This is a genomic window from Chromobacterium sp. HL1, assembly GCF_057418835.1.
Map to the genome: position 1 here is coordinate 4,687,717 of NZ_CP162399.1, position 108,956 is coordinate 4,796,672.

Genomic DNA, 108,956 nt, shown 5'->3' on the forward strand with positions numbered 1-108,956 from the left:
GCACTATTGCGCCAAAGCTGAGCATTGCCCTTTCGTCATAAAATGGGCAAGCTGGCGTCATTTCCTTGATTCCGGATTATCCATGCTCAAAGCCCTCCTGCTGTCCAGCCTGCTGCTGTCCGCGCTGCCCGCCTGGGCCGGCCTGTCCCAGACCGACACCGCCTCCGAGAAAATCTCCGTCGGCACCCTGTCCATCGTCGCCGCGCCGGCGATCAGCGTGGCCGGCAGCGCCCAGGGCAAGGGCGAATCGCTGCTGGCCCCAGTGCTGGCGGTGACCGGCAGCGCCTATGTGATCACCGGCCTGGCCCAGGGCGCCGGCGACACCGTCAAGATGTCGCTGGACGCGGCGCAAGGCGGCGCCAAGCTGGTGGTGGAGTTGTCCGGCAAGGCGCTGAAAGCCACCGGCGCCGCGGTCGGCGCCTCGGTGCAAGTCACCGCGGTGGCCAGCGGCACCATGCTGGTCACCTCCGGCAAAGTGCTGGCCTTCATCCCCAACAAGCTGGGCGAGGCCCTGCTGGAGCACAACCGTGTCCCGTCCTGACGCTCTGCCCGCCCGTCTCGCCGGCCTTGGCCTGGCGCTCTGCCTGCTGTTGCCGCACGCCGCCCAGGCCGGCCGCAGCTGCGAGGAACAAACCATCACCCCGGCCACCTTCGGCAAGGCGATGGCCGCCGCCGAACAGCTGCGGCAAAAGCTGGACGCCAGCGGCGGCGACGTCGCGGTGATCGGCCGCGTCGGCCAGGACCTGTCGCGCTTCAAGCTGCGCTACACCCATGTCGGCATCGCCTACCGCCAGCCGGAAGGCCGCTGGCGCGTCGCCCACCTGCTCAACGACTGCGGCAGCGCCAGCTCCGACCTGTGGTACGAGGGCCTGGGCAATTTCTTCCTCGACGATATGTATTCCTTCGAATCGGTGGCGCTGCTGCCGCCGCCGGCGCTGGCCGCCCGCCTGCGCGAACGGCTGCAGACGCCGCCGCGGCTGCGCGAACTGCACACCCCGCAATACAGCCTGCTGGCCTATCCCTTCGCCACCCGCTACGAAAACTCCAACACCTGGGTGCTGGAAACGCTGGCGGCCTCGGCCAGCCAGGAAGCGCGCATCGCCAACCGCGAACAGGCGCAAATGTGGCTGAAGCTCAACGGCTACGCGCCGTCGGAACTCAAGCTGGGGCCGCTGACGCGGCTGGGCGGCCGCATGTTCAAGGCCAATGTCGCCTTCGACGACCACCCCAACGAGATGCGCTACGCCGACCGCATCCAGACCGTGACCGTGGATTCGGTGATGAACTTCCTGCAGGCCCGCAAGGAGGGCTGGCAAGTGTTGGACATCCCCGCGCCTTGACTTGGCCTAGAGCCTGTTCACGATCTTTTATGAGTACCTCGAGATGCTGCGTAGATACGTAGGAGACTTCGTATTCGACGCGCCCCGGCGCCCTTCAAACCTGCCGTCGGGTGGCGGGCCCGCGGTTTTAGCTACGCAGCAACTTCGCTTCGCGGGTTTTAAGCGGCGGCTTGTTCGAGCACCGCGACCTTAGCGCCCCATCACTGAGAATCTTTGAGAATCTTTGACTCGCTCAGCGATGGGGCGATTGGCTCGCGCAAATCTCCCTTTCCGTTTGATTCCCTCGCGACGCTTCGCTCGGTCAGGGCGGAACCGGCCCTAAATCATCATTTAGGCCATTAGCCCGATCTGAAATGATCAAAAACGAGCTCCAGCAGCAAAACCGGCCTACATAGCGCGGCGACGGGCCTGTGCCGCCGCCGCGCCTGGCCTCAACCGCTGTTGCGCAAGCCGGCCGAAGTGCCGTTGATGGTCAGGTGGATCGCGTACAAGGCCTCGGCGTCGTCCGGCTGACGGCGCAGCCGGCTCAGCAACTCGGCCTGCAACAGGCCCAGCGCGTCCAGATACGGCAAGCGCGTTTCCAGGCTGCGGTGCAGCGTCGGGTTCTTCTCCAACAGCGCGCTTTGGCCGGTGACGGCGTAGAAAGCGTCCAGCGTGGCCTGCCACTCGGCCTGGATGCGGCCGAACAGCGCCTCGGCCAGCGCGCGGTCCTCCACCAGGCCGGCGAAGCGGCGGGCGATGCCCAGATCCGCCTTGGCCAGCACCTGCTCCATATTGGACAACACCACCTGGAAGAACGGCGAGCTGCGATACAGGCTTTGCAGGCGCGCGCGGCCGGCTTCGCCGTGGCGCTCGATGAAGGCGCGCACCGCCGAACCGACGCCGAACCAGCCGGGCAGCATCACCCGCGATTGCGACCAGGAGAACACCCAGGGAATGGCGCGCAGGTCCTTGATCGAAGCCAGGCTCTTGCGCGAGGCCGGCCGGCTGCCGATATTGAGCTTGGCGATGGCGTTGATCGGCGTCGCCTCCAGGAAGTACTGCATGAAGCCCGGCGCTTCCACCAGCTCGCGATAGGCGCGGTAGGCGGCGTCCGACAGCTCGTCGAACACCGTCTCGTCGGTCTCGCAGCTGGCGCAGCCGCTGAGGCTGGCTTCCAGCGTCGCCGCCACCAGGGCTTCCAGGTTGCGGCCGCCGATGGCCGGGTCCGAATACTTGGACGCGATCACCTCGCCCTGCTCGGTGATGCGGATGCGGCCGGCCACGCTGCCGGCCGGCTGCGCCATGATGGCTTCGAACGACGGACCGCCGCCGCGGCCCACCGAGCCGCCGCGGCCGTGGAACAGCCGCAGCTTGACCCGGCCGTCGGCGAAACAGCGCACCAGCCGCTTTTCCGCCTGGTAGAGCTGCCATTGGCTGGTCAGATAACCGCCGTCCTTATTGCTGTCGGAATAGCCCAGCATCACTTCCTGCATGCGGCCGCGGCTGTCCAGCAGTTGCTGGTACCACGGCAGCGCGAACAGCGCCGTCATCACCTGAGCGCTGCGGTCCAGATCGGCGATGGTTTCAAACAGGGGCACCAGGTTGACGCTGGCGCGCGGCTGCCCGTCCACCAGCCGGATCATGCCGGCCTCCTTCAGCAGCAGCGCCAGCGCCAGGATGTCGCTGACCTGGGCGCAATTGGAAATGATGCTCTGACCGATGGCGTCCACGCCGAACTGGCGTTGGATCAAGGCCGCCTCGCGGAAGATGGCCAGTTCCTTCTCCGCTTCGGCGCTGTAGTCCAGATAGGGCGAATACAGCAGCCGCGGCGTGGCCAGCTCGCGCAGCAGCACCCGGGTCCGCGCCGCCTCGTCCAGCGCCGCGAACTCCTCCAGCCCGGCGCGGGCGAACAGCTCGCCCACCACCGCCTCGTGGCTGCCGGCGAACTGGCGCAGGTCCAGCGGCATCAGGAAGAAGCCGAACACGTCCACCGCGCGGATCAGTTCCGCCAGCCGGCCGTCGGCCAGCGTCGCGCTGCCGTGTTCGCGCAGCGAGGCGTCCAGCACCGCGAGATCGGCCTGGAATTCAGCCTGGTCCGCATAGGGCCGGCCCGCCGGCCAGCGGCCGCTCAGGCTCACGCCCAGCCGCAGGCCGGTGGCCAGTACCCGCGCCTCCATCGCCGCCAGCGCGCGCCGGTACGGTTCCTCGCGGCGGCTCTCCTCCTGGTCCGGCGTCAACGCCGCCAAGCCCACCAAGGCCGGGCTGACGCCGACCAGGCGCTGCGACAGCGACAGCTCGCGGTACAAGGCCGCCAGCTCGTACAGATAATGTTCGAAGGCCACTTGCGCCTGGCGCGTCACCGCGTGGCGCAACACCGCGGCGTCGACATTGGGGTTGCCGTCGCGGTCGCCGCCTATCCAGCTGCCGACGCGGATGAAGGACGGCAACGGCGTCGTCTGGCCCCAGGTGGCCTCAATCTGCCGGTCCAGGCGCTGATACAGCGCCGGCAAGGCCTGGAAGAAGGTCAGCGGGTGGTAGGCGACGCCGTTTTCGATCTCGTCCTTGACCGCCAGCTTGAAGTGACGGATTTCCGAGGTCTGCCACAAGGCGACGATCACGCGCTTGAGCTTGGCCTCCAGTTCCTCTTCTTCTTCCGGCGTCAGGTCCGCCGCCGCCAGCTTGCCCAGGAAACGGCGCACCGCGCGGTGGCCGTCCAGCACGCTCTGGCGCTGCACCTCGGTGGGGTGGGCGGTGAGGATGGCGCCGACATAGGCGTCGCGCAGGGTGTCGGCCAGCATGGCGATGCTGACGCCGTCCGCCTTCAGCTTGCCCAGCGCGCGCGACAGGCTGCCCTGCTGCGGCGCGGAACCGGCCTGGCGGTGGGCGCGGCGGCGGCGCACATGGTGCAGGTCCTCGGCGATATTGAACAGCTGGGCGTACAGGCCGCAGGCGCGCACCAGCGCCATCGCCGCCGCCGGGCTCAATTCCGCCGCCAAGGGCTGGCTGCGTTCCTCCGCGCTGCGGCCGGCGATGGCGCGCACCTCGGCGTAGACCTCGGGTCCGGCCTGTTCGCTCAACACCTCGGCCAGCGCGCGGTCCAGGCGCGCCAGATCGGCGCGCAGCGGCAAGTCCTTGTCTAAATCGCTCATTCGGTATTCCTTGATGGTGACGGGCGGCCGCGGCCGTGGCCGCCCCTAGTTTTGAATCGGCTCAAGTCAGCGCGGTCGCTGACTTCAGACGATTCGTTTCGCATGCAAAACATCATAAGCAGGCTTGCCGCTGTAGTGGCAACACTACTGTCATTTAAGCTGTTAGATATTGACCTGACTGCGCATTGCGCAACATCAAGCTTTACGCCCCCGCCTGGACGATGCCGCGGCGCTGCGCGTCGGGCCGGCGTGCTAGAATGCCCGCCATCCAAGCACATAGCCCAATCGGAAACCGGTTTTCATGGACAAAATCGTCATCGCCAGCCGCGAGAGCCGGCTGGCCATGTGGCAGGCCGAACACATCCAGGCCCGGCTGCAAGCGCTCTACCCCCACCTCAGCGTGGACATCCTGGGCATGACCACCCAGGGCGACCAGATTCTGGACAAGACCCTGTCCAAGATCGGCGGCAAAGGCCTGTTCGTCAAAGAGCTGGAAGTGGCGCTGGCCGAAGGCCGCGCCGACCTGGCCGTGCATTCGATCAAGGACGTGCCGATGGTGCTGCCGGAAGGCTTCGCGCTGGCCGCCATCTGCGAGCGCGAAGACCCCCGCGACGCGCTGGTGTCCGCCCGCTGCGCGGACTTGTCGGAGCTGCCGGACGGCGCGGTGGTGGGCACCTCCAGCCTGCGCCGCGAATCGCAGATCCGCGCCCGCTATCCGCGGCTGGTGGTCAAGCCGCTGCGCGGCAATGTGCAAACCCGGCTGCGCAAGCTGGACGACGGCGAATACGACGCCATCATCCTGGCCGCCGCCGGCCTCAAGCGCCTGGGCCTGTCCGAGCGCATCCGCAAGGAGCTGCCGCCGTCGGAAAGCCTGCCGGCCGCCGGCCAAGGCGCGCTGGGCATCGAAATCCGCGCCGACCGCGCCGACCTGATGCAGCTGCTCGCGCCGCTGAACCACGCCGCCACCCACGCCTGTGTCAGCGCCGAGCGCGCGCTGGCGCGCGCGCTGGGCGGCAGCTGCCAGGTGCCGCTGGGCGCCTTCGCCACCCTCAGCGAAGACACGCTGACGCTGGGCGGCTTCGTCGCCAGCCCGGACGGTTCGGTGATGCTGACCGCCAGCGCCAGCGCCCCGGCCGATTACGCCGACGCGCTGGGCCGCACCGTGGCCAAGAAGCTGCTGGACGACGGTGCCGGCCCGCTGATCGAGGCGGTGCTGGCCGACCCGCGCTGAGACGGCGATGCCGCGCGTCCTGGTCGCCCGCCCGCTGGCGCAAAGCGCCGAGCTGCTGCGCCTGCTCGCCGCCGCCGGCTTCGACGCCGGCCATCTGCCGCTGATGGAGATCGCTCCGCAGCCGGACGCGCTGGCGGCGCTGCCGCGACAAGCGGCGGCGGCGGACTGCCTGGTCTTCGTCAGCCCCAGCGCCATAGATCAGGCCTGGCCGGCGCTGCAAACGCTGGACCTCGCCGCCAAGCGGCTGGTCTGCGTCGGCCGCGCCAGCGCCGCCAAGCTGGCCGCGCTCAGCGGCCGGACGGCGCTGCACCCCGCCGAGGGCAGCGACAGCGAAGCCTTGCTGGCCCTGCCCGAACTGGCCGATATGCGCGGACAGCGCGTGCTGATCGTGCGCGGCGTCGGCGGCCGGCCGCTGCTGGCGCAAAGCCTGGCCGCTCGCGGCGCGGCGGTGGAGTTCGCTGAAATCTACCGTCGGCTGGACGGCGCGCCGGACTGGGCGGCCTTCGACCTCGCGCCGCCGGACGCGGTAATCGTCACTTCCGGCGAAATCGTAGAGCAATTGTTCCGTCTCGCTGGCCCCAGTCGAATCAGGACGTTACAATGCCTGCTATATTGCGTGCCGCATCCGCGCGTGGCCGACCGGCTCGCCGCGCAAGGCGCGACGCGCATCATGACAACCCGGGCCGAAGACAGCGCGCTGGTCGCCGGCCTTAAAAAATGGTTCTGTCGTCACCCATGAGCGAATCCCAGATCACCGAAACCGCCAAACCCGAGTCCAAGAAATCGCTGAGTCCGGCCTTGCTGATCGCCATCGCCGCGCTGGGCGTGTCCGGCTGGCAGTACTTCAGCACCCAGCAGGAACTGACCGCCGCCCGCCAGGAACTGGCGCGCCGGCTGGCCGAAGGCAGCGGATCCGCCAAGGAGCTGCGCGCGATGACCGAGCAGGCGATCAGCGCCAACCGCGCCACCGAAGGCCGGCTGGCGCTGATGGAGGCCCGCGTCAACGAATCCGCCGGCCAATACGCGACGCTGAACGGCATGTACCAGGAACTGACCAAGAACCGCACCGACTGGCTGCTGTCCGAAGTCGAGCACACCCTGGCCATCGCCAGCCAGCAATTGCAGCTGGCCGGCAATGTGCCGGCCGCCGTGTCCGCGCTGGAAATGGTGGACGCGCGCCTGGCCAAGTTCGACCGCCCGCAGCTGATCGGCGTGAAAAAGGCGGTGGCCACCGACCTGGAAAAACTCAAGGCCCTGCCCTATCTGGACAGCGTCGGCCTCACCGTCAAGCTGGACCGGCTGATGCTGTCCGCCGACAGCCTGCCGCTGGCGGTGGACGCCCACCGCCTGGCCAGCCAGAAGCCGCAGGCCAAGGCCGCGACGCCGGCCAGCGCGCCGCTGTGGGAACGCTTGGTGGCCGACGTCAGCAAGAGCCTGGGCGAGCTGATCCACATCCGCCGCATGGACAAGCCTGAAGCGCTGCTGCTGTCGCCGGAGCAAGCCTTCTTCCTGCGGGAAAACCTGAAAATGCGCCTGCTGGACGCGCGCCTGGCGCTGATCCAGCGCGACGGCAAGACCTTCGCCGCCGACATCGTGGCCGCGCGCAGCTATGTGCAGCGCTACTTCGACCGCGACGCTCCGGCCGTCACCCAATGGCTGGGCACGCTGGGCGAACTGGAAGGCGCGCCGCTGGACGTGGCGCTGCCGGACATGAACGCCAGCCTCAAATCGGTGCGCGACGCCCAAGGCGCGGCAGGAGAATAAACCGTGAAATTCGCCTTGTGGATTACCGGGCTGTTTGCCCTCGCGGTGCTGGTCGGCCTGGCCGCCACCCTGAACACCGGCTACGCCATCCTGTTCCTGCCGCCTTACCGGATGGAAGTGTCCTTCAACCTGCTGATCGTGTCGGTGGTGGCGCTGATCTTCGTGGTGCACCTGGTGCTGCGCATGGTGGCGGTGGCCGCCAATCTGCCGGCGGAAGTGCGCCGCTTCCAGCGCCAGAAAAAGCTGAAAGCCTCCCGCCACGCGCTGCGCGAAGCCGGCATTTCCTACTTTGAAGGCCGTTTCCAGAAAGCCGAGCGCGAGGCCAGCAAATCGCTGGACGACGAATACTCGCCGGAAAACAAGGCGCTGGCGCTCTTGATCGCCGCCCGTTCCGCCGGCGCCGCCGGCGATCTGGATAAGCGGGACGGCTATCTGGCGCAACTGGACGCCATGCCGCCTCGGCTGCAGCTGGCGCGCCATATGCTGGACGCGGAACTGAAGCTGGAAGCCAAGGACCCGCTGGGCGCCTTGGCCGCCATCGAACGCGCGCGCGCGCTGTCGCCCAATCTGACCAACGCCTTGCGGCTGGAATTGAAGGTTCGCCTGTTGCAGAAGCAGCCGGAGGCGGTGCTGGCGCTGACCGAGAAACTGCTCAAGGCCGACGCGCTGGAGCCGGAACAGGCGCGGCGCTACCGCTTGGCCGCCTACCAGCAACAACTGGTGACGCTGCTGGGCGGTCAGGAAATCCGCGACTGGCTGCGCCGCATTCCGGAAGCCGAACGCAGCAATCCCCAGCTGATGGACCAGGTGGTGGCGCGGCTGATCGTGCTGCAGGACTACGACTACGCCGCCACCTTGCTGGCCGGCGCGCTGGCCAACGACGACCACGACACCCCGGAGCTGTCTCGCGAACTGGGCAAGCTGGCCGAGCACCTGAGCGAGGACAAGCGCCTGGAACTGCTGAAAACCGCGGAAAACTGGCTGAAGAAGCGGCCGCGCGACCACTGGCTGCTGATGGCCTTGGGCCGTCTGGCCCTGTGCCAGCAGCTGTGGGGCAAGGCGCAGAGCTATCTGGAAGCCAGCGCCTCGATCTCGCCGACGCTGTGCGCCCACGCCGAGTTGGCGCGGCTGTTCGAAGCCACCGGCAAGGAAGAGCTGGCGGCTCAGCATTACAACAAGAGCCTGGAGCTGGCGCTGAAACAGGGCTGCTGACCCCGGGGACTCCATACGAAAAAGGACATGCTCTCGCATGTCCTTTTTTATTGCCCTGATTGTTATCGGCTCAACTCGACAACAGCAGCACCCCCCAGGCCAAGGCCAGATAGCGCGCCGCCTTGCCCAGAGTCAGCCACAGAATGCTGGACCACCAGGGCAGCCGCAGCCAGCCGGCGGCCAAGGGGATGGCGTCGCCGATCACCGGCAGCCAGGACAGGGCCAGCACCGCCGGGCCGAAACGCTGAAACCAGCCGGCCAGCCGCGGCGGCAGCTCCTTGCGCGGCGCCAGCCGCCCCAGCCACAGACTGGTGACGCTGCCGGCGGTATTGGCCACCGTGGCCACCAGCAAGGCCGGCCACAGCCACTCCGGCCATTTGTACAGAAAGGCGGACAGCGCCAGTTCGGAATTGCCGGGCAGGATGGTGGACGAGGTGAAGGCCGACACCGCCAGCCCGCCCAGGCCCAGCCAAACCAAATGACTCATTCATCAAACCCGATGGTTTCGCCGCAGGCGGCGGCGATGGCGGCGCTGAGCGTGGAGAAGAACTCCGAACCGTCGCGCGCGGCGATCCAGCGGCCGTCGCGGAAGGCGAAGTGGTAGCCGCCGCTCTTGGCCGCGATCCACAGCTCCTGATTGGCGGTGTGGCGGTTGACGATGATCTTGGCGCCGTCGCTGAACTCGATGTCCAGCACATTGCCGGACACCAGGTAGTCGGCGTCCAGGTCATTGTCGTCGATGGCGGCTTCGATGCGTGCGAAGATGGCGTCGGTGTGCCGCAGAAATTCGGTTTCGTTCATTGCGCTTTCCCGTTGAATGACGGCCTGGACGCCGTCTTGGCGCGGCTCAGGCCTTGATCGCCGGGCGCATCGGAATCACACGACGCGCCGCAGCTTTGCTAGTATCCAGATTTTGCCACATTGGAACTCATTCGTATGCGCACCTTGCTGGCTTGTGCAAGCCTGACCCTGTTCCTGGCCGCCTGCGGCTTCAAAGGCCCCTTGTATCTGCCCGCCCCCGCCGCCAAGCCGGCCGCCGCCGCGCCGGCCGTCAAACCCGCGGCCAAGGCCGACGCCTCCGCTCCGCGCGCCGCGGCCGAGCCCGCCGCTCCCGCCGTCCGCTGACGGTTCCCGCCGCGCTTTGGGCCCGGCGCGGCGGCCGCGAAATGCCGAAGACATATTGATATTCCCACGCGGTTTCCTGCGCTTCAGTCATATCCTTTACACTCAAAGGCTGTATCTGCAGATAAAGGAGCCGCCGATGTCCCACTTCGCCCGTCATCTGGAACATCACACCATCGTCAACCCCTTTCCCGGCATCGCCAAGCTGGAAGCGGCCTTGGGTCACCGCATCGGCGCGCGCATCGGCTCCAATGAAAGCATGGCCAAGCCGGCCTCGCCGCTGACGGCGGAATTCGGCGAGATGATGACGGAGCTGGCCCGGCTCTACCCGGACCCCTACGCGCACGGGCTGCGCCAGCGCGCCGCCGCCCACAACCGCGTGGACCCGAGCCAGGTGCTGTTCGACACCGGCGCCGACAGCCTGATCCTGCTGGCGCTGCGCCTGGCCTGTAATGTCGGCGACGCGGTGGTGTGCACCGCCGGCACCTATCCCACTTTCCGCTATTTCGCCGAAGGCGTGGGCGCGCGCATCCTGGAAGTGCCCTACCAGCAGCAAGGCGACCGGCTGCAAGCCGATCTGCCGCGGCTGGCGGAGGTGGCGCGCGCCGAGCGCGCCGCCGTGCTCTATCTCGCCAACCCGGATAATCCCAGCGGCCATTACTGGGGCGCGGACGATATCCTGGCGCTGCGCGAAATGCTGCCCTCGTCCACGCTGTTGATTCTGGACGAGGCCTACGTCGATTTCTGCGTGGACGCGCAGGACGCGCCGCCGCAAGGCGCGCTGCCCAACACGCTGCGGCTGCGCACCTTGTCCAAAGCCTATGCGCTGGCCGGCCTGCGAGTGGGCTACGCCGTCGGCCCGCAGCACATCGTCGCCAAGGCGGACCAGATACGGCCTCAATTCGCGCTGTCCAGCTTCGCCCAGCTGGCGGCTCAAATCGTGTTGGACGATCCGGACTACTCGCGCCAGCTGATCGCCGCCACCATCCATCTGCGCGACAAGCTGTCCGACGCCTTGCGCGCGCGCGATCTGGTGGTGATGCCCTCGCACACCAACTTCGTCTGCATCGCCTATCGCGACGCCGCCAGCAGCGAGGCCATTCACCGCCAACTGCTGTCCGACGGCATCGCCGTGCACCGGCCGCCGCATCCGGCGGTGCGCCATCTGCTGCGCGTCACCGCGCAGCCGCAGGCGCTGTCGGCCAAGGTGATGGCGGCGCTGGCGGAAGGTTAAGAAGCGGCTCAACATACGCTGCGCTTCGTGATACGAGGCGCGGCGAGCACCGCTTCGTAAACGCCTACGCGCTACGCGCGCGTTTCGCTTTCTCAGCGGTTTTCGCCTTGTCTCGCCCTGGCTCGCAAGACTTTGAACCGCTCTTCCGCCCCATAAAAAACGCCCTGGACCGGCTAGCGGCCCAGGGCGCGGTCTTTTCCCCGCCGTCCTCACTCCGAAGTGCTGGGGTTCCAGTAAGCCTGGCTGATGAAAGGCTGGGCCACCAGCTTGGCGGCGATCTCCTCCAGCTCCTCCCACTCCACCGAGGTGGACAGCAAGGTGGCGGTCATCTCCACCTCGTCGTCGCCGAAGGGCTCCACGTCCAGATCCCCCACCGGGTATTTGGACTCCTCCAGCAGATCGCTGAGCAAGGCCATCGCGTGCTTCTGGCCGGAACGGCTGGAAATCACGCATAGCTGGTAAGTGACTTCGCTGGTTTCGTCGTCGATCGGCTTGCGGTTGATGGAGTTCACCACCGGACGCAGCAAGGTGTTGCTGGCCAAGACGAACAGCGTGATCAGAAAGGCCTGCGGAATCTGGCCGGCGCCGGCGCTTGCGCCGACCGCGGCCGAGCCCCACAAGGTGGCGGCGGTGTTCAAGCCGCGCACGTTCAGGCCTTCCTTCATGATGGTGCCGGCGCCCAGAAAACCGACGCCGGACACCACGTAGGACGCCACCCGCGCCGCGCCGCCGGTGCCGTCCAGCTGCAAGGCCATGTCGACGAAGGCCGCCGCGCCCACCGCCACCAGGGTATTGGTTCGCAAGCCGGCGGTACGCTGACGGAACTGCCGCTCATAGCCAATGGCCGAGCCCAGGATGAAAGCCGTCAACAGGCTGAGCAAGGTTTGCAGCAGACCAGACCCGTTGAAGCCCAGAAACTGCAGTAAGGTTTCCACTTCTTATTCCTCCTGCGGTCGATTGAAAAAACAGCGCTCCCGTCGCGCCGGGAAACAGTCAGGCAGTTTGCCACATCCGCGTCACCGGGTCGTGTCCGACCAGGCGATTGCTGCGCGGCGAAGCACACGTGACGCCGGCCCAAGCAGGAAAATTGACGACGGCGGATGTCTGCTGACAGTACGCTGTCAGCAGGGGGGCCGCACACTGTCCTCCAGGCCGCAACGCCGCCTCCGTCCCGCCCGGAAGCGGCGCCGGGATATTCCCGGCCGGATCTCGATAAAACCTGTTCAAGGAGTGTGCCATGTCCCCCGTTCTACACTGGTTTGAAATTCCCGTGCTCCAATTCGAGCGCGCCGTCGCCTTCTATCAACAGGCGCTGCGGGTGGAGCTGCAAGAAGAGAGCTTCGACAATAATCGCATGGCCCTGTTTCCCCAAACCGGCGACAGTTGCGGCGGCGCGCTGCTCAGCTGCCCGCAAGCCCGCCCCCATGTCGACGGCGTGCGCGTCTATCTGGACGGCGGCGCCGATCTCGACGCCACGCTGGAACGGATCAAGAGCGCCGGCGGCATCGTGGTGCAGCCCAAGACCGCGCTGCCGGAGAACTGGGGCCAGATCGCGCTGTTTTCCGATCCGGACGGCAATCTGATCGGCCTGCACAGCGCCGCATGAGCCGGCGCTACTGGATAGGCGTGGCCAGCCGCGACCACGTGCGGCGCGGCCTGGCCGGCGGCTTCGCCCAGCTCTGCCACGGCAAGGCGGCGCCGCTCAGGCGGATGGCGGCCGGCGACGGCCTGATCTATTACTCGCCGGTGCTGAGCCTGGAGGGGCGCGAGCCCTGCCAGCGCTTCACCGCCGTCGGCCTGGCGGCGGACGCGCGGGTCTATCCCTTCCGGGTCAGCGCCGATTTCGAACCCTACCGGCGCGACATCGCCTTCTGGCCGGCGGAGGACGCCGACATCCGGCCGCTGCTCGGCCAATTGACCTTTATCGCGGATCCGGCGCGCTGGGGCTACGCTTTCCGCTTTGGCCACCTGGAAATCGGCCGCGCCGATTTCCTGTTGATCGCGCGCGCAATGCGGGCGACACTGCCGCCATCCATGCTGCGGGAATCCGACTGAATGCGCCGAGCCGACCGACTGGTCCAAATCCTCTTGCTGCTGCGCGGCCGCCGCCGCACCACCGCCCGGCAATTGGCCGAATGGCTGGAGGTGACGCCGCGCACCGTCTACCGCGATATGGCGGACCTGATGGCCAGCGGCGCGCCGGTCAACGGCGAGGCCGGCGAGGGGTATTGGCTGGAAGCCGGCTTCACGCCGCCGGCGGTGGCGTTTTCCGCGCGCGAACTGGCGGCGCTGGAAGTGGGCGCCCGCATGCTGGCCGCCTGGGCCGACCGCGACACCGCGGCGGCGGCGCAATCGGCGCTGGGCCGCATCCACGCGGTGCTGGGCTCGTCCGGCCTGCCGCCGGAACCGCTGTACGCGCCGACGTCGGGCAATTACCCGCGCGAGCGCTTGGCGCCGCTGCGCGACGCCATCGTCTCCCGCCAGCCGCTATGGGTGGACTACCGCGACGAAAGCGGCCGCGGCAGCCAGCGCGCCTTGATGCCGCTGGCGCTGTTCTTCTGGGGCGACCGCTGGCTGCTGGCCGCCTGGTGCGGGCTGCGCCTGGACTACCGCAGCTTCCGCGTGGACCGGCTGCAAAGCTGGCGCGCCACGGACTTGAGCTGTCCGCCCGGCGTCAGCCTGGCCGGCTATCTGAGCCATGTGGACGCCGGCGGCCAGGCGCTGGCCTGGCTGGAACAACACCAGCTCCAACCCTGGCATCAGGAATAAGACCCGCTAACAAAACCCCTGATCCCGCGTTGCGCCTCCTTGTCGTACTACGGGTACTGCCTGCGTCGGCGCGCCTTGGCTCAGGTTCTCTGCGAGGTGTTGTTAGCGGCTCTAAGCGCCGCGTCGCCGGCTCAAGGCAGCAAGATGATGGAGCCGCTGGTCTTGCGTCCTTCCAGATCGCGGTGCGCCTGCGCCGCCTCGGCCAGAGGATAGCGATGCGAAGGCGCCACCTTGATCCTGCCGTCCGCCACTCGTTCGAACAGCGCCTGGGCCGAAGCCTCCAGCTCCGCGCGGCTGGCGATGTAATCGGCCAGCTTGGGCCGGGTGAAGAACAGAGAGCCGCGGCTGGTCAATTCCAGCGGCGCGAACGGCGGCACCGCGCCGGAGGCGTTGCCGAAGCTGACCAGCATGCCGCGCGGGCTCAGGCTGGCCAGCGAGATCTGGAAAGTGTCCTTGCCCACCGAATCGTAAACCACCGGCACGCCCTGGCCGCCGGTGATCTCGCTCACCCTGGCCACCACGTCTTCGCGGCTGTAATTGATCACATGCTGGCAGCCCAGACCGCGCACGATGTCGGCCTTGGCGTCGGAGCCGACGGTGCCGATCACCGTGGCGCCCAGCGCCGTCAGCCACTGCACCGCGATCTGGCCGACGCCGCCGGCGGCGGCGTGCCACAGCACGGTCTGCCCCGGCCGCACCGGGTAGCTGCGCTGCACCAGATACTCCACGGTCATGCCCTGCAACATCATGCAGGCGGCGGATTCGTCGCTGATGCCGTCGGGAATCTTCACCAGCACCGCCGCCGGCAACAGCCGTTCGCTGCTGTAAGCGCCCAGCGGGCCGCCGGCGTATGCGACGCGGTCGCCCACCGCCAGGCCAGACACCTCCGGCCCCAGCGCCTCCACCACCCCCGCCGCTTCCTGGCCCAGGCCGGACGGCAGCGGCAGCGGATACAGGCCGCTGCGCTGATAGGTGTCGATGAAGTTGACGCCGATGGCGGTGTGACGCACCCGCACCTGGCCCGGTCCCGGCGCGGCCAGCGTCTGGCTCTGCAGGCCCAGCACTTCCGGCCCGCCGGTATGGGAGAAAACGATGGCTTGAGTCATGGCGGCCTCCTCGGCGCAAAAAATCCAGTGTGCGGCAGCGCCCTCCCCCGGACAAGACACTGTCGCAGAACAGACTGTTTCGATGCTCAGGCCAATAATTGCCCGCGCCCCCAGGCCAGCGCCTCCGGCAAGACGCGCGGCCAGGCTTCAAGCCTGTGGTCGTCGCCGTTGAACACCGTCTGACGGCAGTCCAGATACAGCGCGGCCGCTTCGCGCCAGTCCAGCACCTCGTCGCGGCTGCCCAACAGCAGCCAGTAACGGCGCGCGGACGGCTGCGCCACGCGCTGCGCCAGCAAGGCCCGCATATCGGCGTCGCTCAGGGTATAGACCACGCCGGTGTAGGGATTGGTTTGTTCGCCGATGAAGCGCGCCAGGTCGTCGTAAGGCCGCACCGCCGGGTTGATCAGCACCGCCGGGCGTTGATGACGCTCGGCCAGAAACGTGGCGTAATACCCGCCGAGGGAGCTGCCGATCAACAAGGTGTCGGCCGGCAAGGAGGCCACCAGGGCGGACGCCTGCTCAATCGCCTCGGCCGGATGCGGCGACAGCTGCGGACAATGCAGGGTCGCATCGAAAGCGTTCTGTTGCAGATAAGCGGCGGTTTCGTTCGCCTTCAGCGATTGCGGACCGGAGTTGAAGCCGTGCAGGTAAACAATATGCATGCGGATGGGAACAAACGGAAAAGAAAGAGTTCATTCTAAATGGCCATCGTCCCAAGAAAAACCCTGGCAGCCGCAGCTGGCAACCGTCCTTTCGACGGGCTTGCCAATACATTCGCATGAATGATACAAAAACGCGGAAAAAATAATAAAACCGACGATTTATGCCATTGAGCGCGGTTTACAAAGATAACAGGAGAACATTAATGCTTGCCACCCTGCCGGACAACGCCCTCGTCGCCGACGCCACCACCACCAAGCCTTACTCCGTCGCCAGCCTGATCATGGCTTGCGGCTTTCTGCACCACAGCGCGCAGGCCTTTCTCGACGACGTGCGCGCCGATCAGGCGCTGATCCGTTCCGGCTTCTGCCCCCGTCACCATGTGCATGTGGACCGCGACGGCCAGGCCACGGTGGACGGCTTCGTCCACGAACAAGTGGGTTTGTTGCTGCAACACAACGCCTCCCTGCATTTCGCCCTGCATGAGATGCTGATGCAGTTTGGCCCGGACGCCTGCAACGACACCCTGGCCGGCATCATCGTGCGCGGCCTGCGCGGGGTTCAGGACTGGCAGGCCGCCTGCCAGTGCCTGGCGGCGATGCGCCGCGGGCCGGCCCGCGCCTGAAAGCCCGGCCTGGGTTTCGAGGCCTATTTGGCCCTCTTGGCCAGATCCAGCGCCTTGAGCCTGGCGCCGACGTCGCCCTGAGCCGCCGCCTTGGCGTACCAGCGTATCGCCGCCGGCAGATCCCGCTCCACGCCGTCGCCGTGCTCGTACATGCTGGCGATCAGATATTGCGCGCCCATATCGCCCTGCTGCGCGGCTTTTTCGTACCAGTACGCGGCCAGCCGGTAGTCCTTGGCCGCGCCGCGGCCCAAGAAGTACTGGGTGCCCAGATCCAGCTCCGCCGGCAGATAATCCTGCCGCGCGGCCAACTGGAACCAGCGCGTCGCCTCGGTCTGCGACTTGGCCACCTGCTGGCCGCTTTCATACAGCGCGCCCAAGGCGTGCTGCGCCTGCGGCAGACCCGCGTCGGCAGCGCGGCGCAGCCAGCGCTCGCCCTGCGCCCGGTCCGGCGCGCCGCCTTCGCCGCGCCAATGCATCATCGCCAGGTCGAAAGCCGCCACCCGGTCGCCCGCCTGGGCCGCTTGCTCGAACTGCCGGCGCGCGGCGGCGAAATCGCCGCGCTGATAGCTGGCCCAGCCCGCCACGTCCGCGGCCAGGGACGCCAGCGCCCACGCCGCCCATATCCCGCCTGCCCACGCCTTCATCGCGCCTCTCCTCATCGGGCCCGTACCACCAAAGCTTAGAAGCTGTTCAAAGCCCGCTGAAGCGCCAATGCGCCACTGACGCATTCCGCTTTCTCAGCGGCGTTCGCCCTGTCCCGCTCTCGCTCGCGAAACTTTGAACAGACTCTTAGTCGGCGGCGGCCGGGAAATCTGTCGGCGGCGGCTCGCCGCCCAGCTTCCTGTCGATGAACTCCAGGAAGGCGCGCGCCTTGGCCGGCACGTACTTGCGTTCGGGAAACACCGCGTACACCGCGTGCAGCGGCAAGGGATAGCGCTCCAGCAGAGGCAGCAGCCGGCCGGTAGCCCGGCGCAATGCTTGCTATGCTGAAAGTCCATCCCGCGCGACTAAACCACCATGGCTCCACCCCTAGGCCCTCATCCCGAGCGACAGCTATACCGCGACGCGGACGGCCGGTATTGCGCGCGTCTGGGCGGCTGTCAGCTCAGCAGCGTGTTCCAGCCCTTGTTCTACCGCAGCGGCGGCGTGTTCGGCTACGAGGCGCTGCTGCGCGTGCGGACGCAGGACGGCCAGACGCCGTCCCCCGACTCTTTTTTGTCCGGCCTGCCGCCGGAGCTGGCGCTGGAGGCCGATCAGCTGGCGCGGCTGATCCACATCCGCAATTTCGCGCAAAGCGGCCAATCCGGCTGCCTGTGCCTGAACCTGCTGGCCCAGACCGCGGTGGTGGACAACCACGGCCGCAATCACCTTCCCCTGCTGCAAGGCCTGCTGGACTCGCTGGAACTGGACAGCGGCGGCGTGATTTTCGAACTGCCGGAATACGAGGTGGAACACCACGGCCAACCGCTGATCAACAGCCTGCGCCTGACCGCCGAGGCCGGCTTCGGCCTGTCTGTGGACGATTTCGGCGCGGTGGCCGCTCGCCACGGCAAGGTCAAGTCGCTGTGCCCGGACCTGATCAAGATAGACCGCAGCCTGCTGCTGGACTATATGTCCGGCGAACGCCACCGGCTGCCGGTGCTGCTGGAGCTGGGCTGGCAGATAGGCTGCCGCATGGCGGTGGAAGGCATAGAAACCCGCGAGCAACACCAGGCGATGCAGGAACTGGGGGTCGAGCTCTACCAGGGCTTCTACCTGGGCAAGCCGGCCGAGCTGCCGGTGACCTGCCAGCTGTGACCGGCGCGGTCCAGCCACAGGCTGAGCAAGGCCAGCGCGGCCAACGCCGCGCCCAGCCATACCGGCGCGCGCAGGCTCCAGCCGGCGTCCAACAAAGCGCCGCCGCCCCAGGAACCCAGCATCAGACCCAGATTGACCACCGACATGTGCAGGCTGTTCACCATAGACCCGCTGCCGCCGGCGCGCACCACCCGCGCCACCATCGCCGGATTCATCGGCAGGCCAGCCAGGCCCAATAGCAGCACGCACGCCGCCGTCGCCGCCTGCCATTGCGCCAGCAAGGCCAACGCCACCAGGGCGGCCAGCAAGACCAGCAGGCCGCCGCGCAGCACGGCGCGGGTGTGGCTGTCCGCCAGGCGGCCGCTGAACAGATTGCCGAGCACCGTCGCCAGCCCGTAAGCGGCGAACAGCCAGGGCAGCGTCGAAGCGGCGAAGCCGCTGACCCGGGTGAACAAGGGCACCAGATAAGTGAAGGCGGCGAACACCGCGCCTATGATCAAGCCGCTGCTCAGATAAGCCGCCCACAGGCTGGGTCGCGCCAGCCGGCGGCCCTCCTCGCCCAGACTCAAGGTCTGCGGACGGACGCCGGACGGCGTCAGCGCGGCGATGCCCGCCGCGGCCAACGCCACCATGCCCGCCACCAGCCAAAAGCTCACACGCCAGCCCCAGCTCTGATCCACCCAGGCCGCCAGCGGCAGGCCGGCCACCGAAGCCAGCATCAGGCCGTTGAGCACCAGCGCGGCGGCGCGCGCCACCCGGTGTTCGCCCACCAGTTCCGCCGCCAAGGCCAGGGCCACGCCGAAGAAAGCCGATTGCGCCACGCCGCAGATCAGCCGCGACCACAGCATCTGCCGGTAATCGCCGGCCAGCGCGCCCAAAGCCTGCCCGGCCAGGAACAACAGCAACAGACCGATCAAGCTGTGCTTGCGCCGCGCCGAACGCAGCAGCCAAGTCAGCGCCGGCCCGCCCAGGACCACGCTGGCGGCGAAGGCCGATACCAGATTGCCCACCGCCGGCAAGCCGACGCCCAGGGCCGCCGCCAACGACGGCATCATCCCCGCCACCATGAATTCCGACGTCGCCATCGCAAAAATGCATAAGCCCAACAGATACACCGTCGCCGGCATCGCCGACTCGCCGCTCTTGCCTGTCATCCCGCTTCTCCCGTATCGCACATGAACGAGGGCTTATGCTAGATTCCTTGGCGATACGGAAAAATAGTCTTCAATTCCATACATAACGGAACTGTATTCCGTAATTTCGGGGCAAACCATGGAAAAAATGAGCGGCATCGAGCTGTTCGCCCACATCGCCCAACAAGGCAGCCTGGTGGCCGCCGGACGGCAACTGGGCATTTCCGCCTCGGCCGCCGGCAAAGGCCTGGCGCGGCTGGAGGCGCGCTTGGGCGCGCGTCTGGTTCAACGCAGCACCCGGCGGCTGACCTTGACCCCGGCCGGCGAGCAATACCTGCAACGTTGCCTGCGCATTCTGGACGAAGTGGAAACGGCGGAGCGCGAGTTGCAACAAGAGCAGGCCGCGCCGCGCGGCCGGCTGAAGGTGGGCCTGCCGCACGAATGCGGCGTGCTGGCCCCGCTGCTGGCCGCCTTCATGCAAGACTATCCGGAGATCGAACTGGATCTGGACTACAGCGACCGGCTGGTGGACGTGATAGGCGAAGGCTTCGATGTGGTGATTCGCGGCGGCGAACCGGGAGACTCGCGCTTGAGCGCGCGGCGGCTGGGCGCTTACCGCATGCGGCTGGTGGCCGCGCCGGCCTACTTCGCCCGCTGCGGCGAGCCGGCGTCGCCGATGGATCTGACGAAGCACCGCTGCCTGCATTACCGCTATCCGCGCAGCGGCAAACTGGCGCCGTGGCCGCTGGCCGGCCAGGATGAAGACGCGCCGGCGCTGCCGGTCCATGCCTGCGCCAATACCGGCGACGCGCTGATCCAGCTGGCGGAGCAAGGCGCCGGCATCGCCTGCCTGCCGGACTTCACCGTGCGCCGCCAACTGGCGGACGGACGGCTGCGGGCGCTGCCGGAAGCCTGGGCCGAGCGCAGCGGCGTCCTTTATCTGCTATGGCCCGGTTCGCCCTATCCGCCGCCGCGGCTGCGCGCCTTCATCGACTTCTTCGCCAAACGCGGCTTCCCCGGCGGCTGAACCCCGCCGGACTCTGGCTCAGGGCGCCGACACCAGCCGGTCCGCCATCGCCTTGATCGCCCGCATCTGCACCCCGTTCTTCCAGGCGAAATTCACGCCGGTATAGCCGAACCAGTCCCAGCAGCCGTTCGGGTTGCCCGGCGGCATCGCCGTGGTCTGCGGATACAACACGATGATGCGATTGCTGTCCGCCCATTCGTTGTAGCCGGCATGGCCGTAGAAAGCGTCGCCGACCACGCCCGCGTACTGGCGGCAACCGTGCAGCGCCACATGCACCTTGCAGGATTCGCCCTCGGCGCAGGCGCGCGGCACATAGACATAGCCCTCGTCGGCCAGGCTGCTGCCCGGCGGCGCGTACGGCTTCTGGTTGAAAGCGGACACCTGGCTGCTCAATTGGCCGGCGCGCGGCTGCAAGGGGCCGTAGATTTGCGTCAGGATAGCGCCGGCCTGGTCGTAGCCTTCGCCCTTCCAGTCGCAATGGTTGACGTAAGGCGACTTGGTCTCGCCGCAGTCATTGCCGTAAGCCGGCGTGATCTGGGCATGGCCGGCCGGCAGGCTGCGCAGGTAGTCGATGCTCGCCGCCGGCACCCCCAGCTTGCGGAAATAACGCTCGGCGCTGTCCACCACCGCCGTCTTGACGGTATTGTCCTGGCTGCCGCTGAACAGATAGACGCGGCGCTTGGCCAGGTTGGACAAGGGATCGATCTGTCCCGCCAGCGCGAACTGCTGCGTCGCCAGCACCAGGCCACCCACCGCCGGCGGCGGACCGCTCATGCAGGCCGGCGCGCCCGCCAGCATGCCCTTGGAACAATAGTAAGGCCCGCCCGCCACTACGCCGACGCCTCGCACCGAGGCGGAAAACGCCACCTGATACTGCACCGCCATGAAGGCGCCGGACGACAGACCGGACACCGAAGACTGCCGCGCGTCGCCGCGATACGCCGGCAGCGGCTCCGCCGCCGCCATCTGCGCCAGCGTCAACGCCAGCGCCCCAGCCCACCACCAAGCAGGTTTCAACATAAGCCCTCCTTAAAGACCCGTTCCCTGTCCGTCCCGCGTCGTCAAACGCGACACGGCGAGCGCGGCTTTGAAACGCCCATGAGCCACGAGCGTTCCGCGTGCTCGGCTGCTTCGCCTTCGCTCGCGAGACTTTGAACAGACTGCGGTATCGCGCGAGGATCGCGCTCCCGCCTGGATTATGGCGTCCCCAGCCGGCAAAAATCACCCCAATGTCATGAATCGTCGGCAAATCGGTCAGTTCCCGCCCTACCCCCAACCCCTCTCTGCCGCCGGAGCTGTTCCGCGTCGCTGGTATTCCGTACTATTCCAGTTTCATCAATGACAAGAAGAACGGCATGCCCCCGCTCCCCGCTCCCCGCACCGCCGGCCTGCGCGTCTCGCTGTTGCTCGGCCTGACGCTGACGCTCGCCGCCTGCAAACCCCAGCCGCCTCCGCCCGCCGCCGAGCCGGCCGACACCGCCAGCGCGCCGTCCGTCGCCGGCCAAGTGCGACGCCTGAGCGCCGTGCCGGCCGGCGTCGAGCTGCGCGGCAAGCTGACCGCCGCCTACGGCTGGACGGACAGCGCCGGCGAGCACGTGCTGGTGCTGGCGGAGCGACAGGAAGCGCGCGGCGCCGACGGCGCGCAGAGCGCGACGCTCTACGCCGCGCAATACACGCTGGGCCAGGATAGGCCGCGACGGCAGTGGATGCTCAGCGACGGCGTGACGCGCTGCGAGTTCGACGCCAGCGCGACCTTCGATCTGGCCTCCATTGCTTTTCCGGACCTCAACCGCGACGGCGCGCTGGAAACGGTGGTCGGCTATCGCAGCGCTTGCGCCAGCGACGTCAGCCCCAACGACTACAAGCTGATTCTTCACGCCGGCAAAGCCAAATACGGCCTGCGCGGCCTGGATCGCCAGGGCGTGCGCTGGCTGGACCCGGACAGCGGCCACCTGACCGGACTGCCGCTGCCCGAGGACTGCAGCCCGCAGGGCCAGCGGGCGCTGCAGGCCAAGGGCTGGGAGAAAGACTTCGAACCGCCCTATCTGCCCGGCTGTTACACCGACGAAAACGACTTCGCCGCAGCGCCGCCGGCTTTTGCCCGCCACATGCGCCAGCAGTGGTTCGCGCTGATGCGGCATCAGGAAGACAACTGGCTCAAGCAACAACAGGAATGAGCGCGCGGCTTGCGGCCCTCGCAAACCTGCCCTTCGGTAATTATGATAATAATTCTTGTTTGCAATAAAATCGGAGCCACCACCCGCGTCTATCCTAAGGATTTTCATGGCTTCCGATTTTTCCCGCCCGCGCCGCGCCGCGCTGCGCTTATGGCTGAGCGCCGGCCTCGCTCTGGCCTTGAGCGCCTGCGGCGCGCCTGAACAAAGCGCCGACGCCTCCGTCGCCGCCGCCGGCCAGTGGCCGCGCACCTTGAGCACGCCCAAGGGTCCGTTGACGCTGGAGCGGCCGCCGCTGCGCATCGTGTCCACCAGCGTGACCCTGACCGGCACCCTGCTCGCCATCAACGCCCCGGTAGTGGCCAGCGGCGGCAGCGCCGCCAATTCCAAAGTCACCGACGGCCAGGGCTTCTTCACCCAATGGGGGGCCGTGGCCAAGCAACGGGGCGTGCAGCCGCTTTACCAGGGCGAGCCCAATGCCGAAGCCATCATCGCCGCCCAGCCGGACCTGATCGTGATGGCCGGCACCGGCGGCGACTCCGCGCTGAAGCTGTACGAGCAATTAAGCCAGATGGCGCCGACTCTGGTGGTCAATTACGACGACAAGAGCTGGCAGGAGCTGGCGACGCTGCTGGGACGCGCCAGCGGCCGCGAGGCCGACGCCCAGGCGGTGATCGCCCGTTTCGACGCCGAAGTCGTGCAGTTGAAAAGCAAGCTGAAGCTGCCGCCGCAGCCCACCGCCGCCATGGTGTACAGCGAGGACGGTTCCGGGGCCAATCTTTGGACGCCGGAATCGGCCCAGGGCAAGCTGCTGCAAGCGCTGGGCTTTACGCTCGCCACCGCGCCGGACAGCGTCAAGGGCAACACCAGCCAGGGCGTGCGCCGCGACATCGTGCAGCTGTCCGGCGAGAAATTCGCCGAAGGGCTGCGCGGCAACAGCATCCTGCTGTTCAACGCCGACGCGCCCAGCGTGCCCAAGGTGCTGGCCAATCCCTTCCTGGCCGGCAACGCCGCGGTGCGCGGCAAGCAGGTCTACGCCGCCGGCTTCGACACCTTCCGCCTGGATTACTACAGCTCGCGCAATCTGCTGGCGCGGCTGGCGCGGCAATTCCAATAGCCGGCAGCTGCCGGCTTCCTTCCCGACAGGCTCGCGCCCGACACGGCGCGGGCCTGTTTTCACATTGATCGCCGCCATCCGGCGCCGCCTTCTCCATGAGCCACCTTCCCATGACGGAGCCGTGTAATTTTTTTAAGTAAATAAACAATGTTATTCATTAAATAAATTACATTAATGGCAATCGATGGAAAAGCATCGATAGCAAAGCCTATTTAGCCCCCCATCTGAAATCACGGCCAAATCAGGAGGCTCCCACCACAAGCGCCGCTTGTCAGGCGCAAAAAAGCCCCGGGCGCAGACGCGCCTCGGGGCACTTCAATGCATTCCATGCCGCGATCAACTTGATGAGCGGCCATGCCGGCGCACGGCGCCGCGCCGCGCGACAAAAAAAGGCCGCCTTGAAAGGCGGCCTGTTCGGCATGCGGCGCTTATTGCCGCCAAGCGGGATGATTCACGACCAACCCAGGCTGGCCAGCTCCTCCGCGCTCAGATGCCGCCATTCGCCCTGCGGCAGCTCGCCCAGCGCCACGCTGCCCAGGCTGATGCGGTGCAGCTGTTCCACCCGGTTGCTGGCCGCCGCCACCATGCGTTTGACCTGGTGATACTTGCCCTGGGTGATGGTCAGCAGAATCACATGGCTGTCCAGCCGCTCTATGCTGTCGGCGGCGAACTCCGCGCCTTCGTCGTTCAGATAAACCCCGCTTTGCAGCTTGGCGATGAACTCCTCGCTGGCCGCGTGTTTCAGCGTCACCTGGTAGCACTTGGGCACCAGCTTCTTGGGCGAGCTGAGCGCGTGCACGAACTGGCCGTCGTTGGTCAGCAGGATCAGGCCGGTGGTGTCCACGTCCAGCCGGCCCACGGCGGTGATGCCCAGATTGCCGAACTGATAAGGCAGCAGCCGATAAATGCCGGGATTGTGCTGCGGCTTGTGCGAGGTTTCGTAATTGGGGGGCTTGTGGAACAGCAAGTAGAGCGGCCCGGTCACCACGTCCCAGGGCTTGTCGTCCACCACCAGTTGCCGGATATCGGCCAGTTCCACCTGCTGACGGTAGTTGTCGACGATCTCGCCATTGAGTTCGACCAGGCCGTAGTCGATCAGCTGCCGGCATTCCTTGCGGCCGCCAAAGCCTTGTTGTTGCAGTAGTCGGTAAAGTTCCATCAGCGGATGGTAGCACACCGCCCCCGACGCGCCAGGCCTCCAAGCCGGAGCGTCAGGACACCAGCGGACGCATGGGATCCGCCACGCACACCCGGTCGCGCCCTTCCTTCTTGGCGCGGTACAAGGCCGCGTCGGCGGCGGCCACCACGCTGCCGGCGTCGGTGCCGTGCAGCGGGCACAGCGCCAGCCCCACCGACAAGGTGACGCGGATATCGTGCCCGCCGGCCACGATGGGCAGAACGCGCACATCGTGGCACAGCTGGCGCGCCTTGGCGTAGGCGTCGTTCAGCGACGCGCCGGGCAGCAGGATGAAGAACTCTTCGCCGCCGTAGCGGCAAACGATGTCTCCGCTGCGGAAGGCGTCGCTCAGATGCGCCGCCAGCGCCGTCAGCACCGCGTCGCCGCAAGGGTGGCCATACCGGTCGTTGATCTGCTTGAAATGATCGGCGTCGACCATCAACACCGCCACGTCCCTGTGCACCGCCAGCATATGGCTGAGGATGCGCGGCAGAATATCGTCCAGATGACGGCGGTTGAACAGGCCGGTCAGCGGATCGCGCAACGCTTGCTCGCGCAAGCCCTGCTGCAGCAGTTCTATTTCATTCAGATTCTGGCGCAGCGCCTGGTTGGCCTGCAGCAAATCCTGCTCCAGCTGTTTGCGCTCGCTGATGTCGTTGACGCCGTTGATCACAAACCAGCCGTCGTCGGCCCTCACCACGGAACAGGAGATCAGCGCCCAGAACTCCCGGCCGTCGGCGGCGCGCAGCCGCACTTCGCGGTCGCGCACGCAACCGCCTACGCGCAGCAGCGCGGACACGCGCTCGCGCTCGGCTGGATCCACGTAGAAGTCCTGCACCCGCAGCGGCCGCCCGGGCGCCAGACGTTCGCGGAACAACTCCTCGGCGCGGGCATTGGCGTAGATCAGCTCGCCGCCCTGCAAACGGTTCATCGCCAAGGGAAAGGGCGCGGCGTCGGCCATCAGGCGCAAGCGCGCCTCGCTGTCCGCCAGTTCGCGGGTGCGGGCGCGGACCTTGCCCTCCAATTGGCGGTTGACCCCGCGCAGCCTGGCCTCGGTGCGTCGCAGATCCACCGCCAGCGCGCCGAACACCAGCAAGGTGGTGGTCTGGATCAGCATCAGCATGCTGAGAGTCAGCAATGCCTGCTCGCCGTGCCCGAAAGCGCCGTGGCCGGACACGCCGCCGGCCAGAGCCAGCAGCAAAATCCCCAGCGACAGGCCATGGGCCAGCCGCAAGCGCTGGCGAAACGCGAACCACAGCAGAGGCAGGCTGAAGCAATAAGGCAGGGCGGCATAACGTCCGGTGCTGTCGTCTATGCCCAGCATGGCCAGGCCGGCGACCAGCAAGGTCAGCCAGGCGGTCAAACCGTCCAGCGAGCCGAGGCCGCCGTGGCCTTCGCCTGTCACCGCGCGCCTCAACAGCAGCAGACAGGGCGTCAGGCTGAAAATGCCGGCCAGGTCCGCCAGCCACCAGGCGATGAAGTGACGGCCCAGCGGCAATAAGAGTTGCGGCTGGCCATGCAGCAGGGCCGCCGTGCCGCCCATGGCGGCGACGGCCGCGGCCAGCGCCGCGCCGGCGATGAAGGCCTGGACATAGGACAGGCTGTGCAAGGGCAGGCGCCGGCCGCAGCGGTAGCGCACCAGCAAGGCGCCCAACAAGCTGCCCACCGTATTGGCGCCGGCGATCAACAAGGCGTCCGCCAGCGGCAACTGGCGCGACAAGAGGCTAAACAGCAAAGATCCCGCCGCCAGCCCCATGCCGTAGCGCTGGCCGCCGCGCAAGGCGACCGCCATCGCCAGGCCGGCCGGAAACCAGGCCGGCGTCAGCCAGGTTTCCGCATTCATGAAGCCGGCCATCAATAGCCGCGCCAAGCCCCAATAGGCCGCGGCCACGCTCAGCTGCCGCCATGCGGCCGCCCAAAAGCCCGCGGCGGCATCCCTCCATCGCTGCATGCTTGTCTCCACCCTCCCTCAGCGCACAGCCGCGACGGCCGGCGAATGGGGGAAACCATCCGTCCCCCGCGCGCCGGCTTGAGCGCGACCGGTGTTCCGGGCCGTCCCCGGAACGGGGAGCAAGGCGGGAAACGCCGCTTTTTAGTCAATATAGATATATTGGATAAATTCCGCCGTCATTCCTTGGCTTTCTTGACTGCCACGCACGCAGGGGGCGGGCGGGCTATCTTGCTGATTCACATCGCGATTGAATAAATGATAGCTATCATCTAAAACGGAATCACCGCTTCGTCATTGCGTTGCGCCACCCTCTAGCCGAACAGGAAGGTCAACGATGCGCTACAGCTCAACTCACAAGACCGAAACCCGTCAACGGATCCTGACCATGGCCTCGCTGCGTTTTCGAGCCGAAGGCGTGGCCAATGTCGGCATCGCCAATCTGATGGCCGATCTGGGACTGACCCACGGTGGTTTCTACGCCCACTTCCACAGCAAGGACGATCTGGTGGCGCAATCCTGTCGCCAGGCGCTGCTGGACATGAACGAGATTTGGCAGGCCCAACTGGAGCAGGCGCCCAACGGCGCCGGGCTGAAACGGCTGGCCAAGGATTATCTGAGCGCGGCGCACCGCGACTTTCCGGACTCCGGCTGCGCCGCCGCCGCGCTGGCCGGGGAGCTGGCCCGCCACGACAAAGCCACGCGCCAGGCGTTTTCCGAAGGCTTGCAGGCGCTGCTGCACACGCTGCGCCAGGCGCAACAATGCGACACGGCGGCCGGCTCGCGGCCGGCGCTGGCGCCCGAAGCCTGCCTGGCCCTGATGGTGGGCGCCTTGCTGCTGTCCCGCGCCATCTCGGACGAGACGCTGTCCGACCGGCTGCTGAAAACCGCAGCGGCGGCGCTGGCCCTGCAAGCCCGGGCGTAGAACCCGTTCAAAACCTCGCGGACAAGCGCGAGACAAGACCTTGCGGCGGAAGAAACGGAAGGAGCGCGCGGCGCGTGAGCGTGCTGAGGCCTAGCCGCCGCGCGAGATCTCGCGCAGCGCAGCAGACAGGAAACGACCTTTTTAGACGATGTCGAGGTGGTCAATGCCTTCCAGCGGGTCCCTGGACTTGGAGCCTTCGCTGTAAAGCTTGATCTTCAGCCGCAGATCGTTGATGGAGTCGGCGTTGCGCAGAGCGTCCTCGTAGCTGATCAGATCTGCCTCGTACAGCTCGAACAAGGACTGGTCGAAGGTCTGCATGCCGGTCTCGCGCGAGCGGCCCATCACTTCCTTCAGACCGGCGATTTCGCCCTTGAAGATCATGTCGGACACCAGCGGGCTGTTGAGCAGGATTTCCACCGCCGCCACCCGGCCGCGGCCGCTTTTGATCGGCACCAGCCGCTGGGAAATGATGGAACGCATATTCAGCGACAAATCCATCAAGACCTGTTGATGACGCTCCTCGGGGAAGAAGTTGAGGATGCGGTCCAGCGCCTGGTTGGCGTTGTTGGCGTGCAGCGTGGCCAGGCACAGGTGGCCGGTTTCGGCGAACTGCAAGCCGTAGCCCATGGTTTCGCGGTCGCGGATCTCGCCCATCAGGATCACGTCCGGCGCCTGGCGCAGGGTGTTCTTCAAAGCGATGTCCCAATCATCGGTGTCCACGCCCACCTCGCGCTGGGTGATGATGGACTTTTTGTGCTGGTGCACGTATTCGATCGGATCCTCAATGGTGATGATGTGGTCGTGGTTGTGGCTGTTGCGCCAGTCCACCAGCGCGGCCAGCGAGGTGGATTTGCCCGAGCCGGTGCCGCCGACGAAGATCACCAGCCCGCGCTTGATCAGCGCGATGTCGCGCAAGACCAGCGGCAGGTTGAGCTGGTCGAAAGTGGGGATTTCGGTGTTGATCTTGCGCAACACCATGCCGGCGTGGCCCTGCTGCACATAGGCGCTGACGCGGAAGCGCCCCAGGCCCGGCGGATTGATCGCGAAGTTGGCCTCCTTCTTGGTTTCGAACTCCTCGGTCTGCCGGTCGTTCATCACCGCGCGCACCAATTCCTTGGTGTGCTGGGCGGACAGGGGCTGCGGCGCCACCGGAGTGATCTTGCCGTCTATCTTCATCGCCGGAGGGAAATCGGCGGCGATGAAGACATCGGAGGCGTTCTTGCCGGTGGCGTGCTTCAGCAGATCCAGTATGAACTTGGAAGCCTGGTCTTTTTCCATGATGAGGTCCCGCGGGTCGCCGTTTCTAGTGTAGCGCAGCGCCCGCTCAGAATTGATCCTTGTTGGCGGCCTTTTGTCTGGCGTCCGCCGGCGACACCATATTGCGCCGCACCAGCTCCTGTAGACACTGGTCCAGCGTCTGCATGCCGTGCTGCTGACCGGTCTGGATCATGGAGTTGATCTGGGCGATCTTGTTTTCGCGGATCAGGTTGCGGATCGCCGGGGTGCCCAGCATGATTTCATGCGCGGCCACCCGCCCGCTGCCGTCCTTGGTCTTGAGCAGGGTCTGGGCGATCACCGCGCGCACCGATTCGGACAGCATCGAACGCACCATCTCCTTTTCCCCGGCCGGGAACACGTCGACGATACGGTCTATGGTCTTGGCGGCGGAGCTGGTGTGCAGGGTGCCGAACACCAGGTGGCCGGTTTCCGCCGCGGTCAGCGCCAGGCGTATGGTTTCCAGATCGCGCAATTCGCCCACCAGGATCACGTCCGGGTCTTCGCGCAGGGCGGACTTCAGCGCATTGGCGAAGCTGTGGGTCTGCAAGCCCAGCTCGCGCTGGTTGATCAGGCACTTCTTACTGTCGTGGACGAACTCGATCGGATCCTCCACGGTCAGGATATGGGAGAAGTGGTTGTCGTTGATGAAATCAATCATCGCCGCCAGCGTGGTGGACTTGCCTGAGCCGGTGGGGCCGGTCACCAGCACCAGCCCGCGCGGAAAGGCGGCGATTTCCTGGAAGATCTTGGGCGCGCCCAGCTGCTCCAGCGACAGCACCTTGGACGGAATCACCCGGAACACCGCCCCCATGCCGCGGTTCTGCACGAAGGAGTTGACGCGGAAACGGGCGATGCCGGGCAGGTCGAAGGAAAAGTCGCACTCGAAGGTGTCTTCGAAGATTTTGCGCTGGTAATCGTTCATGATGTCGTACACCATGTCGTGCACGTCATGGTGATCCATCGGCGGCAGGTTGATGCGGCGGATGTCGCCGTTCACCCGGATCATCGGCGGCAGCCCGGCGGACAGGTGCAGGTCGGACGCCTTGTTCTTGACCGTAAAGGCCAAGAGCTCCGAAATTTCCATAATATAATCTCCACGATGACTGCGCCGCCGCCATGGTTTCAGCCGCCAGGCGACCACTTGAAAAATAATGAAGAACCGCCCGCGTCGGCGACGCGCCCGAACGAGACCCCGGCATTTCCGGCTCTGGCGCTGATTGTAAGCTCAACTCAGCCATTTGGGATATCGCCGTCACCCCATATTATTAATGATGCGCGGCCATGATTCTTTGTAGAAACCCCAAACCCGGGCAACAAGCCTCACCGCCCGCAGCAAACCATTTCTCGACGCCATGACAGACTCCATCTCCCAACCCTTGCAGCAAGTCCGCCAACGCCTGGCGGACGCGGAACACGCCGCCGGCCGTCCGGCGGGATCGGTGCGCTTGCTGGCCGTCAGCAAAACCTTCCCCGCCGCGGACATCGAGCAAGCCTATCTTGCCGGCCAGCGCGCCTTTGGTGAAAACTACGTGCAGGAATTGCAGCAGAAGGCCGAGGCGCTGGCCGGCCTGGAGATCGAATGGCACTTCATCGGCCCGATGCAATCCAATAAAACCCGAGCGGTGGCGGAATTGGCGCACTGGGCCCACTCGGTGGAGCGGCTGAAAATCGCGGAACGGCTGTCGGCGCAACGTCCGGCGGCGCTGCCACCGCTGAACGTGTGCATTCAGGTGAACGTGTCCGGCGAGGCCAGCAAGAGCGGCTGCGCGCCGGAGCAGGCGCTGGAATTGGCGCGCGCGGTGGCGGCCTTGCCGCGTCTGACCCTGCGCGGCCTGATGTGCATCCCGGAACCCACGGAGGACACGGCGCGGCTGGCGTCTCAGTTCGCCCAGCTGCGCAGGCTGCGCGAACGCCTGATCGCCGAGGGGCTGGCGCTGGACACGCTGTCCATGGGCATGTCCTCCGACATGGCCGTCGCCGTCGCCGAAGGCGCCACCCTGGTGCGGGTGGGCACGGCCATTTTCGGCGCGCGCCATTATCATTGAATGACATCGGCTTGAAACGATAGCGGTTTCAGGCCGGTTTATAAGGAAAAAGCATGCGGATTACCTTCATAGGCGGCGGCAATATGGCCAACGCCATCATCGCCGGCCTGATCAAGCAGGCGGCGCATCGCATCCACGTGGTGGACCCGGACGCCGGCAAAGTGGAACGGCTGCGCCAGGAATACGACGTCAGCGGCGGCGCGGCGCTGCCGGACGCCTTCGGCATCGGCGACATCGTGGTGCTGGCGGTCAAGCCGCAGCATCTGCGCGACTTGTGCCTGGAGCTTGAGCCCAGGCTCAACGGCGCGCTGGTGATCTCCATCGCCGCCGGCATCCGCCTGGACGCGCTATGCCGCTGGCTGGGCAGCAAGCGCGTGGTGCGGGTGATGCCCAACACCCCGGCGATGATAGGCAAGGGCGTGTCCGGCCTGTTCGCCTCGGTGGGCGTCAGCGAAGACGACCGCCAGGACGCCAACACCGTGATGCAGGCGGCCGGCATCACCGTCTGGCTGCAAAACGAACAACGCATCGACGACGTCACCGCCGTGTCCGGCAGCGGCCCGGCCTATGTGTTCTATTTCATCGAAAGCATGATAGAAGCCGCCCAGCAAACCGGCTTTTCCGAAGCGGAAGCGCGCCGGCTGGTGCTGGCCACCTTCGAAGGCGCGGTGGAACTGGCCAAGCAAAGCCCGCTGTCCGTGGCCGCCTTGCGCACCAATGTGATGTCCAAGGGCGGCACCACCGAACGCGCCATCGCCCGCTTTGAGGCGGAAGGCGTCAAGCAGGCCATCATCGCCGGCACGCTGGACTGCCGCGACCGCTCCATCGAAATGGGCCAACAACTCAGCCAGGACTAAGCCACATCATGTTCTTCGACACTTTGCGCTTTCTGATCCACACCCTTTGCGGCCTGTTCGTGCTGGTGCTGCTGCTGCGCTTCTATCTGCAAGTGGCGCGCGCGCCGTTCAAACACCCGCTGTGCCAGTTCGTGATGGCCGCCACCAATTTCGCGGTGCTGCCGCTGCGCAAGCTGGTGCCGGCGATGCGCGGCTACGACAGCGCCACCATGTTGCTGGCCTGGCTGGTGGCGCTGCTGTCCAATGTGCTGGTCACCTTGCTCAGCTCGGTGCCGGAAGTCTTCACCTTTCCGCAGGTCTGGGTGGCGCTGTCGCTGCTGTCGCTGCTGGAAGTGTTCAAGCAATCGCTGACCCTGTTGATGGGCAGCGTCATCGTTCAGGCCGTGCTCAGCTGGGTCAGCCCCTACAACCCGCTGATGCCGGTGCTGGACGCGCTGACCCGGCCCTTCCTGCGCCCGTTCCGCAAGGCCAATATCGGCGGCGTGGACCTGTCGCCGCTGGTGCTGCTCCTGATCATCCAGGTGATCCTGATGCTGCCGGTGCGCATGCTGGAAGCAAGCTTCTTGACCCAACTCAAGGTAGTACTGTAGCAATTCAGGTTATTTGTCATATTTTTTCGCGGCCGCGCTTTGCGGCCGCTCGTTTGGCAACCGATTTGCATCACCACACCAGGAGACTTCCAATGAAAAAAGCCTTGCTCGCCGCCGCCCTGTTGAGCGCCGCCGCCGCTCCCGCCTTCGCCAATATGCAGCTGGCGCAAAAATACAGCTGTACCGCCTGTCACGCGGTGGACAAGAAGATCGTCGGCCCGGCCTATAAGGACGTGGCCAAGAAATACGCCAGCCAGAAAGGCGCGGAAGCCATGCTGATGGCCAAGATCAAGAACGGCGGCTCCGGCGTATGGGGCCCGGTGCCGATGACCCCGCATCCGAACATCCCGGACGCGGACCTGCGCGCGCTGGCCAAGTGGGTGCTGTCGCTGAAATAAGCCATCCCGACGCTAGAAACCCGGCACGCCGCACGGCGCGCCGGCTCCCGGAAAAAGGCGGCGGATTGCCGCCTTTGAACTGTCCGGGACATTTTATGTCTTAGCCTGTTGCGCCAATACCCTTTTAACGATGCCTCAGGCTTGTTACCGGAGTGAAACAACGCTATACCGATTGTCAGCAGCAGGGAGTTAATATCACCTAAGCGCCTAAGACAGTTGCAGAAATAGCGGGGCGCCGGTAATCTTCTCCGCCTGTTGCCAACTCTATGCTGGAAGCACCTATTATGGCCAAACTAACCGAACAGGATATCCTCAACTGGACCGGCGACGATTACATGAACGCCGACCATCTTGAGTTTTTCAAAGACCGGTTGTTGCAGATGCAGCAGGAGTTGCTCTCTAACGCAAATGCGACCGCCAATCACCTGCAAGAGCAGGAAGCCACGCCGGATCCCGCTGACCGCGCCACGCTGGAAGAGGAATACGCGCTGGAACTGCGCACCCGCGACCGCGAGCGCAAGCTGCTGCAAAAGATCCAGGCCTCGCTGCGCCAGATCGAAGACGGTTCTTACGGCTTCTGCGAAGACACCGGCGAACCGATCGGCCTGCGCCGCCTGATGGCCCGCCCCACCGCCACGCTGTCGGTGGAAGCCCAGGAACGCCGCGAACGCATGAAGCGTCAGTACGCCGACTGACCGTTCCGGTTCTCGCCCGCAAAACGCCCTGGCCGCATCCAGGGCGTTTTTCATGTCCGCCTGTCCCCCGTCCAAGAAAAACAAGCAGATAAATCGGGCGCCGATAGCTTATCCCTAACGATCATCTAGTATGAATTTAGGGCATTAAAGCAGGCCGGCCGCTTGTCTAGCGTCGTGGAATCCGGTTATCTTGCTGCTATGCAAAAACTGAAATAGCAAGGAAGCCGCCTTTATGCAACGCCAGACCGACGACGTCAGAATCCGCGAAATCAAGGAATTGCTGCCGCCCATCGCCCACCTGTACGAACTGCCGATCACCGAGGCCGCCTCCGAGGTGATTTACGCCGCCCGCCGCGACATCTCCGCGCTCTTGCGCGGCGAGGACGACCGCCTGCTGGTGGTGATCGGCCCCTGCTCCATCCACGACACCGAAGCCGCCATCGAGTACGCCAAGAAGCTGGCGCCGCTGCGCGACAAGCTGTCGCAGGAGCTGGTGGTAGTGATGCGCGTCTACTTTGAAAAACCGCGCACCACCGTCGGCTGGAAAGGCCTGATCAACGATCCGCTGCTGAACGAATCCTTCGACATCAACAGCGGCCTGCGCATCGCGCGCCGCCTACTGCTGACCCTGAACGACATGGGCATGCCGGCCGCCACCGAATTCCTGGACATGATCACGCCGCAGTACTTCGCCGACCTGATCAGCTGGGGCGCCATCGGCGCGCGCACCACCGAAAGCCAGGTGCACCGCGAACTGGCCTCCGGCCTGTCCTGCCCGGTGGGTTTCAAGAACGGCACCGACGGCAATCTGAAGATCGCCGTGGACGCCATCCGCTCCTCCAGCGTGCCCCATCATTTCCTGTCCGTGACCAAGACCGGCCACTCCGCCATCGTCTCCACCGGCGGCAACCCGGATTGCCACGTGATCCTGCGCGGCGGCAAGGAACCCAATTACTCGGCCGAACACGTGAGTGCCGCGGCGGCGGAACTGGTCTCCGTGGGCCTGCCGCAAAAGCTGATGGTGGATTTCAGCCACGCCAACAGCCGCAAGGACTACCGTCGTCAGATGGAAGTGGCCGACGACATCGCCGGCCAGCTGGCCGCCGGCAACGCCAATATCTTCGGCGTGATGGTGGAAAGCCACTTGGTGGAAGGCCGCCAGGACCTGAAGCCGGGCTGCGAGTTGACCTACGGCCAGAGCGTCACCGACGCCTGCATCGGCTGGGACGACACGGAAAAACTGCTGACCACGCTGGCCGACGCGGTGAAGGCGCGCCGCGCGCGTCAAGACTGAGCCGGCGCCAAGCCGACTGCCTCGCGGCGGAGCATGCGCTCCGCCGTTTTCATTGGCTCAGCTGCTCGCCGGCCAGGCGGCCCAGGGTGGCGATCGCCCGCGCCAGCGCCGGCGACCACGGCTGGCCGAAGTTCAGCCGCAGGCAGTGGCCGAAACGCGGCTCGGCGGAAAACACCAGGCCCGGCGCGAAACTGATGGATTCGGCCAGCGCCCGCTCCAGCAAGCGGCCCGCGTCCAGCCCTTCCGGACATTCCACCCACAGCAGCAGACCGCCCTGCGGCCGCCGCAGCCGCGTGCCCTTGGGGAAGGCCGCCAGCACCGCGTCGGCCAGTTGGCCCATCTGCCGCGCCAATTGCCGCCGCAAACGCTCGGCGAAACGCGCGTAGTCGCCGTCGGCCAACACATCCGCCAACAAGCCCTGATACAAGGCCGAGCTCACCAGGCTGCTGCTATTGCTCAGCCGCGCCAGCGCCGCGTGATGGCGGCCGCCGGACAGCCAGCCCAGACGGAACGAAGGCGCGAAGCTCTTGGTGAAGGACGAGCAGTAAATCACCTCGCCGCGGCTGTCCCAGGCTTTCAGCGGCGTCGGATGCTGCTCGCCGAAGTAAAGCTCGCCGAACACATCGTCCTCGATGATGGTCAGGCCGTGACGGTAAGCCAGCTGCAACAAGCGCTTCTTGGCTTCGTCCGGCATCAAGGCGCCGGTGGGATTCTGAAAATTGGTCACCGTCACCAGGCAGCGCGGCGCCGGTCCGTGGCGCAAGGCGAACTCCAGCGCCTCCAGCGACAGGCCGGCGTCCGGCGTGCACGGGATTTCAAGCGCTTTCAGTCCCAGGGCCTCCAGGGTTTGCAGCAGACCGAAGTACACCGGCGTCTCCACCGCCACGGTGTCGCCCGGCCGGGTCAGCAAGCGCAGCGACAGGCTGATCGCCTCGGTGATGCCGTGGGTGAACAGGATGGCGTCCGGCTCCAGCGCCAGCTGCCACTGCGCCGCCAGCCCGCACACCAGCCGGTGCAGCCGCGCCTGCTCGCCGCGCGGCAGATAGGCGCCGATCAGCTCCGGCCGCTGGTTCAGCGTCTGTTGCAGCCGACGCGCCAGCGCCGCCGCCGGATACATGCTGCAGTGCGCTTCCGCCATGTGCAGCTGGGTGCCGATGTCCAGGCCCGACCATTCGATCAATTGCGACATGCGGCTGTCCACCCGCACCAGGGTCGCCGCCGACGGCAAGCCGTCGTCCCGGGCATGCGCCTGCTGCGCGCGGCTGGGCAAGGCCGCGAAAAAGCCGGCGCGCGGCCGGGCGCTGACGCGTTGCTGGCGCTCCAGATGGCGGTAAGCCGCCAGCGCGGTCAAGACGTTGACGCCGTGCAGGGCGGCCAGGCGGCGCACCGAGGGCAGCCGGCTGCCGGGCGGGTACTCGCCGCTGTCCAGCCCGCGCTCGATGTCCGCGGCAATGCGTAGATACAGGGAATCAGTCATCGCTGTTATATAGAACAGATTGTGCGCAGCATAAACTGTTTGCGTCGGCTGTGGGAAGGCGAGGCGCGGCGCTTGCGCTAGGCTTGGCCCTACTTTTCATCGCAAGAAAGCGCATCATGCCGTCCACCTTCTGGCGCGACCTGTCGCCCTCCGCGGCGCTGGCCGCGGCGCTGGCCTTATTGGTCGGCTATTCCGGCCCCTTCCTCATCATCGTCCACGCCGCCCAGTCCGCCGGCTTGTCCCCGGCCCAGCTCGGCTCCTGGATCTGGGCGGTGTCCATCGGCTCCGGCGTGGCCGGCCTCTACCTGTCCTGGCGCTGGAAGGCGCCGGTGATCACCGCCTGGAGCACCCCCGGCGCGGCCCTGCTGCTGGCTGCCCTGCCCGGCGTGCCCTACGGCGAGGCGGTGGGCGCCTTCCTGGCCGCCGCCGCCATCGTCACCCTGCTGGGCGTCAGCGGCCTGTTCGACCGGCTGATGAAGGTGTTCCCCGCCGCGCTGGCGGCGGCGATGCTGGCCGGCATCCTGTTCCGCTTCGTCGCCGAACTGGCCAGCGCCGCCGGCCACGATCCGCTGCTGGTGGTCAGCATGGCCGCGCTGTTCTTCGTCGGCCGCCGCTTCTTCCCGCGCTACGCGCTGCCGGCCGCCATCCTGCTGGGCCTGCTGCTGGCGGCGGCGCAAGGCCTGTTCCAGCCGCTGCCGGCCCACGGCGGAGGCGGCGGCGGCGGTCCGCTGTTCACCGCGCCGCAATGGTCGTGGAGCGCCTTCTTCAATCTGGCCTTGCCGCTGGCGCTGGTGGCGCTGACCGGTCAATTCCTGCCCGGCATGGCGGTGCTGGCCTCCTCCGGCTACCGCATCCCGGCCCGCTCTCCGGTGTCGCTGCTGGGCGCGGTGTCCATGCTGACCGCGCCCTTCGGCGGCCACGGCGTGGTGCTGGCGGCGATCACCGCCGCCATCTGCACCGGGCCGGAAACCCACCCCGATCCCAAACGCCGCTACGTGGCCGGCGTGATCTGCGGCGCGCTCTATCTGGCGATAGGCGCGGCCGGCGGCGCGCTGGCCAGCCTGATCCTGACCCTGCCCAAGGCGCTGGTGGCCACCGCCGCCGGGCTGGCGCTGTTCGGCACCCTGGCGTCCTCCTTGAGCGCGGCGCTGAGCGACGAGAGCCGCCGCGAAGCGGCGCTGATCACCTTCGTGGTGGCAGCCTCCGGCGTCAGCATCGCCGGCCTGGGCGCGCCGCTGTGGGCCTTGCTGGCCGGCGGCGCGGTGGCCTTGATCCTGCGTCCGGCCAAGGCCCGGCAGGCCGAAGCCGCCGTCGGCCAGCGCGGCTGAACCGGCACTGGCAGCCCGGCGGCGGGCATGATAAGTTAAGGGACTGGATACAATATTCCGCGCGGCGACCGAACCGGGCGGACCCTGCCCACCCTCGAGGAAACCATGTTCGCTGCCACCGTATACGCGCAACGCCGCGCCCGTCTGCAAGCGGCCGGCCTGTCCGGCCTGCTGCTGTTTGTCGGCAATGTCGATTCGCCGATGAACTATCACGACAACACCCTGCCCTTCGTGCAGGACTCCAGCTTCCGTTATTTCTTCGGCCTGAACGAACCGGGCCTGGCCGGCCTCATCGACGCCGACAGCGGCGAAGCGATGCTGTTCGGCAACGATCCGGACGTGGCCGACATCGTCTGGACCGGCCCGCTGCCCAGCCTGGCCGAACGCGCCGCGCTGGCCGGCCTGACACACAGCCGCGGCTACGCCGAGCTGGCCTCCGCGCTGAGCGCCGCGCGCGCCGCCGGCCGCGCCGTCCATTACCTGGCGCCGTACCGCGGCGAGACCCTGATTGAAATGGGCCGCTTGCTGGACGTTCATCCGGCCAAGGTCAAGGACGGCTTCTCCGCGCCGCTGACCCATGCCGTGGTGGCGCTGCGCGAAATCAAGGGCGACGAAGAAATCGCCGAAATGGAAGCGGCGCTGGCGGTGACCCGCGACATGCACGTCGCCGCGATGCGCCACGCCAAACCCGGCGTGATGGAATACGAAGTGGTGGGCGAGATGGAAGGCATCATGCGCCGACGCGACTGGCAGCTGGCCTATCCGTCCATCTTCTCCCGCCGCGGCGAAGTGCTGCACAACCATCACCACGACAACCGCCTGGAAAGCGGCGACCTGGCGCTGAACGACACCGGCTGTACCTCCGGCGGCGGCTACGCCAGCGACATCACCCGCACCTTCCCGGTGGGCGGCAAGTTCAGCCCGCGCCAGCGCGAACTGTACAATATCGTGCTGGACATGCAGCTGGCCGCCATCGAGGCGATGAAGCCGGGCGTGCGCTATCTGGACGTGCACAAGCTGTCCGCGCGGCTGATGGTGGAAAGAATGAGCGCGCTGGGCTTCTTCCAGGGCGACGCCAACGCCATCGTCGAATCCGGCGCCTACGCCATCGCCTTCCCGCACGGCCTTGGCCATCAAATCGGCATGGACGTGCACGATATGGAAGGCCTGGGCGAAGACCTGGTGGGTTACGGCGAGGACACCGAGCGCAGCCCGCTGTTCGGCCTGGGCTACCTGCGTCTGGGCAAGCCGCTGAAACAAGGCATGGTGGTGACGGTGGAGCCCGGCATGTACTTCATCCCGGCGCTGATCGAAGCCTGGGCCGCCGAAGGCCGCCACAGCCAGTACATCGACTACGACAAATTCCGCGAATACCAGGACTTCGGCGGCATCCGCATCGAAGACAATGTGCTGGTCACCGCCGACGGCAGCCGCGTGCTGGGCGCACCGATTCCCAAGACGGTGGAAGAAGTCGAAGCCGCGATGGCCGGTTGAAACCCGCCGCTCCCGCCTTCCAGCCGCCCATGGGCGGCTTTTTCACGCCCGGTCGCCTGCGCTCGCCCCCGCGTCGCATTCTGACCAGCCCCCGCCGCGGGCCGATGCTAGTGTCGGTCTTTCCTTGCGTCAGCATCGGGAGACCCCTACATGGCTGCATTACCGGAAACCGGGGCGACAGACCGCCTCAACCGCACGGTGTTCCTCGGTTCGTCCAGCTGCATTCTGGCGCTGGCGCTGTGGGCGATGCTGGACGCCGACGCCGCCGCCCGCGTCATGGCCCAGGTGCTGGGCTGGATCACCGAGGGCTTTGGCTGGTACTACTTCCTGGCCGCCACGCTCTATGTCTTGTTCGTCCTCGTCATCGCCTGTTCCCGCTTTGGCAGCATCAAGCTGGGTCCGGCCCATTCGCGGCCGGAATACAGCCTGTTCACCTGGGGCGCGATGCTGTTCGCCGCCGGCATCGGCATCGACCTGATGTTTTTCTCGGTGGCCGAACCGGTCACCCACCTGCTAGCCCCGCCCGAGGGTGCGCCCGGCACCCACGCCGCCGCGCGCCAGGCCATGTCCTGGACCCTGTTCCACTACGGCATCACCGGTTGGTCGATGTACGCGTTGATGGGCATGGCCCTGGGCTATTTCAGCTATCGCCATCAATTGCCGCTCAGCATCCGCTCGGCCCTCTATCCCATCTTCGGCCGCCGCATCCACGGCGCGCTCGGCCACGGCGTCGACATCGCCGCCGTGCTCGGCACCATCTTCGGCATCGCCACCTCGCTGGGCATAGGCGTGGTGCAGCTCAACTACGGCCTGCGTTTCATGTTCGACATTCCGGAAGGGGTGCTGGCGCAGGCCTTGCTGATCCTGCTGTCGGTGGCGATGGCCACCCTGTCCGTGGTCTCCGGCGTGGACAAGGGCATCCGCCGGCTATCGGAATTGAACGTGCTGCTGGCCATCCTGCTGATTCTGTTCGTGCTGTTCAGCGGCAATACCGTGTTCCTGCTCAACGGCCTGGTGCTGAACGTGGGCGACTACCTGAACGGCTTCGCCGGCATGACCTTGAACACCTTCGCCTTCCAGCGCCCGGTGGACTGGCTGAACGCCTGGACCCTGTTCTTCTGGGCCTGGTGGGTGGCCTGGGCGCCCTTCGTCGGCCTGTTCCTGGCGCGCATCTCGCGCGGCCGCACCCTGCGCCAATTCATCATCGGCACCCTGGTCATTCCCTTCGTGTTCACCTTGATCTGGATTTCCATCTTCGGCAACAGCGCGCTGGACCTGGTGCTGGCCGGCAACCAGAGCTTCGGCAAGACCGCGATGGAAACGCCGGAACGGGCGTTCTATTCGCTGCTGGCGCAATACCCGTGGACCGGTTTCAGCGCCCTGCTCGCCACCGTCACCGGTCTGCTGTTCTACGTCACCTCGGCCGACTCCGGCGCGCTGGTGCTGGGCAACTTCACCTCCATCCTCAAGGACCCGGCCAGCGACGCGCCCAAGTGGCTGCGCATTTTCTGGTCGCTGGCCATCGGCATCCTGACGCTGTCCATGCTGATGGTGGGCGGCGTGCCCACGCTGCAGAATGCCACCATCATCATGGGCTTGCCCTTCTCTTTCGTGATGTTCTTCATCATGGCCGGCTTGTACAAGGCGCTGCGGCGCGAAGGCATGCGCGAAGACAGCCGCCAGGCCAGCCTGGCCGGCTCGCTGTCCGGCCGCACCTACGCCCACTCCGATCCGCGGCTGAACTGGCAGCAACGGCTGAGCCGGGCGATGAGCTATCCGGACGCGGACCAGACCCGAACCATGCTGGAACACAGCTGCCTCCCCGCCTTGCGCGAGGTTTGCGCCGCGCTGCGCCAGCGCGGCGCCAAGGCGCGGCTGGAACAGGAAACAGACCCGCAGACCGGCCTGCCGCGGCTGGGCCTGCTCATCGCCGGCGACGGCGACGCCGCCTTCCGCTACCGCATCCAGGCCGCCATGGCGGCCACGCCCTCCTTCGCCATCCGCGCCGCGCCCGGCCATTACTGCCGATTGGAAGTGCACTTGCAGGACGGCAGCCAGGGCTACAGCCTGTGGGGCTACCACAAGGAACAGATCATCGCCGACATCCTGGACCAGTACGAACGGCATCTGCACTACCTCCACCTCAGCCGGCAAGCGCAGTCCGCCGCCTCATAGGCCTCCGCGCCGCCGGGCTGGACGCCGCCGTCGCGGCGTCGCACCATGCGCTATTCAATCCGGCATGATGGGAAGCGCGATGGAAACCGTGGAATGCGTGGTGATAGGCGCCGGCGTGATCGGCCTGGCCGTGGCGCGGCAGCTGGCGATGGCCGGCCGCGAAGTCCTCATCGTCGAAGCGGAAAGCGCCATCGGCCAGCATGCGTCCAGCCGCAACAGCGAAGTGATCCACGCCGGGCTCTACTATCCGCCCGGCAGCCTGAAAGCGCGGCTCTGCGTGGCGGGCCGCCGGCAGCTGTACGACTACTGCGCCCAGCGCGCCATTGCCCACCGGCGCTGCGGCAAGCTCGTCGTCGCCGCAAACGAGGCCGAACTGCCGCGGCTGCAAGCCTTGCAACAGCGCGCCGCCGCCAACGGCGTCGATGATCTGCGCTGGCTGGACGCGGAACAGCTTCAGGCGCTGGAGCCGGCCTTGCAGGCCCGCGCCGCGCTGTTGTCGCCGTCCACCGGCATAATAGACAGCCACGGTCTGATGCTGGCCCTGCTGGCCGACGCCGAGGCCCACGGCGCGACGCTGGCCTTGAACTCCCCGCTGCAAGACGGCCGCGTGAGCGGCGACGGTTTGGAGCTGAACATCGCCGGCATGCGGCTACGCGCAGGGCTGACGGTCAACGCCGCCGGCGCGTGGGCGCCGCGGGCGGCGGCCAGCATTGCCGGCGTTCCACGTGAAACCATTCCCACGCCCTATTACGCGCGCGGCGTCTATTTCGCGCTGCAAGGCCGCTCGCCGTTCCAGCGCCTGATCTACCCGCTGCCCGAAGCCGGCGGCCTGGGCACGCATCTGACGCTGGACCTGGCCGGCCAGGCACGCTTCGGCCCGGACCTGGAATGGGTGGACGCCATCGACTACCAAGTGGACCCGGCGCGCGCGGAGCGCTTCTACGCCGGCGTCCGCCGCTGGTGGCCGACGCTGCCGGAACAGGCGCTGGCGCCGGCCTACGCCGGCATCCGCCCCAAGATCGCCGGACCCGGCGCGCCGGACGCGGACTTCCTGATCCAGGGCCCGACCCAGCACGGCGTGCCCGGCCTGCTCCAACTCTACGGCATCGAATCCCCCGGCCTCACCGCCAGCCTGGCGCTGGCCGAATACGCGGCGGCGACGCTGACGGCATAGCGCCGGGACGAGTTGTCCGCTTACAATCGAACCGTCCCAACCCGCCGCCTCGCAGTCTATGCTCATTCTGAATCAACGCCAGCAGGAATTGCTGGCCATGGTCAAACGCGACAGCTACGTCAGCGTGGAAAAGCTGGCCGAACATTTTTCCGTCACCCGGCAGACCATACGCCGCGACATCGCGCTGCTGGCCGAGCATCAGTTGCTGCAACGCTATCACGGCGGCGCCAGCGTGCTGTCCAGCGTGGAGAACGTCGCCTACCAGGCGCGGCAGGTGCTGTGCATAGACGAAAAGCGCCGCATCGCCGAATGCCTGGCCCGCCACATCCCGGACAACGCCTCGCTGTTCATCAATCTGGGCACCACCACCGAGGAAGTGGCCAAGGCGCTGCACCAGCACCGCGGCCTGCGGGTGATCACCAATAATCTGCACGTGGCGGACACCATGTGCGACTACCCAGACTGCGAAGTCATCGTGCTGGGCGGCATGCTGCGCAAACGCGACCGCGGCATCACCGGCGAAGCCACGGTGCAGCTGATCCGCCAGTTCCGCGTCGATTACGGCATCATCGGCATTTCCAGCATCGAGCTGGACGGCACGCTGCGCGATTACGACTACCGCGAGGTGCGCAGCGCCGAGGCCATCATCCAGCAATCCCGCCATGTCTTCCTGGCCGCCGACCACAGCAAGTTCGACCGCCCGGCGCTGGTGGAGCTGGGCCATCTGTCGCAGATCGACGCGCTGTTCACCGACCAGCCGCCGCCGCCCGCCGTCGTCGAGCTGATGCAGGAGGCGGATACCCAATTGTACGTGGCGGACTGAGCCGGCCTCGGAGCCCGCTCAAGGTCCGTCCGCCTTGCGCCGCGTCTCAGGGCTGCTGCCGCGTCGCCGCCAGCACGATCTCGCGAATGCACACATTCTGCGGCTGCTGATAGGCGTAGACGATGGCGCTGGCCACGTCTTCCGCCGCCAACACGCCGCCCATCTCCTGTTTCCAGGCTTCGTAACCGGCCTTGATCGCCTCGCTGCTGGTATGCGACAGCAACTCGGTGTCCACCGCGCCCGGCGCTATCGTCACCACCCGCACGCCGTGGTCCGCCACTTCCTCGCGCAGATTCTCAGACATCGCGTGCACCGCGAACTTGGTGCCGCAATAGGCCACATGGTTGGGGAAGGTCTTGCGCCCGGCCACTGAGCTGATATTGATCACCGTGCCGCGCTTGCGCTCCACCATGCCGCCCAGCACCGCGTGGATGCCGTTGAGCAGGCCGTGCACATTGACGTCGAACATGGTTTTCCACTCTTCCGGCGCCTGCTCGGCCATCTGCCCCAGCAACATCACGCCGGCGTTGTTGACGATGGCGTCCACCGGCCCGAAGCGGCCCTCCGCCTCCGCCACCGCGGCGGCCAGCTGGGCGCGGTCGGTCACGTCCACCGCGCGGCACAAGGTATTGGGCAAGGCCAGCGCTTCCAGCCGCTCCACCCGACGCGCCAATAGCAAGAGCGGATGGCCTTGTTGCGACAACAAACGGGCGGTGGCGGCGCCGATGCCGGAGCTGGCGCCGGTGATGACAATGAGAGCCTTACTCATGGAACTTCTCCTTTAGCAATAGAAATAACTGATATCAAATCCTTGAGCAGCACTATAATTCGCTGACGATTCCACGAAAAATCGTTTATTCCACTTGCTGCCATCGGTTTAATTTATGGATATCCGCTCACTCAAAGCCTTCATCGCTGTATTCGAAGAGCGCAACATCACCCAGGCCTCGGCGCGTCTCTACCTGAGCCAGCCTGCGCTGTCCGCCACCATCCGACAACTGGAAGAACAGCTGGGGGCCGCGCTGTTCCAGCGCCAGCCGCGCGGGGTGGAAGTGACCGACGCCGCCCGGCTGCTGTACCCGGCGGCGCGGCGGCTGGTGGAAGAAGCCGACAGCCTGACACAGCTGTTTCGCGGCCGGCAGGACTGCCTGCCGCTGACGCTGGGAGTGGCGGCGGACCTGGGCCAGGCCGACGTGGCGCGTGTGTTGGCGGCGGCCTACCGCGCGGTGGACGGCTTGCTGCTGGAACTGGCGGCGGGCTGCGCCGGCGACGCGCGGCTGGACGAGGAGGCCAATCGTTGCGAGGACGAGCTGTTCCTGCCGCTGTGGGAAGAGGATTATGTGCTGGCGATGTGCGCCGACGCGCCGCTGGCGGGACAGCCGCTGCTGCGGCCGGGACAACTGCTGGGCCAGGACCTGATCGCCTGCCCGGACCATCCGTCACACCAGCGCTTCGCCAGCCTGTTGGGCGAGGCGGCGCGGGAACTGGCGGTGGCGGCGCGCTGCGCCACCCTGCAACAGGCGGCGACGCTGGCCGCGGCCGGCGCCGGCGTCGCCTTCGTCCCGCAGGGGCTGGCCCTGGACCAGTCCGGCCTGTGGAGCTGCCGGCTGGATCAGGCGGCGCTCAGCCGCCGCGTCGGCCTGTGCTACGCGCCGGACGCCTTGGCCAAGCCGGCGCTGGCCCGTTTGAAACAAGGCCTGGCCGGCGGCTGAGGAGCTGTTTTAACAGCGGCTGACAAAGCTCAGGTTTACGGCTGAGGCAAGACGCGCCGACGTAGGCAGTGCCTTGAGTACGGCAAGCCGGCGCAACACGGCATCAGCGGTTTTGTCAGCCGCGCTTGGTCTTAGAACCTGTTCAAAGTCTCGCGAGCTAAGGCGAGACAAGGCGAAAACAGCTGAGAAAGCGGAATGCACCTGTGGTACATGAGCATTTCGAAGCTGTACTCACCGTGTCATGTCTCACGACGCGCAGCAGATCGTAAACAGGTTCTTACTGCACCGCGGCGAAAGCCTTGGCCACATAAGGCGCATTGGCGCGGGTCAAACCGGCCACGCACATGCGGCCGGTGCCCACCAGATAGACGCCGAAACGCTCGCGCAAGGCATCCACCTGGGCCTGGCTGAAGCCGGTATAGCTGAACATGCCGCGCTGATGGACCAGATAGGCGAAGTCCTGCTCCGGCAGCGCCTGCTTCAGCACTTCCACCAGAATGCCGCGCATTTCCAGGATGCGGCCGCGCATCTCGTTCACCTCGGACACCCACAGCGCTTTCAGCTCGGCGTCGCCCAATACCGTGGCGATCAAACGCGCGCCGGTGGTGGGCGGGTTGGAGTAGTTGCGGCGCACCGTGGCCTTGAGCTGGCCCAACACCAGTTCCGCCTCGGCCTGGCTCGGGCATACCACCGACAGCCCGCCGCAGCGCTCGCCGTACAGCGAGAAGATCTTGGAGAAGGAGTTGCTGACCAGGAAGGACACGCCGGCGTCGGCCATCGCGCGGATGGCGTAGGCGTCCTCTTCCAAGCCGGCGCCGAAACCCTGGTAGGCGATGTCCATGAAGGGAATCAGCTGCTTGCGCTTGGCCAGCGCCACCACCTGATCCCACTGCGCATTGTCCAGATCCGAGCCGGTGGGGTTGTGGCAACACGGATGCAGCAGCAGGATGCTGCCGGCGGGCAGGGTTTCCAGCGTGTCCAGCATCGCCGCGAAGTCCACGCCGCGGGTTTGCGGATCGAAATAGGGGTAGCGATTGACCGCGATGCCGGCGCCTTCGAAGATGGCCACGTGGTTGTCCCAGGTCGGATCGCTGACCCACACCTGGGCGTCGGGGAAATAGCGCTTGAGGAAGTCCGCGCCCACTTTTAGCGCGCCGGAGCCGCCCAGGGTCTGGATGGTGGCGACGCGGCCGGCGGCCAGCGCCGGATGTCCCTCGCCGAACAACAGCTCCTGCACCGCCTTGCGGTAGGCCGGCAGGCCGTCCATCGGCAGATAAGTGCAAGGCTGGGCCGGCTGGGCCGCCAGCTTGGCCTCAGCCTGCTGCACCGCGTTCAGGCGCGGAATGCGGCCCTGCTCGTCGTAATACAGGCCGATGCTGAGGTTGACCTTGTCGCCGCGCGCATCCTTGCCGAAGGCGTCGACCAGCGACAGGATGGGATCGCCGGCGTAGGCGTCGACGTGCTGAAACATGTGTTTCTCCTTGAGTAGTGTGGTATCGCCTCGTGCAGCCGTTTAGAACGGCTAACAAACCCCTGATGCTGCGTTGGACCGACTTGCCGTACTCAACGGCGCGCCATGCCTCAGGCGTGAAACCCATGTTTGTTAGCCGCTCTTAGAACGTGTTTACGATCTCGCGAGCTCAGGCGAGACCAGGCGAAAACCGCTGGGAAAGCGGAATGTACGAGTGGTACATGAGCATTTCGAGACGGTACTCGCCGTGCCACGTCTCACGACGCGCAGCAGATCGTAAACAGCTTCTTACGCCGCCCTCTGACGGGGCGGTAAAGATAGAGTATTGTGCCAGACGGATTCAGGACCCGGACGCCAGATCATCGCGCTTCAGCGCCAGCATCATCGCCGCGATCCACGGCAGGATCAGCCAGCCGCCCAGCACATTCAGCGCCGCCACCAGCTTCAGCCGCGGGCTGCCCACCAAGGCGGCGGTCAAGGTCGGCACCAGGTAGGCGCCGCCCAAGGCCAGCGCATTGCCCAGATACATCGCCCATTGCTGCCACTGCGGCTCTCCGCTGTAAGCGCCGTAAGCCCACAAGGCCAGCGCCGCCGCCAGCACCGTGAAGAACAGCTTGCGCGCCATCGTCAAAATCTTCATATCTTCCTAATCCGTTCTCGCCGCGACGGCGCCATCAGCCGCCGCCACAATGAAATGCCAAGCTTAATCAGGCTTGCGCCAATATGGCAAAAGCAATTGCATAAATCAGACAGTTTGCGCCACATTTTTACCAAACAGCGCAAGATTGATATGCATCAGGCAAGCATGGGATTCCCATTTCAACTAATGCGAACCATCTGCCTACAATCCACTTGCCCTCACCGCCAAACCGCCGCACGCTTAGCGCGCGGCCACCATGAGCCGTCTCGCACCGCGACTGACTGCTCAGAACCTGTTTACGATCTGCTGCGCGTCGTGAGACGTCACACGGTGAGTACCGCTTCGAAATGCTCATGTACCGTTTGTACACTGCGCTTTCTCAGCCGTTTTCGCCTTGTCTCGCCTTAGCTCGCTAGATCGTAAACACGCTCTCAGAGAAGAGGAATGCATCATGACGCCGCGCCCTACCCTGCTTGCCCTGGCCACCGCCCTTGCGCTGGCCGCCCCGCTCGCCGACGCCTGCTCATCGCTGATCGTCGGCAAACAGGCCTCCGCCGATGGCTCCATCATCATCGCCCGCAACGAAGATTATTACATCAATAACTGGAACAAGCGCCTGGTGCTGCATCCGGCGCGCGCGGCGGCCAAGGATGAGACGCTGAGCTTCAAGAACGGCCTGAAAGTGCCGGCGCCGGCACAGTTCTACCGCTACAGCGGCCTGATGGACTGGAACGGCGACAGCGCCGGCGGCGACGGCCTGTACGAGGAACGCGGCGTCAATGAATTCAATGTGGCGGTGTCCGCCACCAATAGCGCGGAGATCAACGCCCGCGCCAAGAAAGCGGACCCGCTGCTGGACAGCGGCGTGGTGGAGGCGGTGATCCCCTCGCTGATTCTGCCGCAGGCCAAGACCGCGCGCGAAGGCGTGGAACTGCTGGGCCGCTATCTGAGCCAATACGGCGCCGGCGAAGGCAATGGCGTGCTGATCGCCGATCCGAACGAAGCCTGGTATATGGAAATCGGCTCCGGCCACCACTGGCTGGCCTATCGCGTGCCGCAGGACAGCTATTTGATGGTGGCCAACGGCCTGCGCCTGCACGACATCGACCTCTCCGACCGCGCCAACGTTGTGTCCAGCCCCGGCCTGGCCGAGTTCGCCGCCAAACACCAGCTGCTGGCCAAGGTGGACGCCAAGCGCTTCAACTTCGCCCAGGCCTTCGGCGTCGTCGGCGACAAATACAATGTGGACCGCGAATGGCTGGGCCAGCATCTGCTGAACCCGGCGCTGCGCCAGGCCACGCGGCAGACGCAATACCCGCTGACGCTGAAGCCGGAGCACAAGATCGCGGTGGCCGACGTGGCCAAGGTGCTGCGCGCCACCTTCCACGGCACCGCACTGGCCAAACAGAAGGACGCGGACCGGCCGATGGGCGTGGACCGCACCATAGAAACCCACGTCATCCAGCTGCGCGCCGGCCTGCCCAAGGAATTGGCGGCGCTGACCTGGCAATCCTTCGGCAGCCCGGCCGGCGCGGTGCTGGTGCCGATGTATGAGAACGCGATGAAGGACATCCCCGCGCCGCTGCGCGCCGGCGCGGCCAATTACGAGAGCGGCTCCGCCTACTGGGCCTTCCGCGCCAACGCCACGCTGGCCCAGACCAAGCCGGACAAATATCTGCCGGTGCTGGCGCAATGGCAGGCGCGGCTGGAGCGGCAGTTCCAAAGCCAGCAGCCGGCGGTGGACGCGATGCTGGCTAGCCTTTACGCCAGCCAACCACAAACTGCCATCGGCTTCGCCGGCCAGTGGAGCGGCGGCAATATGCTGAGCGCGGTGCAATCGGCGCGCGACGTCCACGCCGGCCTGCTCACCGACCTGACCAAGGCCAGCGAGAAGAAGTACAGCCCGGAGGAGCTGGAAAAAATCAAAAATCTATAAGTAGCTAACTGCCAGGAGCGGCGCGGGCAAACCCGGCCGCTCCCGCCAGTCCGGGCGTGTTATCTTTGATGGCATCCCCCTCGCCCGGCTGGCTGCGCCATGACCCTCCACATCGACACCGATCCCGCGCGGCTGGACCGCGAATGCGTCTACCGCTACCTGTCGGAGCAATCCTACTGGGCGCGCCAACTGCCGCGCGACATCTTCGAGCGCTCGCTCGACCATTCGCTGTGCTTCGGCGCCTACGCCGCCGACGGCGAGCAGATAGGCTTCGCTCGCGTGATCACCGACTACGCCACCTTCGCCTATCTGGCCGACGTGTTCGTGGTCGAAGCCTGGCGCGGCCAAGGCGTGTCCAAGCAATTGATGGCGGCGATCGATAGCCATCCCGGCTTGCAGAACCTGCGCCGCATGCTGCTGGCCACCGCCGACGCTCACGGCCTGTACGCGCAGTTCGGCTTCAGCCCGCTGTCCCGGCCGGAATGGATGATGGAAAAAAGAGACGCCGACGTCTACCAGCGGCTGGCCGCGAATCCCGGAAGCGCGGCATGAGCGTGCTCAAACAGTTCTGGGTCGATCCCTACCAGACCGAGCTGCACACCACGGTGGCGCACGTAGACGGCTCGCGGGTCTGGCTGGACGCCACCCTCTTCTACGCCTTCTCCGGCGGCCAGGAAAGCGACAGCGGAAGCATAGCCGGCCGTCCGGTGCTGCGCGCGGAAAAACAGGGCCTGGACATCGCTTACACCCTGGCGGACGATCACGGCCTTGGCGCCGGCGACGCGGTGACGGTGGCGATAGACTGGCCGCGCCGCTACCGGCTGATGCGGCTGCACTTCGCCGCGGAGCTGGTGCTGGAAACCATTTGCCGCGAGCTGCCCGACGCGGAAAAGATAGGCGCTCACATCGCGGAGGATAAGGCGCGCATCGATTTTGCGCTGGCCCGGCCCATCACCCCGCTGCTACCCGCCATCGCCGCCAAGGTGCAGGCGCTGATAGACGCCGATCTCGCCATCGTCAGCGCCTATTCCGACGAAGCAAACCAGCGCCGCTACTGGGAACTGCCCGGCCTCTACCGCGTGCCCTGCGGCGGCACCCATTTGCGCCGCAGCGGCGAAGTGGGCGAACTGAAGCTCAAACGCAAGAACGTGGGCCAGGGCAAAGAGAGGGTGGAAATCACGCTGGCGCGGCCATAAGAGCCTGTTCAATGTCTGCTGCACTACGTGAGTAGCGGCGCGATGAGTACACCTTCGAAATGCTCATGTAGCACGTGTACATTCCGCTTTCTCAGCCGTTTTCGCCTTGTCTCGCTCTTGCCCGCGAGACTTTGAACAGGCTTTAAGAAAAACCCGCGCGGGCATGCCCGGCGCGGGTGGTTTCACGTGAAACGGCAATCTGCAAACGCTCAGGCAGGCTGCTTCGGCCAGTCCACCTCGGCCAACTGCGGCCACGCGATCTGCTGCGGCAGGCGCGACAACTCGACACAGTAACGCTTCCACGCCGTCAACAAGCCCTGCTCCTGCGTCGTCGCCAGCCCCAGTTCCTGCGCATCCTCCAAAGGCCGGCGCTGAGCATAGGCAATCGCCAAACGCTGCTGCAACTCCTGCTGCGCCTGCGCCGTTAGCGCCACACGCTGCGCATCGGCGTCCACTTTCCAGGCTTTCTTGTTCCACACCGCGAAAGGCGGCGGTTCCAGCTCGGTGGCCTGCAAGCTGTCCGGCGTGTCGCCGATTTGCGCCGTCACCGGCTGCGCGCTGGCCTTGCTCCACAGCTTGAGCGCGCGAAAATCCACCACCAGCAGCCAGCCGCCGTCGCGGTAGACCGCCGCTTGCTTGTCCCCCGCCTGCGGGGGTTGCTGCTCGGTGGCATTGGCCGGAATCAACCAAGTTTCCTCAACATCCAGCGGCGATAGATCCGCCGTAGTGGTGCCCAGATACTCGCCGGATTCCGGATGGTAGGCGTAGACGGTTTTCTGTTTGCGTTCTTGCATGGCGGTTTCCTTAGTATTTGATGCAGGCGAGAAGGGCTAGGTTACGGGGGCGAATGGAACGTACATAACTCGCTGAATGCACCCCACCATTGATTGATTTTGTGTAATGCAGATGTATGGAGCCAACATCAGCTGACTCATAGCCAAGAGCCACTAAATTGTTATTTGTCCAGTCTATGGTTCCAACGACTTCATTTGCATCATCATCAACCAGCACTTGGGTCGAGATCTGAGCGCTGCCAAACACACGTCCCACGTCCACTGTTGGGCGATCACTGCTCCAGCCACGAATGAACTCCCCTCGCAAATCCGGAAGATTGAATGTCGTCGAGCCATCCCCTGCGCCATAAATAGTTCCGATCACCGCAAACAAGCCGGGGTAAGTGCTGCGGCTGACCGGAGAACCATCGCATTTCAGCCAGCCTGGCGGCGTGTAAGGCGTTGCGAAGTGGCCTACCATGCCAGGCGCGCCGGACATGGTCAGCAGATTGGTGATAGGGCCGTCCTCGCACTGGGTCAGGTCCACGTAAAAACCACGAGACTTGACGCCGTCATTATTGAACACGCGGAACTGGTTGCCCCAGACATCGATATTCACGTCGCTGAGCTTGCTGTCGCTTTGCGGCGCTTGCAATTGCAGCTGGCCGCCTTCCTTGCCGCCCTCGGCCAGGAAACGAGAATTGGGCTGAAAATCCACCCGGCCATTCATCTTGCCGCCGCTCAACGGCAAAGCATCGGTGATGCCGTAGCCGGCCAGCGTGGTCGGCTTGCTATTGCCGCCCCAGGTCAGCTTCTTCAGCGCCTGCAACAACTGGTCCTTGCGTGCCGGATCAGCGCTCTGGCCGCTGTCGCGTATCACCGTCAACAGCTCGTCCTGGCTGGACTGGGCGGCGGACTGGACATTGTTCAACCACTCCGAGGTCACCACCGTGCCCAATTCGCCGGTGTAAGGGTTGCCGTCGTGGAACAGGCCGTCCGGGCTGTTGATCGGCTTCATGGTGTTTTGCATCGCGCTCTCGCTCCATTTACAGGGTTGGCCCGCTGGCCGGGCTGGCGGCTTGGGGCGGACTCCGGGCCGGTAGGGTGATCCGTAAACCACCCGCTGACCTGCTTCGCTAGTGAATCAATACCGTCATTTTGCCGTTTAGCGACGCGCGTCAGCAGTGGACGGATGTCAGTAGTTTGGAGCGCAGCCGCAAAGCAAAACGACGGCCGAAGCCGCCGTTTTGCAGACACATAACGCTCAGTTTTTAGACCGGTACCGCAGGCCAGTCCGCCTCGCCCAGCTGCGGCCACGCGGTCTGCTGCGGCAAGCGCGACAGCTCAACGCAGTAACGCTTCCACGCCGTCAGCAAGCCCTGCTCCTGCGCCGTAGCCAGCCCCAGCTCCTGCGCGTCCTCCAAAGGCCGGCGCTGAGCGTAGGCAATCGCCAAGCGCTGCTGCAACTCCTGCTGCGCCTGCGCCGTCAGCGCCGCGCGCTGCGCATCGGCGTCCACTTTCCAGGCTTTCTTGTTCCACACCGCGAAGGGCGGCGGCTCCAGCTCGGTGGCCTGCAGGCTGTCCGGCGTGTCGCCGATTTGCGCCGTCACCGGCTGCGCGCTGGCCTTGCTCCACAGCTTGAGCGCGCGAAAATCCACCACCAGCAGCCAGCCGCCGTCACGATAGACCGCCGCTTGCCTGTTCCCCGCCTGCGGCGGTTGCTGCTCGGTAGCGTAGGCCGGAATCAGCCAGGTTTCTTCAACATCCAGCGGCGACAGGTCCGCCATGGTGGTACCCAAATACTCGCCGGTTTCCGGATGGTAGGCGTAGACGGTTTTCTGCGTGCGTTCTTGCATGGTGATCTCCTTAGTGTTTGATGCAGGCAAGCAGGGCGATGTTGCGGGGGCGGGTGCCTTTCAAAAGGTTGGTTGTCGACCCTGTAACAGCTTGCGTCAATGTGCCTCCAAGAAGTTGAGCTTGCCAGTTCGGGATCGGAGTTACACCGTAATTAACCACGGAAGTACCATCGACATGGTTGCTCTCAAAACCATCATCAAACAGACCACTCACCCATCCCAATCTATCGTTGTAACTGCTTTGCCATGCACCGCTGCGCGTCGGATCGATATAGCCTTGGTAAGGAATCAATGAGCCCATTTGCCTAGACGCAAATGCACGTCCCACGTCTACTACAGGGTGATCGCTGCTCCAGCCGCGGATAAATTCTCCGCGTAAATCAGGCAGGTTAAACGTTGTTGTCCCATCTCCTGCACCGTATCGCGTCCCAATTGCCTCAAACAACGCGGGATAAACATTGCGGCTGGCCAAGGAGCCATCACATCTCAACCAACCAGGCGGTGCAGATGGCATTGCAAAGTAGGCCACTTCGCCGGCTGGCGCCGCGGCACGCAATTGACTAGTCGTCGCGCCATCGGCAATGCCATAACCAGCCAGCGTACCCGCTTTGTCCGCCTTGATGGAAACCTCTGCCTTAGTGGCCCCATCGGTAATCCCGTAACCCGCCAAAGTAGTCGGCTTGCTATTGCCACCCCAGGCCAGTTGCTTCACCGCCTGTAGCAATTGATCCTTGCGGTTGGCGTCCAATGCCTGGCCGCTGTCCTTGATCAAGGCAATCAACTCGTCCTGAGTGGCGACAGTCGCCTGCTGCAGGCTGTTCAGCCAATCGGCGCTGACGATGGTACCCAGTTCGCCAGTGGTGGGGTTGCCGTCATGAAACAGGCCGTCCGGGCTGTTGATCGGCTTCAAAGTGTTTTGCATCGCGCTCTCGCTCCTTAATGAGTCTGCCCATGAGCCGGGCCGGCGACATAGGCGGGGTACGGACCACATTAGCCGTCGTCAGACCGCCAGTTGACCCGCTTCGCTAGTGAATTAATGCCCTCATTGTGCCGGGGAGCGACGCGCGTCAGCAGCGGACGGATGTCAGTGGCAAGCAGGCAAAAAAATGGCAACCCCGCAGGATTGCCATACTTGAAAACCAATATTGTTTACGGCGCGATCGGCGCTTTGTGTACGTAACCGAGATGATTACCGGACAAGGCCGCAGGCAAGGCCAGCTGGAAGATCGAGTTATTCTCAGCATAAATATGGCTGATGCTGTAACCACGCCCCCATTCAGTCACCCCGGCCATATGCACCCAACCATCGCTGGGCGTGATGCGCTTATTCTCCATTGGTTTGCCATTGCGATACTGGCCGCAGTCGAAGTAAATAGAGCCGCTGATGCAACGCAGCCAGTTCATAAACGTAATCGGTCCTTCGGTTCCAACCCCGTACGCCATCGCCATCGCCATATTCTTGCCATCAAACACTCCTGGCGAATAAGTCAATGCAGCACAACGCAACTCCGCGATGTGAAACTCAAAACCATAGCGCTTTTGTTCTCGCTCGCGCACCAAGCTGTCCAACAAATCCAACACCGGTTGCGTCAGTTTCGGACCTGGGCCCTCATACGAGCCATTATCATGAATGAAACGCCCCACCGAGCTGGCGCTTTGGCTATATGAAACATTATGCATGGGGGTGGCAAACGGTGCGGTGATCTGATTGGTTCTCGCCTGCACGATGCCCTCGGGCGTGAACGGATCGAAAAAGCGACCGCCGTCCGCCAACAGATTCCGCCGCGGCAACATGCCCACGGTGATGCCGTCCTGAATGCCATAGCCCGCCAGGGTGCTAGCCTTGTTGGCCTTGACCGCCACTTCGGCCTTGGTGGCCCCGTCGCTGATGCCGTAGCCCGCCAATGTGGTCGGCTTGCTGTCCCCGCCCCAGGCCATTTTTTTCACCGCCTGCAACAGCTGGTCCTTGCGGCTGGCGTCCAGCGTCTGGCCGCTGTCCTTGATCAGCGAGATCAGCTCCTCCTGAGCCGAGCGCGTAGCCAGTTGCAGATTGTTCAACCAGTCGGCGCTGACGATGGTGCCCAGTTCGCCGGTGGTGGGGTTGCCGTCGTGAAACAGAGTGTCCGGCGTATTGATGGGCTTGAGTGCTTCTTGCATGAAATCGTCTCCCACGGATAAGAAAAGGCGAAAAGAAAAATCGGCCGGAGGCCGATGACAGCTGTCGCTGCGGAAAAGACTGGGGACGATTTTGCGGGAAACGCGCACGAGGCGGCAGCGGACGGGTGTCAGTGCCTTCGCGGTAAAACAGCCGCATCCAAAGGGATGCGGCTGACTCGCGACTTGCCGACTTTAGCTGAAGTTGATCACGCCGTTGGCGTTGCCTGCCACACCGCTGCTAGCCGGCGAATACACCGTCGGGCAGCCAGTCGATGCGGCCTTGGTGTCGTAGGCCTCCAGATAGCTGGCGCTGTACGCGTCAAAACCTACTTGGCAGTTCTTGGCCCAACCGCTATTGACCACTAGCGTGGAATTGAAGAAAACTCTAAAACCATTATTGCAGCCTTCGGCAAGAGCCATCGGCGCATAGACAAGGCCTCCCCACACCGCTTGAAAGCCCACCTCGCAATTGTAAGCCTTGCCGCGTCGTCCCTGCGGCAAAGCCGGCATGGGTCCGGAACCATGATTCCATATCACCGCGCCAGAATGCGCCTCGAAGCCAATAGCAGATTGCTCCACCACGCTACCATCGCACCAGAGATAAGCGTTGCGAGCGGCGAGGAAGCCGGTTCGCGCTCCGCTTACACGCCCCTCAGTGACCCACGCACGGCTGGTATCCTCACACAGCATCCCATACGGGTAGGCACTGCGATCATTGGCATCGAGTCGAACAGGTACTTTGGTAAGAAAGTTTTTACCCTCTCCGGCGATATTCACGTAATGCAGCTCACAGTGGGAGCCGCCGCCAACGACAACGCCCCATTCCTTAATCTTGTTGATCCTCAACTTGCTGTTGCTGAAGCGGGAGTTCTGCTCCACTCGCAGGCCATTGCCCGCCCCCTCCAGGATCAAAGAATTTTCCGCTCCCCACACCCATGAACCTTCGCCGATATGCAGGCAGCGGTGAGTCCAGTTGCCTTCGGTGGCTTCGCCTATCAAGTGGAAACCGGAGAACTCGACACCACGAGCATTGGTAAACACTACGCCATGGCTATTCTTATCCGCACCCGCCACAAAACGGATCTGACAAGCCAAGGGGTTGGCGATATTGCCGCGGATGCGGATGCGGCTGGCGAAGGGCTGGTTGCCCAAACCAATGCCGGTCGATGTGTATTGACCATCGTCCACCTTGATCAGCACGTCGGTCTTCAGGGTTTTGCCGTTGAGGCTGTTCCAGGCGCTGGCGATGTCGGCGAACTCGCGGCCGGGGCCCACTTGCAGCTCCTTGTAGCCGTTTATCCCCCAATCGTCGGTCTTCATCGCATCGGTGATGCCGTAGCCGGCCAGCGTGGTCGGCTTGCTGGCGCCGCCCCAGGCGATCTGCTTCACCGCCTGCAGCAACTGGTCCTTGCGCGCCGGGTCCGCGTTCTGGCCGCTGCTTTTGACCACGGTCAACAGCTCCTCTTGGCTGGCGATGACCGCGGACTGGACGTTGTTCAGCCAGTCGGCGCCGACAATGGTGCCCAGCTCTCCGCTGCTGGGGTTGCCGTCGTGAAACAGGGTGTCCGGCGTGGGAACCGGCTTGATGACATCTTTCATCAGTCTCTCCAAAAAAACAGTGAATGAATCAGGATAGGGACGGGGTTTGCTGGGATTGGCTGCCTAGGCGCGCCCAAACCTCCTGCTGCGTATCGAAGACCGAAGACGCCGGAACCGGCGCGGGGTCGGCCGCAAGGTCTTTGTTTTGATCGGGGGTTGCCGTGGATTGGGGGTCTTGCATGGAGCGCTCCTGAAGGAAGGGAAAGAGCACAGGCTCCCGCCCGCCGGGGCGGGGCTGTGAGGGGAAGGGAGAAAGGACGGGAAGGTCCGCGTGAGGCGCGATTTAAGGCTGGTAGGCGAAGTAGACGTAGGTGTGGGCCGGCTTCAGATCCTTGAACAGATCTTCCAGCCGCGGGTCGCCGAAGGTGGTCAGACGCTCCCCGGCCAGCGACTGGCCGGCGCGGAAGAAGTACGGCCGGGTCTTGGCGCCGAACACGGTGACTTGCCACACCCAGGGGATGTCCGCCGTCCACAGCTGCTGGCCGGCGCGGTTGAGACCGGCGCGGAAAGGCTGCGGCTCGCTGATGGCGATGCGGTAGCCCATGCCCGACGCCAGCCGGGTGAAGTAGGGAATGGACAGACCGCCGGTTTCCGCCAGCTTGGCCAACACCGCTTGCTGGCGCTGCTGGTAGGGCGCGTCCGTCGGCGGGGTCAGGCCGCAGACGCGCTCCCAGTCCGGCAGCAGGCCTTCAGCCAGCAGCGGCGTGGTGGCGCCCACCAACTGCCGGGCGCCGTTCTGCACCCGGTCCAGCGCCGCGCCTTCGCTGCCCAGCTCGGCTTGCAGCCGCGGCCCGTCCGGACTGTAGCTGACCGGCGGCAACAAACGCGTCAGCAGTTCGCTATGCGGGGTTTGCGGGCTCATTGCATCCCCCTCACCGTGAGTTTGCCCAGGCGCAGCCATTCCACCGTTTTCTCATTCACCGTCGGCGCGATATTGTCGGCGGGCGACAGCAATTGACGGTCCACCACGCCGGGCAGGTCGGAGATCAAGGCTTCCAGCCGGCTCTTGTACAGCTTGCTGCCGGGGGCCAGGCTGGAGAAATGGGCGGCCAGCACCTGGCGCAGCGGCTCGGTGACGGCTTGCACAGTGGTGCCGTCCACCGTCAGCGCCACCTCGATGTCCACCGGACGCGGCGTGGGCGCCAGCACCAGGCAGTTCTTGGCGGTGACCGGGCGCAGGTCCTCGATATGGGCTTGCACCGCAGCCAGGGTGTCGGCCGAAGGCAGGCTGTCCTGGGCGGTGATCACCACGTCCACGGTGCCGAGGCCGCGGCGCAGCGGGTAGACGTAGGCGGCGGACACGCCCGGCACCTCCAGCGCCCAGCGTCGGTAATCATGGCGGTTGCCGCCGGCCGGCGGACGACGGATCAGCTCCAGCAGCCGCGCCAACAAGGCGGCGTCGTCCTCTTCGTCCACGCCGCCGTCCATGCTGGCGAAGCTGACGCGGCTGGCCAGGCCGCTGGGCGCGGCCATCAGTTCCGCCACCGTGCCGGCCGGCACATTGCCGGCCAGACCGGGCAGATCGGCGGCCACCGCCGCGCGGGCCTGGCCGTCCACATCCAGCTGGCCGCCGGCCTGAGTGGTGTAGAGCTGTTCGCCCAAGCGCACTTTCAGACCGGCGGCGAAGCCGGCGCCGGGATTGCCGCTCAGTTGCAACAGGCCTTTGGCCGCCACCGGCGGCTTGCGGCTGAGGCCGCGCACCCGGGCGTGCTGTTCCAGATAGTCGCGGTCGGCGCTGTCCGGGAAGATCTGGCGGGCGATCCAGCTTTGATGCTGGTACAAGCCTTCCACCGCGCTGGCGACCGAACTGGCGCGCACGTAAAAGTCGCTGTCGGGACCGACGTCGGCGTCGGCGCGCAGGTTTTGCAGATCGCGCAGCAGCGCGCCGCGTATGGTTTCAAAATCCGGGGTGGACAAAGGCATCAGGCTATCCTCACATGGTGTTGGAAATGTCGGGTCTGGCCGCCGGCCTCTTCCACTTCGACCAGCAGCAGCAAACGGCCGCTGCCGGGGCGTTGCGCCTCTACGCCGACGCGGCGGGCGCGTCCGTCGCGCAACAAGGGTTGCAAGGCTTGTTCGGCGTATTGGCAGGCCAGCAGGTCGATCTGGTTGCTGTCCTTGCTGCGAGACAATAGATGCAGGCGGGAGCCGAGTTCGGGATCGGCCCACCAGCCGCCCAGCGGGGTCATCAGCCTCAGGTAGACGGCATTGGCCAGGGTGTCGGTGGTGCCGCCGGCGTAATCGCCGGTGATGGGGTCCAATAGAGGGTCCATGGCGTTATTTTCCGGGTTTGCAGGGGTTGGGGATAAGGGACGCGGGTCAGTGCCGGCGAACATTCAAACAAGCGATATCAACAGCACGCTTGGTGAAAATCGTGTTTTACAACGGTGGACTGGTCGTACCGTGCACGCCGTTATGCTGGTGGCCCACCAGGCTCTTGCCGCCGGCCACCACGTCGCCGCTGACGGTGACGCCGCCCTGAATGGCCATGCCGCCATTGCCTTTGATCTGACCTTGCGCCACCAGCTGCGCGCTGGTGCTGAGCGTGGGCGTGGTAAAGCTGGCCTGCTCGCTGGCGTTGACCTGCCAGTTCTTGCAGCGCAGGCTGAAAGTGTCGCACTCCACCTCGATCAAGCGGCCGCGTTTAAGCACGATCTTGCTGCCTTCGTCGCTGTACAGCGCCACTTCGCCGGGTTTGAGCTGCTTCAACCGGTAGTTGCCGTGCTCGGTGGCGATCACCACGCCGTGGCTGCTGCGCCCGCCCAAGGGCAGCACCACCGCCATGCTGCCCGGCGGCGGATTGGCGCTGTAGCCGTAATGCTGGAACAGCTCGGCGTCCTGCAATTGCTCGCCGGCCAAGGCGTCGGCCTGCACGGTTTGCACGTCGCCGGCGCTGTCCACCCGGGTCAGCACCGCGCGAAAGCCCTGCCGCACATTGCTGAAGGCGCGGCGAATTCTCTGGTCTACGTCATTCCACATCGTTTCAACCTTTCTTTGTCTCAGCGTTTGCGCATGACCGGCAGCCAGCGGCCGTCCTCTTTCAACGTCAGCCGGGTAGTGCTGCCCTGCCCGCGCCCGCCGCTGAAGGTGCGCGCCATCAGGAAATAAGTGCCGCCCTTGATGCCGTGCGGCTCGCTTTCCACCTGGATGCGCTGGCCGGGGGTCCACAGTTCGCCGGCGCTGTTGCGATGTCCGGCCACGGTGGCGCTAAGGGTGTAGCCGGCCAGCCGCGCGTCGGCCAGCATCTTGTCCGCGCGCGCCGCCAGTTCCGCCGGGTTGGCGGCGTCCGGCTCCACCACGATGCGCGGTTTGTGATAACGAACATCCGGGTCCGCGGACTGGTGCTTGAGATCGTGTCTGCCCGGGGTCAAGGCTTGACGATGGCCCTGGCCCAGCAGGGTCAGCTGCGAGTAACGCGGCGCGTGGGAACGGGTTTCCGCCAGGCTGAGCACATTGTTGCCCTTGCCGTCGCGGCGCAGGATCAGCTTGGCCTTGGCCGGCGCGCTGTAGTCCGGTCCGCCCACCACCAGGGTGCCGTCCGGATCGAACCAGGCGGCCAGGCCGTTGGCCGCGGCGGCGCGGGTGAGCACGTCCCAGGCGCTGTTGCCCGGGTCCACGCTGATTTTCTCGATCTGGCCCTTGGCCTTGCCGTCCACGCGCACCCGGCTGACGCCCAGCGGCTTGATCACGTTCTCCAGCACGTCGCTCAGCGTCATGCCCTTGCCGGTGAGCAACGGCGCGCTGCAGTCCAGCAACATGCCGGCCAGATCCCGGCCCGACAGCGTCAGCTGGTGGCTGCCGGCGCCTATGCTGTGACTGATGTCGTCCACCCTCCCCTGCAGCACCACGTCCGCGCCCACCAGCACCTTGACCTCGGCGCCCGGCTCCACCGCCGGCGGCACCTCGCCGCCGGGCAGGCCCAGCGACACCTGCCAGGCGTCGGCGGCCACGGTCAGATCGGAGTCGATGCTGTACTGGGTCCAGTAACGATGAGCCTTGCCGGCGATCTCCAGGCTGACTTCGTTCTTGGCCGAGGCGCTTTTAGCGGGCGTAACCATGGATCAGCTCTCCTGCTTGCAGATGGTTGGGATGCGCCAGCTGCGGATTCAGGCGCAGCAGTTCGGCGGCACGGCCGCTGTCGCCGTACCACAGGTGGGCCAGCTGACGCAGATTGGCGGCGGACTCCACCTTGCGGGTAATCAAGGGCGGCTTGGCGGCCACCAGGCCGGCGGCGCTGCGCTGCACCTGCAGGCCCAGATCGCGCAGGCTTTCAATCACCTGGCGCGCGTCCTCGCCCGGCAGCGCCTTGCGCCATTGCTCTATGGTCTGCTGCAAGGTGGCGCGCACGTCGCCGGCCACTTGCTCCAGCGCCGGCGGCGTCAATGTCGGCTGCGCGGCTTCCGAGCGGAACAGATCGGCGGCGGCGTTCGCCATCGAGGTGGACACGGTCAGCTTGAGCAAGGCGTCGATGCGGATCTCGTCCTCGGTCCAGACCTCCAGCGCCTTGCCGGCCTGGCTCAAGCTGTCCGACGCGCGACCGATTTTCTTGGACACGCCGTTGAGCCTGTCCTTCATCGCGTTCCAATCGGCCAGAGTGGCCTGCGGCAGCTTCGCTTCCGCCTCCCACTTCAGGCCCGGCCAGATTTCCAGCTTGACGCCAAAACGCCAGTTGGCGACCTCGTCCACCAAGGACGTCACCTGGCCGATGAAGGCTTGCGGATAGGCCAGCAAGTCCACCACCTGGGCAATGCCTTGCTGCGCCATGCCGGCAAGCTGCCGCACGGTATCGCTCAAGCGCACGCGCAGCGCGCCCAGCCGGGTCAGCGCGGTATTGGCGTTTTGCAGCAGGCCCTGAGCCTTGGCGAAGGCCTCGCCGCCCAGACTGCGCGCCTTGGCCGCCAAAGCGCTGATGGCCTCCACCTGCTGCAAGGGCTGCTGGCTGGCGAAAAAGGGATTGCCCGGCGTGGCCTCCACCCAGTTCACTTCCACGGTGCAGGAATCCGGCGCGTCGGCCTCGTGACTGATCTGGTAATCCAGCAGTTGCGCCTTGGGCATGCTGCCGAATACCGGGTGGATCAACTCGCCCGGACCGGCCTGGTCCAGCGCGGCGACGAAGTCGCGCAGCCGCTGCTGATAATCGCGGCCCCAGAAGAAGACGCTGAGCGAAACCTTGCGCGCCTTGCGGCCCAGGTCTTCTACGTCGGCGCCGTCCAGATAGGGGTATTCGTGCATCGCCTGGTCGCGCTGGGCGCTGTCCACGCTGCGCAGGCATTCGAAGCGCACTCCGCGGAAACTGGCGTCCACCAGCGCGCCGGCGGCGGAACCGGCAAACAGACTGAGATTGAACATCAGCTTCTCCTTTGTTGTTGGCTATTGGCGGCGTTGACGGCGGCGACGATATTGCCGTTTTGGACGTCGACGGTGATTTGGATGGGTTGGGACAGCACACTGCTGAGTTGGGACAGGGTGGCTTGGAGCTGACCAAGGACAATATTTATTTGCTCTGCTGGCAGTTGACTGGTTTCTGATAGCGCATTTTTGGGGCTAGCGCTCTCAGAGCGACCACCAACTTCCGCAATTTTAGGCTCTACCTTTTTAGGCTCTACCTTTTTAGGCTCTACCTTTTTAGGCTCTACCTTTTTAGGCCCTACCTTTTTAGTATCTATTTTTTTAGAATCGACTCTGGAAGAGTTGGCTTTTTTTGCCTTATTTTCTTCTATCTCCTTAGCAAAAAACCCTTCAACATTTTTTACTAAAGAATCTACCCAATCCTCCTCTGACTTTGTTGGAGGAACAATATTAGCCCCCTCCCCTGTCCCGACTTGACCTCCCTTCATTTTCCCAATGACATACTCAGCCTGCTGTTGATAATTTTCACTCTCCATTACTTTGACTACAATTTTTTTCCCATCTTTTTTTCGCGTATATGAAAGCCCAGACATACCAGCAACATTGTATTTGTGCTCTTTATCATCCAGTTTCCCTACATCTTTATAAACCTCAAAGGGATTGCCGGTAATACTACTAACATCTTTATTTGCCCCCATGGAAAGATAATCTGTCATTTTCTTTCCACTGCCATCCACTGCGATTCGCTCACCATTAGATTTTAGAAAACTTCCTACTGAGCCCGCCCCGGCTAAGTGAGATGCAGCCAGCAAACCGCTCTCTGTGATAGTAATGCCCGCTACTTTTTCCCCAACATAATCTTTTAAATTCAAATTTGACCTCTTCATCAGCCGCTGAAGAGTCTGCCAATTTAATTTAGTATATTCTTTTAAAAACTCATCTTGCACCTGGCTACTTTTTAACCAATCGGCCTTGCTTTTAATATTATTCTTTCCAATCCAATTACCTTTAGCATCCACATAACCAAGCTTCTTCCCAATAGTCGTAACTTCATTCCTACCAAACTGGTACTTCCCGGCATACCCTAATGTGTTAACTTTCCCAATTGCACCACCACCCTCAGCCTGCCACAGAGTAGCCCCATACGTTGTTTGAGCGGCAGCTTCCTGAAAGTGACTTACGCCTTTGGAGTTTATTTTTTCAATTCCCCCAACAAAGGGCATGCCTTTGGATTGAACAGTTCCCCTTCCTACTTTTTCCGCTTTATTTTCTTGGCCCAAATACCCCAAAACTCCTTTACTCAATTCAGTGGCTTTGTCAGCAATTGAGTTTATAATCAGAGGCACTCCACCTACATCTTCTTTAGCAGCGTTGGTGGTTGATTCGGGGCCATGATCTGGAAATAAAAACTTTCTTGGATCAGTGGAGGCATGGCCTTTTCTAATCACCCCATCGCCAGATTTTCTATCTTCCAGAATTTCAAAATGGACATGGTTGCCTTTACTTCTGTTCCCTGTATTACCCACCGGCCCAACTGACTGGCCCTTTTTAACTTTATCGCCCACCTTCAACGGCGATGGCTTCTGCATATGGGCATAAAGCGTCTGAACAACTTTGCCATTCAAATTATGCTCAAGAATTACAGTGTTACCGTAACCATTCATATTGCCTTTAAAAACGACCTTCCCAGCCTCTGCAGCGGGTATATCTGTTCCTGCGGGAGCCGCCCAATCTTGGCCACGGTGTGCTTCATGCTTCCCTGTCACAGGATGTTTTCTATCAGGCGACCATTCGCTGGAAACTCGGAATTTTTTACCAGGGTTATATGTAGTCATACCATTTCCTTTGGGCATGCAGATGGCTCACCCGTTTAAGGGTGAGCCATTCAACTAATTAATTACTCCATTACTTTACGCAGCGACAGCAGCTTGATATCGCGGCGCGCTTCGCTTTCCACGCCGTATTTCTCGCCCACTTCCAGCGTGAAGCAGTCCAGGTAGCTGGTGCGCTTGCCGCCCGGCGCCACCGGGAATTCGGTGAGCTTGGCGCCTTCGATCGCTTCCCAGTCCAGCTCACCGGACAGCGGGATGGAGACGGTGACGGACAGCTCGTATTCCGAGATGCCGCGCGCGAAGCCGCGGGCGCGGCCGCTGCTGTTCATGGTTTTCACCAGCTTGCGGCCGGTCTTGCTGCTGACGTTCAGATCGATGACGTCGATTTCCTGGCCGTTGACTTCCAGTACGATCGAACCTGCGTATTCTTTCAAAGCCATGTGAATGTCCTTTTCGGTTTCATGTGGGCGGCCCGGCCGGTTTGACGGCGGGCCGCCGGATCAAGCGTTAACGGGGGAAAACTAGGTCCGCCCGGGTAAGCGTGCGGGAGCAAGACGGCGCGCCGCGGCACCCCGCGTGTTTACCCAGCGCCGCTTAGCACCTGTTTACGATCTGCTGCGCGTCGGTAGAGACATTGTGCGATGAGTGCCCGCTTCGAAATGCTCATGTACCACGCGTACATTCCGCTTTCTCAGCCGTTTTCGCCTTGTCTCGCCTTAGCTCGCGAGACCGTAAACACGTTCTTACAGCAGCAGATCGATGCGGCCGGCGAACACGTGCAGGCCGTTGACCACGTCCACCGGGATCTTGGCGTCCAGACGGTTCACGTCTTGCGCGTCGCGCTCGACGATCAGGCCGTCCTTGTTGGCCTCCACCGCCTCGATGATTTCCAGCTCTTCCAGCTTGTAGAGCACGTCCAGCAGCTCGGAGCGGACCTTGGACGGGGTGCGATCGGACAGCTTTTCGCGCGGGAAGCGCAGCGCCACGCGCTCGCGGCAGGCGCGGCGCACGTAGTCCAGGGTGCGGATGGTGGTCAGGTCCAGCAGCGACACGTCGTCCACGCCCTGCGCGTCCTTGGTGTAGGTGCTGATGGAGCGCACGATCTGCACGCGTTCGCCCGGGCCCACTTCCAGCGGGGTCACGCCGTTGTAGAGGGCGTTTTCCTGCTCGGTGCGGCTGGTGCGGGCGGCCAGTTCCACCACGTCCAGGCCCTTGAGCTCCAGGGTGTTGAGCGGACGAGCCGGATCTTCCTCGCTGGCGATCACCGCGGCGTAAGCGGCGGCCAGTTCGCCCGGCAGCTTGGCGGAGCCGCGATACCAGGCGGCGCTGACGCGGCCGCTGGCCAGTTTGGAGGCAACGGCGCTGACTTCCGACAGCGCGCCGACGGCGCCGACCACGCCGATGGCGCCGCGTTGCTCCATCGGACCGGACACGAAGTCCAGATGGGTGCGCAACGCGGTGAAGGCGGTGTCGTTGTTGAAGGGGTTGACCACGATGTGGTGACCGCCGCTGACCACGGCCGCCAGCGCCGGAGCGATGTCCGGATCGGAGGCGCCGCCCTTCATCGCGCCCACGGTGATGCCGAGGCCGGCGATCTGTTCCTGCGCTTTCAAGACGACGGCGTTGCCGGCCGCGCCCTTGTGGCGCGCGGTCAGGGTCAGCACTTCCTTGGCCGCGGCGGCGGTCACCGGCAGATCCGCCAGCTTGTCGACGGCGGCCTTGGCGGCGGCGGCGATCTTGGCGGCGTCGTCGCCTGCGGCCACGGCCACGTCGATGCGGCGGCCGCCGATGAACAGGCTGGCCACGCCGGCGCCGGTGGCCGGGCCGGTGAAGGTGAAGGTGCCGACGGCGGCGGCGGCGCTGTCCGCGTCGTCAACCGCGATCACGCTGAGTTGCAGATAGGGGTTGGCGTTGATGGCGGCGCGGGCCAACAGATGGGCGTAGGAGCCGCGACCGAAAGCCTGGGCGGCCTGCTCGTCGCTGAACACGTCCAGCGCGGCCAGAGCCGGCTGAGCGGAGTCGGCGAAACGCTGGCCGATCACCAGCACGCGCTGCGGATTGCCCGGCAGGGTGCGCACCGCCAGCTTGGTGTTGAACTCGAAGTATTTGCCCGGCTTGCGGATGGACGCCGGAATCTGGTCGAAGCTGATGTTGGGGCTGGCCATAAAGTATGGGCTCCTGATTGATGCGGTTGGGGGAAAGTCGCCGCGCCGGACAGCGCGGCGGGATACTGCGAAAAATCAAACGGCGGGCGGCTTGGGCTGCAGCACGACATCCTGGGCCTTGACGGCCGTTTTACCGTCCAGGCTGTAGTCCAGCCGGGTGCTGCGCCATTCGGCGGCGGGGCCTTCCAGCCTGCCGCCGAAGCGGGCGAACAGCTGGTCCGGATCCGTCTCGCCTTGCGGCGACGGCCAGTGGCCGTTGTCCAGCGCCTCGTCCAGCCAGTGGGTGGCGAAATCGCAAGCCACCAGGCTCCAGGGCTCGCCGTCCCGCTGCGCCTGAGCCAGCGGTCGCACTTGCTCGGGAATCAGCGGCGACACCGCCAGGCCGAAATCCTGGGCCGCCAGCAAGCGACGCACCGCGTAAACCAGCTGCCAGACGCCGGCGCCGGCGTAGCCGCGATCCGCCTGCAGGCGGTCGCCGACGATGACGGTGAAGCGGGCCTGCGCCTTGTAGCGCTGGCGTTGGCTGGCCGAAGGCTGGCAGGCGATAACGCCGCCGGCCACGGTCCACAACGCCGGCAGGCGCGCCAGCGCCTGCGGATTCAGACCCGGGCTGCCCGCCGCCGGCGTCAGCCGGCTTTGGTAACGGCCTTGCGCCAGATCCAGCCCGCAGAGGCCGGTTTCGTCCAGATCGGCCGCCACTTCGCGCACCATGCGGCCCAGGCCTTGGCGCAGGCGGTCGGCGATGGCGTCTTGCAGTTGGATCAGCTGGGACATGATTTCCTCAATGATTCAGCGGTTTATCGATACGGCTATTGTCTCGCGCCCGCGGTTTTGGGCTTAGCTGAGCGATGTCAGTGGGGGCTTGCGGCCGCGGGCGCGGCCGAGGTGAATCAGGCCTTGATGCAGGCCAGCAGGGCGAGGTTGCGAGGACGGGCGGCGCCGACCGAACTGAGGTAGTTGCTCAGCGCGCCCTTGACGCCGGTCACGTAGTGCATTTCCAGACCGGGGTAGCCGGCCAGGTCCGGAACGTCCGCGCCGAAGGCCGCGGTGCCGGCTGCAGCCTGACCGGTGCCGACATTGGTGCTGATGTTGTACAGCTCGTTGTCGCTGAAATACTCGTTGGCGGCGACCAGCGTGCCCTTCTGCGCGCTGCCGAGCTTGCGAGCCGGATCGACACCGCGGCCGTCGTCCCAGCCACGGATGAATTCGCCGCGCAGGTCAGGGACATTGAACATGGCTTCGTCGCTGTTCTTCGCATCGCGGAAGCTGTCGCCGATCACGCTGAACAAGGCGGGATACGCGCTTTTGGCATAGGCCTTGCCATCTGCCTTCAACCAGCCTTCCGGGGCTTTCTCCGCGGCAAAATGCATGACAGCGCCGCTGGGCACGCCTTGTCCCTTGCCTGCCTCTTGGCCGCAACAAGTCGCGTTCATCTGGAACTGCGCGCCCTTGCCATCCGCAGCCATTGCAGCGTCTTCATGGCCAATTAAATTGAACTGCAGCTGCGGCTTGATACAGATCGTCGTTTGCGACATCTGGATTCCTTTCACTAGGTTTGAGAAGGGGGAAATTCGACGCCGCGCCGGAGGCGGGCGGATGAAACGGCGTGCCGCCGCTCAGTGGATCAAGCGCTTGAGGAACTCGCCCAGCAGCGTCACCGCCAGCGCGGACACCGCGCCGGACAAGGCGCCGCTGCGCGCGGCCTGGACTTCGACGTCGCGCAGGCGGCTGTCCAGCTCTTCCAGTTTTTTGTCTTGTTTGGCGAGGTGGGCCACGATCATGTCCAGCTTGCCTTCTATGCGGCCCAGGGCCATCAGATTGTCATGTTCCACGTGAAACCCGCCTTTCAGCCTTCGGCCAGTTGTTGGCAAATCACGCAGCGGGTGCAGCTGGGCATGATCGCCCGTCGCGCGGACGGAATGGGGTCGCCGCAATCCTCGCAGTGGCTGTAGCCTGTCTGGTCGAACTGCTGGTAATGGCGGGCAATCGCTTGCTCGCGGAACTCGGTTTCCAGCTCGCTGGCCCGATCGAAAAAGTCGCTCATGGTTGTGGTCCTTCGGAAGTAAACAGCCCGCCGAGCGCCGTCAGCCTTTGTTCCAGCTGCTGGCACCAGGCGCCGTAATCGGCGGCGTGGGCCAGGAGGTCTGCTGCCGGTAGCCCGGCGCCGGCGGAGGCGGCTTGATGGGGATTTGCAATAGATACGGGGTCGGTTGCGGGCACTGCGGCGGCGGCGTAGCCGAGGACTTGCCGGTAGAGGCGCAGGCTGTCAGGGCCAAGGCCGCCATAGCGGCCGCCATCCTGTTGCACGACATATTCGATCCTTTGTTTCTGGTCTCGCAGCCGCTGCTGCAGATCCTGTTGCTGACTCAACAAGCGCGCCTCCTGCCTGCCCAGCAGTTCGCGCAGACGTTGCTGCTGCTGCAAGGCCGCCTGCAGTTGCAATTGAGCGCGCTCCGCTTCCGCGGCCTGGCGGCCTTGATCCGCCGCCCGCTGTTCGGCCAAGCGCGCGCGCCAGTTCTCCGCGCCGTGTCGCAGCCCCAGCGGGTAGGCCAGGCCCGCCGCCAGCAAGGGCGGCAGCAGCCAGCCCCCCAATTTCAGCCATGCGAAGCCCGGTCCCATCAGCGCCCGCCTCGATCGCGCCAGGCGGCGATCAGCCGCAAGCCGGCGGAGTAGCCGCCGACGATGCCGAGATAAATCAGCCAGATATCCGCGCCCAGGGTGCCGCGCAGCCCTTCCACCACGAACAAGAGCGTGGCCGCCGCGCAGGCGATGTTCGCCCACAGCCGGGAATGGCTCAGCCGGCGGCCGCCGGGCCGGGTCAGCAAGTCGGACAGACGCATCATTTTTTCTCCTTGTCGAGGTCGGTCGGATTCAACTCAAAGTGGGGAAACTCGCGGAACGGCGCGTCCGGTCGGCCATACCAATTCAGGCCTAGCGCGGCGCCGATCTCGCCCATCAGCTGCCAGTGCGGATGGTGGGCGTCCCAGACCGGCTTGCCGCCGATCAGCGGCACCACGTCGAAGGCCCGCGCGGCCGGACTGCCGTGCAACATGGCGTTGTGCGCGGACTGGCCCGCGCGGGCGTTGGTGACCTTGAGACCGGGCCGGCTGCGGCCCTGCGCGTACAAGGCGTCCTGTTCCGCGCCGGAGCGCCAGGTGCAGGTGATCAAAGCCTCCACGCCGGCGTCGCGGCAGCGCCGCACAAAGGCCTCGGCCAAGGGTTGCAACTGCGGATGCAGGTCGGAAATAGCTCTGCTGGCCATGAAAACTCCTTGTTGTTGGCGAAACGTGGCTCATCGGCCGGCCGCAAGCCGGCCGCCTTGCGCGGCGCGCGCGCTGCCCTGCCAGGCAGAGGCGGAACCGGCTGGAAACAAACAGGAGAAATCGGAAGAGAGGAGAAGCGGAGTACAGCCTTAATGCAGATCTTGACTGGGCGTTTTCAGCACGCGCCACACCATGCGGTCGCTCAGTTGGAAGCGGATGGCCAGCACGCTGACCGCCTCGTTGGCGCCCAGGCCTTGGTCCAGCAGCTGATCGAAGTCGCTCAACAGCTGCTGATTGCGCGCCAGACGCAAGGCTTGGCTGCAACGCGGCACGTACAGGATGTCGCCGCCAAAATGATGGGTCAGACTGGCGGCGGCCTCCTCCCCTATCACCTCCACCAACGCGGCGAAACGCAGCTGGCCCGCCTTGCTTTGGTTTTTGGAGATGGGCAAGGTGGTGCCGCCCAGCGCCTGCACCAGTTGCAAGGTGCGCGGCAGCCCGATCAGCTCAGCCACCAGGCGCATGGTTTCGGGCAGGGCCGGGGCAATATTGGCTACGGTCATCGCGGAAATCTCCTTGTGAGCACGGAACAAAGACGATAAGTTCTAAATAAGTTATAATTAATCAAGGCCATGTACGCCGTTCGCATTTAGAACTCGTGTTCTAAACGCTGGCAAGCCCATGAATTCTATTGAAATCGGCCTCGGTAGCATCTTCTTCTACGGGGGGGATGGCTGGGGGCATATTTGTTTTGAACTTTACCCAGGTGCATGAGTGCTATTTTAGTTCAAAACATAAAACTGATCAATTAGTACGATGTCACTACCTGTCCTTTTGTACAGGGCATTTGACCGGGCCGTGGCGCCGGCCTCGCACGCCAAATGGAGTTCTATATGGAAAAAAACTTGGAACAGAGTGACTTCAAGCAACGGCTGGAGTCGTTGATAGGCGCGGAGAAGCCCTACGCCTGGGCCACTCGCATTGGAATCAACAAAGGCTCGTTCACCAATATGTGGTATCACGGCGGCGTGCCGCGCGCGGCCACCGCCAGCAAGATCGCGGAGGCCAGCGGTTGCAGGCTGGAATGGCTATTGCACGGCAGCGGCCCGCAGTACGACGCGGCGCCGCCGGTAGGCGCCTCGATTAGACTAGAACGCGATTCGGACTGTTTTGTACCCGACAACGTCCATGATGAGTTCTGTTTCATCCCGCGCTATAACCTGAAGGCTTCGGCCGGCTTTGGTTCCAATGCCAGCGAAGAGGCGCCGATGTTCTATATGGCCTTCCGCAAATACTGGATCAAGAACCATCTGAACGCCTCCGCCCGGGACTTGGCGGTGATCAGCGTCAAGGGCGACAGCATGAGCGGCGTGCTGGAGGATCGCGACACCATCCTGGTCAACACCGCCGAGCACTCCCCCGGCGAGGGCCTGTACGTGATCCGCATGGGCGAGGACATCTTCGTCAAGCAGTTGCAGCGTTTGCCCGGCGGCGCGGTGCAGGTGCGCAGCGCCAATCCCTTGTACGAGACCTTCACCGTGGACCTGCAACGCAATACCGGCGAGTTCGAGGTCATCGGCCGCGTGGTCTGGTTTGGCCGCCAGATCGGCTGACCCGGACCCGACGCGGGTGTAAACTGCTGTTTTGCCGCACCGCATGAAACGAGACACCACCATGATTCAACACATCGAAGCCAGCCTGAGCGAGGCGCAAACCGCCTTGGCCAATCTGCTGGCCAACCCGGAAGCGCTGGCCAGCATCGACGCGGCGGCGCAAACCCTGATCGCCAGCCTGACGGCCGGCGGACGCGTCTTTTCCTGCGGCAACGGCGGTTCGATGTGCGACGCCATGCATTTCGCCGAGGAACTGACCGGCCGCTATCGCAAGAACCGCCGCGGCATGGCCGCGGTCGCCATTTCCGACCCCAGCCACATGACTTGCGTGGCCAACGACTACGGCTACGAGTTCGTGTTTTCGCGCTATCTGGAAAGCCACGCCCGCGCCGGCGACGTGCTGATCGGCATCAGCACCAGCGGCAACAGCCAGACCATCGTCAACGCCGCGGAGGTGGCCCGCGACATGGGCGTCAAGGTCATCATCCTCACCGGCCGCGCCGGCACGCGGCTGGAGCCGCTGGCCGACGTCTACGTCAACACGCCCGGCGGTCAGTTCGCGGACCGGGTGCAGGAACTGCACATCAAGGTGCTGCACATCCTGATTGAATTGGTGGAACGCCACTTCTGCCCGGAAAATTATTGAGTTTCCCTTTCGTCACGCTTGCCATTGTGCGGAAGACGCGCACCGCGCCCTATGCGACGCCTGTCAGTACAACGGCATGACGGCGCCGCGTAAAAAACCGCCGCCCGGTCAACCCGGCGGCGGTTTTGCTTTACGGCGGCGCGGCGCTAGCGGTTGAGGAAGGCGCCGATGCGCTGATACACCGCGCGGCATGCCTCGGGCACGATGGCCTCCAGATTGAGAAAGGCGTGCACCATGCCGTCCAGGTGCATGTGCTCCGCCTCCACCTCCGCCGCGCGCAGCTTGTCCGCGTAAAGAAACGCCTCGTCGCGCAGCGGATCGAAACCGGCCGACACCAGCAGGGTCGGCGGCAGTTTGCGGCTGAAGCCGCCATGCAGCGGCGAAGCCTGCAGCCGGTTTTCGGTATGCTGGAAGTAATTGTCGAAATACCAGGCCACCCGCGCCTTGGTCAGCAAATAGCCCTCGCCGTTCTCGTCCACCGAGGGCTGGCTCAAAGTGTAGTCGACGCTGGGATAGATCAGCACCTGACGCTTGATCCGCAAGGAGGCGTCGTACTGGCCCAGGCCGCTGAGACTGGAGGTCAACGCGCCGCCGGCGGAATCTCCGGCCAGCGACAGCTGACGCACATAGGGCAGCTGGCGCGCGTCCAGCGCCTGCCACAAGCCCTTGGCCACGACAGCGGCGTCCTGCAGGCCCGCCGGATACGGGCTTTCCGGCGCCAGCCGGTAGTCGGCGGCCACCACCACGTGCTGGCTGGCGGCGGCCAGGCGCCGGCAGATCGGGTCGTAAACGCTGACGCTGCCCACCATGTGTCCGCCGCCGTGGAAAAACGCCAGCACCGGCAGCGCGCGCTTCGGGTCCGGGTGGTAGATGCGCACCGGCACGGTGAAGTCGCGGCCCGGCACCAGATCGTCGTTGACCCAGGCGATGTCCGGCCCCGGCGTCACCATCTGCCGGGTCAGATTGGCCAGCGCTTCGCGCGCGCCGATCGACGTCGCCTTATAGCCTTTGGCCACCAGTTCGGCCAGTTCGCGGTTGTATTCCTCCAGCCAGACGGCCAGAGCGGGATCGAGCTGATGCATGCGAGCTCCTATCGGCCCAGCGTGAAGGACGGCGCGCGGGCGCAAGCGGGAAGAGGGGAAGCCGGACGCGAAACGCGCTGGCAGACTATTCCGTCTACGGATTTAGCCAGCTTATACCATTGGTATTACAGCGCAAGCCCGCCGCGCGCGCCTGGCATGCCCGCCCCCTTAGAACTTGTTCAAAGCCTGCTGCGCGTCGTGGAGCGTACACGGTGTGCACACCTTCGAAATGCTCATGCAGCACGAGCACATTCCGCTTCCTCGGCTGTTTTCGCCTGGTCTCGCCCTTGCTCGCGAGATTTTGAACAGGCTCTTTAGGCGCTCAGCCAAACAGCCGTTCCAGCAGGCTGGGTTTGCGTGTTTGCAACAACTGCTCGGCGCCCAAGAGCAAATCGTCTATCAGCCCCGGGTCGGCGCGCGGTTGCCGCGCCTGCGCCGGATTGGAATGGCCGGACGGCGCCAGCTCCAGGTTCGGCCCGCGCCGCGTCAGCCTATAGCCGCCGGCGCAGCTGGGACAGAAAATTTCCTCGCCGTCGGCCGTGCCGCGCGGCACGGCGATGATGGGGCCGCAGCCCTGGCAGCTTTGCAAGGGAATGCCCGGTTCGCTGTGGCCGATGATGTGATCGAAACGGCCGGCCTCGCCCAGCTGGATGAAGCGCTCACCCAGTTCGCGGTCGAACTGGCTGCCCAGGTTCTCCCGGATGATGGCCAAGGCGCGCTCCTTGGGCATGCCCCGCCGGTACGGCCGGGTGCTGGTCATCGCGTCGAAGGCGTCGGCGATGCCGACGATGCGCGCCGCCAGCGGTATCTCCTTGTCCCTCAGCCCCTGCGGATAGCCGCGGCCGTCCGGCGTTTCGTGATGGCGCAGCACCGCGTCCAGCGCCAGTTCCGCCAAGGGATGATCGCTCAACAAATCCGCGCCCACCTGCGGATGGGTCTTGATCACCTCGTATTCGGCGTCGCTGAGCTTGTCCGGCTTATTCAGCACCGCGTCCGGCACGCCCACCTTGCCCAGATCGTGCAGGAAGCCGCCCAGCGCGATGCGTTCCACCTCGGACTGCGGCAGGCCCAGATGATCGGCCAAGGCGTAGCACAGCCGCGACACCCGCCATAAATGCCCGCCGGTGTAAGCGTCGCGCGCCTCCACCATCATCGCCATCGTATACAGCGTTTTCAGCAGCTCCCGCGCTTGTCGCATCTCTATCCCCGCATGCCGATGAGGCCCGGCCGCGAGAGCGATATCTGCAAGCGCTCCGGCGGCGACTCAGGCCGAATGATTTCAATATGGCATATCAATGCGGCTTTGCTGCGCTGGCAGCAATACGACAGTCAAACGCCCGGAAATAGAGCAATCATTCCATTTGCATGAAATTTTCATTTTTCTTGGCTAGCCTAGGCGGCACGCGGATTGCGCGCCGCCCGCGGCGCAGGTCCATGCGTTTTCGCCGTCGCCTGACGGCGTTCCACACGAGGAGACAACAATGAAATCGCTGCTATTGCTGGGCCTTGCCCTGGGCCCCTTGGCCCATGCCGCCGCCGCCGAACCGATTCAACCCGATCCGCGCTACAGCCATGTGCTGTCCTCGTCCGGCCCGCTCAGCCGCGAACAGCTGCTGAAGACGGCTCCGCCGGCGCCGATGAGCCGCGCCGCGCGCGGCGACGCCAATATCGAGCTGATGTCGGTGCCCGGCCCGGCCACCTACACCTATTTGCGCTGCTATTACCGCACCGGCAGCGACGCCGCCAAGCCCACCACCGACTACGTGTGGGGGCTGGACCCCAGCAGCGGCGATTACTACCGCTTGAACGGCTACTGGTGGTCCAGCAGCGCGCTGGACTGGAAAAACATGTATTACACCGACGTGGCGCAGAGCACGCTGCAATCGGTCTGCCGCAACACCTTGCAGAAAAAAGGCATTCAGCAGAACCCGGCGATGGTGTTCGCCGCCGACAACCAGCTGTCCTTCAACTACACCGTGTGGACCAACGGCAAGGCCGGCCAGGGCGCCGCCGTCAACAAGATCGTCGCCTTCGGCGACAGCCTGTCCGACAACCAGAACGTCTACAACGCCTCGATGTGGACGCTGCCCAACCGCAACAGCTGGTTCCTAGGCCACTTCAGCAATGGCCAGGTGTGGGTGGAATACCTGGCCGGCCGCCTGCAGCTGCCAGTGTACAACTGGGCGATAGGCGGCGCCGGCGTGGACACGCAAAAACTGGTGATTCCCGGCGTGCAGCAGCAGGTGCAGTCGTGGAAGGATTACATGAAACAGGCCCGCGACTACGATCCGGCCACCACCTTGTTCACCATGCTGATCGGCGGCAACGATTTCGTGAACTACAACAACTCGGTGGACAAGGTGATAGGCGGCCAGAGCCAGGCGCTGACCAGCCTGATCGACGCCGGCGCGCGCAACATCCTGGTGCTCAATCTGCCCGACGTGTCGCGGGCGCCGGTGTTCCAGTTCAAATCCGGCGCGGCCCAGGTGGCCGTCCAGGTGCGCGACTACAACCAGCGTCTGAACGCCCTGGCCGACCAGCTGCGCCTCAAGTACGGCAGCGGCCTGAATTTGCGCGTGTTCGACAGCTACGCGCTGTTCAACAAGGTGCTGAACAACCCCTCCGCCTACCAGTTCAACAACACCACCCAGTCCTGCCTCAACATCAACGCGGACTCCAGCACCAACTATCTGAGTTCGCAGAGCCCGCGCGCCAACTGCGTCAATCCGGACAGCTTCGTGTTCTGGGACACCCTGCACCCCACCACCCGCACGCATAAAGTGCTGGCGGACGAGGTGTACGCCTTCCTGAACGGCTCCGCCGCCCTGGCCCGCCGCTGAGCCGCCGCGCGTTCTCCAACAGGCCGCCGCAGGCGGCCTGAGCCCGCGCGGAGAGGACGAGGCCCGGCTTTGCCGGGCCTTTGGGCGACTCGCGGATGCGCTTGGCCCGCCCCTGGCCTATTGTTTTGCAAAGGGTTTTCCCGACGCGCATTTGAGCGCGGCTGCGGCAAAGCATACAATGAAGGATTTTCCGGCGCGCCCGCCTCCGCGCAGCGAGCCGGCCCGGAACCGCAAGCGAAGGCCCCCGATGTCCTCCCTGACCCCATTGCTGCACAGCGCCGAAGCCGCGCGCGCAGAACTGATCGCCCGGCTGCAAGCCGAAGACACCAATTGTTACCGCCTGTTTCACGGCAGCGTGGAAGGCATGCCCGGCCTGACCGTGGACCGCTACGGCGAGCAGCTGCTGGCGCAAAGCTTTCACCAGCCGCTGAGCGACGACGAGCTGGCGGAGATCCGCGCCCATTACCAGGCCAGCCACCCCGGCCTGCCGCTGATGTACAACGACCGCAGCGCCGGCAATTCGCGCATCGGCAACGCGCTGAGCCTGGAACAGCAGGCCGAGGCCGAAGCCGATCACACCATTCGCGAGCTGGGCGTCAACTACCACTACCGCGCGCGCCACAAGGGCCAGGACCCGTGGCTGTTTCTGGACCTGCGCGCCGCGCGCCGCCATGTGATGCAGCTGGCGGCCGGCAAGAGCGTGCTCAATCTGTTCGCCTACACTTGCGGCGTCGGCGTGGCCGCGGCCAAGGCCGGCGCCAGCTTCGTGATGAACGTCGACTTCGCCGAATCCAGCCTCAGCATCGGCCGCGCCAACGCCAAGCTCAATCTGCTGGCCACCCGCCCGCGCTGCGTACAGAGCGATGTGTTCGCCGCCCTCCGCCAGCTGTCCGGCATCGGCCAGCCGGAACGCGTGCGCGGCAAGAAAATGCCCCCCTTCCCCAAACTGGAAGCGCGCCAGTTCGACCTGGTGTTCCTGGACCCGCCGCGCTACTCCAAGAGCCCCTTCGGCGTGGTGGACCTGATCAACGACTACCAGGCGCTGTTCAAGCCGGCACTGCTGGCCACCGCGCCCGGCGGCACGCTGATCTGCTGCAACAACGTCGCGCAAGTGGACGGCGACGCCTGGCTGGAAGCGCTCCAGCGCAGCGCGGCCAAGGCCGGCCGCGAAGTGCGCGCGGCGGAATGGATAAGCCCGGACGCGGACTTCCCCAGCCCGGACGGCAAACATCCCTTGAAGATTGTCGCGCTCAGCGTCTGATCTGTGCTCTTGACGGCTTGAGGCTACGCCCCAGTTGCCGCGACCAGATCCAATCTGGCTAAACGCCCGCCTTGCGCGGGCGTTTTTGCATGAAAAACCACACCGTTTGAACCATATGGCATTTTTACTGATGATTTAAAATTACCGTTTATTTTCACCTGTAAATACTTAAAGATCCCGGTACGGCATCACGCCGCTACAGCCGCGCTAGACGGCATACAACAGACAGCTTGACTCAAATCACGTATCGGGAAAGTCTCTATGAAACCTCAACTGCTACGCGGCCTGCTGGCCGCGGCCGGCCTGTTCGCCGCCAGCCAGGTTCACGCCCAGCTGGACCCGCAACTGGACTATCTGTCCCCGGGCGGCCCGCTCAGCGAAGCCCAGGTCAAGGCCGCGGCGGCCAAACCGGCCGTGGCGATGGGAGCCGCCACCTACACCTATCTGCGCTGCTATTACCGGCTGGACATGAGCCCCGGCAAGCCGCAAACCAATTACCACTGGGCGCTGGACCCCAGCAGCGGCGATTACTACCGCGTCAACGGCTACTGGTGGTCCGGCAGCATCGTCGCGCTGAAGAATATGTTCTACAGCGACGTGGCCCAGGACACCCTGGCCGCCGTCTGCCAGAAGACGCTCGCGGCCAAGGGCCTCAGCCGCCCGGTGGCGCTGTACGCCGCCGCCAACAACCAGATGTCCTACAACCACACTATCTGGAGCCAGGACAGCGCCAGCCAGCCGGCCGGCGTCAACAAGCTGATCGTGTTCGGCGACAGCCTGTCCGACACTCAGAACATGTACGGCGCCTCGCAATGGCGGCTGCCCAACGCCAAGAGCTGGTTCATCGGCCGCTTCAGCAACGACCGGGTCTGGGTGGAATATCTGGCCGAACAGCTGAAGCTGCCGATCTACAACTGGGCGATAGGCGGCTCCGCCGGCGATCAGCACCTGGTGGTGCCGGGCTTGCTGCAGCAGGTGGAATCATGGTCGCAATACATGCAGAAAGCCGCCAATTACCGGCCGGAAAACACCCTGTTCACCATGCTGATAGGCGGCAACGACTTGCTCAACTACGGTCGCACCGTGGACCAGGTGATAAGCGATCAGGGCAAGGCGCTGGAACGCATCATCACCGCCGGCGCGCGTCACATCGTGGTGCTTAACCTGCCCAACCTGGCCCGCACCCCGGCGGCCCAGGCCAGCGGCAAGGCCGCCGCGCTGGCGCCGCAAGTGCGCGACTACAACGCCAAGCTGGCGCTGCTAATCACGCAATTGCAGCAGAAGTACGGCAACACGCTGAAGCTGAATCTGTTCGACAGCAACACCTTGTTCGACGACCTGCTCGACCATCCGGCCAAGTACCAGGTCAGCAACGCCACCCAGTCCTGCCTGGACATTGCCGGCAACGCCAGCCTGCCCTATATCTGGGAGCAGAAGCCGCGCGCGGAATGCGGCAATCCGGACGCCTTCGTGTTCTGGGACGTGCTGCACCCCACCACCCACACGCATAAGTTGCTGGGCGGCTATGTCGCCAACTTCGTCAAGGCCGCGGATCCGGCGGTCTCCGCCGCTGCGGCGCTGAAGGCGCGCCGCTAAGCGCTGACCCCAAGCCGCCGCCATCACGCGGCGGCTTGGGGTAAGATGCCGGTTTCAGCCGGACTTTCCGCCATGAGCCAGACACCGCAAACCGTCCTCAGACCCTGCCCCAAATGCGGCGCGCCCGCCTTGCTGGTCAAGGCCGGCTCCCGCCGCTTCTGGGTGCAATGCAGCCGCTATCCGGACAACGGCAATTGCAGCGCCATCGGCGCCCAGGCCGACAACAAGAAAGAAGCCGTCGCCAACTGGAACGCCGGCCGCTGAGCGCGCACCATGAATCTCTCGCCCTATCTGCTGACGCCGCTGCTGCTGGTGTTGTCCAATGTGTTCATGACCTTCGCCTGGTACGCCCACCTGAAGGACATGTCTTCCAAGCCCTGGTGGCTGGCCGCGCTGGCCAGCTGGGGCATCGCCTTGTTCGAGTATTTGCTGCAGGTGCCGGCCAACCGCGTCGGCTACGGCGCGATGACGCTGTCGCAGCTGAAGATCATTCAGGAAGTGATATCGCTGTCGGTATTCATACCGTTCGCGGTGTTCTACATGAACCAGCCCTTCCGCTGGGACTATGTCTGGGCCGGGCTGTGTCTGGTGGGCGCGGTCTACTTCATGTTCCGCGGCTGAAGCCGGCTACTGGTTGGCGCGCACCCAGCGATGCCATTGGGAGAACAACTCCGGATTGAGCGCGGCGATGGCGGAACGCTTCCAGATCACATCGCTCCAGTAATCGTCGCTGTTGAGGCTGGCGATCTGGCCGCCGGCCTCCTCCAGGATCACCGCGCCGGCGGCGTAATCCCACAGCCGCTGGCCGCCATGAAGATAAAGATCGTAGCGGCCGGCCGCCAGATAACACCAATCCAGCGTGCTGGAACCCAGATTGCGCAGGCTGCCGCAGGGGCAGGTGCTGCCGATGCGCGCGGCCAGCTTGCCGGAGCGCAGGTATTTGACCTCCACGCTGGCGATGGCGTCGCACATGGTGTTGACCACGGTTTTCAGCGGCAGGCGCTGACCGTTCAGATAAGCGCCCTCGCCGCGGCTGGCGTAGAACATTTCCTGGTACACGGGGTTGTAGATCACGCCCAGCCGGCTCTTGCCGCCCACCATCAGGCCGACTGAGATGGCGAAATACGGCAGGCCGTTGACGAAGTTGGTGGTGCCGTCTATCGGGTCCACCACCCACAAACCGTCCTGATTTTCCGCCCACAGCCGGTCCTGCTCGGCCAATTCCATCTCCTCGCCCAACACCGGGTGCGGCAGGATGCGGGGCAAGGCGGCCTGCAAAGCCTGCTGGCAAGCCATATCGGCCTCGGTGAACAGCGTGCCGTCGTCCTTGCGGCTTTTGCCCACTCGCAAAAAGCGCGGCATCACCTCGTCGCGCGCCACTTCCCTGAGCACCTGCATCACCTGTTCCAGCACCTGCATTCGTTTTCCCCCAAGGCCGCTGCAATCTATTTGCTGCAATCGCAGCAAACAAAGCAAAATACCGGTATCAACAGCGACTTTCAATACGTCATGCCCAGGTTTTACATTGACGCCGACCTCAGCGTCGGCCAAACGCTGGCCCTGCCGGACACCGTGGTGCGCCATGTCCAGGTGTTGCGGCTAGGCGCCGGCGACGCCGTCACCTTGTTCAACGGCCGCGGCGGCGAGTACGCCGCCACGCTGGACGCGGTGATGAAGCGCGATGCGCATTGCCTCATCGAAGGCTTCGACGACGTTTCACGTGAAACGCCGATCTGGCTGGGCCTGGCCCAAGCCATTTCCGGCGGCGACAAAATGGAGTTCACCCTGCAAAAAGGCGTGGAAATGGGTATATCCGCGTTCCAGCCCATCGCCGCGGAGCGCTCCATCGTCAAGTTGTCCGGCGAGCGCGCCGACAAGCGCGTGGCCCGTTGGCAGGAGATCGTGATTTCCGCCTGCGAACAAAGCGGCCGCAACGCCATTCCTCAAGTATTGCCCATCCTGTCGCTGGAGCAATGGCTGAAACAGGCTCCGGACGCCGACGCGCGGCTGATTCTGTCTCCGGCCGGCACCCGGCGCCTGGCCGACATCGCCGCCGCGCCGGCGCGCGCCTGGCTGATGGCCGGCCCGGAAGGCGGTTACTCCGCGCGCGAAGAAGCCGCGGCGCTAAGCGCCGGCTGGACGCCGCTGAAACTGGGTCCGCGCATCCTGCGCACCGAAACCGCGGCGCTGGCCGCGGTGGCGGCGATACAGACCGTGTGGGGGGATTACCGCTAGCCCGAGCGGCGCGGGGCGCTCTGCCCCGCTATAGGAAACGCAGCGGATCTATCTTCCACTTGTCCGGCGACTCATGTTTGACGATGCGGTCGCCGCCGCCGAAACCCATGCCGCGCGACAGGTCCACCAGCTCCGGGGGGATGTAGACATTGCTCTTGGTGCTGAAAAACACCTTCACCTTGGGCGAGATCAGATTGCTCTCGTTCTGCTCCACCACCACGCCCAGCCGGCCGCTCTCCAGCCGCACCAGGGTGCCGATAGGATAAATGCCTATGCTGCGCATAAAGGCCTGCACCAGCTGCGGATTGAAGTGGAACTTCGACCACTCGTAGATCTTGCGCAAGGCGTCGGTGGGCGCCATGCCCTTGTGATAGCAGCGGTCCGAGGTCAGCGCGTCGTAGACGTCGACGATGGCCGCCATCTGCCCCAGTTGTGAAATCTCCTCGCCCTTGAGCCCGGCCGGATAGCCGCTGCCGTCGTGGCGCTCATGGTGCTGGGCCGCCACCAGCACCGCGGTTTCGGAAATGCCGGTGGTTTGCAGCAGGATCTGCTTGCTCTCCACCACATGGCACTTCATCACCGAGAACTCCTGCTCGGTCAATTTGCCCGGCTTGTTGAGGATGCGGTCCGGAATCTTCATCTTGCCGATATCGTGCAGCATGCCGCCGATGCCGGCGTGATGAATCACCTCCTTGCTCATCCCCATCGCGTTGCAGAAGCTGACCATCAAGGCGCCGACGCTGACCGAATGCTGGAAGGTGTAATTGTCCTTGTCCTTGATCCGGCACAGCGACAGCAGCGCGCCGCCGTTGCGCAGGATGGACGAGGTCATCTTGCTCACCGAGGGCTCCACCATTTCCAGCTCCACCTGCTTGCCCAGGCGCACGTCCTTGAGAATGCCCTGGATGATCTGGTTGGCTTCGCTGTGGATCAGCTGGGCGCGGCCGAACTCGGCGCCGGCCTCCACCTGCCGCTCCAAAATGGTTTCGCTGCTGCCGAACTCGCGGATCTGCTCCTCCAGCAGCTTCTTCACCTCGGTGGCGGTCGGCGCGGAAGGCAGATCCAAGCCCTTGCGCGTGTCGATGTACACCTCGTGAATGCCGGAGTCGGCAATCTTGTGGATCTCTTCCTCGTGCTTGATCAAAAAACGCTTAAGCAAAAAGGGGTGCGACATCCAATCGCAGTTCAGATCGTGGATGTACATGCCCACCTTGAGATCGGCCACTTCTATGCACTTGATCATTCTGTGCTCTTTATCCCGCCGCGCGCCTGTGCCGCCGGCCGCGCGCATGCGTCTCCGCCATCCTGTCACCCAGACCCCGCCGGCCGACGTCGCCGGCGAAAATGGACCGGCCCGCCCCTTGCCGCCCGGGCGCGCCTTCTTTCAGCATCAACTCCACTATCGGCATTTGCAAGGTATTCCATTAGCCCGTCGGTCAGGCAAGCGGCTTCGCATGACGTGCGAATTCACCGTCAAACTCGCGCAAAGCCTGCTAGATAACGCAGCGCGCCGCCGCTTGTCACGCGGCTGTAAATATTGCCGCCGCGTCCGCTGTGGCGCGCTCCCCACGTTCGGCCGCTCCGCGGCCCGCTTTTAGCGCGTCGGCATGGACCGGTGCGTGGCTCTGGCTTTAATGTCTATAAATAAGGGCAAGACGCCGGGCTTCGCCTCCGCTCGCGCGCGGCCGCGGCAGACCGCCATAGAACAAGCTTCGCAAGGTATTGGGGAAAGAAGAATGGAACAGCAGAAATGGGGCCACCTGAGCACCCGCATCATTCTGGTGGCCGCCGCCGCCATCGCCGTCGGCTTCGCCGTCATGATCGGCCTGATCGCCTGGCAGAGCTATCGCTCGGCGGTGGACCAGGGCTACAAGCTGGCCTCGGAACAGGCCAGCAGCTACGCCAAGGACGCGGAAAGCGACTTCGCCCGCAACTTCACCCTGCCGCGCCATCTGGCCGACGCGGTGCAGGGCATACAGCGCGTCGCGCACCCGGACCGCAAGCACACCGACAACACCATCCAGCAGATGCTGGACAACGCGCCGCAATCCGTGGGCCTGTGGATGCTGTGGGAGCCCAACGCCTTCGACGGCAACGACAACGGCTTCCGCATGGACTGGCCGCGCCACGACCCCACCGGCCGCTACCAGCCCTATGTCACCAAGAACGACAAGGGCAAGGCGCAGATGGACGTGATGATGTCGGCGGACCGGGTCAAGGAATTCCCCAAGTTCAAGGAGCATCCGGAAAGCTATCAGCCGGACTACGAAAAACCGGGCTGGGGCGATTTCTACTACGTGCCCAAGCAACGCGGCCGCGACACCATCACCGAGCCCTACCCCTACGAGGTGCAGAACCGCAAGATCCTGGAAAGCTCGCTGGCCGTGGTGATCAAGGACGCCGCCGGCAAGATGCTGGGCGTGTCCGCCACCGACATCGCGCTGGACGATCTGCAAAAAAAATTCGGCCAGATCCGGCTGTATGAAACCGGCTACGTCAGCATGCTGTCCGAAGGCGGCCTCTACGTGGTGAACCCGGAAGCCGGCCTGCTGGGCAAACCCGCGCCCAAGGACAGCCCGCTGACGCCCTATCTGGCCAAGATCAAGCAAGGCGAGGACTTCGTCTACGAGGCCGGCGGCTTCACCCACTTCTTCCACCCGGTCAAAGTGGCCAATACCGGCCAGTTCTGGACGCTGGGCGTCAGCATTCCCACCGCCGCCATCACCGCCGACGCGCGCAGGCAAAGCCTGACCGCGGTGCTGATCGGCGCGGTGGCGCTGGCGCTGATCCTGCTGGTGCTGGCCGGCGTGGTGCGCGCGCTGACCCGGCCGCTGAACCATCTGGCCGCCACCATGGAACAGCTGGCGTCCGGCAAGGGTGATCTGACCATACGCATCCCGATCCGCAACCGCGACGAAATCGGCCGCACCGCCGACGCCTTCAACCGCTTCATCGCCAGCCTGCGCGACATGTTCGTGGAAGTGCGCGAACAAAGCCTGGCGGTCACCGCGGCGGCGGTGTCCCTGCAGGAGTCCGCGCGCCAAGTGGAAAGCGCCTCCGCCTCGCAATCGGACGCCGCCAGCGCCACCGCCGCCGGCGTGGAGGAAGTCACCGTCAGCGTGCAGCACATCGCCAACACCGCCCAACTGGCGGAGAGCACCGCGCGGGAAACCGGCAGCCTGACCGAGCAGAGCGTCGCCACCGTCAACCAGGTCACCGCCGAAATCCGCCGCATGACCGACAATATGCACGCGCTGGCGGAACGGGTGAACGGCCTGGGCGCGCGTTCGGCCGAGGTCAGCACCATCGTCAACGTGATCAAGGACATCGCGGACCAGACCAATCTCTTGGCGCTGAACGCGGCGATCGAAGCGGCGCGCGCCGGGGAAATGGGCCGCGGCTTCGCCGTGGTGGCGGACGAGGTACGCAATCTGGCCGGCCGCACCGCCGAGGCCACGGTGGAGATCAGCCGCATCGTCAACGCCATCGGCCAGGAAACCCGCGACGCGGTCAGCGATGTGCAAAAGAGCAGCCAGCTGGTGGGTAATAGCGTGGCCATCGCCGAAGACGCCAATCAGGCGATGCAGACCGTGCTGGACCGCAGCCACGGCCTGGTGGGCAGCATCGTCGACATCGCCTCCTCCACCCGCGAGCAATCCGCCGCCAGCCTGGAGATCGCCCAGAACGTGGAGCGCATCAGCAGCATGGCGCAGAGCAATAGCGACGTGGTGCGCCAGGTGGCCGCCTCGGTCGGCCATCTGCGCGAATTGTCGGCGCGGCTGGAGGCGCTGGTGGGCGATTTCCGCACTTGAACCGCCGGACCGCGAAAGGACAACCCTGATGACGGCAATCGACTGGTGGCCGTTTGTCGCCGCCTCGCTGCTGCTGGTGGTGACGCCGGGAGCCGGCACCCTGTCCATCCTCGGCGCGCTGAGCGGCGGCGGGCTGCGCGCGGGTTACGCGGCCCAGGCCGGTTTGCTGGCCGGCGATCTGATCCTGATCGCGCTGGCCGGCGGCGGCGTGGCGGCGCTGCTGGCCGCCCACCCCGGCTGGTTCGAACTGCTGCGCTACGCCGGCGCGCTGTACCTGGCCTGGTTGGGCGCCAAGCTGCTGTTCCGCCGCGACGGCGGTGCCTCGGCCGTGACCGCCACGGATCAACGCAGCCCCGGCGCCTGCTTCCGCCGCTCGCTGTTGATCACCCTGGCCAACCCCAAGGCCATCCTGTTCTTCATGGCCTTCTTCCCGCAATTCCTGGACGCCGGCCGCGCCGGCCCGGCCGGCTTCGCACAGCTGGCCGCGGTGTTCTGCCTGATCAATATGCTCTACCTGGCGCTGCTGGTGTGGCTGGCCGGCCATCTGCGCCGCCGCGCGTTCGCCCCCGGCGGCCGCCTGCTGCTCAAGCGCTTGCTGGGCGTCTGCTTTCTGGGCCTGGGGATCAAATACGCGCTGCGCTGAGTATCTGTTCATAGTCTGCTGCGCGCGCGGAAGTGTCCCTTTTCTGCCATCAATTTCGATAAATGCGACACGGGTCTTACCGCCGATCCGGAATTGGGATTACAATCCCGCAATTTTGTTCGGACCACAGGCAATGAACCACGCAACGACGCTTCCCGCACGACGCACCGCCCGCCACGGCGGCGATCTGGCGTTGGCGCGAGGCCTTGCCGTTCCCGGACCCCGACGCAGTAATAAAACAAGCTCCTGATGCCAGGGGCTTTTTTTTTACCCGCGACTCATAAAGCCAATATTGAAAGGACGCGACCATGGCCAACCCCCTCTACCGCAAACACATCATTTCCATACCGGACTTCAGCCGCGAGGAACTGGAGCTGGTGGTGGCCACGGCAGCCCGCCTGAAACAACAGCCGCGCAACGACCTGCTGAAGGACAAGCTGGTGGGCAGCTGTTTCTTCGAACCGTCCACCCGCACCCGGCTGTCCTTCGAGACCGCGGTGCAACGGCTGGGCGGCAGCGTCATCGGCTTCGCCGACGGCGGCAACACCAGCGCCAAGAAGGGCGAAACCCTGGCGGATTCGATCAAGATCATCGCGTCCTACACCGACGCGGTGGTGATGCGCCATCCCAAGGAAGGTGCGGCGCGGCTGGCCAGCGAATTCTCCGACGTGCCCATCATCAACGGCGGCGACGGCTCCAACCAGCACCCGACCCAGACCCTGCTGGACCTGTTCACCATCCGCGAAACCCAGGGCACGCTGGAAAACCTCACCGTCGCCTTCGTCGGCGACCTCAAATACGGCCGCACCGTGCATTCGTTGACCCAGGCGCTGTCGCTGTTCGGCGCGCGCTTCTACTTCGTGTCGCCGGAGCAGTTGGCGATGCCGGACTACATCTGCGAAGAGCTGGACGAAAAAGGCATTCAGTACACCGTGGTCGGCAGCCTGGACGACGTGATCCCGCAAGTGGACGTGCTGTACATGACCCGGGTGCAGCGCGAGCGCTTCGACGAGGCCGAGTTCAAGAAAATCCAGGGCAAGTTCGTGCTGCGCGCCGACATGCTGCACAGCGCCCGCACCAATATGAAGATTCTGCACCCGCTGCCGCGCGTCGACGAGATCGAAACCAGCGTGGACGCCACGCCGCACGCTTATTACTTCGAACAGGCCAAGAACGGGGTCTACGCGCGCCAGGCGCTGCTGTCGCTGGTGTTGAACGAGACCGTCTGATTCAGGAAAAGGAAACCATCATGCAATACACCCGCACCGTAGAAGCGCTGAAACAAGGCACCGTCATCGACCACATCCCGGCCGGCCAGGGCCTGATCATCCTGCGCCTGTTCAAGCTCAGCGAAACCGGCGAGCGCGTCACCGTGGGCCTGAACCTGTCCAGCCGCCACATGGGCGCCAAGGACATCATCAAGGTGGAGAACATCGCGCTATCGGAGGAGCAGGCCAACGAGCTGGCGCTGTTCGCGCCGCAGGCCACTGTCAACGTGATCGACAATTTCGAAGTGGTGAAGAAACACAAGCTGGCGCTGCCGGACACCATCGAAGGCATCTTCTCCTGCCCCAACTCCAATTGCGTCTCGCACAATGAGCCGGTGACCAGCTTTTTCTACGTCAAACCCCAGGCGCGCGACACAAAAATGAAATGCAAGTATTGCGAAAAGGTGTTCAGTAGGGATATCGTTGCAGAGGTGCGCTAAGTCGTACAAGGGTGAATAGAGAAATATCAAGAAAACACTGCGTTCGACAGTGGTAAAAAGCACGAGCAAGCGCCGCAGTCATCTGCGGCGCTTCTCATTTCAGGCTCAGGACGCCGCCGGGCCCTCGCTGGCGCCGTCGATGAAGCGCTGCAAGAACACCAGGTCCAGCCAGCGGCCGAACTTGAACCCCACCTGCGGCAGCATGCCCACCTGCTGGAAACCCAATTTTTCATGGAAGCGGATAGAGCCCGCGTTGGCGGCGTCCACCGCGCCCACCATGGTGTGTTTGCCCAGCGCCTTGGCGCGCGGGAACAGCGCTTGCACCAAGGCGGTGCCTATGCCCTTGCCGCGCGCGTCGGCGGACAGGTGCACGCTGTGTTCCACGGTGAAGCGGTAGCCCGGCTTGACGCGGAAATCGCCAAAGCTGGAAAAGCCCAGGATCTTGCCGTTTTCCTCGGCCAACAGCACCGGATAACCGGCGGCGGTGCGGTCCTGGAACCAGACGGCGAACTCGCCGGCGGACAGCGGATCGTCGTTGTAGATGGCGGTGGTGGTGGCGATGACCTCGTTGTAGATATCGAGTATCGCCGCCAGGTCTTCCAGCGTGGCGTCGCGGATAATCATGTTCTGTCCCTTGCTGATGTGGCTTGTTGTTTGGATCGCGGGCACGGACGCCGACGCGGATCCTTAGAACCTATTTACGATCTGCTACGCGTCAGCGATACCGCGTTGAAACCAACTTCGAAATGCTCATATACCACCTGTACATTCCGCTTTCTCAGCTGTTTTCGCCTTGTCTCGCCTTAGCTCGCGAGGTCGTAAACACGTTCTTTAGGAATGCAAACAGTGTACCAGCAGCCGGTTCAGCCGGCAGCAGCCGGCTTTTTGCGCGGGCTGCGCTTCTTGCGCACCGGCGTCTCCGGCGTCGGCTCCGCCGCGGGCGGCGTTATCACGGGCGCCGCGAGCACGGATTCCCCGTCCTGTTTGAGCCGGATCTCGCAATGCAGTTTGGAGCCGTTGCGGCTTTCCTGCACCGTCAGGAAGTCCAGCTTTTTCACCATCTGCGACAGCCGGGAATGACCGTAAACCCGCGGGTCGAACGAGGGGTCGTTCTTGGCCAGATAAGTGCCCACCACCGACAGCTCGGCCCAGCCGCTGTCGCGCGACACCGCCTCGATCGCATTGGTGAACATGTCCTGCAGCGGATGGCGCTCCTTCTCCGGCTGCGGTTTGGCGCGGCTGCGCGCGCTGCGCGTCTTGGGTTTGTCGGCCGCGCTCTTGGCCGCCACCGGCTCCGGCCGCAGAATCTCGGTGAACACGAATTTGTCGCAGGCGGCGATGAAGGGCCGCGGCGTCTTGGACTGTTCGCCCAGGCCGATCACCATCAGCCCGGATTCGCGCAGCCGGGTGGCCAGCCGGGTGAAATCGCTGTCGGAGGACACCAGGCAGAAGCCGTCGAAATTGCCGGTGTAGAGCAGGTCCATCGCGTCTATGATCAGCGCGGAGTCGGTGGAATTCTTGCCCTTGGTGTAGGCGAACTGCTGGATCGGCGAAATCGCGTACTGGTGCAGCACTTCCTTCCAGCCCTTCAGCTGGCTGGTGGTCCAGTCGCCGTAGGCGCGCTTGACCACGGCGGTGCCGTATTTGGCCACCTCGGCCAGCAACTCGGCGATCAGCGCCGACTGCGCATTGTCCGCGTCGATCAATACCGCCAGTTTGCGGTTTTCCATGCTTGCTTTCCCTTAGGCAACCGAGCCATGCTAAAACCGGCCGTCGCGGCTGTCAAAACCAGCGGCCGGACGCGGCGGTGAACCGCGGCTACGGCGGCGCGGCGCGCAACGTCTGCTCCACAATGGCGGCAATCCGCCCCTCGCGCTTCATCTGCTCCAAGACGGCGTTCAGCTGCCGGATGAAATCGTCCAGATAGGGAAAACGCTGCTGGCCGTGCTTGGTGAAACCGACATAGGCCTGCTCGCCGTTCAGGCTGGCCGCCGCCACCAGTTCGCCGCGCTGCTCCGGGCTGATTGCGCCGCGCCGCTGCAAGCGCTCCAGCACGTAGAGAATGGACAGCTTGTCGTTCAAATAACAGTCGGTGCGGCCATTGATCAGCTTCAGCAGATTGCCCTGGGTGTCCGGCGCCTCGTCCAGCTGGATGTCGCCACGCTGCACCGCCAGCCAGAACGCCTTGCCGCCGGGACGGAAACCGGCGTTGTTGCCGAAGCGCAAGCCCACAAAGTCCGCCGGCCAGTGCGGACGCGGCGCGCGCATGATCTCCGCCCGGCAATACACCGCCAGCTGCTCCTGCCAGAACGGCGCCGAATATCCCATGTAGTCGCGCTCCGGCCGGTAATACGGCGGCGACAGCGCCGGCGCGCGGCCGGCTTCCAGCTCGGACAGGCCGCGCTTCCACGGCACCGGCCGCAGATCGATGCGATAGTCGCTCAAACGCTGCGAAGCCGCGCGCAGCACCTCGTTGTAAACGCCCTCCGCCCGGCCGTCCTTCTCGTAGGAATACGGCGGATAGCCGTTGTCGACCAAGACCACCACCTGGCGCGGCGGCGCGGCGGCGGCGCCCGCCGCCAGTCCGGCCAGCAACCATAACAACAAGCCCGATCTGATCATTTGAATGACATAATCCGTGTCGATAAACACGTTATAGCCGCTGCGCCGTCCAGGCGTTGGCACGAGTCTTGCAGCGTCGCAGGCATCGTCCACTCCCGCCGCGAGGCCCGCCATGAAACTGTTTTCGCGCCAAACGCCCGCCGCCACCAGCGAGGTGGTGATGTTCAATTATCGCCGGCCGGTGCGCGCGCGCCAGGTGGCGCTGGGCAGCGGCGGCCGCCTGTGGCTGGTCGAGGCGCTGGACCCGACCCACAATGTCTGGGTATGGCAGGAAGAATCCAGCCAAGCGGAGGCCGCGGTGGACACCGCGCGCCGGCTCAGCCTGATGCTGAACTGAATCGGAATGGTGCGCCGCGGCACCAAGCTGGCGCGCGGACAAGCAAAAAGCCGCCCTTGGGCGGCTTGGATCGCGCTACGCGTCTTCGCTTATTTCTTGGCGACGCTCTTGCCGAAGCTTTCCGCGGCGGCGCGCATCTTGGGCAGCAGCACCGGCTCGGCGGCCTTCAGCGTATCGCCGGCGATGGTGTTGATGATCTGCGGCTGCTGCTTCAGCAGCTTCTGACCGGCGGCGGTCTTGTAGAACACGTTGATCTGCTTGAGTTCGTCGGCGCTGAACTGAGCGCTGTAGGCCTTGGCCACGGTCTGTTCGAACTGCTGCTTGGCCGCGCTGGAACCGAAGTAATCGCTGGCCAGCTTGTGCACGTTCTCGCCGTAGGTCTTGAAGCCTTCCTGCGCTTTTTTCTGCTGGGCTTCGCTCAGCTTGATCTTGTTCTTGACGAAGTATTCCTGCAGCAGCGGCATGGCGCTGGCGGTGGTGCGCTGCGCCAGCTCCGGCAGCATATTGTTCAGGTTCAGCGTGGCGGACAACTCTTTGACGGCGGCATCCTGGGCGGCGTCGGCGTGCGCCAGCAGCGGCAAAGTCAGCGCCAGGGCGGCCAGGCCGGCTTTGAGCGGGCGTGATGCGAACATGTGGAATCCTTTGGCTTGAGTTGGAAACAGCTGGCGTCGGCCAGGCCGACGCGGAAACACCGGCAGTGTGACACCGCCGCCGCCGCAGGTCAAAAAAGACCGGGAGCCGTCTCCTAGCGCGCCGCCGCGGGCGCCGGCGGCAGCTGACTCTGCCAACCCTGATAGGCGCCGATATTGGCGCGGGTGATCAGCTGCACCGGCACCATCACCGTGCGTGGCTTGGCTTTGGGATTGTCCAGCAATTGACGGCCCAGCTTCACCGCCTCCACGCCGATGGCGTACGGGGCCTGGCTGGAGGACGCCACGATCTGGCTATCTCCGCGCAGCGCCTTCTCGATGTCCGGCGAACCGTCCACGCCGGCTATCATCACCTCCTTGCGCCCCGCCTCTCTCACCGCCTGCTCCGCCCCCAGCGCCTGGCGGTCGTTGCTGGCGAACACGCCGTTGATCTCCGGGTAGCGCCGCAGATGCCGCTCCATCAGCCGCTTGCCGCCCCAGCTGGACGCCAAACCGCTCTCCTGATGGCTGAGCAGCCGGATCTTGGGGAAAGCGGCCAGACTGCGGCGACAGCCGGCCACCCGGTCCCAGACCGAAGACACCGGCGGACCGCTCTGAATCACCAGCGCGCCGCGGCCGCGCATCCGCTCCGCCAGATAACGGCAAGCCAGCGCGCCGGCCTGGACATTGTCCGATTTGACCGTGCCGTCGGCGCCGGGCGCGTCCACGTCCACCGCCACCACCCGCACCCCGGCCTGATGCGCCAGCCGCACCAGCGGCGCCACCGCCTTGCTGTCCGCGGCCACCAGCAGGATCAGCTCCACCTGCTGGCGCAGCAGCTGCCGCACTTGTTCCTCCTGACGCTCCAGGCTGAAATTGGCGGACAGAGTGGTGACTTGCGCATTGGGATTGACCGCGCGCGCCTCGTTCAGCGCGCCGCGCGCGACGATCTGGTAGAAAGGGTTGTCCAGCGCTCCCACGGAGATGCCGATGCGGCTCAAGGGCGCGGCGTAAACGGCTCCGGCCAGGGACAGCCAGCAACAGGCAAGGAATCGGCTCGATCTCATGGCCACCCAGGATGGTTAGATGCGTGTCACCCCAGTTTAGATCACGCCGACCCCGCTACGAAACCGGACTCGGCGCCGCCGAGCCAGGGCGAGGCAAGGCCTTGCGGCCGAAGCCGCGGATAGGCGAGCCCGCTATCGCCCGCCGCAAGGCGGCAGACAGTCAACCGCTTCTCAAGCCGCCTGGTTCAAGCTGGCCCTCACCCTTTGCGCCAGCAAATCCAGCTGCAGCCAGCCCTCCTCCCACTGCCCGTGGCCGGACTCCACATTGATGTGGCCGGCCTGGCGCAGCCAGGCGATGGGCGCGCGCCAGTAACCGGCCAGCCGCGCCGCGCGCGGGGTCTTGCAGAAGGGATCGTTGCTGCTCGCCACCATTCTGGCGGGAAACGGCAGGGCTTGGCGCGGCGTCGGCGCAAAGCCCATCAGCTCGCGCGGCACGAAGGGCCGCTCCACGTCCGCCGGCGCCACCAGCAAGGCGCCGGCGATCCGCCGCGGATGGCGCTGGGCGTAATGCGCCACCGCCACGCAACCCAGGCTGTGGGCGATGACGATGACCGGCTTGCGCGTCCGATCCAGCGCCTGATCCAAACCCCGCAGCCAGTCGTCCAGCTGCGGCGCGTCCCAATCGCCCACCTCCACCCGCGCGGCGTTCAAGCGGCGTTGCCAATGGCTTTGCCAGTGCCGCGGGCCGGAATTGCGCCAGCCGGGCTGAATGATCAAGTCGAAATCCGCCAGCGAAGGTTCCATCGCTCAGCTCCTCAAAGGGGGAACTCGCACTGTAGAATGACTTTGATATTCTTGGAAATGATATTGAACGAGAAACTTATTCCCGATTCCTCTAAAAGATCACGCCATTACATAGACTTATTTGGAATTTAAAGATAAAAAACAATCACTTCTGGCGCTAAAACATTTCTGATTAGATGCATTCATCGCTTGCCTCCTCAGGACACCGCCATGCCACGTCATACCTTCCGCCACACCCTGCTGTCTCTCGCCCTGTTCGGCGCCGCCGCGCCGCTGCTGGCCGCCGAGCTGCTCAACGTTTCTTACGACCCCACCCGCGAGCTGTATCAGGACGTCAACAAGGCTTTCGCCGAGCAATGGAAGAAACAGGGCGGCGACGTCGCCATCAAGCAATCGCACGGCGGCTCCGGCAAGCAATCGCTGGCCATCCAGCACGGCCTGGAAGCCGATGTGGCCACGCTGGCGCTGGCCTACGACATCGACGTGCTGGCGGACCAGGGCCTGCTGCCCAAGAACTGGCAAAGCCGGCTGCCGGACAATAGCTCGCCCTACACCTCCACCATCGTGTTTCTGGTGCGCAAGGGCAACCCCAAGGGCATCCGCGACTGGGGCGATCTGATCAAGCCCGGCATCCAGGTGATCACGCCCAATCCCAAAACCTCCGGCGGCGCGCGCTGGAATTATCTGGCGGCCTGGGGCTACGCGCTGAAGCAGCCCGGCGGCAACGAGGCCAAGGCCCGCGCCTATGTCGGCGAACTGTACAAGCATGTGCCGGTGCTGGACACCGGCGCGCGCGGCGCGACGCTGACCTTCGCCCAGCGCGGCTTGGGCGACGTGTTGCTGGCCTGGGAAAACGAGGCGGTGCTGGCGGTGAAGGAACTGGGGCCGGACAAATTCGACATCGTCACCCCTTCGCTGTCCATCCTGGCCGAACCGCCGGTGGCGGTGGTGGACAAGGTGGCCGACAAGAAAGGCAATCGCAAGCTGGCCGAAGCCTATCTGAAGTTCCTGTACACCCCGCAGGGACAGACCATCGCCGCGCAGAACTACTACCGGCCGCGCGACGCCAAGATCGCCGCGCAATACGCGGGCCAGTTCCCCAAGGTCAAGCTGTTCACGCTGAAAGACACTTTCGGCGATTGGCGCGGCGCCCAGCACAAACACTTCGCCGACGGCGGCGTGTTTGATCAGCTCATCACCAAGAAATAACCCGCCCCTCAACGCGAACAGCCCGGCAAAGCCGGGCTGTTGTCAATGCGGGAAACGCGGATCAGGCCGCCTGGCTTTCTCTCCAGGTCAGCCACACCCGCATGTCGAACTCCAGCTGGTGGTAGTCCGGCTCCATGTGGCAGCACAGCTGGTAGAAGGCCTTGTTGTGGTCCTTCTCCTTCAGGTGGGCCAGCTCATGCACCACGATCATGCGCAGGAAGGGCAAGGGCGCGTCGCGAAACAGCGCGGCGACGCGGATTTCGTTCTTGGTCTTCAGCTTGCCGCCCTGCACCCGCGACACAAAGGTATTGGTACCCAGCGTGCCCTTGACCGGGTGCTGCTGGCTGTCGTACCTCACCTTGGCCGGCAAGGCGGCGTTCTTCAGATAACGCAGCTTGATCTCGGACACGTACTGATACAGCGCCTTGTCCGTCTGCACATCGTGGCTTTCCGGATACTTGCGCGCCAGCCAGCCGCCCAGCTGGCCGGAATCCAGCAGCGCCTGCACCTGGCCGAGCAAGGCGGCGGGATAATGCTGCAAATAGTTGAGGGTAGACATCGCGCCATTGTAAAACGACTGCGCGATCAGGTGTTGCCGCGGCGCAAACCGGCATTACAGCAAGCAAGACGGATCGTCCCACTGATAACTGAGCGCCAGCGCGCGCCGGCCACCGACGGTGTCCACCTCGCAAGGCGCGGACGCCTCGCCGCCCAGCGCCCGGTAAAAGGCGCAGGCGTCCCGGTTGGCCTGGTAGGCCCACAGGAACAAGGGCCGTCCCGGCGCGACGCGCAAGGCCTCCGCCGCCGCCGCCGCCATCAGCGCGCGGCCGATGCCGCGTCCCTGCTGCCCGGCCTTCACATGCAGATTATCCAGATACACGCCCCGCTCCGGCGCCTCGTCCGGCAATAGGCAAACAAAGCCCACCGGCTCATCCTGCCACAGCGCCAGCCGCACCCACAGCGCGCCCGGCGCGGCGAAGCGCTCCCGCCACATGGCCAGGCGTTCGTCCGCGGCGCGCAAATCCAGGTATTCGTCCGGCAAGATGCCGCGATAATGCTCTTGCCAACTGGCGACATGCAGCGCCGCGATCCGCTCGGCGTCCCGAGCGTCGGCCGCTCGCAACAACAAACCCTGATTCATGTTCGCTCCCCTTGCCGCGGTGGTTCCACACCGGCGGTCCAACTGGCTCTGGCCAAGGCCGCCGGCAATCGAGACAATACCGATACCGCCTACCTTATGCGAGGAAGACTTTCCATGCATGTCGTGATTTTTCGCGCCGCCACGCGGCAACTGGATGCGGAATACTCCGCGGTCGCCCAGCAGATGCGCCGGCTGGCCATGGAGCACTTCGGCTGCCTCGCCTTTGTTTCCGCCTGTGAGGACGGGCAGGAAATCGCCTTGTCCTACTGGCCGGACGCCGACAGCATCCGCGCCTGGAAGGCGCATGCCGACCACGTGCTGGCGCAGCAACTGGGACGGGAGCGCTGGTATCGGCAATACCGGGTGGAGGTGGCCTGTATTGAACGCAGCTATGAATGGACCTTGGACGCGTCAGACTGAGGGCCGCGGCATGGCGCTGTTTCACGTGGAACCGGACCGTGGCGCGACTAGCCGCTTTTTATCCGCGCCCGCGCTTTCTTTAGCCGCTTTTTACGCGCCGGAGCCTAGCATGCAGCCAAGATCCCACTGCGAGGCCCTTGCCGATGAGCGCAAGCAAACCCGTCCGCCGCGCGCTGCCGACGCGCGGCATTCCCGACTATCTGCCGGACGATGACGCGGCGCCCTTGGCGCTGCGCCGTTATATTCTCAACGCCCGCTTTCCGGCCGCGCCCGCCCGGACCCCGCCCGATGGCGGCTGGCGAGCGTCCTTGCGCGCCTGGTGGCGCTTGGTGAGCGCGCGGCGATGAAGCGCGGCGATCTCGCCCTGCGCCACCGCCGGCTATTGCACGCCTACGCCCAGGCCCGCCATCAGGATAGGCCCTGGCTCAAACGCAAGACGCGGCTGCCGCGCGCGGCCCAAACGGGCTTGCTGCAGCGGCTGCGCGCCTGGCTACGCCTTATTTGAGCCGCAGCGGCTCCACCAGCACATTGTTGGACTCGTCGGCCAGCCACATCTGACCGTCCTGGATGGTGGCGCTCAACTGCATGCTGCGCTGGCAGATGGCGACCAGCTCCGCCAGCGTGGCCGTCTCGACGCGAAACACGCTGAGCTTGTCCAGCCGGGCCAGCTTGTTCTCCATCTGCGGCCACCACACTTCGCTGGCGCGGCCGCCGTAGCTGTACAACACCACGCGCTCGGCGCGGCTGCACGCTTTCTTCAGCCGTTTTTCGTCGGGCTCGCCCAGTTCCACCCACAGCTCGATCTCGTCGGCATAGTTTTTCTGCCACAACTCGGGCTCGTCGTCGGCGCTCAGACCGCGGCTGAATTGCAGGGTTTCGCTGGCGTTGAGCGCAAAGGCGGCCAGACGCAGCATCATGCGTTCCACGGTTTCGGACGGATGCTGGGCCAGCGTCAGCTGATGACTGGCGTAATAGCCGCGATCCATGTCGGATACGGCGAGATTGGCTTTATAAATGGTGGCGGACAGGGCCATGCGGAAACCGGCTTTGCGAAAAAAGAAGCCATTGTACGGGGCCGCCGGCCATTGCGCCCGTTCAATCGCTAGACGGCGGGGCGCGCCGCCATGAACGGCCTCTTAAAACGCGTTTGCGATCTCGCAAGCTAGAGCGAGACAAGGCGAAAACGGCTGAGAAAGCGGAGTGTACACACGGTACGAAGCGGTACTCACCGTGTGACGTCTGACGACGCGCAGCAGATCGTAAACAGGTTCTTAAGGCGAAGGCTGGCTGGAGCAGTCCAAAGGTTCGCCGCGCCAGGTGATGCTGGCCTCGCGGCCCTTGATCCACAGTTCCAGCCCCGGCGCCGCGTAACGCGCGCCGCTGCCGCTCAGGCCCTGATGCAGAATGGCGGTGGAGCCGTTGTACTCCAGCTTCACCGTGGGCGGGTGGGTGCGATAGAAGGTGGCCAGCACGGTGCGGGTGGCGTTGCCCTTGCAGACATAGCGCAAGGGCGTCAGCGACGGCGCCAGCCCCCAGGCCGCCTGCAATTGGGTGATGCGCATGATGTAGACGTCGCCCAGACACATATGCATGTCCTCGGTCTTGACGCAGTCCTTCAGACTTTTGACCCAGCGGCGCTGCTCGGCGATCAGCTTGGCCTCGGCCCCCGGCCGGCCTTGCTGGGCCTGTTCCAGCGCCAGGGCGTAGACCTTTTCCAGCCGATTGTCCTGGCGGGTCAGGCTGTCGTCCTGGCACACCATGGCCTCCACCGGATTGCCCGGCTTTTCGCAATTGAAATCGGTCGCCGCCGGCGGATTGGCCTCCGCCGTGTCCTCTGCGATCCTGCCGCTCTCCGCCGCGCGGCCGTGGCCGCCTTCCGACCCGCCCTTGCCGGCGGCCAGCGCCAAGGCCGGACACAATATGATCAAGCCGACCAGCCTATGGGCGGATCCAGGCATACCGATTTCCTCTGAACTGCGTTATTCGCCGCCCATGCCGGGCGGACACATCAAAACAGGGCATCTCTCCGCCGCGGGCCGATGCGCTCAACCCCGGCGACGTGACAGCATGATACCAGTTCGCCCATTCGCATTTATTAATAATATCGGCCGTCAAAAAGGCTTTTCGCGGCTCAGGATTCCGTTGGAATGGATATGACAATGCCGCGACAAGTTCCCAAACCGACAATTTGAAGGTAAACTCCGGCCTCTCGCGCGCAATTCCAATCTTTGCGCGTCGCGCGCGCTTCATCCCGAAGCGCCCATCGCATCCCTAACTTTTTCCCGTCAGCCTGGATTGGTTCGCACATACTGCGATAGGCCGTCGCAGGAGCAAACATGTCCACACTCACCTTTGCCGACCTCGGTCTGGCCGAATCCCTGTTGCGCGCCGTCAGCGAAACCGGTTACACCACCCCCACCCCGATCCAGGCCCAAGCCATCCCGCAAGTGCTGCAAGGCGGCGATCTGCTGGCCGCGGCCCAGACCGGCACCGGCAAAACCGCCGGCTTCACCCTGCCCTTGCTGCAGCTGCTGATGGGCAAGCCGTCCACCCAGCCGGGTCGTCCGCGCGCGCTGGTGCTGACGCCCACCCGCGAGCTGGCCGCTCAGGTGGAGGAGTCGGTGCAAACCTACGGCAAATACCTGCCGCTCAAATCCATGGTGATGTTCGGCGGCGTCAACATCAACCCGCAAACCCGCGAACTGCGCAAGCCGCTGGACATCCTGGTGGCCACCCCCGGCCGCCTGCTGGACCACGCCGGCCAGCGCAACATCGATTTGTCCGGCGTTGAGATCCTGGTACTGGACGAAGCCGACCGCATGTTGGACATGGGCTTCATCCACGACATCCGCAAAGTGCTGGCGCTGCTGCCGGCCAAGCGCCAGAACCTGCTGTTCTCCGCCACCTTCTCCGACGAGATCAAGGGCCTGGCCGATCGTCTGCTGGACAGCCCCAAGCTGGTGGAAGTGGCGCGCCGCAACACCACCAACGAGCTGGTGGATCAGAAGATCCACCTGGTGGACCGCGACCGCAAAACCGATCTGCTGATCCATCTGATCAAGGAACACAACTGGTTCCAGGCGCTGGTGTTCACCCGCACCAAGCACGGCGCCAACCGTCTGGCGGAAAAACTGGACAAGACCGGCATCCCCGCCGCCGCGATTCACGGCAACAAGAGCCAGAACGCGCGTACCCGCGCGCTGGCCGACTTCAAGAGCGGCGAATTGCAGGTGCTGGTCGCCACCGACATCGCCGCGCGCGGCCTGGACATCGACCAACTGCCGCATGTGGTCAACTTCGAACTGCCCAATGTGCCGGAAGACTACGTGCACCGCATCGGCCGCACCGGCCGCGCCGGCAGCAGGGGCGAGGCGGTATCGCTGGTCTGCGTGGACGAGTTCAGCTTCCTGAAAGACATCGAGAAGCTCACCAAGCAATCGATCGAGCGCTTCGCGGTGCCGGGCTTCGAGGCCGATCTGTCGGTGAAGCCGGAACCCATCCCGATGGGCGGCGGCAACCGCCGCGGCCAGCCGCAACGCCAGGGCGGCGGCGGCAAACCGCGCCACCAGCCGGACAGCAAGCCCACCGGCCACGGCCATCGCTCGCCGGCGTCCAAGCCGCGCCAGGGTCAAGGACAGGGTCAGGCCAAAAACGCCACAAACGGCCAGCCGGGTCAGCGCTCGTCGCAAGGCCAGGGTCAGGGTCAGCGCGGCAAGCCCGCCTCCTCGCGTCCGAGCTCGGCGTTGTTCAGCCCGCCGAAAGGCCGCTAAGAACCCGTTCATAGTCTGCTGTGCTTCGGCGATACGGCGTTGAAAACAAGCTCAAGATGCTCATGTACCACGTGTACATTCCGCTTTTTCGCTTGTTTTCGCCTTGTCCCGCCCTTGCTCGCGAGACTTTGAACAGGCTCTAAGACCCGCTAACAAAACCCCTGATCCAGCGTTGCGCCTCCTTGTCGTACGACTAGTACTGCCTACGTCGGCGCGCCTTGGCTCAGGTTCTCTGCGAGGTTTTGTTAGCGGCTCTAAGCCCGCGCAAGCGGCGCCGCGCCCTTGCGGCGCGGCCGCCGCCGCGCTTCTTCGCCGACCCCGCGGCGATGGAAGCGCTTTACGCCGGACGCCAAACCTGCCTACGATTCAGCAATAGGCCCTTGGGGCCGACAACAATATCGAGCGGAGACGGCGCGCGCCGCGCTCCGCACGGGCAGCACGCATGCCGCGCGCACAGATCGAGCAAGGATTCGGGGAAATGATGAGACTTCGCAGCTGGCTGCTGGGCAGCCTGGCTGTAGTCCTGCTGGCGGCAGCTCAGCCGCAGGCCGCGCCACGTCTGAAAATCACCCTGTCCAACCAGGAGTGGCCGCCCTATATGGGCAAGGAACTGCCGTACGACGGCATTTTGTCGCGTTTGGTCAAAGAGGCCTTCGCCCGCGCCAACGTCGACGTCGCCTTCCGTTACTACCCCAACAACCGCACGCTGCAATCGGCGCGCAACGGCACCGTGGACGGCAGCTTCGGCTGGGCGCCGACGCCGGAACGCAAGCAGGACCTGCTGTTCACCCAACCGGTGTTGCATGCGCGCATGGTGTTTTTCCAGCGCCGCAGCGCCAGTTTTCCCTGGAACGATCTGTCCAATCTGCGCCACGCGCGGGTGGGCGTCACGGTCGGCAACTTCTATTCCGACGAGTTCAACCGGCAGGTCAAGGCCGGCCACCTGATTCCGGACATGGCGCCGGACGACGTCACCAATCTGCGCAAGCTGCTGGCCGGCCGCATCGACTTATTCCCCATCGACGTGGAAGTGGGCCAATACCTGATCGCCCGCAACTTCCAGCCGCGGCTGGCCCAGCAATTGGAGCCGCAGAGCAAATCGTTCTGGGTGGCGCCGCTGCACGTGGTGATCTGGCGCAAGCACCGCCAGGGCCCGGAGTTGGTGGAACGTTTCAATCGCGGCCTGAAGGCCTTGCAGGACAGCGGGGAGTTCGAGCGCATCGTGGCGGAGACCCGCGCCGCCAGCCTGGCCTACCACAAACCGATCAAGGCGCAGTGAAGCGAAAACGGCGCTAAGGCGCGTCCGCGCTGCTCAACACCACCGGCCGGCCGTGAAAATAGCCCTGGAACCAATGGAAGCCCAGCGCGCGGCAACGTTCGAACTGCTCGCGGCTGTCCACCTTTTCCGCCAGCAGGATGCCGTCGAAATCGCTCAATTGCGCCATCAGTTCCGGCAAGCGTTCCGCTTCCACCGCCGCCACGTCCACTTTGACGATGTCCACCAGCGGCAGCATCGCCGCCTGATCCGGCCCCAGGTGGATCACGTCGTCCAACGCCAGGCGAAAGCCGCGCTGGCGCAACAAGGCCATGCGTTGCAGCAAGTCCTGGGTGACGGTCACCGTTTCCAGGATTTCCAACACCAGCCGCTCCGCCGGCAATTGGTCCAGGATGGGATCTTGCAACAAATCGGCGCTGGCGTTGATGAAGCCGGGGAACTGGCCCAACACATCCGCGCAGCCCAGCTCTCCGAAGGCGTTGCGCAGCACCTCGGCGCTGGCGAGCAGATCGTCGCGCACCAAGGCGAAATTGGCCGGGCTGGAACGGAACAATAGTTCATAGGCCACCAGCTGCTGCTGGCGGTCGACGATTGCCTGCCGGCCAAGATAACGTGAAGAATTAGGCATGCCGACGATACTACAGGATATTGCCGCCGCTGTTGGGCATCTCCTGCTGGTGCCGTCAAAAAATATGACAGCTTATGCCTGACCATCGTCATTAAATGCGGTAAGGTTGCAAATTACCCTCAAGTCAGCGAGTCCGCCATGTTGCCAACCCGACAAATTCCCCGCGAGGAGATCAAGGCGCTGCCGCTGTTCGCCGGCCTGACGCCGGAACAGGTGCGGCTGGCCGCCACGCCGGAGCTGGCCGCCGCCGCGTTGCGGGACCTGGCCGGCTGCGCGGAGCTGGGCTTCGACACCGAATCCCGCCCCACTTTCCACAAGGGCGAAAAACCGACCGGTCCGCACCTGGTCCAGCTGGCCTGCGACGACCGCGCCTGGCTGTTCCCGGTGCAGGACGGCCAGTGCGCGCCGGAGCTGAAAACCCTGCTGGAAGACCCTCAGCGGCTCTTGGTGGGCTTCGAGCTCAGTTCGGACCAGACGCTGCTGCAACAGCGGCTGGGCATCCGCTGCGGCCGGGTGCTGGATCTAGTGGACCACTTCTCCAGCGACGATGCGCGCATCACCGTCGGCGCGGTGCAGGCGGTGGCGCGGCTGTTCGGCCAGTACTTCCGCAAATCCAAGAAGCTGTCCACCACCAACTGGTCCAAACTGCCGCTGACGCCGGCGCAACAAGCCTACGCCGGCAACGACGCCTGGGTGGCGCTGCGGGTGTACCGCGAGCTGGACGCCCGCGGCGGTTTGCGGCGCGGCGGCTGAAGCCGCGCCGGAACATCAAGGCAGCCGCGTGATGCGGTTCAGCGCCGGCACCGCCACTGGCGAAGCGCTGGCGAAATAGCTCTCCAGCACGTCCACGTCCACGCCGCCGCCCACCCGGTTGCTCCCCTGGGTCAGCACGGTGAAGCCGTCGCCGCCGCCGGCGATGAAGTTGTTGACCTGCACCCGGTAGCTGGCCTGCGGATCGATGGCCACGCCGTTGATCTTGATGCTGGCGATGTCCACCTTGGCGCCCGCCGGCGCCGACAGGCTCCAGCTATAGCTGAATCCCTTGGACACTTGCAGAATCTTGACCTTGGACGGATCGCTCCATTGCTGCTCCAGCAGCTGGTCGATCTGCGCGCCGCTCAGGGTCAGCGTGGTCATCACATTGCCGAAGGGCTGGGTGGTGAACAATTGGTTGTACGTCACAGCGCCGCCGACGCCGGGAAGGATGTCGGCGCGCACGCCGCCCGGATTCATGAAGGCCACCACCGCGCCCTGGGCGGCGCCGGCCGCCAATTGCGCGTCGGCCACCACGTCGCCCAGCACGGTTTCGCCGGCCGCGGACGGAGTGCGGTCCAGGGCGCCCGCCGCCTGGCCCACCACGCGGTTGGCCACCGGGGCCACCAAGTCCTTGTACAGCTTGACCAGATTGCTGACCGAGGCCAGCGGCGCGATGTCGCGCGCCACCACCCGGTTCTGCGCCTGGATGGAGCCGGGCTTGACGTCGCGGGTGGCCGGGTCCAGCACGAAGTCGATCTCGGTGAACAACTGACCGTAGTTCTTGGCGCTGGTCACCCGGCGGCCGTCGATCACGCAGTTGTAGGCCTGATGGGTGTGGCCGGTGACCACCAGCTTCACCGCCGGGTCCAGCTTCTTGACGATGTCGACGATGGGGCCGGACACGCCGTTGCATTCATTGAAATTGCCGCTTTGATAGCCGCCCTCGTGCACCACCACCACCACGGCGGACACGCCCTGACGTTTCAGTTGCGGAATCAGCTGATTCACCGTGGCCGCCTCGTCCTGGAAGCTCAGCCCCTTGATGCCGTCCGGCGACACGATTTCCGGCGTGCCTTTCAGCGTCATGCCGATGAAGGCCACCGGGATGCCGCCGAACTTCTTGATCTCGTAAGCGGGGAACAAGGTGCCGCCGTCGCTTTTCTTGACATTGGCCGCCAGAAACTTGAACTTGGCTCCGGCGAACTTGCCGTTCTGGCAGGAGGTGGTGGGCACGCCCGTCTTGCAGCCGCCGTTCTGCATGCGCAGCAATTCCTGCTGGCCATCGTCGAACTCATGGTTGCCGACGGCGTTGAGGTCCAGGCCCAGCAGATTCATCGCCTCGATGGTGGGCTCGTCGTGGAACAGGCCGGACACCAGCGGGCTGGCGCCGATCAGATCGCCGGCCGACACCACCACGGTGTTGGGCGATTTGGCGCGCAGCGATTGCACCCAGGCCGCCAGGTAATCAACGCCGCCGGCGTTGATCTTGATCGTCTTGCTCGGGTCGGCCGGATCCGGCACCGTCAGTTGGCCAGGCATGTCCAGATTGCCGTGGAAATCGTTGAAGGCGATCATCTTCACCGCCACCGGCTGGCGCGAGACGCCGGTGTTCTGGTCGCCCGGCCCCCAGCCGCCGGAGCCGGCGGAACAGCCGAACAGCGCCAGGCTCGCCGCCAGGCACAAGCTCATGGTTTTCAGTTTCACGAAACGCATCCTTGTCTTGTTTGTTGTCGCGCGCGCCGGCGCCGCCGGCCGCGACCGAATGAGGAGACGTCCGTCCACTGCCATGGACCGCGATGGACGCTCCGATCGCGCGCACTATAGCAAAACAAAATGACAAAGAGTTAAAACTTTCATGATGCGAAACAAATCGCCATGCGGCCTCAGTCGGCGCGCGGCTCCGACTCCAGCGCCGCCAGCGCATCCGCAGTGTTGAGATTGGGAAAGAGATGGTCGAAGCCGACTTCGACATGGTTAAGACCGGCCAGCCAACCACGGATGGAACGGCCGCCGCCGGCCAGATAGGCGGCCAGCCCGGCGCGGAGGCCGGGCCCCAGCGCCAGCAGGCTGGGATGCCAGCCTTCGCGGTCGCGCGCGCTGGCGGCCTGGCGGCCGCTCGCCACTTCCGCCAGCAGCCGGCGCGAGAAATCGGCCGGCAGCCGCACCGCGTCGCAAGGCATCACCAGCCAGACCCCGCCGTCCTCGCGCTCCAAGGCCGCCAGCACCCCGGCCAGCGGCCCCGGATAATCCGGCAGACTGTCCGGCAGCAGCGGGCAGCCAAAGCCGGCGTACACGTCCAGATTGCGATTGGCCGAGATCCACACCCGTTCGGGCGGCGGCGTCTGCGCGGACAAGGCGGACAAGGCGTGCGCCAGCAGCGGCCGCCCGGACAATATCGCCAGGCCCTTGTCGGCGCCGCCCATGCGCGTGGCGCGGCCGCCGGCCAGAATCAGCGCCTGGTGGCTCATTGCCAGCGTTCCGCCGCCTGGGCGTCGCTGTGTTTGGCCTCCACCCAGCGCTCGCGGCCGTCCGCCAGGATTTCCTTTTTCCAGAACGGCGCGTCCTGCTTCAGATAGTCCATCAGGAATTCCGCGGCGGCGAAGGCGTCGCGGCGGTGGCTGCTGGCCACCGCCACCAGCACGATGGGCTCGCCCAGCGCCAGCCGCCCCACGCGATGGATGACGGTGGCCGCCTGCAGCGGCCAACGCCGGCGCGCTTCCTCCACGATGGCCTCCAAGGCCTTTTCGGTCATGCCCGGATAATGCTCCAGCTCCAGCGCCGTCACATCGCGGCTGTCGCCGTAATCGCGCACCAGCCCGCTGAAGCTGACCACCGCGCCGCAGGCCGGGTTACCGGACAGCGCGTCGATTTCCACGCCGGCGCTGAAACGCTGCGGCTGCACCCGCACCGTGAACGCGTCCATGCTCATCCTCCGGTCACCGGCGGAAACACCGCCACTTCGTCGCCGTCGCTCAGAACGGCGTCCAGGCGCGCCATCTGCTGGTTCACCGCCACGCGGAACACCCGGTCGGCGGCCAGTTCCCGCGACCAGGCCTCGCCGCGCAGCCGCAACTCCACCAGCAGTTCCTCCACCGTGGCCGCGTCGCTGTCCAAATGTTCGCTCTCCAGGCCGAACTCGTCCCGCAAGCGGGCAAAATACAAAAGATTCAGTTTCATCGCCTGCCTCTGCGCAGTTGAGCGGATACCGCAGTGTAAGCAATCCGCGCCGGGCCTCCAATACGTCAAGGTGGCTAGGCGCCCGCCCGCAAAAAAGCCCGCTCGCGGCGGGCTGATCCAAGAAGAAGAACTTGGCCTTACTTGACGATCTGCGCCAGCTCGCCCTTCAGGTATTTATTGGCCATGGCGTCCAGGTTGATCGCCTTGATCTTGCTGGCCTGACCGGCGGAGCCGAAGGCTTCGTAGCGGGCGATACAGATGTCGCGCATCGCGTCGGTGGACACTTTCAGGTATTTGCGCGGATCGAACTCGGCCGGATGCTGGGCCAGGAAGCGGCGGATGGCGCCGGTGGAGGCCAGGCGCAGGTCGGTGTCGATATTGACCTTGCGCACGCCGTGCTTGATGCCTTCCACGATCTCTTCCACCGGCACGCCGTAGGTTTCGCCCAGATCGCCGCCGAACTCGTTGATGATCTGCAGCCATTCCTGCGGCACGCTGGAGGAGCCGTGCATCACCAGGTGGGTGTTGGGGATGCGGGCGTGGATTTCCTTGATGCGGTCGATGCGCAGCACGTCGCCGGTGGGCTTCTTGCTGAATTTGTAAGCGCCGTGGCTGGTGCCGATGGCGATGGCCAACGCGTCCACGCCGGTGTCCTTGACGAACTGGGCGGCTTCTTCCGGATCGGTCAGCAGCTGGCTGTGGTCCAGCACGCCTTCGGCGCCCACGCCGTCTTCTTCGCCGGCCATGCCGGTTTCCAGGCTGCCCAGGCAGCCGATCTCGCCTTCCACCGACACGCCGCAGGCGTGGGCGAAATTAACCACGGTGCGGGTCACGTCCACGTTGTAGGCGTAATCGGCCGGGGTCTTGCCGTCGCTTTTCAGCGAGCCGTCCATCATCACCGAGGAGAAGCCGAGCTGGATAGAACGCTGGCACACGTCCGGGCTGGTGCCGTGGTCCTGGTGCATCACCACCGGGATGTGCGGGAACTCTTCCACCGCGGCCAGGATCATGTGGCGCAGGAAGGGCGCGCCGGCGTATTTGCGCGCGCCGGCGGAGGCCTGCACGATCACCGGGGCGTTCACCTTGTCGGCGGCCTCCATGATGGCGCGCATCTGCTCCAGGTTGTTGACGTTGAAGGCCGGCAGGCCGTAGCCGAATTCCGCTGCGTGGTCCAGCAGCTGACGCATGGAAACGAGAGCCATGGTGTTCAATCTCCGCAAACTGCTCCGCCGGGGCGGAGCATGGTTGGCGCCCGGACCGCGCGGCGGCCCGAGGCGAATTCATCAATTCAGTGTCTGGACACGCCGGACAACAACAGGCCGGCGCCGACGAAAGCGCCGCCGGACACTTTGTTGACCAGCTTGAGGCGCCGCGCGCTGTTCAGCCAGCCGGCCAAACGCGCGCCGCCGCCGGCGTAAGCCAGCTGCCAGGACGCCTCGATCACGTAAAACGTCGCCGCCAGGATCGCCAACTGCGGCCCCTGCGGCTGCTGCGCGTTCATGAACTGCGGGAACAGCGCGGTAAAAAAGATAAAGGCCTTGGGATTGCTCATCGCCACCAGAAAGCCGGTGCGGAACATGCCCCAGGGCGTGTGCTTGCCGGCCGCCGCCTCGCGGATTTCCTCCACCGGCTGCGGCTGGCTGCGCCAGGTCTTGATCCCCAGATAGATCAAATACGCGGCGCCGGCGTATTTTACCAAGGAAAACAGCAGTTCGGAGGTGGCCAGCACCGCGCCCAGTCCGGCGGCGGAGCCGAACATGATCAAACCCAGCGCCGTCATCAGGCCAAGACAAGTCATCAGCGTGCGCCGCACCCCGTAGTGAATGCCGTGGGTCATCGCCAGCAGCATATTGGGGCCGGGCGTGGCCGAGACGAAAAACACAGTGGTGACGAACAGCAACCAGGTATTGAGCGACATGGATATCTCCGGCGGGTGGGCCATCAGAATGAAACGGCGGCGAATACGCCAGTGTAACGCAAGCCATTCATCCCGATAGCCTTTTTCCCCTCAGCCCGCGCGCTCGGCCAGGATGGCCACCGCCGGCAACTCCTTGCCTTCCAGGAACTCCAGGAAGGCGCCGCCGCCGGTGGAGATGTAGCTGATATCGTCGGTGATGCCGTACTTGGCGATGGCGGCCAGGGTGTCGCCGCCGCCGGCGATGGAGAAGGCCGGCGAGGCCGCGATGGCCTGGGCCAGGGTCTTGGTGCCGCCGCCGAACTGCTCGAACTCGAACACGCCCACCGGGCCGTTCCACACCACGGTGCCGGCCTGGGCGATGATGGCGGCCAAGGCCTGCGCGGAATCCGGGCCGATGTCCAGAATCATGTCGTCGGCCTCCACCTCCGCCGCGCTCTTGGTCACGGCGGCGGCGGTTTCGGCGAACTCCTTGGCGCAGACCACGTCAGCCGGCAACGGCACATCGCCGCCGCGGGCGCGAATCTTGGCGATCACTTTTTTGGCCTCGTCCACCAGCTCGGCTTCGGCCAGCGATTTGCCTATGGCCTTGCCCTCGGCCAGCAAGAAGGTGTTGGCGATGCCGCCGCCCACGATCAACTGGTCCACCTTGTCGGCCAGCGATTCCAGAATGGTCAACTTGGTGGACACCTTGGAGCCGGCGACAATGGCCACCAGCGGCCGCGCCGGCGCTTGCAAGGCCTTGCCCAGCGCTTCCAGCTCGGCGGAGAGCAGCACGCCGGCGCAGGCGGCCGGCGCGAACTGGGCCACCGCGTGGGTGGAAGCTTCGGCGCGGTGGGCGGTGCCGAAGGCGTCGTTGACGAACACGTCGCACAAGGCGGCGTAGGCGCGGCCCAGGTCGGCGTTGTTCTTTTTCTCGCCCTTGTTCAGGCGCACGTTTTCCAGCATCGCCACTTCGCCGGGCGCCACGCTGAGGCCGGACTGCCAGTCCGCCACCAGGCGCACCGGCCGGCCCAGCAGGCCGGACAGGCGCTCCACCACCGGCGCCAGGCTGTCTTCCGGCTTGGGCTCGCCCTCGGTGGGGCGGCCCAGATGGGTCATCAGGATCACGCCGGCGCCGGCTTTCAGGCACAGCTCGATGGACGGCAGGCTGGCGCGGATGCGGGTATCGTCGCCGATGACGCCGTTTTTCACCGGCACGTTCATGTCCACGCGGATCAGCACGCGCTTGCCGGCCAGGGCCTGTTCGGAAAGTTTATTGAATTTCATCGTTCGCTCGCTCGGGTTTGGATTCGCTTGTCGATTGATTCATCGGCGCAGGCTCCGGCTTGGCGCCGGGGCGGCCGCATTTTTTGCAGTACGGAAAAAAGGCGAAATTGCGCGCGCCGCAGTCGCAGCCGCGGAACAGCTGCAGGCCGCAGTGCACGCAGTAGTCGGCGTCGTCGCCGGCAATATTGTATTGATGGTCGCAGGACGGGCAAGTTTTCTTCTGGTAGGCGCCCAAGGCCTGGGCGTAGGCCACGTGGCGCGCGCGCTCGCTCTGGCTTTGCTGCAGCTCGGCGCGCTTTTTCTCGGCGTAGCGCTGGAAGGCCTGAATCATGCGCAGGCCGGCGAACACCGTCAGCGCGATGCCCACCGCCAGCCGCACATAGCCGCCGAAATTGGGCAGATAGGGCAGCAGTTCGACGAAGAAGGCGAACAGCGCGAACAGGCCGAAGCCGTAAACGAAGAACCAGTAGCGATGCGTCCGATAGCGGCTGAACAGCCATACCGCCAGCAAGAGCAGCGGCAAGATCACCGCCAGCCGCAGCAGGAAGACTTTCAACTCGAAACGCTGGTAGGCCTGCTGGTAACGGTCCTGGGCGACGGCATCCACCCGGGCGATCTCTTCTTGCAGCGTTTGCCGGTTCCGCTCCAGCGCGCGCAGGCCGTCGCTCGCCCGGTCTTCCTTCTGCTGCCATTGCAGGATCTGCGCCTGCAGGGCGTCCAGTTCCCGGGTGCGGCGGCTGACTTCGGCGCTTTGCTGCGGATCGGCGCTGGCGGCGCGGCTGGCCAGCCAGTTGGCCAGGCCCTTGCGCTGAGTCTGGTAATTGCGCTCCAGCTGCTCGCGGGTGGCGCCGAGGTTTTCCAGCTGGGCGCGCTGCGCGTCGTTCTGGCGCTGCAAGACCTGCTGCCGCTGCCGCAGCGGCTCGATGCCGGCCTGCCGCTGCAGCGTTTCCAGCTGCGGCGGGCCGCCGTCCGGCACGTAGAACAGATCGCGGATCACCAGCTCGCCCAGATTGGACAGAAAGCCCGCGAACACCAAAGCCACCAGCCAGGAGGCCAGCCGAACCCATTTTTCCGGGCGGGACAATGCTTGGTTCTGTCGCATGCTGCTCTCCTGTGACGGCGGTTCAGCGGGGGGCGATATCGGCGATCGCCCGGCAAGTGTATGCCAAAAAAACGGCCCTACCTTAACACCAATCAAATGCCGGTGGATGTAGCGCCCGCGCTAGCGGACGCAAAAAATCCGGGCCGGCAACGCATGCCGGCCCGGATTTCCTGGATCACTTCGTCGTCAGCAAGCGAACATCGCGCGCGCGGTGCGCAGCATCTGGCAGCTGAAACCCCATTCATTGTCGTACCAGGCCAGCACTTTCACCATATTGCCGCCGGTCACCTTGGTCAGCGTGGAGTCGAAGGTGGAGGCTTCCTCGGTGTGGTTGAAGTCGCCGGACACCAGCGGCAGGGTGTTGTAGCCCAGGATGCCCTTCATCGCGC

At 64.9% G+C, this 108,956-nt stretch carries 118 protein-coding genes (2 of these 118 only partly in view); 53 read left to right on the plus strand and 65 right to left on the minus strand.

Going from position 1 to position 108,956, the window contains the following annotated elements:
* The 3 genes from AB1Z25_RS21430 to AB1Z25_RS21440 all read left to right on the plus strand — a co-directional run.
* Positions 1–21: the 3' portion of a DEAD/DEAH box helicase gene (locus AB1Z25_RS21430; protein ID WP_486636131.1), read on the plus strand. Its footprint begins 2,706 nt before the window's first position; the window shows 21 of its 2,727 coding nt (coding positions 2,707–2,727); its start codon lies off the left edge, out of view; its stop codon occupies positions 19–21.
* Between the two features lie 61 nt (positions 22–82).
* Positions 83–541 (plus strand): hypothetical protein, encoded by a 459-nt coding sequence (locus AB1Z25_RS21435; protein WP_253314974.1) that lies wholly within the window; start codon positions 83–85, stop codon positions 539–541.
* Complete coding sequence (locus AB1Z25_RS21440) at positions 528–1,340, plus strand: DUF2145 domain-containing protein (protein WP_253314975.1); 813 nt, start codon at positions 528–530, stop codon at positions 1,338–1,340. Before AB1Z25_RS21435 ends, AB1Z25_RS21440 begins: the two co-directional genes overlap by 14 nt.
* 431 nt (positions 1,341–1,771) lie before the next feature.
* Here the strand turns inward: AB1Z25_RS21440 and ppc are convergent, their stop codons facing one another.
* On the minus strand, positions 1,772–4,471 hold the full coding sequence (ppc, locus tag AB1Z25_RS21445; protein ID WP_486636132.1) for a phosphoenolpyruvate carboxylase: 2,700 nt from the start codon (positions 4,469–4,471) through the stop codon (positions 1,772–1,774).
* Between the two features lie 301 nt (positions 4,472–4,772).
* Between ppc and hemC the strand changes: the two genes are divergently transcribed.
* Genes hemC through AB1Z25_RS21465 form a run of 4 tightly spaced genes read left to right on the plus strand, consistent with a single transcriptional unit; the run spans position 4,773 to position 8,678 of the window.
* Positions 4,773–5,702 carry a hydroxymethylbilane synthase gene (hemC, locus tag AB1Z25_RS21450; protein ID WP_486636133.1) on the plus strand — a complete coding sequence of 310 codons (930 nt, stop codon included), beginning with the start codon at positions 4,773–4,775 and terminating at the stop codon, positions 5,700–5,702.
* A gap of 7 nt (positions 5,703–5,709) precedes the next feature.
* Positions 5,710–6,441, plus strand: a complete 732-nt coding sequence (locus tag AB1Z25_RS21455; protein ID WP_486636134.1) for a uroporphyrinogen-III synthase — start codon at positions 5,710–5,712, stop codon at positions 6,439–6,441.
* A complete protein-coding gene (locus AB1Z25_RS21460; RefSeq protein ID WP_107801199.1) occupies positions 6,438–7,466 on the plus strand; it encodes a uroporphyrinogen-III C-methyltransferase in 1,029 nt (342 codons plus the stop codon). Before AB1Z25_RS21455 ends, AB1Z25_RS21460 begins: the two co-directional genes overlap by 4 nt.
* Before the next feature lie 3 nt (positions 7,467–7,469).
* Positions 7,470–8,678 carry a heme biosynthesis protein HemY gene (locus tag AB1Z25_RS21465; RefSeq protein WP_048412739.1) on the plus strand — a complete coding sequence of 403 codons (1,209 nt, stop codon included), beginning with the start codon at positions 7,470–7,472 and terminating at the stop codon, positions 8,676–8,678.
* A gap of 70 nt (positions 8,679–8,748) precedes the next feature.
* Here AB1Z25_RS21465 and AB1Z25_RS21470 read toward each other — a convergent pair whose 3' ends face one another.
* Together AB1Z25_RS21470 and cyaY are read right to left on the minus strand one after the other, a co-directional pair.
* The gene (locus AB1Z25_RS21470) at positions 8,749–9,165 is read right to left on the minus strand and encodes a YqaA family protein (RefSeq protein ID WP_107801200.1); all 417 of its coding nucleotides are present in this window, start codon (positions 9,163–9,165) and stop codon (positions 8,749–8,751) included.
* Positions 9,162–9,479, minus strand: a complete 318-nt coding sequence (gene cyaY / locus AB1Z25_RS21475) for an iron donor protein CyaY (RefSeq protein WP_107801201.1) — start codon at positions 9,477–9,479, stop codon at positions 9,162–9,164. Before cyaY ends, AB1Z25_RS21470 begins: the two co-directional genes overlap by 4 nt.
* A gap of 135 nt (positions 9,480–9,614) precedes the next feature.
* Between cyaY and lptM the strand changes: the two genes are divergently transcribed.
* On the plus strand, positions 9,615–9,803 hold the full coding sequence (gene lptM, locus AB1Z25_RS21480; protein ID WP_107801202.1) for an LPS translocon maturation chaperone LptM: 189 nt from the start codon (positions 9,615–9,617) through the stop codon (positions 9,801–9,803).
* Between the two features lie 136 nt (positions 9,804–9,939).
* Entirely contained in the window at positions 9,940–11,034 is a 1,095-nt protein-coding gene (locus AB1Z25_RS21485) for a pyridoxal phosphate-dependent aminotransferase (protein WP_107801203.1), read from the plus strand.
* Positions 11,035–11,243: 209 nt separating this feature from the next.
* Here the strand turns inward: AB1Z25_RS21485 and AB1Z25_RS21490 are convergent, their stop codons facing one another.
* Positions 11,244–11,969, minus strand: coding sequence for an MgtC/SapB family protein (locus AB1Z25_RS21490; RefSeq protein WP_019103569.1), 726 nt, complete (start codon positions 11,967–11,969; stop codon positions 11,244–11,246).
* A gap of 302 nt (positions 11,970–12,271) precedes the next feature.
* Between AB1Z25_RS21490 and AB1Z25_RS21495 the strand changes: the two genes are divergently transcribed.
* From AB1Z25_RS21495 to AB1Z25_RS21505, 3 genes are read left to right on the plus strand one after another with little or no spacing between them, the layout of a single operon-like run.
* Positions 12,272–12,640, plus strand: coding sequence for a VOC family protein (locus tag AB1Z25_RS21495; RefSeq protein WP_107801204.1), 369 nt, complete (start codon positions 12,272–12,274; stop codon positions 12,638–12,640).
* Positions 12,637–13,089, plus strand: a complete 453-nt coding sequence (locus tag AB1Z25_RS21500; protein WP_486636135.1) for an EVE domain-containing protein — start codon at positions 12,637–12,639, stop codon at positions 13,087–13,089. The genes AB1Z25_RS21495 and AB1Z25_RS21500 overlap by 4 nt, the downstream gene beginning before the upstream one ends.
* A complete protein-coding gene (locus AB1Z25_RS21505; protein WP_486636136.1) occupies positions 13,090–13,803 on the plus strand; it encodes a helix-turn-helix transcriptional regulator in 714 nt (237 codons plus the stop codon).
* A gap of 131 nt (positions 13,804–13,934) precedes the next feature.
* On the opposite strand, the gene AB1Z25_RS21510 is transcribed toward AB1Z25_RS21505, so the two are convergent.
* Together AB1Z25_RS21510 and AB1Z25_RS21515 are read right to left on the minus strand one after the other, a co-directional pair.
* Positions 13,935–14,909: a quinone oxidoreductase family protein gene (locus AB1Z25_RS21510; RefSeq protein ID WP_107801207.1), complete on the minus strand. Its 975-nt coding sequence runs from the start codon at positions 14,907–14,909 to the stop codon at positions 13,935–13,937.
* A gap of 86 nt (positions 14,910–14,995) precedes the next feature.
* Positions 14,996–15,571, minus strand: coding sequence for a YqiA/YcfP family alpha/beta fold hydrolase (locus tag AB1Z25_RS21515; protein WP_474454997.1), 576 nt, complete (start codon positions 15,569–15,571; stop codon positions 14,996–14,998).
* A 203-nt stretch (positions 15,572–15,774) separates the two neighbouring features.
* Here AB1Z25_RS21515 and AB1Z25_RS21520 point away from each other — a divergent pair, with 203 nt between their 5' ends.
* A complete protein-coding gene (locus AB1Z25_RS21520) occupies positions 15,775–16,194 on the plus strand; it encodes a hypothetical protein (protein ID WP_043589344.1) in 420 nt (139 codons plus the stop codon).
* A gap of 23 nt (positions 16,195–16,217) precedes the next feature.
* On the opposite strand, the gene AB1Z25_RS21525 is transcribed toward AB1Z25_RS21520, so the two are convergent.
* Entirely contained in the window at positions 16,218–16,838 is a 621-nt protein-coding gene (locus AB1Z25_RS21525; protein ID WP_107801209.1) for a tetratricopeptide repeat protein, read from the minus strand.
* A 145-nt stretch (positions 16,839–16,983) separates the two neighbouring features.
* Complete coding sequence (locus AB1Z25_RS21530; protein ID WP_486636137.1) at positions 16,984–17,169, minus strand: hypothetical protein; 186 nt, start codon at positions 17,167–17,169, stop codon at positions 16,984–16,986.
* Between the two features lie 42 nt (positions 17,170–17,211).
* Between AB1Z25_RS21530 and AB1Z25_RS21535 the strand changes: the two genes are divergently transcribed.
* On the plus strand, positions 17,212–17,991 hold the full coding sequence (locus tag AB1Z25_RS21535) for an EAL domain-containing protein (protein WP_107801210.1): 780 nt from the start codon (positions 17,212–17,214) through the stop codon (positions 17,989–17,991).
* On the opposite strand, the gene AB1Z25_RS21540 is transcribed toward AB1Z25_RS21535, so the two are convergent.
* Complete coding sequence (locus AB1Z25_RS21540; protein WP_486636138.1) at positions 17,946–19,145, minus strand: MFS transporter; 1,200 nt, start codon at positions 19,143–19,145, stop codon at positions 17,946–17,948. The two genes, AB1Z25_RS21535 and AB1Z25_RS21540, sit on opposite strands and share 46 nt — an antisense overlap.
* Positions 19,146–19,263: 118 nt before the next feature.
* On the opposite strand from AB1Z25_RS21540, the gene AB1Z25_RS21545 reads away from it, so the two are divergent.
* Positions 19,264–20,151, plus strand: coding sequence for a LysR family transcriptional regulator (locus AB1Z25_RS21545; RefSeq protein WP_227105717.1), 888 nt, complete (start codon positions 19,264–19,266; stop codon positions 20,149–20,151).
* Positions 20,152–20,169: 18 nt separating this feature from the next.
* Here AB1Z25_RS21545 and AB1Z25_RS21550 read toward each other — a convergent pair whose 3' ends face one another.
* Positions 20,170–21,171 (minus strand): extracellular catalytic domain type 2 short-chain-length polyhydroxyalkanoate depolymerase, encoded by a 1,002-nt coding sequence (locus AB1Z25_RS21550; protein ID WP_486636139.1) that lies wholly within the window; start codon positions 21,169–21,171, stop codon positions 20,170–20,172.
* Positions 21,172–21,506: 335 nt separating this feature from the next.
* Between AB1Z25_RS21550 and AB1Z25_RS21555 the strand changes: the two genes are divergently transcribed.
* Both AB1Z25_RS21555 and fepB read left to right on the plus strand, forming a co-directional pair.
* A complete protein-coding gene (locus AB1Z25_RS21555; RefSeq protein WP_107801213.1) occupies positions 21,507–22,328 on the plus strand; it encodes a M949_RS01915 family surface polysaccharide biosynthesis protein in 822 nt (273 codons plus the stop codon).
* A 106-nt stretch (positions 22,329–22,434) separates the two neighbouring features.
* Positions 22,435–23,442, plus strand: coding sequence for a Fe2+-enterobactin ABC transporter substrate-binding protein (fepB, locus tag AB1Z25_RS21560; protein WP_486636140.1), 1,008 nt, complete (start codon positions 22,435–22,437; stop codon positions 23,440–23,442).
* 451 nt (positions 23,443–23,893) lie between these two features.
* Here the strand turns inward: fepB and AB1Z25_RS21565 are convergent, their stop codons facing one another.
* Together AB1Z25_RS21565 and AB1Z25_RS21570 are read right to left on the minus strand one after the other, a co-directional pair.
* On the minus strand, positions 23,894–24,601 hold the full coding sequence (locus AB1Z25_RS21565; RefSeq protein ID WP_107802064.1) for a pseudouridine synthase: 708 nt from the start codon (positions 24,599–24,601) through the stop codon (positions 23,894–23,896).
* A 52-nt stretch (positions 24,602–24,653) separates the two neighbouring features.
* Positions 24,654–26,570 carry a sensor domain-containing diguanylate cyclase gene (locus AB1Z25_RS21570; RefSeq protein WP_227105725.1) on the minus strand — a complete coding sequence of 639 codons (1,917 nt, stop codon included), beginning with the start codon at positions 26,568–26,570 and terminating at the stop codon, positions 24,654–24,656.
* A gap of 334 nt (positions 26,571–26,904) precedes the next feature.
* On the opposite strand from AB1Z25_RS21570, the gene AB1Z25_RS21575 reads away from it, so the two are divergent.
* The gene (locus tag AB1Z25_RS21575; RefSeq protein ID WP_107801222.1) at positions 26,905–27,492 is read left to right on the plus strand and encodes a TetR/AcrR family transcriptional regulator; all 588 of its coding nucleotides are present in this window, start codon (positions 26,905–26,907) and stop codon (positions 27,490–27,492) included.
* 141 nt (positions 27,493–27,633) lie between these two features.
* Here AB1Z25_RS21575 and AB1Z25_RS21580 read toward each other — a convergent pair whose 3' ends face one another.
* A complete protein-coding gene (locus tag AB1Z25_RS21580) occupies positions 27,634–28,770 on the minus strand; it encodes a PilT/PilU family type 4a pilus ATPase (RefSeq protein ID WP_048412756.1) in 1,137 nt (378 codons plus the stop codon).
* Between the two features lie 46 nt (positions 28,771–28,816).
* Positions 28,817–29,854, minus strand: coding sequence for a type IV pilus twitching motility protein PilT (locus AB1Z25_RS21585; protein WP_043589321.1), 1,038 nt, complete (start codon positions 29,852–29,854; stop codon positions 28,817–28,819).
* Between the two features lie 268 nt (positions 29,855–30,122).
* Between AB1Z25_RS21585 and AB1Z25_RS21590 the strand changes: the two genes are divergently transcribed.
* The 6 genes from AB1Z25_RS21590 (at position 30,123) to aroG (ending at position 34,649) form a co-directional block, all read left to right on the plus strand.
* The gene (locus AB1Z25_RS21590) at positions 30,123–30,815 is read left to right on the plus strand and encodes a YggS family pyridoxal phosphate-dependent enzyme (protein ID WP_227105727.1); all 693 of its coding nucleotides are present in this window, start codon (positions 30,123–30,125) and stop codon (positions 30,813–30,815) included.
* A gap of 53 nt (positions 30,816–30,868) precedes the next feature.
* A complete protein-coding gene (gene proC / locus AB1Z25_RS21595; RefSeq protein ID WP_107801224.1) occupies positions 30,869–31,672 on the plus strand; it encodes a pyrroline-5-carboxylate reductase in 804 nt (267 codons plus the stop codon).
* Between the two features lie 8 nt (positions 31,673–31,680).
* Positions 31,681–32,262: a YggT family protein gene (locus AB1Z25_RS21600; protein ID WP_107801225.1), complete on the plus strand. Its 582-nt coding sequence runs from the start codon at positions 31,681–31,683 to the stop codon at positions 32,260–32,262.
* 92 nt (positions 32,263–32,354) lie between these two features.
* Entirely contained in the window at positions 32,355–32,660 is a 306-nt protein-coding gene (locus AB1Z25_RS21605; protein ID WP_107801226.1) for a c-type cytochrome, read from the plus strand.
* Between the two features lie 284 nt (positions 32,661–32,944).
* Entirely contained in the window at positions 32,945–33,355 is a 411-nt protein-coding gene (gene dksA, locus AB1Z25_RS21610; RefSeq protein ID WP_019102526.1) for an RNA polymerase-binding protein DksA, read from the plus strand.
* Positions 33,356–33,587: 232 nt separating this feature from the next.
* A complete protein-coding gene (gene aroG, locus AB1Z25_RS21615) occupies positions 33,588–34,649 on the plus strand; it encodes a 3-deoxy-7-phosphoheptulonate synthase AroG (protein WP_235085726.1) in 1,062 nt (353 codons plus the stop codon).
* Positions 34,650–34,698: 49 nt separating this feature from the next.
* Here the strand turns inward: aroG and AB1Z25_RS21620 are convergent, their stop codons facing one another.
* On the minus strand, positions 34,699–36,126 hold the full coding sequence (locus tag AB1Z25_RS21620; RefSeq protein ID WP_486636141.1) for an aminotransferase-like domain-containing protein: 1,428 nt from the start codon (positions 36,124–36,126) through the stop codon (positions 34,699–34,701).
* 116 nt (positions 36,127–36,242) lie between these two features.
* Here AB1Z25_RS21620 and AB1Z25_RS21625 point away from each other — a divergent pair, with 116 nt between their 5' ends.
* From AB1Z25_RS21625 to AB1Z25_RS21645, 5 genes are all read left to right on the plus strand, one after another.
* Positions 36,243–37,454, plus strand: coding sequence for a benzoate/H(+) symporter BenE family transporter (locus tag AB1Z25_RS21625; protein WP_474455011.1), 1,212 nt, complete (start codon positions 36,243–36,245; stop codon positions 37,452–37,454).
* A 105-nt stretch (positions 37,455–37,559) separates the two neighbouring features.
* Positions 37,560–38,948: an aminopeptidase P family protein gene (locus tag AB1Z25_RS21630; protein WP_486636142.1), complete on the plus strand. Its 1,389-nt coding sequence runs from the start codon at positions 37,560–37,562 to the stop codon at positions 38,946–38,948.
* Positions 38,949–39,098: 150 nt separating this feature from the next.
* A complete protein-coding gene (gene betT, locus AB1Z25_RS21635; protein ID WP_235085715.1) occupies positions 39,099–41,123 on the plus strand; it encodes a choline BCCT transporter BetT in 2,025 nt (674 codons plus the stop codon).
* A 79-nt stretch (positions 41,124–41,202) separates the two neighbouring features.
* Positions 41,203–42,297: an NAD(P)/FAD-dependent oxidoreductase gene (locus AB1Z25_RS21640; RefSeq protein WP_486636143.1), complete on the plus strand. Its 1,095-nt coding sequence runs from the start codon at positions 41,203–41,205 to the stop codon at positions 42,295–42,297.
* A gap of 58 nt (positions 42,298–42,355) precedes the next feature.
* Positions 42,356–43,120 (plus strand): DeoR/GlpR family DNA-binding transcription regulator, encoded by a 765-nt coding sequence (locus AB1Z25_RS21645; RefSeq protein ID WP_486636144.1) that lies wholly within the window; start codon positions 42,356–42,358, stop codon positions 43,118–43,120.
* A gap of 46 nt (positions 43,121–43,166) precedes the next feature.
* Here the strand turns inward: AB1Z25_RS21645 and AB1Z25_RS21650 are convergent, their stop codons facing one another.
* On the minus strand, positions 43,167–43,889 hold the full coding sequence (locus AB1Z25_RS21650) for an SDR family oxidoreductase (protein WP_107801234.1): 723 nt from the start codon (positions 43,887–43,889) through the stop codon (positions 43,167–43,169).
* Positions 43,890–44,004: 115 nt separating this feature from the next.
* Here AB1Z25_RS21650 and AB1Z25_RS21655 point away from each other — a divergent pair, with 115 nt between their 5' ends.
* Positions 44,005–44,832, plus strand: coding sequence for a LysR family transcriptional regulator (locus tag AB1Z25_RS21655; protein WP_486636145.1), 828 nt, complete (start codon positions 44,005–44,007; stop codon positions 44,830–44,832).
* A gap of 277 nt (positions 44,833–45,109) precedes the next feature.
* Here the strand turns inward: AB1Z25_RS21655 and AB1Z25_RS21660 are convergent, their stop codons facing one another.
* Positions 45,110–46,303 carry an amino acid aminotransferase gene (locus AB1Z25_RS21660; protein ID WP_227105749.1) on the minus strand — a complete coding sequence of 398 codons (1,194 nt, stop codon included), beginning with the start codon at positions 46,301–46,303 and terminating at the stop codon, positions 45,110–45,112.
* Between the two features lie 340 nt (positions 46,304–46,643).
* Positions 46,644–46,943 carry a superinfection immunity protein gene (locus AB1Z25_RS21665; RefSeq protein ID WP_107801237.1) on the minus strand — a complete coding sequence of 100 codons (300 nt, stop codon included), beginning with the start codon at positions 46,941–46,943 and terminating at the stop codon, positions 46,644–46,646.
* Between the two features lie 451 nt (positions 46,944–47,394).
* Here AB1Z25_RS21665 and AB1Z25_RS21670 point away from each other — a divergent pair, with 451 nt between their 5' ends.
* The 3 genes from AB1Z25_RS21670 to AB1Z25_RS21680 all read left to right on the plus strand — a co-directional run bounded on the left by AB1Z25_RS21670 (position 47,395) and on the right by AB1Z25_RS21680 (position 50,075).
* Entirely contained in the window at positions 47,395–48,879 is a 1,485-nt protein-coding gene (locus AB1Z25_RS21670) for a C69 family dipeptidase (RefSeq protein ID WP_486636146.1), read from the plus strand.
* 99 nt (positions 48,880–48,978) lie between these two features.
* A complete protein-coding gene (locus AB1Z25_RS21675) occupies positions 48,979–49,431 on the plus strand; it encodes a GNAT family N-acetyltransferase (RefSeq protein WP_486636147.1) in 453 nt (150 codons plus the stop codon).
* On the plus strand, positions 49,428–50,075 hold the full coding sequence (locus AB1Z25_RS21680; protein ID WP_486636148.1) for an alanyl-tRNA editing protein: 648 nt from the start codon (positions 49,428–49,430) through the stop codon (positions 50,073–50,075). Before AB1Z25_RS21675 ends, AB1Z25_RS21680 begins: the two co-directional genes overlap by 4 nt.
* 209 nt (positions 50,076–50,284) lie before the next feature.
* Here the strand turns inward: AB1Z25_RS21680 and AB1Z25_RS21685 are convergent, their stop codons facing one another.
* From AB1Z25_RS21685 to AB1Z25_RS21795, 23 genes are all read right to left on the minus strand, one after another.
* Positions 50,285–50,869, minus strand: coding sequence for a tail fiber assembly protein (locus AB1Z25_RS21685; protein WP_253314992.1), 585 nt, complete (start codon positions 50,867–50,869; stop codon positions 50,285–50,287).
* Positions 50,870–50,879: 10 nt separating this feature from the next.
* A complete protein-coding gene (locus AB1Z25_RS21690; protein WP_254894595.1) occupies positions 50,880–51,866 on the minus strand; it encodes a phage tail protein in 987 nt (328 codons plus the stop codon).
* Positions 51,867–52,119: 253 nt separating this feature from the next.
* Complete coding sequence (locus AB1Z25_RS21695; RefSeq protein ID WP_486636149.1) at positions 52,120–52,704, minus strand: tail fiber assembly protein; 585 nt, start codon at positions 52,702–52,704, stop codon at positions 52,120–52,122.
* 10 nt (positions 52,705–52,714) lie between these two features.
* The gene (locus AB1Z25_RS21700) at positions 52,715–53,626 is read right to left on the minus strand and encodes a phage tail protein (protein WP_227105773.1); all 912 of its coding nucleotides are present in this window, start codon (positions 53,624–53,626) and stop codon (positions 52,715–52,717) included.
* Between the two features lie 227 nt (positions 53,627–53,853).
* Positions 53,854–54,861 (minus strand): hypothetical protein, encoded by a 1,008-nt coding sequence (locus AB1Z25_RS21705; RefSeq protein ID WP_486636150.1) that lies wholly within the window; start codon positions 54,859–54,861, stop codon positions 53,854–53,856.
* 192 nt (positions 54,862–55,053) lie between these two features.
* Positions 55,054–56,460, minus strand: coding sequence for a hypothetical protein (locus tag AB1Z25_RS21710; protein ID WP_486636151.1), 1,407 nt, complete (start codon positions 56,458–56,460; stop codon positions 55,054–55,056).
* Between the two features lie 283 nt (positions 56,461–56,743).
* A complete protein-coding gene (locus tag AB1Z25_RS21715) occupies positions 56,744–57,322 on the minus strand; it encodes a YmfQ family protein (protein WP_253315718.1) in 579 nt (192 codons plus the stop codon).
* Positions 57,319–58,383 (minus strand): baseplate J/gp47 family protein, encoded by a 1,065-nt coding sequence (locus tag AB1Z25_RS21720; protein WP_486636152.1) that lies wholly within the window; start codon positions 58,381–58,383, stop codon positions 57,319–57,321. Before AB1Z25_RS21720 ends, AB1Z25_RS21715 begins: the two co-directional genes overlap by 4 nt.
* Positions 58,383–58,733, minus strand: coding sequence for a phage GP46 family protein (locus AB1Z25_RS21725; RefSeq protein ID WP_107801249.1), 351 nt, complete (start codon positions 58,731–58,733; stop codon positions 58,383–58,385). Before AB1Z25_RS21725 ends, AB1Z25_RS21720 begins: the two co-directional genes overlap by 1 nt.
* A gap of 106 nt (positions 58,734–58,839) precedes the next feature.
* A complete protein-coding gene (locus AB1Z25_RS21730) occupies positions 58,840–59,439 on the minus strand; it encodes a phage baseplate assembly protein V (protein WP_107801250.1) in 600 nt (199 codons plus the stop codon).
* Positions 59,440–59,459: 20 nt separating this feature from the next.
* Complete coding sequence (locus AB1Z25_RS21735) at positions 59,460–60,518, minus strand: phage baseplate assembly protein (protein WP_227105782.1); 1,059 nt, start codon at positions 60,516–60,518, stop codon at positions 59,460–59,462.
* Positions 60,502–61,809 carry a DNA circularization protein gene (locus tag AB1Z25_RS21740; RefSeq protein ID WP_081549105.1) on the minus strand — a complete coding sequence of 436 codons (1,308 nt, stop codon included), beginning with the start codon at positions 61,807–61,809 and terminating at the stop codon, positions 60,502–60,504. Before AB1Z25_RS21740 ends, AB1Z25_RS21735 begins: the two co-directional genes overlap by 17 nt.
* Complete coding sequence (locus tag AB1Z25_RS21745) at positions 61,809–63,644, minus strand: M23 family metallopeptidase (RefSeq protein WP_486636153.1); 1,836 nt, start codon at positions 63,642–63,644, stop codon at positions 61,809–61,811. The genes AB1Z25_RS21740 and AB1Z25_RS21745 overlap by 1 nt, the downstream gene beginning before the upstream one ends.
* 62 nt (positions 63,645–63,706) lie before the next feature.
* Positions 63,707–64,081, minus strand: coding sequence for a hypothetical protein (locus AB1Z25_RS21750; RefSeq protein ID WP_048408454.1), 375 nt, complete (start codon positions 64,079–64,081; stop codon positions 63,707–63,709).
* Between the two features lie 303 nt (positions 64,082–64,384).
* The gene (locus tag AB1Z25_RS21755) at positions 64,385–65,806 is read right to left on the minus strand and encodes a phage tail sheath C-terminal domain-containing protein (protein WP_486636154.1); all 1,422 of its coding nucleotides are present in this window, start codon (positions 65,804–65,806) and stop codon (positions 64,385–64,387) included.
* 75 nt (positions 65,807–65,881) lie between these two features.
* A complete protein-coding gene (locus AB1Z25_RS21760; protein WP_107801254.1) occupies positions 65,882–66,580 on the minus strand; it encodes a DUF1834 family protein in 699 nt (232 codons plus the stop codon).
* A gap of 116 nt (positions 66,581–66,696) precedes the next feature.
* Positions 66,697–67,341, minus strand: coding sequence for a phage tail protein (locus AB1Z25_RS21765; RefSeq protein WP_486636155.1), 645 nt, complete (start codon positions 67,339–67,341; stop codon positions 66,697–66,699).
* An 81-nt stretch (positions 67,342–67,422) separates the two neighbouring features.
* Complete coding sequence (locus tag AB1Z25_RS21770) at positions 67,423–67,638, minus strand: hypothetical protein (RefSeq protein WP_019102036.1); 216 nt, start codon at positions 67,636–67,638, stop codon at positions 67,423–67,425.
* 14 nt (positions 67,639–67,652) lie between these two features.
* A complete protein-coding gene (locus AB1Z25_RS21775; RefSeq protein ID WP_043589247.1) occupies positions 67,653–67,850 on the minus strand; it encodes a TraR/DksA family transcriptional regulator in 198 nt (65 codons plus the stop codon).
* Complete coding sequence (locus tag AB1Z25_RS21780; RefSeq protein ID WP_146176760.1) at positions 67,847–68,425, minus strand: hypothetical protein; 579 nt, start codon at positions 68,423–68,425, stop codon at positions 67,847–67,849. The genes AB1Z25_RS21775 and AB1Z25_RS21780 overlap by 4 nt, the downstream gene beginning before the upstream one ends.
* Complete coding sequence (locus tag AB1Z25_RS21785; RefSeq protein ID WP_227105798.1) at positions 68,425–68,649, minus strand: hypothetical protein; 225 nt, start codon at positions 68,647–68,649, stop codon at positions 68,425–68,427. Before AB1Z25_RS21785 ends, AB1Z25_RS21780 begins: the two co-directional genes overlap by 1 nt.
* Positions 68,646–69,068, minus strand: a complete 423-nt coding sequence (locus tag AB1Z25_RS21790; RefSeq protein WP_107801257.1) for a M15 family metallopeptidase — start codon at positions 69,066–69,068, stop codon at positions 68,646–68,648. Before AB1Z25_RS21790 ends, AB1Z25_RS21785 begins: the two co-directional genes overlap by 4 nt.
* A 150-nt stretch (positions 69,069–69,218) precedes the next feature.
* On the minus strand, positions 69,219–69,632 hold the full coding sequence (locus AB1Z25_RS21795; protein WP_486636156.1) for a Mor transcription activator family protein: 414 nt from the start codon (positions 69,630–69,632) through the stop codon (positions 69,219–69,221).
* 330 nt (positions 69,633–69,962) lie between these two features.
* Between AB1Z25_RS21795 and AB1Z25_RS21800 the strand changes: the two genes are divergently transcribed.
* The gene (locus AB1Z25_RS21800) at positions 69,963–70,682 is read left to right on the plus strand and encodes a S24 family peptidase (protein WP_158274387.1); all 720 of its coding nucleotides are present in this window, start codon (positions 69,963–69,965) and stop codon (positions 70,680–70,682) included.
* Between the two features lie 61 nt (positions 70,683–70,743).
* Positions 70,744–71,328, plus strand: coding sequence for an SIS domain-containing protein (locus AB1Z25_RS21805; protein ID WP_107801259.1), 585 nt, complete (start codon positions 70,744–70,746; stop codon positions 71,326–71,328).
* A gap of 146 nt (positions 71,329–71,474) precedes the next feature.
* Here AB1Z25_RS21805 and AB1Z25_RS21810 read toward each other — a convergent pair whose 3' ends face one another.
* Positions 71,475–72,410: an alpha/beta hydrolase gene (locus AB1Z25_RS21810; protein ID WP_486636157.1), complete on the minus strand. Its 936-nt coding sequence runs from the start codon at positions 72,408–72,410 to the stop codon at positions 71,475–71,477.
* A 322-nt stretch (positions 72,411–72,732) separates the two neighbouring features.
* Positions 72,733–73,608, minus strand: a complete 876-nt coding sequence (locus AB1Z25_RS21815; RefSeq protein WP_486636158.1) for an HD domain-containing phosphohydrolase — start codon at positions 73,606–73,608, stop codon at positions 72,733–72,735.
* A 283-nt stretch (positions 73,609–73,891) separates the two neighbouring features.
* Here AB1Z25_RS21815 and AB1Z25_RS21820 point away from each other — a divergent pair, with 283 nt between their 5' ends.
* The 5 genes from AB1Z25_RS21820 (at position 73,892) to AB1Z25_RS21840 (ending at position 78,728) form a co-directional block, all read left to right on the plus strand.
* A complete protein-coding gene (locus AB1Z25_RS21820) occupies positions 73,892–75,250 on the plus strand; it encodes an SGNH/GDSL hydrolase family protein (protein ID WP_235085661.1) in 1,359 nt (452 codons plus the stop codon).
* A 247-nt stretch (positions 75,251–75,497) separates the two neighbouring features.
* Positions 75,498–76,511 carry a class I SAM-dependent rRNA methyltransferase gene (locus AB1Z25_RS21825; RefSeq protein ID WP_107801262.1) on the plus strand — a complete coding sequence of 338 codons (1,014 nt, stop codon included), beginning with the start codon at positions 75,498–75,500 and terminating at the stop codon, positions 76,509–76,511.
* Positions 76,512–76,772: 261 nt separating this feature from the next.
* Positions 76,773–78,107, plus strand: coding sequence for an SGNH/GDSL hydrolase family protein (locus tag AB1Z25_RS21830; RefSeq protein ID WP_227105806.1), 1,335 nt, complete (start codon positions 76,773–76,775; stop codon positions 78,105–78,107).
* 72 nt (positions 78,108–78,179) lie between these two features.
* The gene (locus AB1Z25_RS21835) at positions 78,180–78,371 is read left to right on the plus strand and encodes a Lar family restriction alleviation protein (RefSeq protein ID WP_227105808.1); all 192 of its coding nucleotides are present in this window, start codon (positions 78,180–78,182) and stop codon (positions 78,369–78,371) included.
* A gap of 9 nt (positions 78,372–78,380) precedes the next feature.
* Positions 78,381–78,728 (plus strand): DMT family protein, encoded by a 348-nt coding sequence (locus tag AB1Z25_RS21840; RefSeq protein WP_107801265.1) that lies wholly within the window; start codon positions 78,381–78,383, stop codon positions 78,726–78,728.
* Positions 78,729–78,734: 6 nt separating this feature from the next.
* Here AB1Z25_RS21840 and AB1Z25_RS21845 read toward each other — a convergent pair whose 3' ends face one another.
* On the minus strand, positions 78,735–79,526 hold the full coding sequence (locus AB1Z25_RS21845; RefSeq protein ID WP_486636159.1) for an inositol monophosphatase family protein: 792 nt from the start codon (positions 79,524–79,526) through the stop codon (positions 78,735–78,737).
* A 90-nt stretch (positions 79,527–79,616) separates the two neighbouring features.
* On the opposite strand from AB1Z25_RS21845, the gene AB1Z25_RS21850 reads away from it, so the two are divergent.
* Positions 79,617–80,342: a 16S rRNA (uracil(1498)-N(3))-methyltransferase gene (locus AB1Z25_RS21850; protein WP_227105810.1), complete on the plus strand. Its 726-nt coding sequence runs from the start codon at positions 79,617–79,619 to the stop codon at positions 80,340–80,342.
* Positions 80,343–80,370: 28 nt separating this feature from the next.
* Here AB1Z25_RS21850 and AB1Z25_RS21855 read toward each other — a convergent pair whose 3' ends face one another.
* Entirely contained in the window at positions 80,371–81,585 is a 1,215-nt protein-coding gene (locus AB1Z25_RS21855; protein WP_107801266.1) for an HD-GYP domain-containing protein, read from the minus strand.
* 493 nt (positions 81,586–82,078) lie between these two features.
* On the opposite strand from AB1Z25_RS21855, the gene AB1Z25_RS21860 reads away from it, so the two are divergent.
* From AB1Z25_RS21860 to pyrI, 4 genes are all read left to right on the plus strand, one after another.
* On the plus strand, positions 82,079–84,154 hold the full coding sequence (locus tag AB1Z25_RS21860; protein ID WP_486636160.1) for a methyl-accepting chemotaxis protein: 2,076 nt from the start codon (positions 82,079–82,081) through the stop codon (positions 84,152–84,154).
* A 28-nt stretch (positions 84,155–84,182) separates the two neighbouring features.
* Positions 84,183–84,797, plus strand: a complete 615-nt coding sequence (locus tag AB1Z25_RS21865; protein WP_486636161.1) for a LysE family transporter — start codon at positions 84,183–84,185, stop codon at positions 84,795–84,797.
* A 308-nt stretch (positions 84,798–85,105) separates the two neighbouring features.
* A complete protein-coding gene (gene pyrB / locus AB1Z25_RS21870; RefSeq protein ID WP_107801269.1) occupies positions 85,106–86,026 on the plus strand; it encodes an aspartate carbamoyltransferase in 921 nt (306 codons plus the stop codon).
* Between the two features lie 20 nt (positions 86,027–86,046).
* On the plus strand, positions 86,047–86,505 hold the full coding sequence (gene pyrI, locus AB1Z25_RS21875; protein ID WP_107801270.1) for an aspartate carbamoyltransferase regulatory subunit: 459 nt from the start codon (positions 86,047–86,049) through the stop codon (positions 86,503–86,505).
* Positions 86,506–86,610: 105 nt separating this feature from the next.
* On the opposite strand, the gene AB1Z25_RS21880 is transcribed toward pyrI, so the two are convergent.
* The 3 genes from AB1Z25_RS21880 to AB1Z25_RS21890 form a co-directional block, all read right to left on the minus strand.
* Positions 86,611–87,129, minus strand: coding sequence for a GNAT family N-acetyltransferase (locus AB1Z25_RS21880; protein WP_107801271.1), 519 nt, complete (start codon positions 87,127–87,129; stop codon positions 86,611–86,613).
* A 239-nt stretch (positions 87,130–87,368) separates the two neighbouring features.
* On the minus strand, positions 87,369–88,235 hold the full coding sequence (locus AB1Z25_RS21885) for an NYN domain-containing protein (RefSeq protein ID WP_486636162.1): 867 nt from the start codon (positions 88,233–88,235) through the stop codon (positions 87,369–87,371).
* 88 nt (positions 88,236–88,323) lie between these two features.
* Positions 88,324–89,112 carry a substrate-binding periplasmic protein gene (locus tag AB1Z25_RS21890; RefSeq protein WP_227105821.1) on the minus strand — a complete coding sequence of 263 codons (789 nt, stop codon included), beginning with the start codon at positions 89,110–89,112 and terminating at the stop codon, positions 88,324–88,326.
* 127 nt (positions 89,113–89,239) lie between these two features.
* Between AB1Z25_RS21890 and AB1Z25_RS21895 the strand changes: the two genes are divergently transcribed.
* Positions 89,240–89,464, plus strand: coding sequence for a hypothetical protein (locus AB1Z25_RS21895; RefSeq protein WP_486636163.1), 225 nt, complete (start codon positions 89,240–89,242; stop codon positions 89,462–89,464).
* Positions 89,465–89,553: 89 nt separating this feature from the next.
* Here AB1Z25_RS21895 and AB1Z25_RS21900 read toward each other — a convergent pair whose 3' ends face one another.
* The 3 genes from AB1Z25_RS21900 to AB1Z25_RS21910 form a co-directional block, all read right to left on the minus strand.
* A complete protein-coding gene (locus AB1Z25_RS21900; protein ID WP_107801275.1) occupies positions 89,554–90,096 on the minus strand; it encodes a DUF2059 domain-containing protein in 543 nt (180 codons plus the stop codon).
* A 113-nt stretch (positions 90,097–90,209) separates the two neighbouring features.
* Positions 90,210–91,160: a substrate-binding domain-containing protein gene (locus AB1Z25_RS21905; RefSeq protein ID WP_107801276.1), complete on the minus strand. Its 951-nt coding sequence runs from the start codon at positions 91,158–91,160 to the stop codon at positions 90,210–90,212.
* Positions 91,161–91,331: 171 nt separating this feature from the next.
* Positions 91,332–91,904, minus strand: a complete 573-nt coding sequence (locus AB1Z25_RS21910; RefSeq protein WP_107801277.1) for an RBBP9/YdeN family alpha/beta hydrolase — start codon at positions 91,902–91,904, stop codon at positions 91,332–91,334.
* 210 nt (positions 91,905–92,114) lie between these two features.
* Between AB1Z25_RS21910 and AB1Z25_RS21915 the strand changes: the two genes are divergently transcribed.
* Positions 92,115–93,113: a sulfate ABC transporter substrate-binding protein gene (locus AB1Z25_RS21915; protein ID WP_486636164.1), complete on the plus strand. Its 999-nt coding sequence runs from the start codon at positions 92,115–92,117 to the stop codon at positions 93,111–93,113.
* Between the two features lie 61 nt (positions 93,114–93,174).
* On the opposite strand, the gene AB1Z25_RS21920 is transcribed toward AB1Z25_RS21915, so the two are convergent.
* Both AB1Z25_RS21920 and AB1Z25_RS21925 read right to left on the minus strand, forming a co-directional pair.
* Positions 93,175–93,672, minus strand: a complete 498-nt coding sequence (locus AB1Z25_RS21920) for a M48 metallopeptidase family protein (RefSeq protein WP_486636165.1) — start codon at positions 93,670–93,672, stop codon at positions 93,175–93,177.
* A 54-nt stretch (positions 93,673–93,726) separates the two neighbouring features.
* The gene (locus tag AB1Z25_RS21925; RefSeq protein ID WP_486636166.1) at positions 93,727–94,254 is read right to left on the minus strand and encodes a GNAT family N-acetyltransferase; all 528 of its coding nucleotides are present in this window, start codon (positions 94,252–94,254) and stop codon (positions 93,727–93,729) included.
* A 114-nt stretch (positions 94,255–94,368) separates the two neighbouring features.
* On the opposite strand from AB1Z25_RS21925, the gene AB1Z25_RS21930 reads away from it, so the two are divergent.
* The 3 genes from AB1Z25_RS21930 (at position 94,369) to AB1Z25_RS21940 (ending at position 95,179) form a co-directional block, all read left to right on the plus strand.
* Entirely contained in the window at positions 94,369–94,674 is a 306-nt protein-coding gene (locus tag AB1Z25_RS21930) for an antibiotic biosynthesis monooxygenase family protein (protein WP_227105831.1), read from the plus strand.
* A gap of 143 nt (positions 94,675–94,817) precedes the next feature.
* On the plus strand, positions 94,818–95,021 hold the full coding sequence (locus AB1Z25_RS21935) for a hypothetical protein (protein ID WP_107801282.1): 204 nt from the start codon (positions 94,818–94,820) through the stop codon (positions 95,019–95,021).
* Positions 95,018–95,179, plus strand: a complete 162-nt coding sequence (locus AB1Z25_RS21940) for a hypothetical protein (RefSeq protein ID WP_158274390.1) — start codon at positions 95,018–95,020, stop codon at positions 95,177–95,179. Before AB1Z25_RS21935 ends, AB1Z25_RS21940 begins: the two co-directional genes overlap by 4 nt.
* On the opposite strand, the gene AB1Z25_RS21945 is transcribed toward AB1Z25_RS21940, so the two are convergent.
* Both AB1Z25_RS21945 and AB1Z25_RS21950 read right to left on the minus strand, forming a co-directional pair.
* Complete coding sequence (locus AB1Z25_RS21945; RefSeq protein WP_107801283.1) at positions 95,172–95,708, minus strand: YaeQ family protein; 537 nt, start codon at positions 95,706–95,708, stop codon at positions 95,172–95,174. The genes AB1Z25_RS21940 and AB1Z25_RS21945 overlap by 8 nt on opposite strands.
* A gap of 237 nt (positions 95,709–95,945) precedes the next feature.
* Positions 95,946–96,632, minus strand: coding sequence for an MliC family protein (locus AB1Z25_RS21950; RefSeq protein ID WP_107801284.1), 687 nt, complete (start codon positions 96,630–96,632; stop codon positions 95,946–95,948).
* A gap of 378 nt (positions 96,633–97,010) precedes the next feature.
* Here AB1Z25_RS21950 and AB1Z25_RS21955 point away from each other — a divergent pair, with 378 nt between their 5' ends.
* Both AB1Z25_RS21955 and AB1Z25_RS21960 read left to right on the plus strand, forming a co-directional pair.
* Complete coding sequence (locus AB1Z25_RS21955; RefSeq protein WP_235085632.1) at positions 97,011–98,444, plus strand: DEAD/DEAH box helicase; 1,434 nt, start codon at positions 97,011–97,013, stop codon at positions 98,442–98,444.
* A gap of 478 nt (positions 98,445–98,922) precedes the next feature.
* Positions 98,923–99,723, plus strand: coding sequence for a substrate-binding periplasmic protein (locus AB1Z25_RS21960; protein ID WP_199225955.1), 801 nt, complete (start codon positions 98,923–98,925; stop codon positions 99,721–99,723).
* A gap of 13 nt (positions 99,724–99,736) precedes the next feature.
* Here the strand turns inward: AB1Z25_RS21960 and AB1Z25_RS21965 are convergent, their stop codons facing one another.
* On the minus strand, positions 99,737–100,348 hold the full coding sequence (locus AB1Z25_RS21965; protein ID WP_107801286.1) for an EAL and HDOD domain-containing protein: 612 nt from the start codon (positions 100,346–100,348) through the stop codon (positions 99,737–99,739).
* Between the two features lie 138 nt (positions 100,349–100,486).
* On the opposite strand from AB1Z25_RS21965, the gene AB1Z25_RS21970 reads away from it, so the two are divergent.
* Complete coding sequence (locus AB1Z25_RS21970) at positions 100,487–101,101, plus strand: 3'-5' exonuclease (RefSeq protein WP_227105838.1); 615 nt, start codon at positions 100,487–100,489, stop codon at positions 101,099–101,101.
* 15 nt (positions 101,102–101,116) lie between these two features.
* On the opposite strand, the gene AB1Z25_RS21975 is transcribed toward AB1Z25_RS21970, so the two are convergent.
* The 9 genes from AB1Z25_RS21975 to gap all read right to left on the minus strand — a co-directional run.
* A complete protein-coding gene (locus tag AB1Z25_RS21975; RefSeq protein ID WP_486636167.1) occupies positions 101,117–102,808 on the minus strand; it encodes a bifunctional metallophosphatase/5'-nucleotidase in 1,692 nt (563 codons plus the stop codon).
* 179 nt (positions 102,809–102,987) lie between these two features.
* A complete protein-coding gene (gene mobA, locus AB1Z25_RS21980; RefSeq protein ID WP_486636168.1) occupies positions 102,988–103,572 on the minus strand; it encodes a molybdenum cofactor guanylyltransferase MobA in 585 nt (194 codons plus the stop codon).
* Positions 103,569–104,027: a molybdopterin synthase catalytic subunit MoaE gene (moaE, locus tag AB1Z25_RS21985; RefSeq protein WP_107801290.1), complete on the minus strand. Its 459-nt coding sequence runs from the start codon at positions 104,025–104,027 to the stop codon at positions 103,569–103,571. Before moaE ends, mobA begins: the two co-directional genes overlap by 4 nt.
* Positions 104,028–104,029: 2 nt before the next feature.
* Entirely contained in the window at positions 104,030–104,281 is a 252-nt protein-coding gene (gene moaD / locus AB1Z25_RS21990) for a molybdopterin converting factor subunit 1 (protein WP_253314735.1), read from the minus strand.
* Positions 104,282–104,418: 137 nt separating this feature from the next.
* Positions 104,419–105,483: a class II fructose-bisphosphate aldolase gene (gene fba, locus AB1Z25_RS21995; RefSeq protein WP_107801293.1), complete on the minus strand. Its 1,065-nt coding sequence runs from the start codon at positions 105,481–105,483 to the stop codon at positions 104,419–104,421.
* Between the two features lie 86 nt (positions 105,484–105,569).
* Complete coding sequence (locus tag AB1Z25_RS22000) at positions 105,570–106,199, minus strand: LysE family translocator (protein WP_107801294.1); 630 nt, start codon at positions 106,197–106,199, stop codon at positions 105,570–105,572.
* A gap of 90 nt (positions 106,200–106,289) precedes the next feature.
* A complete protein-coding gene (locus tag AB1Z25_RS22005) occupies positions 106,290–107,465 on the minus strand; it encodes a phosphoglycerate kinase (RefSeq protein WP_107801295.1) in 1,176 nt (391 codons plus the stop codon).
* Positions 107,452–108,567, minus strand: coding sequence for a serine endopeptidase (locus tag AB1Z25_RS22010; RefSeq protein WP_486636170.1), 1,116 nt, complete (start codon positions 108,565–108,567; stop codon positions 107,452–107,454). The genes AB1Z25_RS22005 and AB1Z25_RS22010 overlap by 14 nt, the downstream gene beginning before the upstream one ends.
* 186 nt (positions 108,568–108,753) lie before the next feature.
* A protein-coding gene (gene gap, locus AB1Z25_RS22015; protein ID WP_048408492.1) for a type I glyceraldehyde-3-phosphate dehydrogenase crosses the window boundary here: on the minus strand, positions 108,754–108,956 show its final stretch. 808 nt of this gene lie beyond the right edge of the window; 203 of the gene's 1,011 nt are visible here — the last part of the coding sequence; the start codon falls outside the window, past its right edge — the gene reads right to left on this strand; it ends in the stop codon at positions 108,754–108,756.

Bases quoted from the DNA above. Each gene is read 5' to 3' on its own strand.
- AB1Z25_RS21435 (WP_253314974.1), top strand. From the start codon at position 83: ATGCTCAAAGCCCTCCTGCTGTCCAGCCTGCTGCTGTCCGCGCTGCCC.
- ppc (WP_486636132.1), bottom strand. From the start codon at position 4,471: ATGAGCGATTTAGACAAGGACTTGCCGCTGCGCGCCGATCTGGCGCGC.
- hemC (WP_486636133.1), top strand. From the start codon at position 4,773: ATGGACAAAATCGTCATCGCCAGCCGCGAGAGCCGGCTGGCCATGTGG.
- AB1Z25_RS21455 (WP_486636134.1), top strand. From the start codon at position 5,710: ATGCCGCGCGTCCTGGTCGCCCGCCCGCTGGCGCAAAGCGCCGAGCTG.
- AB1Z25_RS21460 (WP_107801199.1), top strand. From the start codon at position 6,438: ATGAGCGAATCCCAGATCACCGAAACCGCCAAACCCGAGTCCAAGAAA.
- AB1Z25_RS21470 (WP_107801200.1), bottom strand. From the start codon at position 9,165: ATGAGTCATTTGGTTTGGCTGGGCCTGGGCGGGCTGGCGGTGTCGGCC.
- cyaY (WP_107801201.1), bottom strand. From the start codon at position 9,479: ATGAACGAAACCGAATTTCTGCGGCACACCGACGCCATCTTCGCACGC.
- lptM (WP_107801202.1), top strand. From the start codon at position 9,615: ATGCGCACCTTGCTGGCTTGTGCAAGCCTGACCCTGTTCCTGGCCGCC.
- AB1Z25_RS21485 (WP_107801203.1), top strand. From the start codon at position 9,940: ATGTCCCACTTCGCCCGTCATCTGGAACATCACACCATCGTCAACCCC.
- AB1Z25_RS21495 (WP_107801204.1), top strand. From the start codon at position 12,272: ATGTCCCCCGTTCTACACTGGTTTGAAATTCCCGTGCTCCAATTCGAG.
- AB1Z25_RS21500 (WP_486636135.1), top strand. From the start codon at position 12,637: ATGAGCCGGCGCTACTGGATAGGCGTGGCCAGCCGCGACCACGTGCGG.
- AB1Z25_RS21505 (WP_486636136.1), top strand. From the start codon at position 13,090: ATGCGCCGAGCCGACCGACTGGTCCAAATCCTCTTGCTGCTGCGCGGC.
- AB1Z25_RS21510 (WP_107801207.1), bottom strand. From the start codon at position 14,909: ATGACTCAAGCCATCGTTTTCTCCCATACCGGCGGGCCGGAAGTGCTG.
- AB1Z25_RS21515 (WP_474454997.1), bottom strand. From the start codon at position 15,571: ATGCATATTGTTTACCTGCACGGCTTCAACTCCGGTCCGCAATCGCTG.
- AB1Z25_RS21520 (WP_043589344.1), top strand. From the start codon at position 15,775: ATGCTTGCCACCCTGCCGGACAACGCCCTCGTCGCCGACGCCACCACC.
- AB1Z25_RS21525 (WP_107801209.1), bottom strand. From the start codon at position 16,838: ATGAAGGCGTGGGCAGGCGGGATATGGGCGGCGTGGGCGCTGGCGTCC.
- AB1Z25_RS21535 (WP_107801210.1), top strand. From the start codon at position 17,212: ATGGCTCCACCCCTAGGCCCTCATCCCGAGCGACAGCTATACCGCGAC.
- AB1Z25_RS21540 (WP_486636138.1), bottom strand. From the start codon at position 19,145: ATGACAGGCAAGAGCGGCGAGTCGGCGATGCCGGCGACGGTGTATCTG.
- AB1Z25_RS21545 (WP_227105717.1), top strand. From the start codon at position 19,264: ATGGAAAAAATGAGCGGCATCGAGCTGTTCGCCCACATCGCCCAACAA.
- AB1Z25_RS21550 (WP_486636139.1), bottom strand. From the start codon at position 21,171: ATGTTGAAACCTGCTTGGTGGTGGGCTGGGGCGCTGGCGTTGACGCTG.
- AB1Z25_RS21555 (WP_107801213.1), top strand. From the start codon at position 21,507: ATGCCCCCGCTCCCCGCTCCCCGCACCGCCGGCCTGCGCGTCTCGCTG.
- fepB (WP_486636140.1), top strand. From the start codon at position 22,435: ATGGCTTCCGATTTTTCCCGCCCGCGCCGCGCCGCGCTGCGCTTATGG.
- AB1Z25_RS21565 (WP_107802064.1), bottom strand. From the start codon at position 24,601: ATGGAACTTTACCGACTACTGCAACAACAAGGCTTTGGCGGCCGCAAG.
- AB1Z25_RS21570 (WP_227105725.1), bottom strand. From the start codon at position 26,570: ATGCAGCGATGGAGGGATGCCGCCGCGGGCTTTTGGGCGGCCGCATGG.
- AB1Z25_RS21575 (WP_107801222.1), top strand. From the start codon at position 26,905: ATGCGCTACAGCTCAACTCACAAGACCGAAACCCGTCAACGGATCCTG.
- AB1Z25_RS21580 (WP_048412756.1), bottom strand. From the start codon at position 28,770: ATGGAAAAAGACCAGGCTTCCAAGTTCATACTGGATCTGCTGAAGCAC.
- AB1Z25_RS21585 (WP_043589321.1), bottom strand. From the start codon at position 29,854: ATGGAAATTTCGGAGCTCTTGGCCTTTACGGTCAAGAACAAGGCGTCC.
- AB1Z25_RS21590 (WP_227105727.1), top strand. From the start codon at position 30,123: ATGACAGACTCCATCTCCCAACCCTTGCAGCAAGTCCGCCAACGCCTG.
- proC (WP_107801224.1), top strand. From the start codon at position 30,869: ATGCGGATTACCTTCATAGGCGGCGGCAATATGGCCAACGCCATCATC.
- AB1Z25_RS21600 (WP_107801225.1), top strand. From the start codon at position 31,681: ATGTTCTTCGACACTTTGCGCTTTCTGATCCACACCCTTTGCGGCCTG.
- AB1Z25_RS21605 (WP_107801226.1), top strand. From the start codon at position 32,355: ATGAAAAAAGCCTTGCTCGCCGCCGCCCTGTTGAGCGCCGCCGCCGCT.
- dksA (WP_019102526.1), top strand. From the start codon at position 32,945: ATGGCCAAACTAACCGAACAGGATATCCTCAACTGGACCGGCGACGAT.
- aroG (WP_235085726.1), top strand. From the start codon at position 33,588: ATGCAACGCCAGACCGACGACGTCAGAATCCGCGAAATCAAGGAATTG.
- AB1Z25_RS21620 (WP_486636141.1), bottom strand. From the start codon at position 36,126: ATGACTGATTCCCTGTATCTACGCATTGCCGCGGACATCGAGCGCGGG.
- AB1Z25_RS21625 (WP_474455011.1), top strand. From the start codon at position 36,243: ATGCCGTCCACCTTCTGGCGCGACCTGTCGCCCTCCGCGGCGCTGGCC.
- AB1Z25_RS21630 (WP_486636142.1), top strand. From the start codon at position 37,560: ATGTTCGCTGCCACCGTATACGCGCAACGCCGCGCCCGTCTGCAAGCG.
- betT (WP_235085715.1), top strand. From the start codon at position 39,099: ATGGCTGCATTACCGGAAACCGGGGCGACAGACCGCCTCAACCGCACG.
- AB1Z25_RS21640 (WP_486636143.1), top strand. From the start codon at position 41,203: ATGGAAACCGTGGAATGCGTGGTGATAGGCGCCGGCGTGATCGGCCTG.
- AB1Z25_RS21645 (WP_486636144.1), top strand. From the start codon at position 42,356: ATGCTCATTCTGAATCAACGCCAGCAGGAATTGCTGGCCATGGTCAAA.
- AB1Z25_RS21650 (WP_107801234.1), bottom strand. From the start codon at position 43,889: ATGAGTAAGGCTCTCATTGTCATCACCGGCGCCAGCTCCGGCATCGGC.
- AB1Z25_RS21655 (WP_486636145.1), top strand. From the start codon at position 44,005: ATGGATATCCGCTCACTCAAAGCCTTCATCGCTGTATTCGAAGAGCGC.
- AB1Z25_RS21660 (WP_227105749.1), bottom strand. From the start codon at position 46,303: ATGTTTCAGCACGTCGACGCCTACGCCGGCGATCCCATCCTGTCGCTG.
- AB1Z25_RS21665 (WP_107801237.1), bottom strand. From the start codon at position 46,943: ATGAAGATTTTGACGATGGCGCGCAAGCTGTTCTTCACGGTGCTGGCG.
- AB1Z25_RS21670 (WP_486636146.1), top strand. From the start codon at position 47,395: ATGACGCCGCGCCCTACCCTGCTTGCCCTGGCCACCGCCCTTGCGCTG.
- AB1Z25_RS21675 (WP_486636147.1), top strand. From the start codon at position 48,979: ATGACCCTCCACATCGACACCGATCCCGCGCGGCTGGACCGCGAATGC.
- AB1Z25_RS21680 (WP_486636148.1), top strand. From the start codon at position 49,428: ATGAGCGTGCTCAAACAGTTCTGGGTCGATCCCTACCAGACCGAGCTG.
- AB1Z25_RS21685 (WP_253314992.1), bottom strand. From the start codon at position 50,869: ATGCAAGAACGCAAACAGAAAACCGTCTACGCCTACCATCCGGAATCC.
- AB1Z25_RS21690 (WP_254894595.1), bottom strand. From the start codon at position 51,866: ATGAAGCCGATCAACAGCCCGGACGGCCTGTTCCACGACGGCAACCCT.
- AB1Z25_RS21695 (WP_486636149.1), bottom strand. From the start codon at position 52,704: ATGCAAGAACGCACGCAGAAAACCGTCTACGCCTACCATCCGGAAACC.
- AB1Z25_RS21700 (WP_227105773.1), bottom strand. From the start codon at position 53,626: ATGCAAAACACTTTGAAGCCGATCAACAGCCCGGACGGCCTGTTTCAT.
- AB1Z25_RS21705 (WP_486636150.1), bottom strand. From the start codon at position 54,861: ATGCAAGAAGCACTCAAGCCCATCAATACGCCGGACACTCTGTTTCAC.
- AB1Z25_RS21710 (WP_486636151.1), bottom strand. From the start codon at position 56,460: ATGAAAGATGTCATCAAGCCGGTTCCCACGCCGGACACCCTGTTTCAC.
- AB1Z25_RS21715 (WP_253315718.1), bottom strand. From the start codon at position 57,322: ATGAGCCCGCAAACCCCGCATAGCGAACTGCTGACGCGTTTGTTGCCG.
- AB1Z25_RS21720 (WP_486636152.1), bottom strand. From the start codon at position 58,383: ATGCCTTTGTCCACCCCGGATTTTGAAACCATACGCGGCGCGCTGCTG.
- AB1Z25_RS21725 (WP_107801249.1), bottom strand. From the start codon at position 58,733: ATGGACCCTCTATTGGACCCCATCACCGGCGATTACGCCGGCGGCACC.
- AB1Z25_RS21730 (WP_107801250.1), bottom strand. From the start codon at position 59,439: ATGTGGAATGACGTAGACCAGAGAATTCGCCGCGCCTTCAGCAATGTG.
- AB1Z25_RS21735 (WP_227105782.1), bottom strand. From the start codon at position 60,518: ATGGTTACGCCCGCTAAAAGCGCCTCGGCCAAGAACGAAGTCAGCCTG.
- AB1Z25_RS21740 (WP_081549105.1), bottom strand. From the start codon at position 61,809: ATGTTCAATCTCAGTCTGTTTGCCGGTTCCGCCGCCGGCGCGCTGGTG.
- AB1Z25_RS21745 (WP_486636153.1), bottom strand. From the start codon at position 63,644: ATGACTACATATAACCCTGGTAAAAAATTCCGAGTTTCCAGCGAATGG.
- AB1Z25_RS21750 (WP_048408454.1), bottom strand. From the start codon at position 64,081: ATGGCTTTGAAAGAATACGCAGGTTCGATCGTACTGGAAGTCAACGGC.
- AB1Z25_RS21755 (WP_486636154.1), bottom strand. From the start codon at position 65,806: ATGGCCAGCCCCAACATCAGCTTCGACCAGATTCCGGCGTCCATCCGC.
- AB1Z25_RS21760 (WP_107801254.1), bottom strand. From the start codon at position 66,580: ATGTCCCAGCTGATCCAACTGCAAGACGCCATCGCCGACCGCCTGCGC.
- AB1Z25_RS21765 (WP_486636155.1), bottom strand. From the start codon at position 67,341: ATGTCGCAAACGACGATCTGTATCAAGCCGCAGCTGCAGTTCAATTTA.
- AB1Z25_RS21775 (WP_043589247.1), bottom strand. From the start codon at position 67,850: ATGAGCGACTTTTTCGATCGGGCCAGCGAGCTGGAAACCGAGTTCCGC.
- AB1Z25_RS21780 (WP_146176760.1), bottom strand. From the start codon at position 68,425: ATGGGACCGGGCTTCGCATGGCTGAAATTGGGGGGCTGGCTGCTGCCG.
- AB1Z25_RS21785 (WP_227105798.1), bottom strand. From the start codon at position 68,649: ATGATGCGTCTGTCCGACTTGCTGACCCGGCCCGGCGGCCGCCGGCTG.
- AB1Z25_RS21790 (WP_107801257.1), bottom strand. From the start codon at position 69,068: ATGGCCAGCAGAGCTATTTCCGACCTGCATCCGCAGTTGCAACCCTTG.
- AB1Z25_RS21795 (WP_486636156.1), bottom strand. From the start codon at position 69,632: ATGACCGTAGCCAATATTGCCCCGGCCCTGCCCGAAACCATGCGCCTG.
- AB1Z25_RS21800 (WP_158274387.1), top strand. From the start codon at position 69,963: ATGGAAAAAAACTTGGAACAGAGTGACTTCAAGCAACGGCTGGAGTCG.
- AB1Z25_RS21805 (WP_107801259.1), top strand. From the start codon at position 70,744: ATGATTCAACACATCGAAGCCAGCCTGAGCGAGGCGCAAACCGCCTTG.
- AB1Z25_RS21810 (WP_486636157.1), bottom strand. From the start codon at position 72,410: ATGCATCAGCTCGATCCCGCTCTGGCCGTCTGGCTGGAGGAATACAAC.
- AB1Z25_RS21815 (WP_486636158.1), bottom strand. From the start codon at position 73,608: ATGCGACAAGCGCGGGAGCTGCTGAAAACGCTGTATACGATGGCGATG.
- AB1Z25_RS21820 (WP_235085661.1), top strand. From the start codon at position 73,892: ATGAAATCGCTGCTATTGCTGGGCCTTGCCCTGGGCCCCTTGGCCCAT.
- AB1Z25_RS21825 (WP_107801262.1), top strand. From the start codon at position 75,498: ATGTCCTCCCTGACCCCATTGCTGCACAGCGCCGAAGCCGCGCGCGCA.
- AB1Z25_RS21830 (WP_227105806.1), top strand. From the start codon at position 76,773: ATGAAACCTCAACTGCTACGCGGCCTGCTGGCCGCGGCCGGCCTGTTC.
- AB1Z25_RS21835 (WP_227105808.1), top strand. From the start codon at position 78,180: ATGAGCCAGACACCGCAAACCGTCCTCAGACCCTGCCCCAAATGCGGC.
- AB1Z25_RS21840 (WP_107801265.1), top strand. From the start codon at position 78,381: ATGAATCTCTCGCCCTATCTGCTGACGCCGCTGCTGCTGGTGTTGTCC.
- AB1Z25_RS21845 (WP_486636159.1), bottom strand. From the start codon at position 79,526: ATGCAGGTGCTGGAACAGGTGATGCAGGTGCTCAGGGAAGTGGCGCGC.
- AB1Z25_RS21850 (WP_227105810.1), top strand. From the start codon at position 79,617: ATGCCCAGGTTTTACATTGACGCCGACCTCAGCGTCGGCCAAACGCTG.
- AB1Z25_RS21855 (WP_107801266.1), bottom strand. From the start codon at position 81,585: ATGATCAAGTGCATAGAAGTGGCCGATCTCAAGGTGGGCATGTACATC.
- AB1Z25_RS21860 (WP_486636160.1), top strand. From the start codon at position 82,079: ATGGAACAGCAGAAATGGGGCCACCTGAGCACCCGCATCATTCTGGTG.
- AB1Z25_RS21865 (WP_486636161.1), top strand. From the start codon at position 84,183: ATGACGGCAATCGACTGGTGGCCGTTTGTCGCCGCCTCGCTGCTGCTG.
- pyrB (WP_107801269.1), top strand. From the start codon at position 85,106: ATGGCCAACCCCCTCTACCGCAAACACATCATTTCCATACCGGACTTC.
- pyrI (WP_107801270.1), top strand. From the start codon at position 86,047: ATGCAATACACCCGCACCGTAGAAGCGCTGAAACAAGGCACCGTCATC.
- AB1Z25_RS21880 (WP_107801271.1), bottom strand. From the start codon at position 87,129: ATGATTATCCGCGACGCCACGCTGGAAGACCTGGCGGCGATACTCGAT.
- AB1Z25_RS21885 (WP_486636162.1), bottom strand. From the start codon at position 88,235: ATGGAAAACCGCAAACTGGCGGTATTGATCGACGCGGACAATGCGCAG.
- AB1Z25_RS21895 (WP_486636163.1), top strand. From the start codon at position 89,240: ATGAAACTGTTTTCGCGCCAAACGCCCGCCGCCACCAGCGAGGTGGTG.
- AB1Z25_RS21900 (WP_107801275.1), bottom strand. From the start codon at position 90,096: ATGTTCGCATCACGCCCGCTCAAAGCCGGCCTGGCCGCCCTGGCGCTG.
- AB1Z25_RS21905 (WP_107801276.1), bottom strand. From the start codon at position 91,160: ATGAGATCGAGCCGATTCCTTGCCTGTTGCTGGCTGTCCCTGGCCGGA.
- AB1Z25_RS21910 (WP_107801277.1), bottom strand. From the start codon at position 91,904: ATGGAACCTTCGCTGGCGGATTTCGACTTGATCATTCAGCCCGGCTGG.
- AB1Z25_RS21915 (WP_486636164.1), top strand. From the start codon at position 92,115: ATGCCACGTCATACCTTCCGCCACACCCTGCTGTCTCTCGCCCTGTTC.
- AB1Z25_RS21920 (WP_486636165.1), bottom strand. From the start codon at position 93,672: ATGTCTACCCTCAACTATTTGCAGCATTATCCCGCCGCCTTGCTCGGC.
- AB1Z25_RS21925 (WP_486636166.1), bottom strand. From the start codon at position 94,254: ATGAATCAGGGTTTGTTGTTGCGAGCGGCCGACGCTCGGGACGCCGAG.
- AB1Z25_RS21930 (WP_227105831.1), top strand. From the start codon at position 94,369: ATGCATGTCGTGATTTTTCGCGCCGCCACGCGGCAACTGGATGCGGAA.
- AB1Z25_RS21935 (WP_107801282.1), top strand. From the start codon at position 94,818: ATGAGCGCAAGCAAACCCGTCCGCCGCGCGCTGCCGACGCGCGGCATT.
- AB1Z25_RS21940 (WP_158274390.1), top strand. From the start codon at position 95,018: ATGAAGCGCGGCGATCTCGCCCTGCGCCACCGCCGGCTATTGCACGCC.
- AB1Z25_RS21945 (WP_107801283.1), bottom strand. From the start codon at position 95,708: ATGGCCCTGTCCGCCACCATTTATAAAGCCAATCTCGCCGTATCCGAC.
- AB1Z25_RS21950 (WP_107801284.1), bottom strand. From the start codon at position 96,632: ATGCCTGGATCCGCCCATAGGCTGGTCGGCTTGATCATATTGTGTCCG.
- AB1Z25_RS21955 (WP_235085632.1), top strand. From the start codon at position 97,011: ATGTCCACACTCACCTTTGCCGACCTCGGTCTGGCCGAATCCCTGTTG.
- AB1Z25_RS21960 (WP_199225955.1), top strand. From the start codon at position 98,923: ATGATGAGACTTCGCAGCTGGCTGCTGGGCAGCCTGGCTGTAGTCCTG.
- AB1Z25_RS21965 (WP_107801286.1), bottom strand. From the start codon at position 100,348: ATGCCTAATTCTTCACGTTATCTTGGCCGGCAGGCAATCGTCGACCGC.
- AB1Z25_RS21970 (WP_227105838.1), top strand. From the start codon at position 100,487: ATGTTGCCAACCCGACAAATTCCCCGCGAGGAGATCAAGGCGCTGCCG.
- mobA (WP_486636168.1), bottom strand. From the start codon at position 103,572: ATGAGCCACCAGGCGCTGATTCTGGCCGGCGGCCGCGCCACGCGCATG.
- moaE (WP_107801290.1), bottom strand. From the start codon at position 104,027: ATGGACGCGTTCACGGTGCGGGTGCAGCCGCAGCGTTTCAGCGCCGGC.
- moaD (WP_253314735.1), bottom strand. From the start codon at position 104,281: ATGAAACTGAATCTTTTGTATTTTGCCCGCTTGCGGGACGAGTTCGGC.
- fba (WP_107801293.1), bottom strand. From the start codon at position 105,483: ATGGCTCTCGTTTCCATGCGTCAGCTGCTGGACCACGCAGCGGAATTC.
- AB1Z25_RS22000 (WP_107801294.1), bottom strand. From the start codon at position 106,199: ATGTCGCTCAATACCTGGTTGCTGTTCGTCACCACTGTGTTTTTCGTC.
- AB1Z25_RS22005 (WP_107801295.1), bottom strand. From the start codon at position 107,465: ATGAAATTCAATAAACTTTCCGAACAGGCCCTGGCCGGCAAGCGCGTG.
- AB1Z25_RS22010 (WP_486636170.1), bottom strand. From the start codon at position 108,567: ATGCGACAGAACCAAGCATTGTCCCGCCCGGAAAAATGGGTTCGGCTG.